The sequence below is a fragment of the Janthinobacterium sp. SUN128 genome (genome assembly GCF_030587275.1).
Taxonomy (GTDB): domain Bacteria; phylum Pseudomonadota; class Gammaproteobacteria; order Burkholderiales; family Burkholderiaceae_D; genus Janthinobacterium; species Janthinobacterium lividum.
In genome coordinates this window covers 4,050,707-4,164,791 of sequence record NZ_JAPWHY010000001.1, presented here as the reverse complement: position 1 = coordinate 4,164,791, position 114,085 = coordinate 4,050,707, and the positions used below count along the sequence as shown (strand labels likewise).

General features: G+C 63.6%; 101 protein-coding genes and 1 tRNA gene (2 of these 102 cut by a window edge). 54 read left to right on the top strand and 48 right to left on the bottom strand.

What is annotated here, in order from left to right; genetic code table 11:
• From folK to O3297_RS18800, 5 genes are all read right to left on the bottom strand, one after another.
• Positions 1–224 carry the start of a 2-amino-4-hydroxy-6-hydroxymethyldihydropteridine diphosphokinase gene (gene folK, locus O3297_RS18820; protein WP_305049710.1) on the bottom strand. Its footprint begins 265 nt before the window's first position, so only the first 224 of its 489 coding nucleotides appear in the window; the start codon lies at positions 222–224; the stop codon falls past the left edge of the window.
• Positions 224–1,594 carry a polynucleotide adenylyltransferase PcnB gene (gene pcnB / locus O3297_RS18815; RefSeq protein WP_176376587.1) on the bottom strand — a complete coding sequence of 457 codons (1,371 nt, stop codon included), beginning with the start codon at positions 1,592–1,594 and terminating at the stop codon, positions 224–226. The genes folK and pcnB overlap by 1 nt, the downstream gene beginning before the upstream one ends.
• The gene (locus O3297_RS18810) at positions 1,587–2,258 is read right to left on the bottom strand and encodes an HAD family phosphatase (protein ID WP_070254851.1); all 672 of its coding nucleotides are present in this window, start codon (positions 2,256–2,258) and stop codon (positions 1,587–1,589) included. The genes pcnB and O3297_RS18810 overlap by 8 nt, the downstream gene beginning before the upstream one ends.
• The gene (gene hda, locus O3297_RS18805; RefSeq protein ID WP_034788687.1) at positions 2,258–2,926 is read right to left on the bottom strand and encodes a DnaA regulatory inactivator Hda; all 669 of its coding nucleotides are present in this window, start codon (positions 2,924–2,926) and stop codon (positions 2,258–2,260) included. The genes O3297_RS18810 and hda overlap by 1 nt, the downstream gene beginning before the upstream one ends.
• Positions 2,927–3,142: 216 nt before the next feature.
• A complete protein-coding gene (locus O3297_RS18800; protein WP_034788685.1) occupies positions 3,143–4,225 on the bottom strand; it encodes an AI-2E family transporter in 1,083 nt (360 codons plus the stop codon).
• Positions 4,226–4,413: 188 nt separating this feature from the next.
• Here O3297_RS18800 and purM point away from each other — a divergent pair, with 188 nt between their 5' ends.
• On the top strand, positions 4,414–5,457 hold the full coding sequence (gene purM, locus O3297_RS18795) for a phosphoribosylformylglycinamidine cyclo-ligase (RefSeq protein ID WP_034788683.1): 1,044 nt from the start codon (positions 4,414–4,416) through the stop codon (positions 5,455–5,457).
• 64 nt (positions 5,458–5,521) lie between these two features.
• Here the strand turns inward: purM and O3297_RS18790 are convergent, their stop codons facing one another.
• Complete coding sequence (locus O3297_RS18790) at positions 5,522–6,853, bottom strand: MFS transporter (protein ID WP_305049408.1); 1,332 nt, start codon at positions 6,851–6,853, stop codon at positions 5,522–5,524.
• A 130-nt stretch (positions 6,854–6,983) separates the two neighbouring features.
• The gene (locus O3297_RS18785) at positions 6,984–8,600 is read right to left on the bottom strand and encodes a GMC family oxidoreductase (RefSeq protein ID WP_305049407.1); all 1,617 of its coding nucleotides are present in this window, start codon (positions 8,598–8,600) and stop codon (positions 6,984–6,986) included.
• Positions 8,601–8,763: 163 nt separating this feature from the next.
• Here O3297_RS18785 and O3297_RS18780 point away from each other — a divergent pair, with 163 nt between their 5' ends.
• Positions 8,764–9,612, top strand: coding sequence for an IclR family transcriptional regulator (locus O3297_RS18780; RefSeq protein WP_305049406.1), 849 nt, complete (start codon positions 8,764–8,766; stop codon positions 9,610–9,612).
• Here the strand turns inward: O3297_RS18780 and O3297_RS18775 are convergent.
• From O3297_RS18775 to O3297_RS18750, 6 genes are all read right to left on the bottom strand, one after another.
• A complete protein-coding gene (locus tag O3297_RS18775; RefSeq protein WP_034788665.1) occupies positions 9,609–10,835 on the bottom strand; it encodes a 6-phosphofructokinase in 1,227 nt (408 codons plus the stop codon). The two genes, O3297_RS18780 and O3297_RS18775, sit on opposite strands and share 4 nt — an antisense overlap.
• Positions 10,836–10,868: 33 nt before the next feature.
• Positions 10,869–12,902 carry a S9 family peptidase gene (locus O3297_RS18770; RefSeq protein ID WP_305049405.1) on the bottom strand — a complete coding sequence of 678 codons (2,034 nt, stop codon included), beginning with the start codon at positions 12,900–12,902 and terminating at the stop codon, positions 10,869–10,871.
• A 142-nt stretch (positions 12,903–13,044) separates the two neighbouring features.
• On the bottom strand, positions 13,045–15,093 hold the full coding sequence (locus O3297_RS18765) for a sodium:solute symporter family protein (RefSeq protein ID WP_305049404.1): 2,049 nt from the start codon (positions 15,091–15,093) through the stop codon (positions 13,045–13,047).
• Positions 15,090–15,395, bottom strand: a complete 306-nt coding sequence (locus O3297_RS18760; protein ID WP_305049403.1) for a DUF4212 domain-containing protein — start codon at positions 15,393–15,395, stop codon at positions 15,090–15,092. Before O3297_RS18760 ends, O3297_RS18765 begins: the two co-directional genes overlap by 4 nt.
• Positions 15,388–16,917 carry a sensor histidine kinase N-terminal domain-containing protein gene (locus O3297_RS18755; protein WP_370385416.1) on the bottom strand — a complete coding sequence of 510 codons (1,530 nt, stop codon included), beginning with the start codon at positions 16,915–16,917 and terminating at the stop codon, positions 15,388–15,390. The genes O3297_RS18760 and O3297_RS18755 overlap by 8 nt, the downstream gene beginning before the upstream one ends.
• Positions 16,918–16,919: 2 nt before the next feature.
• Positions 16,920–17,654 carry a response regulator transcription factor gene (locus tag O3297_RS18750; protein ID WP_034746066.1) on the bottom strand — a complete coding sequence of 245 codons (735 nt, stop codon included), beginning with the start codon at positions 17,652–17,654 and terminating at the stop codon, positions 16,920–16,922.
• A 241-nt stretch (positions 17,655–17,895) separates the two neighbouring features.
• Between O3297_RS18750 and recA the strand changes: the two genes are divergently transcribed.
• From recA to O3297_RS18715, 7 genes are all read left to right on the top strand, one after another.
• A complete protein-coding gene (recA, locus tag O3297_RS18745) occupies positions 17,896–18,999 on the top strand; it encodes a recombinase RecA (protein WP_034788660.1) in 1,104 nt (367 codons plus the stop codon).
• A 203-nt stretch (positions 19,000–19,202) separates the two neighbouring features.
• The gene (gene recX / locus O3297_RS18740; protein ID WP_151097258.1) at positions 19,203–19,658 is read left to right on the top strand and encodes a recombination regulator RecX; all 456 of its coding nucleotides are present in this window, start codon (positions 19,203–19,205) and stop codon (positions 19,656–19,658) included.
• Between the two features lie 226 nt (positions 19,659–19,884).
• Complete coding sequence (locus O3297_RS18735; RefSeq protein WP_034788657.1) at positions 19,885–21,423, top strand: class I SAM-dependent methyltransferase; 1,539 nt, start codon at positions 19,885–19,887, stop codon at positions 21,421–21,423.
• A 278-nt stretch (positions 21,424–21,701) separates the two neighbouring features.
• Complete coding sequence (locus O3297_RS18730) at positions 21,702–22,262, top strand: DUF2889 domain-containing protein (protein WP_034788654.1); 561 nt, start codon at positions 21,702–21,704, stop codon at positions 22,260–22,262.
• A gap of 72 nt (positions 22,263–22,334) precedes the next feature.
• Positions 22,335–23,504, top strand: a complete 1,170-nt coding sequence (gene sucC, locus O3297_RS18725) for an ADP-forming succinate--CoA ligase subunit beta (protein WP_034788653.1) — start codon at positions 22,335–22,337, stop codon at positions 23,502–23,504.
• Between the two features lie 13 nt (positions 23,505–23,517).
• Positions 23,518–24,399, top strand: coding sequence for a succinate--CoA ligase subunit alpha (gene sucD, locus O3297_RS18720; protein ID WP_034746085.1), 882 nt, complete (start codon positions 23,518–23,520; stop codon positions 24,397–24,399).
• A gap of 213 nt (positions 24,400–24,612) precedes the next feature.
• Positions 24,613–25,077, top strand: a complete 465-nt coding sequence (locus tag O3297_RS18715) for a pilin (RefSeq protein ID WP_305049401.1) — start codon at positions 24,613–24,615, stop codon at positions 25,075–25,077.
• Positions 25,078–25,098: 21 nt separating this feature from the next.
• Here the strand turns inward: O3297_RS18715 and O3297_RS18710 are convergent, their stop codons facing one another.
• Positions 25,099–25,821, bottom strand: a complete 723-nt coding sequence (locus tag O3297_RS18710) for a flagellar brake protein (protein ID WP_305049400.1) — start codon at positions 25,819–25,821, stop codon at positions 25,099–25,101.
• A gap of 163 nt (positions 25,822–25,984) precedes the next feature.
• Here O3297_RS18710 and O3297_RS18705 point away from each other — a divergent pair, with 163 nt between their 5' ends.
• Positions 25,985–26,365: a DUF6713 family protein gene (locus O3297_RS18705; RefSeq protein ID WP_305049399.1), complete on the top strand. Its 381-nt coding sequence runs from the start codon at positions 25,985–25,987 to the stop codon at positions 26,363–26,365.
• Here O3297_RS18705 and moaC read toward each other — a convergent pair whose 3' ends face one another.
• Entirely contained in the window at positions 26,366–26,872 is a 507-nt protein-coding gene (gene moaC, locus O3297_RS18700) for a cyclic pyranopterin monophosphate synthase MoaC (protein WP_305049398.1), read from the bottom strand.
• A gap of 196 nt (positions 26,873–27,068) precedes the next feature.
• On the opposite strand from moaC, the gene O3297_RS18695 reads away from it, so the two are divergent.
• Positions 27,069–28,658 carry a M48 family metalloprotease gene (locus tag O3297_RS18695; protein ID WP_370385435.1) on the top strand — a complete coding sequence of 530 codons (1,590 nt, stop codon included), beginning with the start codon at positions 27,069–27,071 and terminating at the stop codon, positions 28,656–28,658.
• A gap of 3 nt (positions 28,659–28,661) precedes the next feature.
• Here the strand turns inward: O3297_RS18695 and O3297_RS18690 are convergent, their stop codons facing one another.
• The 4 genes from O3297_RS18690 to O3297_RS18675 form a co-directional block, all read right to left on the bottom strand.
• A complete protein-coding gene (locus tag O3297_RS18690; protein WP_305049397.1) occupies positions 28,662–29,252 on the bottom strand; it encodes a DUF2946 family protein in 591 nt (196 codons plus the stop codon).
• On the bottom strand, positions 29,245–30,282 hold the full coding sequence (locus O3297_RS18685) for a YheT family hydrolase (RefSeq protein ID WP_305049396.1): 1,038 nt from the start codon (positions 30,280–30,282) through the stop codon (positions 29,245–29,247). Before O3297_RS18685 ends, O3297_RS18690 begins: the two co-directional genes overlap by 8 nt.
• Positions 30,282–30,707, bottom strand: a complete 426-nt coding sequence (locus O3297_RS18680; RefSeq protein ID WP_034746103.1) for a nuclear transport factor 2 family protein — start codon at positions 30,705–30,707, stop codon at positions 30,282–30,284. Before O3297_RS18680 ends, O3297_RS18685 begins: the two co-directional genes overlap by 1 nt.
• 74 nt (positions 30,708–30,781) lie before the next feature.
• Positions 30,782–30,976, bottom strand: a complete 195-nt coding sequence (locus O3297_RS18675; protein WP_034780619.1) for a zinc-finger domain-containing protein — start codon at positions 30,974–30,976, stop codon at positions 30,782–30,784.
• A gap of 258 nt (positions 30,977–31,234) precedes the next feature.
• On the opposite strand from O3297_RS18675, the gene O3297_RS18670 reads away from it, so the two are divergent.
• The 11 genes from O3297_RS18670 (at position 31,235) to O3297_RS18620 (ending at position 42,453) form a co-directional block, all read left to right on the top strand.
• On the top strand, positions 31,235–31,969 hold the full coding sequence (locus tag O3297_RS18670) for an AzlC family ABC transporter permease (RefSeq protein WP_305049395.1): 735 nt from the start codon (positions 31,235–31,237) through the stop codon (positions 31,967–31,969).
• Entirely contained in the window at positions 31,962–32,312 is a 351-nt protein-coding gene (locus O3297_RS18665; protein WP_034780613.1) for an AzlD domain-containing protein, read from the top strand. Before O3297_RS18670 ends, O3297_RS18665 begins: the two co-directional genes overlap by 8 nt.
• Before the next feature lie 77 nt (positions 32,313–32,389).
• Positions 32,390–33,601 (top strand): phosphoglycerate kinase, encoded by a 1,212-nt coding sequence (locus O3297_RS18660; RefSeq protein WP_305049394.1) that lies wholly within the window; start codon positions 32,390–32,392, stop codon positions 33,599–33,601.
• A 112-nt stretch (positions 33,602–33,713) separates the two neighbouring features.
• A complete protein-coding gene (pyk, locus tag O3297_RS18655) occupies positions 33,714–35,162 on the top strand; it encodes a pyruvate kinase (protein WP_034780607.1) in 1,449 nt (482 codons plus the stop codon).
• Between the two features lie 82 nt (positions 35,163–35,244).
• A complete protein-coding gene (gene fba / locus O3297_RS18650; RefSeq protein ID WP_010401625.1) occupies positions 35,245–36,309 on the top strand; it encodes a class II fructose-bisphosphate aldolase in 1,065 nt (354 codons plus the stop codon).
• Positions 36,310–36,413: 104 nt separating this feature from the next.
• The gene (locus O3297_RS18645) at positions 36,414–37,307 is read left to right on the top strand and encodes a phosphoribosylaminoimidazolesuccinocarboxamide synthase (RefSeq protein ID WP_034780603.1); all 894 of its coding nucleotides are present in this window, start codon (positions 36,414–36,416) and stop codon (positions 37,305–37,307) included.
• A 1-nt stretch (position 37,308) separates the two neighbouring features.
• Positions 37,309–37,806, top strand: a complete 498-nt coding sequence (gene purE / locus O3297_RS18640; RefSeq protein WP_151097242.1) for a 5-(carboxyamino)imidazole ribonucleotide mutase — start codon at positions 37,309–37,311, stop codon at positions 37,804–37,806.
• 15 nt (positions 37,807–37,821) lie between these two features.
• Entirely contained in the window at positions 37,822–39,018 is a 1,197-nt protein-coding gene (locus tag O3297_RS18635; RefSeq protein ID WP_305049393.1) for a 5-(carboxyamino)imidazole ribonucleotide synthase, read from the top strand.
• The gene (locus tag O3297_RS18630) at positions 39,015–40,037 is read left to right on the top strand and encodes an L-threonylcarbamoyladenylate synthase (RefSeq protein WP_070281677.1); all 1,023 of its coding nucleotides are present in this window, start codon (positions 39,015–39,017) and stop codon (positions 40,035–40,037) included. The genes O3297_RS18635 and O3297_RS18630 overlap by 4 nt, the downstream gene beginning before the upstream one ends.
• A gap of 239 nt (positions 40,038–40,276) precedes the next feature.
• Entirely contained in the window at positions 40,277–41,668 is a 1,392-nt protein-coding gene (locus O3297_RS18625; RefSeq protein WP_305049392.1) for an SGNH/GDSL hydrolase family protein, read from the top strand.
• A 98-nt stretch (positions 41,669–41,766) separates the two neighbouring features.
• Positions 41,767–42,453 (top strand): OmpW family protein, encoded by a 687-nt coding sequence (locus O3297_RS18620; protein ID WP_305049391.1) that lies wholly within the window; start codon positions 41,767–41,769, stop codon positions 42,451–42,453.
• Between the two features lie 39 nt (positions 42,454–42,492).
• Here the strand turns inward: O3297_RS18620 and O3297_RS18615 are convergent, their stop codons facing one another.
• The gene (locus O3297_RS18615; RefSeq protein WP_034780584.1) at positions 42,493–42,999 is read right to left on the bottom strand and encodes a flavin reductase family protein; all 507 of its coding nucleotides are present in this window, start codon (positions 42,997–42,999) and stop codon (positions 42,493–42,495) included.
• Positions 43,000–43,175: 176 nt separating this feature from the next.
• Here O3297_RS18615 and msrA point away from each other — a divergent pair, with 176 nt between their 5' ends.
• Positions 43,176–43,709: a peptide-methionine (S)-S-oxide reductase MsrA gene (gene msrA / locus O3297_RS18610; RefSeq protein ID WP_034780844.1), complete on the top strand. Its 534-nt coding sequence runs from the start codon at positions 43,176–43,178 to the stop codon at positions 43,707–43,709.
• 15 nt (positions 43,710–43,724) lie between these two features.
• Here the strand turns inward: msrA and O3297_RS18605 are convergent, their stop codons facing one another.
• Both O3297_RS18605 and pdxH read right to left on the bottom strand, forming a co-directional pair.
• Positions 43,725–44,960 (bottom strand): cyclopropane-fatty-acyl-phospholipid synthase family protein, encoded by a 1,236-nt coding sequence (locus tag O3297_RS18605; protein ID WP_034780842.1) that lies wholly within the window; start codon positions 44,958–44,960, stop codon positions 43,725–43,727.
• A gap of 127 nt (positions 44,961–45,087) precedes the next feature.
• Positions 45,088–46,296 (bottom strand): pyridoxamine 5'-phosphate oxidase, encoded by a 1,209-nt coding sequence (gene pdxH, locus O3297_RS18600; RefSeq protein WP_099389137.1) that lies wholly within the window; start codon positions 46,294–46,296, stop codon positions 45,088–45,090.
• A 112-nt stretch (positions 46,297–46,408) separates the two neighbouring features.
• On the opposite strand from pdxH, the gene tcdA reads away from it, so the two are divergent.
• Complete coding sequence (gene tcdA / locus O3297_RS18595) at positions 46,409–47,269, top strand: tRNA cyclic N6-threonylcarbamoyladenosine(37) synthase TcdA (protein WP_305049390.1); 861 nt, start codon at positions 46,409–46,411, stop codon at positions 47,267–47,269.
• On the opposite strand, the gene thpR is transcribed toward tcdA, so the two are convergent.
• Positions 47,266–47,784 (bottom strand): RNA 2',3'-cyclic phosphodiesterase, encoded by a 519-nt coding sequence (thpR, locus tag O3297_RS18590; protein WP_305049389.1) that lies wholly within the window; start codon positions 47,782–47,784, stop codon positions 47,266–47,268. The genes tcdA and thpR overlap by 4 nt on opposite strands.
• A gap of 96 nt (positions 47,785–47,880) precedes the next feature.
• On the opposite strand from thpR, the gene O3297_RS18585 reads away from it, so the two are divergent.
• Positions 47,881–48,345, top strand: coding sequence for an FKBP-type peptidyl-prolyl cis-trans isomerase (locus O3297_RS18585; protein WP_034780576.1), 465 nt, complete (start codon positions 47,881–47,883; stop codon positions 48,343–48,345).
• Between the two features lie 84 nt (positions 48,346–48,429).
• Positions 48,430–49,362, top strand: a complete 933-nt coding sequence (gene cysK / locus O3297_RS18580) for a cysteine synthase A (RefSeq protein ID WP_034780574.1) — start codon at positions 48,430–48,432, stop codon at positions 49,360–49,362.
• Here cysK and O3297_RS18575 read toward each other — a convergent pair.
• Positions 49,323–50,615: an SGNH/GDSL hydrolase family protein gene (locus O3297_RS18575; protein ID WP_305049388.1), complete on the bottom strand. Its 1,293-nt coding sequence runs from the start codon at positions 50,613–50,615 to the stop codon at positions 49,323–49,325. The two genes, cysK and O3297_RS18575, sit on opposite strands and share 40 nt — an antisense overlap.
• A gap of 99 nt (positions 50,616–50,714) precedes the next feature.
• On the opposite strand from O3297_RS18575, the gene O3297_RS18570 reads away from it, so the two are divergent.
• Both O3297_RS18570 and O3297_RS18565 read left to right on the top strand, forming a co-directional pair.
• On the top strand, positions 50,715–51,620 hold the full coding sequence (locus O3297_RS18570; RefSeq protein WP_305049387.1) for a LysR family transcriptional regulator: 906 nt from the start codon (positions 50,715–50,717) through the stop codon (positions 51,618–51,620).
• Between the two features lie 100 nt (positions 51,621–51,720).
• Positions 51,721–52,122 carry a DUF2809 domain-containing protein gene (locus tag O3297_RS18565; RefSeq protein WP_052140015.1) on the top strand — a complete coding sequence of 134 codons (402 nt, stop codon included), beginning with the start codon at positions 51,721–51,723 and terminating at the stop codon, positions 52,120–52,122.
• A gap of 2 nt (positions 52,123–52,124) precedes the next feature.
• Here the strand turns inward: O3297_RS18565 and O3297_RS18560 are convergent, their stop codons facing one another.
• From O3297_RS18560 to O3297_RS18550, 3 genes are all read right to left on the bottom strand, one after another.
• On the bottom strand, positions 52,125–54,944 hold the full coding sequence (locus tag O3297_RS18560; protein ID WP_305049386.1) for a pitrilysin family protein: 2,820 nt from the start codon (positions 54,942–54,944) through the stop codon (positions 52,125–52,127).
• Between the two features lie 97 nt (positions 54,945–55,041).
• Positions 55,042–55,395 (bottom strand): hypothetical protein, encoded by a 354-nt coding sequence (locus tag O3297_RS18555; protein ID WP_180277046.1) that lies wholly within the window; start codon positions 55,393–55,395, stop codon positions 55,042–55,044.
• Positions 55,396–56,124, bottom strand: a complete 729-nt coding sequence (locus O3297_RS18550) for a hypothetical protein (protein ID WP_034780566.1) — start codon at positions 56,122–56,124, stop codon at positions 55,396–55,398. It abuts the gene before it with no gap.
• 212 nt (positions 56,125–56,336) lie between these two features.
• Here O3297_RS18550 and O3297_RS18545 point away from each other — a divergent pair, with 212 nt between their 5' ends.
• The gene (locus O3297_RS18545) at positions 56,337–58,109 is read left to right on the top strand and encodes a diguanylate cyclase (RefSeq protein ID WP_305049385.1); all 1,773 of its coding nucleotides are present in this window, start codon (positions 56,337–56,339) and stop codon (positions 58,107–58,109) included.
• On the opposite strand, the gene O3297_RS18540 is transcribed toward O3297_RS18545, so the two are convergent.
• A complete protein-coding gene (locus tag O3297_RS18540) occupies positions 58,099–58,581 on the bottom strand; it encodes a CinA family protein (RefSeq protein ID WP_099389129.1) in 483 nt (160 codons plus the stop codon). The genes O3297_RS18545 and O3297_RS18540 overlap by 11 nt on opposite strands.
• A 320-nt stretch (positions 58,582–58,901) precedes the next feature.
• Between O3297_RS18540 and O3297_RS18535 the strand changes: the two genes are divergently transcribed.
• Genes O3297_RS18535 through O3297_RS18525 form a run of 3 tightly spaced genes read left to right on the top strand, consistent with a single transcriptional unit; the run spans position 58,902 to position 64,027 of the window.
• Positions 58,902–59,423, top strand: coding sequence for a YfiR family protein (locus O3297_RS18535; protein ID WP_034780562.1), 522 nt, complete (start codon positions 58,902–58,904; stop codon positions 59,421–59,423).
• Positions 59,424–61,454 (top strand): ATP-binding protein, encoded by a 2,031-nt coding sequence (locus O3297_RS18530; protein WP_034780560.1) that lies wholly within the window; start codon positions 59,424–59,426, stop codon positions 61,452–61,454. It begins immediately after the preceding gene.
• Positions 61,451–64,027, top strand: coding sequence for an EAL domain-containing protein (locus O3297_RS18525; RefSeq protein ID WP_305049384.1), 2,577 nt, complete (start codon positions 61,451–61,453; stop codon positions 64,025–64,027). Before O3297_RS18530 ends, O3297_RS18525 begins: the two co-directional genes overlap by 4 nt.
• Before the next feature lie 19 nt (positions 64,028–64,046).
• Here the strand turns inward: O3297_RS18525 and thiL are convergent, their stop codons facing one another.
• On the bottom strand, positions 64,047–65,027 hold the full coding sequence (gene thiL / locus O3297_RS18520) for a thiamine-phosphate kinase (RefSeq protein WP_305049383.1): 981 nt from the start codon (positions 65,025–65,027) through the stop codon (positions 64,047–64,049).
• 89 nt (positions 65,028–65,116) lie between these two features.
• Between thiL and O3297_RS18515 the strand changes: the two genes are divergently transcribed.
• The gene (locus O3297_RS18515) at positions 65,117–65,710 is read left to right on the top strand and encodes a hypothetical protein (RefSeq protein ID WP_305049382.1); all 594 of its coding nucleotides are present in this window, start codon (positions 65,117–65,119) and stop codon (positions 65,708–65,710) included.
• Here O3297_RS18515 and O3297_RS18510 read toward each other — a convergent pair.
• Positions 65,707–66,228 carry a MarR family winged helix-turn-helix transcriptional regulator gene (locus O3297_RS18510; protein ID WP_099394946.1) on the bottom strand — a complete coding sequence of 174 codons (522 nt, stop codon included), beginning with the start codon at positions 66,226–66,228 and terminating at the stop codon, positions 65,707–65,709. The genes O3297_RS18515 and O3297_RS18510 overlap by 4 nt on opposite strands.
• A gap of 136 nt (positions 66,229–66,364) precedes the next feature.
• Here O3297_RS18510 and O3297_RS18505 point away from each other — a divergent pair, with 136 nt between their 5' ends.
• The 4 genes from O3297_RS18505 (at position 66,365) to O3297_RS18490 (ending at position 71,074) form a co-directional block, all read left to right on the top strand.
• Positions 66,365–67,573 carry an MFS transporter gene (locus O3297_RS18505; protein ID WP_305049381.1) on the top strand — a complete coding sequence of 403 codons (1,209 nt, stop codon included), beginning with the start codon at positions 66,365–66,367 and terminating at the stop codon, positions 67,571–67,573.
• 44 nt (positions 67,574–67,617) lie between these two features.
• Positions 67,618–68,211 (top strand): SMI1/KNR4 family protein, encoded by a 594-nt coding sequence (locus tag O3297_RS18500; RefSeq protein ID WP_151097211.1) that lies wholly within the window; start codon positions 67,618–67,620, stop codon positions 68,209–68,211.
• On the top strand, positions 68,204–68,581 hold the full coding sequence (locus O3297_RS18495; protein ID WP_305049380.1) for a hypothetical protein: 378 nt from the start codon (positions 68,204–68,206) through the stop codon (positions 68,579–68,581). Before O3297_RS18500 ends, O3297_RS18495 begins: the two co-directional genes overlap by 8 nt.
• 174 nt (positions 68,582–68,755) lie before the next feature.
• Positions 68,756–71,074 (top strand): NADP-dependent malic enzyme, encoded by a 2,319-nt coding sequence (locus tag O3297_RS18490; RefSeq protein WP_034780543.1) that lies wholly within the window; start codon positions 68,756–68,758, stop codon positions 71,072–71,074.
• A 53-nt stretch (positions 71,075–71,127) separates the two neighbouring features.
• Here O3297_RS18490 and O3297_RS18485 read toward each other — a convergent pair whose 3' ends face one another.
• The 4 genes from O3297_RS18485 to O3297_RS18470 all read right to left on the bottom strand — a co-directional run bounded on the left by O3297_RS18485 (position 71,128) and on the right by O3297_RS18470 (position 77,585).
• Positions 71,128–71,997: a hypothetical protein gene (locus O3297_RS18485; protein WP_139144108.1), complete on the bottom strand. Its 870-nt coding sequence runs from the start codon at positions 71,995–71,997 to the stop codon at positions 71,128–71,130.
• A 69-nt stretch (positions 71,998–72,066) separates the two neighbouring features.
• The gene (locus tag O3297_RS18480; protein ID WP_034780539.1) at positions 72,067–72,903 is read right to left on the bottom strand and encodes a universal stress protein; all 837 of its coding nucleotides are present in this window, start codon (positions 72,901–72,903) and stop codon (positions 72,067–72,069) included.
• Positions 72,904–73,215: 312 nt separating this feature from the next.
• Positions 73,216–74,229 (bottom strand): two-component system response regulator, encoded by a 1,014-nt coding sequence (locus O3297_RS18475; protein ID WP_305049379.1) that lies wholly within the window; start codon positions 74,227–74,229, stop codon positions 73,216–73,218.
• Positions 74,226–77,585 (bottom strand): MHYT domain-containing protein, encoded by a 3,360-nt coding sequence (locus tag O3297_RS18470; RefSeq protein ID WP_305049708.1) that lies wholly within the window; start codon positions 77,583–77,585, stop codon positions 74,226–74,228. The genes O3297_RS18475 and O3297_RS18470 overlap by 4 nt, the downstream gene beginning before the upstream one ends.
• 296 nt (positions 77,586–77,881) lie before the next feature.
• Here O3297_RS18470 and O3297_RS18465 point away from each other — a divergent pair, with 296 nt between their 5' ends.
• A complete protein-coding gene (locus tag O3297_RS18465; protein WP_370385415.1) occupies positions 77,882–78,682 on the top strand; it encodes a class I SAM-dependent methyltransferase in 801 nt (266 codons plus the stop codon).
• Positions 78,683–78,685: 3 nt separating this feature from the next.
• Here the strand turns inward: O3297_RS18465 and O3297_RS18460 are convergent, their stop codons facing one another.
• From O3297_RS18460 to O3297_RS18450, 3 genes are all read right to left on the bottom strand, one after another.
• A complete protein-coding gene (locus O3297_RS18460; protein ID WP_305049377.1) occupies positions 78,686–79,186 on the bottom strand; it encodes a hypothetical protein in 501 nt (166 codons plus the stop codon).
• A 64-nt stretch (positions 79,187–79,250) separates the two neighbouring features.
• Positions 79,251–79,997, bottom strand: coding sequence for a M56 family metallopeptidase (locus O3297_RS18455; RefSeq protein WP_305049376.1), 747 nt, complete (start codon positions 79,995–79,997; stop codon positions 79,251–79,253).
• A 7-nt stretch (positions 79,998–80,004) separates the two neighbouring features.
• Positions 80,005–80,421, bottom strand: coding sequence for a GNAT family N-acetyltransferase (locus O3297_RS18450; protein WP_034780821.1), 417 nt, complete (start codon positions 80,419–80,421; stop codon positions 80,005–80,007).
• 147 nt (positions 80,422–80,568) lie between these two features.
• Between O3297_RS18450 and O3297_RS18445 the strand changes: the two genes are divergently transcribed.
• From O3297_RS18445 to O3297_RS18435, 3 genes are all read left to right on the top strand, one after another.
• On the top strand, positions 80,569–80,961 hold the full coding sequence (locus tag O3297_RS18445) for an Imm10 family immunity protein (protein WP_052140012.1): 393 nt from the start codon (positions 80,569–80,571) through the stop codon (positions 80,959–80,961).
• A 68-nt stretch (positions 80,962–81,029) separates the two neighbouring features.
• Entirely contained in the window at positions 81,030–81,611 is a 582-nt protein-coding gene (locus O3297_RS18440; RefSeq protein WP_176385684.1) for an NnrU family protein, read from the top strand.
• Positions 81,611–82,198 (top strand): GNAT family N-acetyltransferase, encoded by a 588-nt coding sequence (locus tag O3297_RS18435; RefSeq protein WP_305049375.1) that lies wholly within the window; start codon positions 81,611–81,613, stop codon positions 82,196–82,198. The genes O3297_RS18440 and O3297_RS18435 overlap by 1 nt, the downstream gene beginning before the upstream one ends.
• 63 nt (positions 82,199–82,261) lie before the next feature.
• On the opposite strand, the gene O3297_RS18430 is transcribed toward O3297_RS18435, so the two are convergent.
• From O3297_RS18430 to O3297_RS18420, 3 genes are all read right to left on the bottom strand, one after another.
• Positions 82,262–82,348, bottom strand: a tRNA-Leu gene (locus tag O3297_RS18430).
• A gap of 154 nt (positions 82,349–82,502) precedes the next feature.
• Complete coding sequence (locus O3297_RS18425) at positions 82,503–83,819, bottom strand: hypothetical protein (RefSeq protein WP_034780514.1); 1,317 nt, start codon at positions 83,817–83,819, stop codon at positions 82,503–82,505.
• 273 nt (positions 83,820–84,092) lie between these two features.
• Entirely contained in the window at positions 84,093–86,456 is a 2,364-nt protein-coding gene (locus tag O3297_RS18420; RefSeq protein ID WP_305049374.1) for a DNA polymerase II, read from the bottom strand.
• Between the two features lie 133 nt (positions 86,457–86,589).
• On the opposite strand from O3297_RS18420, the gene O3297_RS18415 reads away from it, so the two are divergent.
• Positions 86,590–88,269 carry an AMP-binding protein gene (locus tag O3297_RS18415; RefSeq protein ID WP_305049373.1) on the top strand — a complete coding sequence of 560 codons (1,680 nt, stop codon included), beginning with the start codon at positions 86,590–86,592 and terminating at the stop codon, positions 88,267–88,269.
• A 74-nt stretch (positions 88,270–88,343) separates the two neighbouring features.
• Here O3297_RS18415 and O3297_RS18410 read toward each other — a convergent pair whose 3' ends face one another.
• From O3297_RS18410 to hutC, 8 genes are all read right to left on the bottom strand, one after another.
• A complete protein-coding gene (locus O3297_RS18410; protein ID WP_070281654.1) occupies positions 88,344–89,324 on the bottom strand; it encodes a choice-of-anchor A family protein in 981 nt (326 codons plus the stop codon).
• 198 nt (positions 89,325–89,522) lie between these two features.
• On the bottom strand, positions 89,523–91,247 hold the full coding sequence (locus O3297_RS18405; RefSeq protein ID WP_034780504.1) for a glycosyltransferase family 39 protein: 1,725 nt from the start codon (positions 91,245–91,247) through the stop codon (positions 89,523–89,525).
• Between the two features lie 154 nt (positions 91,248–91,401).
• Complete coding sequence (locus O3297_RS18400) at positions 91,402–91,671, bottom strand: type B 50S ribosomal protein L31 (RefSeq protein WP_034746247.1); 270 nt, start codon at positions 91,669–91,671, stop codon at positions 91,402–91,404.
• A 278-nt stretch (positions 91,672–91,949) separates the two neighbouring features.
• Positions 91,950–93,212 (bottom strand): transcription termination factor Rho, encoded by a 1,263-nt coding sequence (rho, locus tag O3297_RS18395; protein WP_034746249.1) that lies wholly within the window; start codon positions 93,210–93,212, stop codon positions 91,950–91,952.
• A gap of 155 nt (positions 93,213–93,367) precedes the next feature.
• Positions 93,368–93,694, bottom strand: coding sequence for a thioredoxin TrxA (gene trxA, locus O3297_RS18390; protein WP_034780502.1), 327 nt, complete (start codon positions 93,692–93,694; stop codon positions 93,368–93,370).
• 312 nt (positions 93,695–94,006) lie between these two features.
• Positions 94,007–94,465 (bottom strand): response regulator, encoded by a 459-nt coding sequence (locus O3297_RS18385; RefSeq protein ID WP_052140021.1) that lies wholly within the window; start codon positions 94,463–94,465, stop codon positions 94,007–94,009.
• A 70-nt stretch (positions 94,466–94,535) separates the two neighbouring features.
• A complete protein-coding gene (locus O3297_RS18380; protein WP_034780814.1) occupies positions 94,536–97,859 on the bottom strand; it encodes a PAS domain-containing hybrid sensor histidine kinase/response regulator in 3,324 nt (1,107 codons plus the stop codon).
• 331 nt (positions 97,860–98,190) lie between these two features.
• Positions 98,191–98,910: a histidine utilization repressor gene (hutC, locus tag O3297_RS18375; protein WP_070254615.1), complete on the bottom strand. Its 720-nt coding sequence runs from the start codon at positions 98,908–98,910 to the stop codon at positions 98,191–98,193.
• Between the two features lie 341 nt (positions 98,911–99,251).
• Here hutC and ada point away from each other — a divergent pair, with 341 nt between their 5' ends.
• From ada to O3297_RS18315, 12 genes are all read left to right on the top strand, one after another.
• Complete coding sequence (gene ada / locus O3297_RS18370; RefSeq protein WP_305049372.1) at positions 99,252–100,307, top strand: bifunctional DNA-binding transcriptional regulator/O6-methylguanine-DNA methyltransferase Ada; 1,056 nt, start codon at positions 99,252–99,254, stop codon at positions 100,305–100,307.
• 56 nt (positions 100,308–100,363) lie between these two features.
• The gene (locus O3297_RS18365) at positions 100,364–100,993 is read left to right on the top strand and encodes a 2OG-Fe(II) oxygenase (protein ID WP_305049707.1); all 630 of its coding nucleotides are present in this window, start codon (positions 100,364–100,366) and stop codon (positions 100,991–100,993) included.
• Between the two features lie 75 nt (positions 100,994–101,068).
• The gene (locus O3297_RS18360; protein WP_211548300.1) at positions 101,069–102,727 is read left to right on the top strand and encodes a mechanosensitive ion channel family protein; all 1,659 of its coding nucleotides are present in this window, start codon (positions 101,069–101,071) and stop codon (positions 102,725–102,727) included.
• Between the two features lie 146 nt (positions 102,728–102,873).
• A complete protein-coding gene (locus O3297_RS18355; RefSeq protein WP_305049371.1) occupies positions 102,874–103,503 on the top strand; it encodes an N-acetyltransferase in 630 nt (209 codons plus the stop codon).
• Between the two features lie 66 nt (positions 103,504–103,569).
• Positions 103,570–105,243 carry an amidohydrolase gene (locus tag O3297_RS18350; protein ID WP_305049370.1) on the top strand — a complete coding sequence of 558 codons (1,674 nt, stop codon included), beginning with the start codon at positions 103,570–103,572 and terminating at the stop codon, positions 105,241–105,243.
• A gap of 106 nt (positions 105,244–105,349) precedes the next feature.
• A complete protein-coding gene (gene hutU, locus O3297_RS18345; RefSeq protein ID WP_034780490.1) occupies positions 105,350–107,053 on the top strand; it encodes a urocanate hydratase in 1,704 nt (567 codons plus the stop codon).
• Positions 107,054–107,072: 19 nt separating this feature from the next.
• Positions 107,073–108,632: a histidine ammonia-lyase gene (gene hutH / locus O3297_RS18340; protein ID WP_034780488.1), complete on the top strand. Its 1,560-nt coding sequence runs from the start codon at positions 107,073–107,075 to the stop codon at positions 108,630–108,632.
• Between the two features lie 20 nt (positions 108,633–108,652).
• Positions 108,653–109,441, top strand: coding sequence for an N-formylglutamate deformylase (gene hutG, locus O3297_RS18335; protein WP_305049369.1), 789 nt, complete (start codon positions 108,653–108,655; stop codon positions 109,439–109,441).
• The gene (locus O3297_RS18330) at positions 109,426–110,802 is read left to right on the top strand and encodes a formimidoylglutamate deiminase (RefSeq protein ID WP_305049368.1); all 1,377 of its coding nucleotides are present in this window, start codon (positions 109,426–109,428) and stop codon (positions 110,800–110,802) included. The genes hutG and O3297_RS18330 overlap by 16 nt, the downstream gene beginning before the upstream one ends.
• Positions 110,802–111,377, top strand: a complete 576-nt coding sequence (locus O3297_RS18325) for a HutD family protein (RefSeq protein ID WP_099389096.1) — start codon at positions 110,802–110,804, stop codon at positions 111,375–111,377. The genes O3297_RS18330 and O3297_RS18325 overlap by 1 nt, the downstream gene beginning before the upstream one ends.
• Positions 111,378–111,389: 12 nt before the next feature.
• Positions 111,390–112,616, top strand: a complete 1,227-nt coding sequence (hutI, locus tag O3297_RS18320; RefSeq protein ID WP_305049367.1) for an imidazolonepropionase — start codon at positions 111,390–111,392, stop codon at positions 112,614–112,616.
• A 90-nt stretch (positions 112,617–112,706) separates the two neighbouring features.
• On the top strand, positions 112,707–114,085 hold the 5' portion of the coding sequence (locus O3297_RS18315) for a glycine betaine ABC transporter substrate-binding protein (RefSeq protein WP_305049706.1). Its footprint extends 52 nt past the window's final position; 1,379 of the gene's 1,431 nt are visible here — the first part of the coding sequence; its start codon is at positions 112,707–112,709; its stop codon lies beyond the right edge, outside the window.

Here is a 114,085-nt window from a genome sequence, read left to right as displayed (position 1 = left end):
AGCAGTTCCTCTGCCGGCAGGGTGGTCGTGATGCGCGCCACGGCGTTGACGTAGTCGTCACCGCTCGAATCGATGGGCGCCGTGCGGTAGCTGGCCGAGGCGTCCAGCAAGCTGGCGCCTGGCAGGCGCGCCAGGCGCGCGATCGCGTCCCGCACATTCGCGCGCGCGTCGCCCAGGTTGGCGCCGATGCCGATGTAAGCGGTGACCAGCGCAGGTGCGTCCATCATTCGTCGCTGCTGCCGCCGGTGGCCGAGCCGCCGCCGGTCTTGCTGCGCGTGCTGCGGCGTGGCGGGCGCTTTTTCTTGACGGCGCCCGGTGCGGCATTGGCGCTGACGAGCAGCGCTTCGCGCGTTTCCTCGTCGCCTTCATAAAAGGCCGTCCACCATTCGCCGATGTCCATGTCGATCTCGCCAGAGGCGCAGCGCAGCAGCAGGAAGTCGTAGCCGGCGCGGAAGCGCAGGTGCTCCAGCAACTTGTACGGCGCCTTGCCGACCCGGCGCTCGAAGCGCGGCTGCATCGACCAGATGTCGCGCATGTCGGAACCGATCTTGCGCTGCAAGGCCAGCTTTTCCGTCTGCGAATCGAGCACGTCGTCGGCCGCCAGGTGCAGCGCGGGAATGGTCGATTCGCCAGCGGCGCGGTAGGCCGTCCATTTTTCCAGTACCTGGTGCCACAGCAGCGAAGCGAACAGGAAGCCCGGCGAGACGGTCTTGCCGGCGGCGATGCGGGCGTCCGTGGCGTCCAGCGCCAGGGTGACGAATTTTGCGCCCAGCGGCTGTTCCAGCACCACGTCGAGCAGCGGCAGCAGACCGTGATGCAAGCCTTCCTTGCGCAGCTGCTGCAGGCAGGCCAGCGCGTGGCCGCTCATCAGCAGTTTCAGCATTTCATCGAACACGCGCGGCGCGGGCACGTTGTTGATCAGCGGTGCCATGATGGGGATCGGCGCGGCCGTGTGCGGCTCGATGGTGAATTTCAGCTTGGCGGCAAAGCGCACCACGCGCAGCATGCGCACGGGATCTTCGCGGTAGCGCTCTTCCGGCTTGCCGATCATGCGCAAGGTCTTGGCGCGGATGTCTTCCACGCCGCCGTGGTAGTCCAGCACTTCCTGCGTGGCCGGGTTGTAGTACATGGCGTTGATGGTGAAGTCGCGGCGCAGCGCATCTTCGTGCTGCAAGCCGAAGGTATTGTCGCGCAGGACGCGGCCATGTTCATCCTTGGGCGCGGAGTCGGCGCCGGCGCCGCGGAAGGTCGTCACTTCCAGCAAATCCTGGCCGAACATCACGTGCACGATCTGGAAGCGCTTGCCGATGATGAAGGCGCGGCGGAACAAGCGCTTGACCTGTTCCGGCGTGGCGTTGGTGGCGATGTCGAAGTCTTTCGGCTTCACGCCCAGCAGCAGGTCGCGCACGGCGCCGCCGACGACAAAGGCCTCGAAGCCCGCTTCCTGCAGGCTGCTGGTGACGCGGATGGCATTCGACGACACCAGTTTCGGGTCGATTCCGTGTTGCGCAGGACCGAGCACGATGGGTGCCGTGGTGTCGCGCGCTGCCTCTTTTTTAACGCCGAGGATCTTGCGGATGAATTTTTTAATCATTGAATAAGTGAAGTGATGGCCAGCCGTGGAGGGATGCGTGTGCGCTCAAAGCGGTATTGGGGTTGGTCGCGACAGGGTGGGTCACGACCGACAGCAGGGGAATGTCGTTGTGCGAATCGCTGTAAAAATAGCTGCGCTCGAACTGCCCCAGTTCCTTGCCCATCTTTTCCAGCCAGGCATAGGTGTGGGTCAGCTTGCCCGCGCCCAGGGTCGGCGTGCCTACCAGCTTGCCCGTGACATTGCCTTGCGTGTCATATTCTGGCATGGCGGCCAGCAGGTGCTCGACGCCCAGCGCATCGGCGATGGGTTTGGTGATGAAATGGTTGGTGGCCGTGACGATGGCCAGCAGGTCGCCCGCGTCCTGGTGCTGTTTCAGCAGGGCCACGACTTCCGGGCGGATGGCCGGCATGACCACTTCAGCCATGAATTGCTTGTGCAGCGCTTCCAGGCGTTCGCGCGGGAATTGCGCCAGGGTGCCGAGGGAAAATTCCAGGTATTCCACCGGATCGAGCGTGCCGGCCTGGTATTGCGCGAAAAATTCGTCGTTACGGCGGGTGAATTCGGCGGCGTCCACGGCACCGATGCGTACCAGGAATTCGCCCCACTCGTGATCCGAGTCGATGGGCAGCAGGGTGTGGTCGAGGTCAAACAGGGCCAGATTCATCATTCTTTCGCTTCCGCCTGCAGCAACTCGCGCAACAATGGCAAGGTGATCGGGCGTTGGGTTTCAAGGGAGTAGAGGTCGAGAGAGTCCAGCATCGTCGACAGCGAACGCATGTCGCGCCGGAAATGGGACAGCAGATAGGGTAACACGCCGGGCGACAAGGTCAAGCCGCGGGTGGTGGCCGCCTGGGTCAGGGCGGCGATTTTTTCATCGTCCGTCAAGCCGTGGATCTGGTAGATCAGGCCCCATCCCATGCGCGTGCGCAAGTCTTCGCGCACGGGCAGCACGGCCGGCGGCACGGCGCCGCTGCACACCATGTAGGCCTTGTTGGCGCGGATTTCATTGAACAGGGCAAAGGCATCGATCTGCGCCAGCGGCGACAGTTTTTCGCAGTCGTCGAGCAGGTACAAATCCACATCAGGCGAATACACGAATTCGGACTCGATCGAGAATGGCGAAATGTAGCGCGCGCGCTCGGTGCTGGCCAGGGCCTTGAGCAGGTGGCTCTTGCCGGCGGCCAGTTCGCCCCACAGGTAGGCAAAATGTTCGCGCGAAGTGCGCGCGGCGAACTGGCGCATCAGCTGCGCCACTTCGGCATTCTGTCCCACCTCGAAGGTATCGAGGCTGTGCGCCTGGTCTGTGCCTAAATCGAGCACCAGTTGTTTCATGGCGTACGCCTTGTCCTGTTTTTCATTACTGCTTGTGCGTCGTCATCGCGTTTGTTGTTGGATTTTTATTAATTTAACATTGTAGTCGTATCGAGTGCCTGGCAGAAGCGTAGCGAGCGGCAGCGATTTGTGGCCGAGAAGCGCAACCGTACTGTAGTACGGTGAGCATCGCCGGCCGCAAAGTGCGACGCGCAGCAGCTTATGTCAGTCACCTTGTCACGCATTATAGAAGGTGCTGGACAGGTAGTGGCGTCTTAGATGCTTAAAAGCGACCATCAGGACGGCAGAAGCGGGTAAAGCGAGCAAAACGCCGACGAAACCGAACAATTGTCCGAAAGCCAATAAGGCAAAGATCACGGCCAGCGGGTTCAGGCCGATGCGCTCGCCCACCAGGCGCGGCGTGAGGAAAAAGCCTTCGATGACCTGGCCGCAGCCATAGATGACGGCCACGGCGATGACGCCGCTCCAGTCGGCAAACTGCAGCAGGGCGGCGATCAGCGCCAGCATCAGGCCCAGGCCGAAGCCCAGATAGGGAATGAACACCAGCAAGCCCGTGATGATGCCCACAGGCAATGCGACTTCAAAACCGGCGATGGCCAGCGCCACCGAGTAATACGTGGCCAGCACCAGCATGACGAGCAGCTGGCCGCGCAGATATTGGGCCAGAAGGGTATCGACTTCCTGCGCCATGCCCACCGTGCGGCCGACCCAGCGGCGCGGCACGGCGCCGGCGATGCGCGCCAGCATCGGATGCCAATCCAGCAACAGATAGAACAGCACCACGGGAATCAGCACCACGGTGGCCAGCCAGCCCAGCACGGCCGTGCCGCCGATACGGGCCGAGGCGAGTACCGTGCTCCAGATTTCATCGCCGCTGGTGGCCATCTGCTGGCTCAGCATGCGTTTGATGCCGGTGCCATCGAGGCGCACGCGGATGCCCAGGTCGCGCAGCTTCGGCGCCAGGAAATCGTTGGCCTTGTTCAGGAATTGCGGGATTTGCGCCTGCAGCAGCGGGATTTCCTTTTGCAGCACGGGTACGACGATCAGCACCAGCGCCGTAATGGCGAGGAAAAACAACACTACGACGACCAGCACGGCCAGCGGACGGGGCACGTAAAAATGCTTGTAATGCAGGCGCTGCAACCGGTCGACGCCGGGATTGAGCACGTAGGCGAGGATGGCGGCGGCCAGGAAGGGCGTCAGGATGGGGCCCAGGCTGACGAGCAGCAGCAAAAATGCCAGCCAGACCGCGATCCAAAATGCTGTTTGCTTCTGTTCGGCGGTGATGGCGAATGGCATGTAGTTTGTGCTGTTGCGTTAAAAAAAGGCAGTTAATTACGAAATGGCGGGGCAGTTTGATAAAATAGCGACTTGATCGACCGAATTCACCCGCTGGCGCCCTGCCGCATGATGTTGAAAAACATGCTTGCGCGCGCGTGCCGGCGGGTATCCGCCTTCTATTTTACCGCCTCCGCTGCCACCACACCATGAACCAGACTTCTAATGTTTCCCTTTCCTACCGTGACGCTGGCGTCGATATCGACGCAGGCGACGCTTTAGTCGAAGCAATCAAGCCGTTTGCCAAGCGCACCCTGCGCGAAGGCGTGATGGGCGGCCTGGGCGGTTTTGGCGCCATGTTTGAAATCAGCAAGAAGTACAAGGAACCGGTGCTGGTCTCGGGCACCGACGGCGTGGGCACCAAATTGCGCCTGGCGTTCGAACTGAACCGCCATGACACGGTCGGCATCGACCTGGTCGCCATGAGCGTCAACGACATCCTGGTGCAAGGCGCCGAACCGCTGTTCTTCCTCGACTACTTCGCTTGCGGCAAGCTGGACGTGGCCATTGCCACCGACGTCATCAAGGGCATCGCCCAGGGTTGCGAACAAGCGGGCTGCGCGCTGATCGGCGGCGAAACGGCGGAAATGCCGAGCATGTACCCTGCCGGCGAATACGACTTGGCAGGTTTTGCCGTCGGCGCCGTGGAAAAATCGAAAATCATCGACGGCACCAAGATCGCTCCGGGCGACGTGGTGCTGGGCCTGGCCTCGTCGGGCGTGCACTCGAACGGTTACTCGCTGGTGCGCAAGATCATCGAAGTGGCGAAGCCGGACCTGGAAGGCGACTTCCACGGCCGCAAGCTGGCCGACGTGCTGATGCAGCCGACGCGCATCTACGTCAAGCCGCTGCTGGCGCTGATGGATGCCATGGAAGTCAAGGGCATGGTGCATATCACCGGCGGCGGCCTGGTGGAAAACATCCCGCGCGTGCTGCAGCCTGGCCTGGTGGCCGAGCTGGACTCGAAGGCATGGACCATGCCGCCGCTGTTCACGTGGCTGCAGCAGCACGGCGGCGTGGCTGACGCCGAAATGCACCGCGTCTTCAACTGCGGCATCGGCATGACCGTCATCGTCTCGCAGGAAAACGCGGACGCCGCCATCGCGCAATTGCAGGCGGCCGGCGAAACCGTCTCGCGCATCGGCACCATCCGCGCCCGCGTGGGTGACGAGCATCAAACGATTGTCATCTAAGTCTTAATCGACATAAAAAAGGCAGGCACTCGCAAGAGGCCTGCCTTTTTTTACGTGCCTGCGCCTACCGCGCGTGCGCCGGCTTCATGCGGCCATCCGGTTGCGAGCCGCCCCTGCCGATCATGGCCACGCTGACGGCCGAGACGAGGGAGGCGAACAGGATGTAGCCGACGATGTGCCACGGTTCGCCATTGCCCGTTTTCAGCAGGTAGGTGGCGATGATGGGCGTCAGGCCGCTGGCGAAGATGCCGGAGAACTGGTACACGAAGGAGATGCCCGTGTAGCGTACCTTGGCGTCGAACAGGTCGCAGAACAGGGCCGCTTCCGGGCCGTACACGGCCGAATACAGCACGCCTAGCGGGATGATCACGGAACACCACAGCAGCAGCGGATTGTCGGCGTGATGCAGCATGATCCAGAAGGCGGGGATGGCCGACACGCCCGTGATCAATGAACCCCAGAAAAACACCTTGGTGCGGCCGATGCGGTCCGACAGGCGGCCGAAGAAAGGAATGCAGAAGCACATCACGACGGCCGACGCCATCACGCCCATCAGCGCTTCCGTGCGGTCTATCTTGATGGTGTTGGTCAGATAGGTGATGGAAAACACGCCGAAGATATTGAAGAACACGCCATCGATATAGCGCGCGCCCATGCCTTTCAAGACGTTGCCTGGATAGCGTTTCAACAGGTCGAAAAACGGAATCTGCGTCTCCGCATTCTTCTCCTTGACGGCCTGGAATTCCGGCGTTTCCATCACGTTCAGGCGTATCCACATGCCGATGAAGACGAGGGCGGCCGACAGGATGAAGGCCACGCGCCAGCCCCAGGACAGGAACTGCGCGTCCGTCAGGCTGTAGGACAGGATCGCCACCACGCCGGAAGCGAGGCACAGGCCGATGGCCAGGCCGATCTGCGGCAAGCTGGCGTAGAAGCCGCGCTCCTTGGGTGGCGCATATTCATACGCCATCAGCACGGCGCCGCCCCATTCGCCACCGAGGCCGATACCCTGCAGCACGCGCAGGAACAGCAGCAGGCCGGGCGCCCAGTAGCCGATGTGGTCATATGTGGGCAGCACGCCGATCAGGAAAGTGGAGATCCCCATGATCATCAGGGTCATCACCAGCATGCTCTTGCGGCCGATCTTGTCGCCGAAGTGACCGAAGATCACGCCGCCGATGGGGCGCGACAGAAAGCCCACGGCAAAGGTACCGTAGGCCAGCATGGTCGAGACGAGCGGATCGCCGCCCGGGAAATACAGCTTGCTGAACACGATGCCGGCGACGACGCCGTATAAAAAGAAGTCGTACCACTCGATGGTGGCGCCGATCACGCTGGCCATCACGACTTTCCGTAGCTCTTTGGCCTTTTTCGGATTGTTCGGATTGTTATCCATAATATCTAGTCTCCAATCGATATCGATTATGTGTGTTTTTTTGATGCCTGGCTGATTGCCAAGTCATTGAGGGGCGGGGCCGTCTGCCCGCCGCTGGCATCCTCCCGGGTGAGGTGGCGTGGGGCGCGGACTAGGCAGCCTTGGGCAGCCGCACGGCGTCCGCCAGGATCATGTCGGCCGCTTTTTCGGCGATCATGATGGTGGGCGCGTTCGTATTGCCCGAGACGATTTCCGGCATGATCGACGCGTCGACCACGCGCAGGTTCTGCATGCCGTGCACGCGCAGGCGGTCATCGACGACGGCCATGGCGTCATGTCCCATCTTGCAGGTGCCGCTCGGGTGGTAGATCGACTGGCTGAAGCGCCGCGCCGCGTCCAGCAATTCCGCATCCGTCTCGAACTGCGGGCCGGGCACGAACTCGGAAATGATGTGCGGCGCCAGCGACGGTGCGGCGGCGATTTTTCGCGCCACGCGCAGGGCGGCAATTGCCGTCTGCTGGTCGCGCGGGTCGGACAGATAATTCGGGTAGATGCCCGGATAGGAGAGGGGATCGGCGGACTTGATCGACACGTGGCCACGGCTGTGCGGGCGCAGCTGGCACACGGACGACGTAAAGGCGGAAAACGGATGCGCGCCTTCGCCCGGCTTGTCGGCGCTCAGTGGCTGCATGTGGAACTGGATGTCGGGCCGCTCCACCTCGGGCGACGACCTGGTAAACACCGTCACCTGGCTGGCCGCCAAGGTCAAGGGCCCCGAGCGGGAAAACACATACTGCATGCCCACCCACAGCTTGCCCCACAGGCTGTTGACTTCATCGTTCAGGGTTTTCAGCCGCGTCTTGAAGACGAGGCGGATTTGCAGATGGTCTTGCAGGTTCTGCCCCACGCCGGGCAAGTCGTGCACCAGCGGCACGCCCACTTCCTCGAGCAGGGCGCGTGGGCCTACGCCCGAGCATTGCAGGATCTGCGGCGAGCCGATGGCGCCCGCGCATAAAATCACTTCGCCGCTGGCGCGCGCCTGGCGCAACTGGCCATCCTGGCGGAATTCGATGCCGACGGCGCGCTTGCCCTCGAACAGCACGCGCGTGATTTGTGCGCGCACTTCCACGCGCAGGTTGGCGCGCTTGCGGGCAGGCCGCAAAAAAGCCTTGGCGGTGCTCCAGCGCAAGCCCTTGCTGGCCGTCTGCTGGAAGTAGCCGACGCCTTCCTGCGTGGCGCCGTTGTAGTCGGCATTGAAGGGAATGCCGCTTTCCGTGGCGCCCGCAATAAAGTGTTCCGCGATGGGACGGCGCAGGCGCAAGTCCGACACTTTCAAGGGGCCACCCACGCCGTGGTAATCGCTGGCGCCCCGTTCCTGGTCTTCCGATTTCTTGAAATAGGGCAAGATGTCGGCATAGCTCCAGCCTGCATTGCCCAGTTCGGCCCAGCGGTCGTAATCTTCCTTCTGCCCCCGCACGTACAGCAAGCCGTTGAGCGAACTGGAGCCGCCCAAGACCTTGCCGCGCGGCCATTGCAGCTGGCGACCGGCGATACCGGCGTCCGCTTCCGTGCGGTAGCACCAGTCCAGCCTGGGGTCGTGCATGGTCTTGAAATAGCCGACCGGCACGTGTATCCACGGATTGTTGTCCTTGCCGCCTGCTTCCAGCAGCAATACCTGATTGTTGCTGTCGTGCGACAGGCGGTTGGCCAGCACGCAGCCGGCGGAACCGGCGCCGACCACGATGTAATCGTAGTGTGTTTGCAACATTACTCTTGTCTCCTGCGTTGCGGTATCTAGCCGCCTCGATGGGCGTTTTTTGCGATACACTGGTCTTTATTGATTATTTTTGGAACGTCTGGTTCCATTTATAAAAGACGTGCAGCACCGGGACAAGCGGAAACAGCCGCATACGCGAGAGGTGAAACAGAACATGCATGATGCGTTTCAAAAACGGCAGGCCGAGGCCGAAGAAGACAGCTCGGCGGGTGGCGCGGTAGCTGCCAGTGCGGCGGCCAGCCATGGCGACGAGGCGCGGGGATTGCGCGTGCTGCGCCTGATCGAGCACCTGGCCAGCGCCAGCCAGCCATTGACCTTGTCGCAGCTGGCCGCGCGCATGCAAGTGCCCAAGGCCAGCATGATGCGGCTGCTCGATACCCTGGAACAACATGGCTATGTGCTGCGCACGCCCGTGGGACGCGGCTACGTGCCCGGTGCCGCTTCCACCAACCTGGCGCTGGCCACCCTGCGCAACAATGCCCTGATCCGCGTGAGCCGCAGCATCCTGGGCAGTCTGGTGGCGGTCACGGGCGAGACGTGCAACCTGGCTATTCCCGAGGGTAATGCGATCGTCTATGTGGACCGCGTGGAAACTCAGGAACCGTTGCGTCTGCACCTGGTGCTGGGCAGCCGGGCGCCCATGCATTGCACGGCGAGTGGGAAACTATTCCTGGCGCATATGAATTTGCTGGAAAGGCGCGAGTTGCTGGCCATGCTGACCCTGCAGGCGCGCACGCCGAAAAGCATCACGGATCCCGTGCTGCTCGAGCGTGAGATCGTGCGCATCGCCCGCCTGGGCATCGGCATCGACGACGAGGAGTTCGTGCACGGCATGGTGGCCGTGGCCGTGCCCATCTGCGCGGCCGACGGGCGCATCGTGGCGGCCGTCGCCTGCCACGCGCCCGTGGCGAGAAAGTCCGTGGAGCAGCTGATGCAGCATGTGCCCCAGCTCAAGGAGGCGGCCGTCAAGTTGCGGCCGCTATTGTTGGCGGAAAACAGCTAGGGTTTCAAGACCTTGGCCACTTTCGCCGCGCGCAGGCGGAACGCATCGGGCATGCCCGAGCCCAGCAGCGGGCGCAGATACAGGCGGAACGCATCCGTCACGTCCGTGCCGCTGGCGCTGATGAATTCGTCTTCCATGGTGCGCGTCTTGCCTGCTACCTCGGTGAGCGGCAGCAACTCGTAATCGACGGAATAAAAGCCCGTGCGCTTGATGGCGACGGAACCATCGCGGTCGCCCCACATGGCGAACTGCACCGCCTTTTCGCCCACTTCGCGGGCTTCGCGTTGATCTACATCAGAGACGCAGCCGATGAAGGAGCGCTGCAGATAGCCGAAGGTATCGCCGCGCACGCGCTTGATGCCCAGTTTCGCCTTGATCTCGTCGCACAGCAGGTCGGCCAGCGCGCCCGTGCCTGACAATTGCACATTGCCGTGCGCATCGCGCTCCACTTCATTGCCCACCTGTTTGGCCAGCAAGCTGGCGATCGGTTCGCCCGACGCGTCGTGGATGCCTTCCGACACGGCGATCACGCAGCGGCCATGTTTTTCATAGGTCGCCTTCACGTCGGCAAGAAATTGTTCCAGCACGAAGACGCGCTCGGGCAGATAGATCAGGTGCGGGCCATCGTCGGGGAACTTCTTGCCCAATGCCGAGGCGGCGGTCAGAAATCCCGCGTGGCGGCCCATCACGACGCCCACGTACACGCCGGGCAAGGCCGCATTGTCGAGGTTGGCGCCGGCGAACGCCTGCGCGACGAAACGCGCGGCAGACGGAAAGCCGGGCGTGTGGTCGCTGCCCACCAGGTCGTTGTCGATGGTTTTCGGGATGTGGATGCAGCGCAGCGGATAGCCGGCCTTGTGCGCTTCCTCGCTGACGATGCGCACCGTGTCGGACGAGTCGTTGCCGCCGATGTAAAAGAAATGTTCGATCTCGTGCGCGCGCAGCACTTCGAAGATTTGCTGGCAGTAGGCAATGTCCGGCTTGTCGCGCGTGGAGCCGAGGGCCGACGAGGGCGTGGCGGCCACCAGTTCCAGGTTATGACTGGTTTCCTGCGTCAGATCGACGAACTCTTCATTGACGATGCCGCGCACGCCGTGCAGCGCGCCATACACGCGCGTGACATGTTGAAAGCGCCGCGATTCGAGCACCACGCCCACCAGCGACTGGTTGATGACGGCGGTGGGGCCGCCTCCCTGGGCAACAAGAATTTTTCCAGACGGCATGGGATTTCCTCGTAAGTGGAACGGCCCTCCAGCCTACTCCTTTTTTGCCGGGGCGCTGTCTTTTCCAATATTTCTGTCGAGGAATTGTTCCACGCGCTGCCAGAAATCAACGCGCGTGGCCGCCAAGCCCCAACGGTCGCCTTCGTCGGCGTACAACTGCCAGTCGACGCGGGGATTGTTCTGCTTGAGCTTGTCGCGCATTTGCGTGCCCTGATAGACGGGGACTTTGCTGCCGGCCCCCCCGTAGGCCAACAGCAGGGGCTGCGTCAACTTTTCGGCCTGATACATGGGGGAGCTCGCCTTGAGCAGGGTGGCATCGTGCACGGGATCGCCGATGCGTTGCGGCATGGTGTATTGTCTTGCTTCCTCGCCCATCCGGTGATCGAGGCTCCAGTGCTGTGTAAACATTTTCGGCAAGTCGGTGATGCCGCCCCAGCTTACGCCGCAACGGAACAGGTCGCCATCCTTGATCAAGCCCATCAGGGCGGCATACCCGCCATAGGCGCCGCCGCCGATGATGCAGATGCGCTGCGGATCGGCAATGCCTTGTGCGATGGCCCAGCGTGCGCCGTCGGCCAGGTCATCCTGCATGGCCAGACCCCATTGTTTCCAGCCTGCTCGCAAATACTGGTCGCCACGGCCGCCGCTGCCGCGAAATTCGACTTGCAGCACGGCATAGCCGCGCGAAGCGAGAAATTGCCGCTCGCTCATCCAGTACCACAGGCTGCCACGTTCTGCTGGCGCACTGCGCACGAGTAGCAGCATCGGCAGTTTCTTGCCGCCCCCCTTGGGCAAGGTCAGCCAGGCAGGAATCTCCATGCCGTCGCGCGCTCGATATTGCATTAGATCGGTTTGCGCCATGTGCTCAGCATCGATGGCGGGGCGGGCGTTGCCGATCTTTTGCAATTGCCGGGTTTGCTTGTTGTAGAGCAGGAAGGCGCTGGGCTGGCGGTCCGAATATGCCGTCACGATGAGCTGCGGGCTGTCTGCCCTGGCGCTGCGTGAGATCAGGTTAATGGTCGCAGGCAATTGCGCGTCGATGTCTTGCTGCACCGCCTTCCAGTCGGCGCTGAACCATTCGGTGGTGGTGGCATCATTGGTGTAGTAGACACCCAGCAGGCGTTTCTGGTCCGTGAGGATGCCGCCGTCGAAATCATAGCCAGCCAGCGTCACCAGCGGCTTGCCCGTGACGCGGCCAGCCGCCAGGTCATAGGCATACAGGGTGCGCTTGTCGGCGCCGTTGCGGCTGCTGACATACAAGGTGCCATCGGGACCGAATTCCAGCGGCGTAATGGCGTGAGGTTCGCTGTCGTAGGCATCCTGGCTGGCGATGGCACGCCAGCGTTGCTCGCCCTGTTCAAGGTAGTAGAACGTCTTGCGCCGGCCCTCGACAGCCGTAGCCAGGCGTGGTTTGCCGTGCTGGTCGAGCAGCCAGTGAAGCACGCCTTTGGCGGGGGGCGCCACTTTTTCCCATTGCTGGGTAGTGGTATCGAGGCGCAGCAAATCGAATTGTCCGACCCTCGCCGTATTCTCATTGAACTCCTTGAACACGACGGCTTTCTGGACATAAATGACATCGGAATCCTGGGTACCGGACTGGTCCAGCAGATACACGGAGGACGGTAACTTCCTGGACGCGAAGCGCGGGTCATCCGGGATATCATCCATGGAAGCCAATTGGCGGTAATTGCTGCTATCGCGGTCGACGGCGAACATGCCCGGCGCATATTTGCGCTGGCCATCGGCCACCTGCGAGTCCCTGGTATCGAATACCAGCCGCTTGGCATTGACCCATGCCACATTGGCAATGTCGCGGTCGCTGAAGCTGGCAACGACCTTGACTTCCTGGCTGGCTACATCGAGCACGGTCAGGCGCCGGCGCCGGTTGTCGCCCATCAGCAAGATGGCGACCGCGTTGCCGTCAGGCGACAGCGTGACACTGCTGATCTGATCTTCGTCAAAGAAGGCGGTGGCGCCGATGCGTGACGGGACGATAGCTTTGGTGCTGGCGGCTGCCGTTTGGGCGAGTGCTGGCGGCGATACGATGGCCAGCAACAGGCAGGCCATTGCGGCGCGGGTGAGTGTTGCACAGCTTGCCAAAGTAATGTTGCTGGGTGTCATTCCGCCTCCAGGAAATAGTAAATAAGATATCTATTTATGCACTATTTCTTGAAGGTATCATTGTTTGTACGTTTCAACCAGCAAGGTGCTATTCCGGCGCCCGGATATGCTCGACCAGCCCCGTGCTGCGGCGTCCCGGCGCCGGTGTCAGCCAGCTGACCAGCACGGCGGCGGCCAGGCCTGCCGGCACGCCGAAGATGCCGGCGGAGATGGGGGCGATATGAAACCATTGACCGCTGGCATTACCGCCCAACATGGTGCTGGTGTGCAGCATGTAATACAGGCACACGCCAAAGCCCGTCAGCATGCCGGCCAGCGCGCCCTGGTAGTTGGCGCGTTTCCAGAACACGCCCAGTACCAGCGGCGGGAACAGGGTCGAGGCGGCCAGGGAAAACGCCACGCCCACCAGCGACAAAATGTCCGCCGGCTTTTGCGAGGCCGCATAGGCGGCGATGAAGGCCACGGCCAGCAGCAGCAATTTTGAAATCGTCACGCGCTTTTGCGTCGAGGCGCTGGGATCGACCACCTTGTAATAGATGTCGTGCGACAGGGCATTCGAAATGGCCAGCAGCAAGCCATCGGCCGTCGACAGGGCGGCAGCCAGGCCGCCGGCCGCCACCAGGCCGGAAATAACGTAAGGCAGGCCGGCGATCTCGGGCGTGGCCAGCACCAGCACGTCGGCATCGATGGATATTTCCGCCAGTTGCACGATGCCGTCGCGGTTGATGTCGACGATGCTGATCAGGGGACTGAGCTTGTCCACGTTGGCCCAGTACGACACCCAGGTGGGCAGGTTCGCGTATTGCGTGCCCACGAGAGCCGAGTAAATATCGTACTTGACCAGCACGGCCAGCGCGGGAATCGTGAGGTAGATCAACAAGATGAAGAACAGGGTCCAGAAGACGGAGACGCGCGTCTCGTGCACGGACGGCGTGGTGTAGGATCGCATGAGGATATGCGGCAGGGCGGCCGTGCCCAGCATCATGCAAAACACGAGGGCCAGGAAATTGTTGCGCTTGATGTCGGACTGCTCCCGGTCGGCGGCGGGAAATGGCTGTGCGTGCGGAATGATCGGCTCGGCGCGCTTCTGGTTGTGCGCCTGCGCGGCCTGCCACAGCGCGCGCGCTTCATCGGGACTTTTCGGATAGGCGATCAGGTAGCGCTCCGCGTTGCGGATGTCGAACAGCGAGGCATTGCGCTGGCGCAAACTGTCGAGCTGGCGCTGGGCCGTCAGACGGCCTTGTTCCCAGGAGGCGGGCAAGCCGTCGATACGCGCCTGGTAGCTGATGGAGCGCTGGCGGAAGATGGCACGCACCTCGTTTTCTTTCGGATCCGTTTCCAGCACGTGTTCGCGCGCGCTCAGTTGCGGCAACACCTTGCCGTAGGCGATCTGCGGCACGGGATTGTCCGCATGCTTGACCGACAGCCACATGGCGGGAATCAGGAAGGCGACGAGGATGATGATGTATTGCGCCACTTGCGTCCAGGTGATGGCGCGCATGCCGCCAAGAAAGGAGCAGACGAGGATGCTGGCCAGGCCCAGGAAGATGCCGACGGAAAAATCCACCCCCGTGAAGCGCGAGGCGATCAGGCCGACAGCGTAGATCTGCGCCACCACATACGTAAACGAGACGATGATGGTGGCGGCCACGGCCACCACGCGCACGCTGGCGCCCCGTTTGTCGGTACCGCTGCCATAGCGGGCGGCGAGGAAATCGGGAATCGTGTACTGGCTGAACTTGCGCAGGTAGGGGGCGATCAATAGCGCCACCAGGCAATAGCCGCCCGTCCAGCCCATGATGAAGGCCAAGCCGTCAAAGCCGTTCAGGTAGAGGCCGCCGGCCAGGCTGATGAAGCTGGCCGCCGAAATCCAGTCGGCGGCCGTGGCCATGCCGTTGAACATGGCCGGTACCCTGCGTCCCGCCACATAGTATTCGGTGACGTTCGAGGTGCGGCTGATGACGCCGATGGTGGCGTACAGGGTGATGGTGACGAGCATGAACAGGTAACCGATCCATGCGCGCGGCATGCCTTCCTGTTCCAGCACCGACAGGGCCAGCAGGAAGGCGGCAAAACCGGCCGTAAACAGCAAATAGTAGCGGCACAGGCGCGCAAAGAAGCTGCGCTGGTCGCTCATGCGTGCTCCTCTGCATGAAAAGCCCGGTCGAGGCGCTGCATGCGCCAGGCATACAAGGCGATGATGGCCAGGTACACCAGCGAGGCACCCTGGGCCGCCATATAGAAGGGCAGCGGCCAGCCAAACAGATTTAAATGCAACAGCTCGCGCGCATAAAACACGGTCAGGAAGCCCGTCAGCAACCAGACCAGCAGCAGGACGGCCGTCAGGCGCCGCGTCTTGCGCCAGTGGATATCGCGGCGCGACTGCAGTTCGGGGGTGGGCGTGCGCAACGGCACTGCGGGAAGGCTGGGCTTATCCATACGTGACCTCATCCTCTTCTGGCGCGTCCGGCAACAACAGGGCGATGCTCAGGCGCAGCAGGGTGCCCGGCAGCTTCGGCGAGTGCGCGCGCGGATTGTTAAAAATATCGACTTCGGCGCCATGCTGCTGGGCAATTTCGCGCACGATGGCCAGGCCCAGGCCGCTACCGTCGACATTGCTGCCGAGAATGCGGTAAAAGCGTTCAAAGACGTGGGCCCGCTCGGCTTGCGGTATGCCGGGGCCCGTATCTTCCACTTCCAGGATGGCCAGTTCCAGGGTGCTGCGCACGCGCACCGTGACGCTGCCGCCGGCCGGCGTGTAGCGCAGGGCATTGTCGATCAGGTTGCTCAGCAGCTCGCGCAGCATCATGGCATTGCCGGAAATCATGATCGCATAGGCGGGCTGCTCGAAGCCCAGGTCGATATGCTGGGCAAACGAGGCTTGCACCCAGTCCTGCACCACGCCGCGCGCCAGTTCGCTCAACTCGATCGGTTCGAACGCCGTGCCCGCCTGAGGCTGGTTTTCCGCGCGCGCCAGGGCCAGCAGCTGGTTGACCAGGCGCGTGGCCGCTTCCGAACTTTTCGCCAGTTGCAGCAGCGAGCGGTGGATCTCGTCGTGGTCGGTCTGGCGCAGCGCCAGCTCGGATTGCATGCGCATGCCGGCCAGCGGCGTTTTCATCTGGTGCGCGGCATCGGCGATGAAGCGCTTCTGCATGTCGATCGACAACGACAGGCGCGCCAGCATCTCGTTGAGCGAACCGACCAGCGGCGTGATTTCCTCGGGTACCTGGCCCGATTCGATGGGCGATAAATCGTCGGGCGGCCGGGCGCGTATGCGTTCCTGCAATTGTGCCAGCGGCGACAGGCCGCGCGCCAGGGCAAACCAGACCAGGGCCAGGATCACGGGCAGGATGATGAACTGCGGCAAGATCACGCCCTTGATGATTTCATTGGCCAGCTGGGCGCGTTTTTCCAGGGTTTCCGCCACCTGCACCAGCGCGCGCTGCGGCTCGTCGTTGTTGCTGGACGGAATGTCGAGATAGCTGAACGCCACGCGTACGGGCGTGCCATGGATGGTGTCGTTGCGAAACAGCACCATGCCGCTGCGGTATTTGTCGGGGTCCTGCGGCGGCGGCAAATCGCGGTCGCCGTCGAGGTATTCGCCGCGCGGACCCACCACCAGGTAATACAGGGTGTCGATATCGTCGCCGCGCAGGAAGTCGCGGCCCTTGTTGTTACTGTTCTTTTCCGGCACGCGGCGCAGCATCGCGCCGTCGGCCTGCTTGACCTGCTGCGTGAGCACGGTCACGCTGTCTTCCAGCGCATGGTCGAACGGCTGATTGGCGATGCCCTTGGCCACCAGATAGGTGATGGCGATGCTCATCGGCCACAGCAGCAGCAAGGGCGCCAGCATCCAGTCGAGGATTTCGCCAAACAGCGAATGCTCGATGGTGTCGTCCTGCTCCGTGGTGGGCGGCTCGAACCAGTCGTCGTCCGCTTCGTCCGCTGGCGCCTCGCGCACCTTCACTTGCTGGCGGGTCCGCTGGCCGGGCTTGCCGATTCGCCCGCTTCGGCGTTCAGGCGCGCCGCTTCCGAGTATTTTTCCAGGCAATAGCCGAGGCCGCGCACGGTGGCGATGCGCACGCCGCCCACCTCGATCTTCTTGCGCAGGCGGTGCACATACACTTCGATGGCGTTGTTCGACACTTCTTCGCCCCATTCGCACAGGTGGTCGACCAGCTGTTCTTTCGAGACGAGGCGGCCGGTGCGGCCCAGCAGGATTTCCAGCAAGCCCAGTTCGCGCGCCGACAGGTCGAGCATCTGGTCGTTGATGTAGGCGCTGCGCCCCACCTGGTCGTAGCTGAGGGGGCCGTGCTTGATGATGGTGGCGCCGCCGCCGGCGCCGCGGCGCGTCAGGGCGCGCACTCTTGCCTCCAGTTCCGACAAGGCGAACGGCTTGGCCATATAATCATCGGCACCGAGGTCGAGGCCATTCACGCGCTGCTCGATGGAATCGGCGGCCGTCAGGATCAGCACCGGCAGCAGCGAGGCGCGCGCGCGCAGGCGGCGCAGCACTTCCAGGCCGGACATCTTGGGCAGGCCCAGGTCGAGGATCAGCAAGTCGAATTCCTGGGTGGACAGGGCCGTATCGGCCTCCTGGCCCGTCTTGACGTAGTCGATCGCATAACCGGACTGGCGCAGCGAGCGGGTCAGGCCATCGGCCAGCACGCTGTCATCTTCGGCAAGTAAAATACGCATGGTGCACTTCCTATGCTTGCGGCGGTAGAAGTTTGTATTGTGTTTCATTTTCCGCAAGGTGGCGAGTTTTTGTGAGAAACCAGGCTTGTATTGATCTGTTTCAAAACAAATCCACGTTCCGCTTGCATTGATCACTGTTTTTTTATACAGTACTGTCTGTGTAAAGAATTTAACCCACTGGCGCTATCGCAGGCTGCGGGATTCACGTGAATCCGCAACTGTAGAACGGCTGAAAGAACATATGGACGATAAAAAAGCTGTAGTACCCGCATCGGAAAAAGCCAAGGCGCTCGCCGCCGCACTGGCGCAGATCGAGAAGCAGTTTGGCAAAGGTTCGGTCATGCGCATGGATGCCAGCGCAGCGATCGAAGAAGTGCAAGTCGTGTCGACCGGTTCGCTCGGCCTCGATATCGCGCTGGGCGTGGGCGGTTTGCCGCGCGGCCGCGTGGTGGAAATCTACGGTCCGGAATCGTCGGGTAAAACCACCCTGACCCTGCAAACCATCGCTGAGATGCAAAAACTGGGCGGCACCTGCGCCTTTATCGATGCCGAGCACGCGCTCGATGTCGGTTACGCGCAAAAGCTGGGCGTGAACCTGCATGAATTGCTGATCTCGCAACCGGATACGGGCGAGCAGGCGCTGGAAATCTGCGACGCCCTCGTGCGTTCGGGCAGCGTCGACCTCGTCGTCATCGACTCCGTGGCCGCTCTGACGCCACGCGCCGAGATCGAAGGCGACATGGGCGATTCCCTGCCAGGCTTGCAAGCGCGCCTGATGTCGCAAGCCCTGCGCAAGCTGACCGGCTCCATCAACCGCACGAATACCCTGGTCATCTTCATCAACCAGATCCGCATGAAGATCGGCGTGATGTTCGGCAGCCCGGAAACGACCACCGGCGGCAATGCGCTGAAATTCTACGCCTCCGTGCGCCTGGATATCCGCCGCACCGGCTCGATCAAGTCCGGCGATGAAGTGATCGGCAACGAAACCAAGGTCAAGGTCGTCAAGAACAAGATCGCGCCACCGTTCAAGGAAGCGCACTTCGACATCCTGTACGGCGCCGGCACCTCGCGCGAAGGCGAAATCCTGGACCTGGGCTCGGATGCCAAGATCGTGGAAAAATCCGGTTCGTGGTACAGCTACAACGGCGAACGCATCGGCCAGGGCAAGGACAACGCCCGTGCCTTCCTGCAAGAGCGTCCGGCGCTGGCCCGCGAAATCGAAAACAAGGTCCGCGCTTCGCTGGGCGTGCGCGAACTGCCGCCGCTGGCCGCTGAAAAGCCGGAAAAAGCGGATAAAGCCGCCGACAAGGCTGCCAAGGCTGCAGAAGCCAAGGCAGAGTAGGTCGGATTAGCGCGGCAAAGCCGCGCGTAATCCGACAACACCACAGACGTCAACAATGTTGTCGGATTACGGCCCAAGGGGCCTAATCCGACCTACGCGCGGCTCGCCGCATAGTATGACCACGATCGCCGTCCCGCGTTGTTGCGCCGGGCGGCGATTGTGTTTGGGTGGTGTGATCGTGGAATGAAAGACAAGGTGGGTGTATGGCCGCAGTACAACTAAGCCTGAAGGGCAGGGCGCTACGTTTTTTGTCGATGCGCGAACACAGCCGCATGGAATTGCGGCGCAAGCTGCAGCGCCATGCGCAGGAGGGCGATGATGTGGAAGCCTTGCTCGACAGCCTGGAGCAAGCCAACTGGCTGTCGCAGGAGCGTTTTTCCGAGTCGCTGATCCACCGCCGCTCGGCCCGCTTTGGCAATAGCCGCATCATGGCGGAATTGCAAAGCCATGGCATCGGGGGCGAGGCCTTGCAGGAACTCAAGGCGGGCCTGGCCGAAGGGGAGGTTGCGCGTGCCTGCGAAGTGTGGCGCCGCAAATTTGGCGAGGTGGCGCAGGATGCCGAGCAGCGCAACAAGCAGATGCGCTTCCTGATGCAGCGCGGTTTTTCCCAGCGCGCCGTGCAGGTGGCCTTGAAGGGGCTGGATCCCGACGAGGAATAAGGCAGGCGCGGGCATTCCACGGGGTCTGCGGGCGCGACGGCAAAGCCGCTTTCCCGTGTCTCTGGCCTGCCGGTCTGGCCATGCCCGTGCTTCCCCCGCCGTGCCGCCATGAACTGGGCTTTCAAACGCCGTCTGTTTCCAGGATGGTGACGCCGCGTGATCGGGTATGCTGGCGCTCGAACGCTGTGCGATGCGCGCAGCACCACTGATCGTGACAGGATGCAAGATGAGCAACTGGAATGCCGGCTATATGGCCGAAATCGCCTATACCTATGGCTATTACGAAGAATTAAATCCTTTGCGTCTGCGGCTGCCCCTGCTGGCCGCCGGCCTTGCCTTGCCTGCCAGTGGCACGGCTTGCGAGCTGGGCTTTGGCCAGGGTATCAGCGCCAACATCCATGCGGCGGCGTCCGCCACGCGCTGGCATGGCAATGATTTCAATCCATCCCAGGCTGCATTTGCCCAGGAGTTGGCCAGCGCGGCTGGCGCCGGCGCGCAGTTCACGGACGAATCGTTCGCGCAGTTTTGTCGCCGCGACGACTTGCCCGATTTCGACTTCATCTGCCTGCACGGGATCTGGAGCTGGGTCTCGGCGGAAAATCGCGCGCTGATCGTCGACTTCCTGCGGCGCAAGCTGAAAGTCGGCGGTGTCGTCTTCATCAGTTACAACACTCAGCCAGGCTGGGCCGCAATGATGCCGATGCGCGACCTGATGGCCGAACATAGCCGCGTCATGAGTGCGCCGGGCCAGGGCGTGCTGGCCAGAGTCGAAGGCGCCATCGGTTTCGTTGACAGGATGATCGCCACGCAACCGCGCTACCTGGAGGCCAACCCGCTGCTGGCCGACCGCATTGAAAAGCTCAAGGCGATGGATGGGCATTATCTTGCCCATGAGTATTTCAATGCCGACTGGCAGCCGATGGCCTTTTCCAGCGTCGCGGCCATGCTGGGCGAAGCCAAGCTCGAGTTTGCCGCGTCAGCCACCTATACCGCCCTGGTCGACATGCTGAACCTGACGGCCGAGCACCAGCAATTCCTGGCCGAGATACCCGATCCCATCTTCCGCGAGACGACGCGCGGCTTCCTTGTCAACGAGCAGTTCCGCAAGGATTACTGGGTCAAGGGCGCGCGCAGGCTGACACCGTTCGCCCAGGCCAGTGCCTTGCGGGCCGTGCGCGTGATGCTGGCCGTGCCGCGCGACGAGGTGGTGTTGAGCGTGCATGGCGTGCTGGGCGACGCCGATATGGATGAGCGCGTGTATGCGCCCGTGCTCGATGCCATGGCCGACCATCGCGTGTACACGATAGGCGAACTGGAGCAGCAACTGGCTGGCAGCGAAGCCAACCTGGCCGCCTTGCTGCAGATCATGCTGGTGCTGGTCAGCAAGGGCAGCGTACTGGCTGTCCAGGACGAGGCCGACATCGCCGTGGCGCGGCCGCAGACGGCGCGCCTGAATGCGCACCTGCTGGAACAGGCGCTGGCAAGAACCGATTTGACCATCCTCGCCAGTCCCCTGACGGGCAGCGGCGTGGCTGTACCGCATTTACAACAGCTATTCCTGTGGGCGAAACTGCAAGGTTGTTCAACGCCGCAAGAATGGGTGCGCGCGACATGGCCGGTGTTGCTGCGCCTGAAACAGTTGCTGACGAAGGACGGGCAGCCCTTGTTGACGGAAGAGGAAAACCTGGCCGAACTGCTGGCGCACGCACAGCATTTCTCTGCGCGTAACTTGCCCATTTTGCGCATACTGGGTGTGACTGACTGAGGCGCAGCGCCGGCCAGGTTGCCGGTGCTTGCACTCCTGCATTCAAGTTATTCATATTGCGAATGTTTGTCATTCATTTTGCGATTTTCACTGATAATTTGCGGCAGGCGGCCAGACCAATAAAAAATTATGTTGCGGCGCAACTAGCGCCCTATGTGCTACACTTTTAGGGTTTTTGCGGCGCCGCAGGTGCGGTTGCTGTTCGTAGAAGCTGCGAACGGCGTGCTTTATGCACATGGCTGCTTACTAATTATGGCCGCGCAAGCGGCATCGGTCTTATGCCCCTGTCAACTCCCGTATCCCGGCGCGCCCTACGGCACTCCCGTGTTATCGACGTCCAAGCGTATGTGCGCGACGACGGCCTGTGGGATATTGACGCCCATATCACCGATATCAAAAGCTATGACGCGACCCTGGCCTCCGGCCCCCGTCCCGCCGGCGCCCCTCTGCATGACCTCCATTTACGCATTACCGTCGATCGCGAACTGAACATTGTCGAGGCCGAGGCTGCCTCCGATGCCGTACCCTATCCCGGTTTTTGCGATACCATCGGCCCCGCTTACAGGGCGCTGATCGGTCTGAATTTATTGAAGAATTTCCGCCGCGACTTGAAACAGCGCCTGGCGGGAATCGCCGGCTGTACCCATTTGACCGAACTGGCGCAAGTCTTGCCGACTGCGACGGTTCAGGCATTTGCCGGCGATGTCTGGTCGACCCGTGACGGTGCGAATGCTGACTTATCGCATGAAAAGCCGTTTCAACTCGACAAATGCCACGCCCTGCGCACGGATGGCGGGGCAGTTGCACAGTATTACCCGCGCTGGGTAGCCAAGCCGTGACCCCGGCGCTTTCCTGTTTTTTTTGCACCACTAACCGTATTTTTACACATCAGTATCAGAAGGGAAGCCAGCATGAAAATCCATGAGTATCAAGCCAAAGAAATCCTCCGGCAATTCGGAGTGACGGTACCACGCGGTATTCCGTGCATGTCCGTCGAAGAAGCCGTCAAGGCTGCGGAAACCCTGGGCGGCCCGGTGTGGGTTGTCAAGGCGCAGATCCACGCAGGTGGCCGCGGCAAGGGCGGCGGCGTGAAAGTGGCAAAATCGATGGAACAGGTCAAGGAATACGCTGACCAGATCATGGGCATGCAGCTGATCACGCATCAGACCAGCGCCGAAGGCCAGAAAGTCAACCGCCTGCTGGTGGAAGAAGGCGCCGACATCAAACAGGAACTGTACGTTTCGCTGGTCACCGACCGCGTCACCCAGAAAATCGTCCTGATGGCATCGTCCGAAGGCGGCATGGACATCGAAGAAGTGGCCGAGAGCCACCCAGAGAAGATCCACCACGTCACCATCGAGCCGAGCGTTGGCCTGACCGATGCCCAGGCAGACGACATCGCGACCAAAATCGGCGTGCCTGCCGGTTCCATCGTCGACGCCCGCGTCAACCTGCAAGGCCTGTACAAGGCATACTGGGAAACCGATTGCTCGCTGGCCGAAATCAATCCGCTGATCGTCACCGGCAGCGGCAAGGTCATCGCCCTGGACGCCAAGTTCAACTTTGACCCGAACGCCCTGTTCCGTCATCCGGAAATCATCGCCCTGCGCGACCTGGACGAAGAAGATCCAGCTGAAATCGAAGCGTCGAAATTCGACTTGGCCTACATCTCGCTCGACGGCAACATCGGTTGCCTGGTGAACGGCGCCGGCCTGGCCATGGCCACCATGGACACGATCAAACTGTTCGGCGGCGAGCCAGCCAACTTCCTGGACGTCGGCGGCGGCGCCACGGCAGAAAAAGTGACCGAAGCGTTCAAGATCATGCTGAAAAACCCAGGCCTGAAAGCCATCCTGGTGAACATTTTCGGCGGCATCATGCGTTGCGACGTGATCGCCGAAGGCGTTATCGCCGCAGTGAAAGCCGTCTCGCTGAACGTACCGCTGGTCGTGCGCATGAAGGGCACCAACGAAGACCTGGGCAAAAAGATGCTGGCCGATTCCGGTCTGCCTATCATCGCAGCCGACACCATGGAAGATGCAGCCAAGAGCGTCGTTGCCGCTGCTGCCGGTCAAGCTTAATTAAGGAATCAACATGTCCATTCTGATCAATAAAGATACCAAAGTCGTTACCCAAGGGATCACCGGCAAGACCGGCCAGTTCCACACCCGCGGTTGCCGCGACTACGCGAACGGCAAAGCTGCCTTCGTGGCAGGCGTGAACCCGAAGAAAGCCGGCGAAGATTTCGAAGGCATTCCTATTTTCGCTAACGTTACCGAAGCGAAAAAAGAAACCGGCGCCAATGTTTCCGTGATCTACGTACCGCCAGCAGGCGCGGCAGCGGCGATCTGGGAAGCTGTCGAAGCTGAAATGGATCTGGCCATTTGCATCACCGAAGGCATTCCTGTGCGTGACATGATGGCCCTGAAAGACCGCATGGCTAAAGCCAACAGCAAAACCTTGCTGCTGGGCCCTAACTGCCCAGGCTTGATCACGCCAGACGAAATCAAGATCGGCATCATGCCAGGCCACATCCACAAGAAGGGCCGTATCGGCGTGGTGTCGCGTTCGGGCACCCTGACCTATGAAGCAGTGGGTCAGCTGACCGCACTGGGCCTGGGCCAATCGTCGGCAGTCGGCATTGGCGGCGACCCGATCAACGGTCTGAAGCACATCGACATCATGAAGATGTTCAATGATGATCCTGATACCGACGCGGTCATCATGATCGGCGAAATCGGCGGTCCAGACGAAGCCAACGCGGCTTATTGGATCAAAGACAACATGAAAAAACCGGTCGTCGGCTTCATCGCTGGCGTAACCGCTCCTCCAGGCAAGCGCATGGGCCACGCCGGCGCGCTGATCTCGGGCGGTGCCGATACGGCACAAGCCAAGCTGGAAATCATGGAAGCTTGCGGCATCACCGTGACCAAAAACCCGTCGGAAATGGCGCGTCTGCTGAAAGCCATGCTGTAATTCCAGCCCGGTCACCGCAGTACAAAAAAGGAGCTTCGGCTCCTTTTTTTTGTCCGCAAGACAGGCCGCATCCCGGCCCGGAACGACGGCGCTGGTCCGAACCGGCCCAAATGTGTCGCTTTTCTTTCCACGTGCGCCGCCGCTGCCCGGGCGCGCCGCTGGCATGGCGCTTGCACCATGCACGGCGTGAGCAATGCACAATGGGAGGATACGATGCGCGCGCAAAGCGGATTTACCCTGATAGAACTGATGATCGTGGTAGCCATCGCCGGTATCCTGGCGGCCGTGGCCATTCCCCAATATGGCGACTACACGATGCGGGCCAAGGTCAGCAATGTGCTGGCGGCCGCTGCCCCCTTGAAAACGGCCGTGGCCCTGTGCGTGCAGGAAAACGGCGGGCTGGCCACCGCCTGCAGCACCCCCACCCAGGCCGTGCCCAGCGCCATCCCCGTGTTCAGTGCCACGCGCGAAGTGGCCAGCGCCACAGTGGACAAGGGCGATATCGTGCTGACCCTGGCGGCCGACCTGGGCACGGGTATCGGCGGACAAACCGTGACGATGACCATGAAGCCGGGCACGAGCAGCCTGACCTGGTTCAATAGCACCACCGTGACGAATGCGGCAGCGAAGGAAGCGATTACCAAAAACAACATTCCCGAGGTGACGCCGACGCTGTAAGTGGGGTCTGCCTTGCCAGCGTCAGACGATTTTTTGCCGGTCCGCGATCAGCGCTTCATAGGTGAGGTTTTGCAGCAGGGTGTAGTGGGTCGGTTCCAGGTCGATGAATTGGACGCCATACGTATAGATTTCCGCCACGCCGGCGGCATGGCTATTCGACGGCTTGCCCACGCTGACGTTCTGGATGCGGGCGCGCGTGTTGACGCGCATCTGGTGCTTGTTCGGCTGCACCAGCAGGGTAAAGCTCAGTGCCACGCCTTCGTCATCGGGCGTGAGCATACTGGGCGCCTCGATCAGCGCGCCCGAGACGCTGAGGTTGACGATGAACACGGGCACGGCCGCCACATCGCGATAGCTCAGCTGCGCGGGAATTTCCACTTTCACGCGCATGGCCGTGCGCAGGCTGGTGCCCTGGATGGCATCGGGAAAGCTCAGGTGAACATAATTGAGGGGGCGGCCAAAGATGCGCAGCACGCTGCAGGAAAACGAACAGACGGTGACGCCGGAAAACACGCGGATGGTCAGCTTGTCGCCTTCGTTGAGGACGATGGACGCGCCGTTTTCCATGGGAATCTTGACGATCAGGTACTCGTCTTTCACATAGCCGATCACGGTCGAGAAATGCTGGATGGGCTTGATGGTGCGGTGCGTGATGAACTGGATGCGTCCCCCCACCTGCAGATTCATGGCCTCGAATTCGAAGTCCTGGAGCTTGCTTTCCGCGGCGGGCTTGTTGCTTGTCATGCGATGCTCATCTGGATATGGACGATTCGCAGTATGCATGATTTCTTGATGAAAAAGCATTTATATCAATGAAATTCATATTGGCATTGAAAAATGCCATGCACAGGTGCAGGTACGCGGTTCAGGCTTTACAATTACGTCAATATTGACGAACGTAAACCTTATGCAACGCAGCTACTTCTGGACCATGTTGTTCCTGATCTTGCATCAAATCGACGCTGCCTACTGGAAAGAGTGGGAGATGTTTCATGTGCCGGGCGGCGTGCAGGGTTTTCTCGTGTTTAACCTGGCGGCGATTGCCGTGGTGCTGGCCGGTTACCGGCATGTGTTGCTGAACACCCGACACGCGTCCCGCTATGCGGCAGTATGCGCCGTGCTGGGCGTGGGAACGTCTCTGATCCACGCCGGCTTTGCGCTGGCGGGGCTGCAACAGTTCCACTTGCCCCTGTCCGTGGCCGTCATCGCGCTATGCCTGCTGTGTGGCGCCTGGCTGCTGCGCGACCTGCGCCGCGTCAAGCTCCATCTTGCGCGCCAGGCAGCGTGATTACACCTCGGCGTGCCAATCGCCCGACTTGCCGCCATGCTTTTCCAGCACGCGCACATTCGTCATGACCATGCCCCGGTCGACGGCCTTGCACATGTCGTAGATCGTCAATAAGCCGATCTGCACGGAAGTGAGCGCTTCCATTTCCACGCCCGTCTTGCCCGTCGTGTCGACTTGGGCGCGGCAGTGCACGCTGTTGGCCGCTTCGTCCACTTCAAAATCGACGGTGACGCGCGTGAGGGCCAGCGGGTGGCACAGGGGAATCAGGTCGCTGGTGCGCTTGGCGCCCATGATGGCGGCGATGCGGGCGATGCCCAACACGTCGCCTTTCTTGGCGGTGCCGGAAATAATCAAGGCCAGGGTGGCGGGCTGCATGCGGATGGTGCCGGCGGCCACGGCGCTGCGGCGCGTGTCTTCCTTGCTGCCCACGTCCACCATATGGGCCTGGCCCGTGGCGTCGAAATGGGTCAATTCCCCGGCGGGGGCTTGCTTGTTTGCTGTTGTCATGGCGTCAAAATAGGTGAGGGGTGGGGGCGCGGCACGCCTGACCACGACGTCATGTCACTGGCATGGCGCATGCTTGGTGCGTGGGAATGGGTGCCGCGAACAAGGTATGATAGCACCCGTGAATTCAAAAACTTCCCTTCCGATCGTCCTTGAAAACGCCGCTCCGGCATGGCTGCGCGGCTCACGTCGCGTATCGGTGCTGGCCATCCTCTGCTGCGCTGCGCCCTGTGCGCTGGCGCAAACCTATACCTCCGCGCCAGCGGCGCCGGCTGCCAGCGTGTCCGCCAAGCCGGCCAGCAGCTGGACGCCGCTGGCCGTGCCGCCGGCGCCGAACCTGCCGAACCTGGGCGACACGTCGCGCGAAGACCTGTCGCCGGCGATGGAGCGCAAGATCGGCGAGGAAATCATGCGCGGCATCCGCGGCGACCGCGACTACCTTGACGATGCGCCCTTGCTGGAATACCTGAATACCTTCGGCAACGCGCTCGTGGCGGCGCGCCCCAGCGTGCGCGGCGAAACGAATTACGACTATTTCTTCTTTGCCGTGCGCGATCCCCAGCTGAACGCGTTTGCCTTGCCGGGCGGCTTCATCGGCGTGCACTCGGCCCTGGTGCTGGCGGCGCAAACGGAGGCGGAACTGGCTTCCGTGCTGTCGCACGAGATCGGCCACGTGGCGCAGCGCCATATCGCGCGCATGCTGGGCCAGCAGCGCCAGGATGCCCTGATGCCGCTGGCGGCCATGCTGCTGGCGGCGCTCGCTTCACGGGCGGGCGGCGACGTGGCGATGGGCGTGTTTGCCGCCGGCCAGGGCCTGGCCATCCAGCGCCAGCTCAATTTTGGCCGCGACGCCGAACGCGAGGCGGACCGCATCGGCTTCCAGATCATGGGCGAGGCCGGTTTCGATACCACCGGCATGGTGGCCTTCTTCGGCCGCATGCAGGCGGCCAGCCGTTCGTACAGCGACCTGATGCCCGCCTACCTGCAGACCCACCCGCTGACGACGGAACGCATCGCCGACATCCAGGCGCGCATCCGCGAACAGCCCTATAAGCAGCGTGCGGACAGCCTGAGTTTTCACCTGGCCCGGGCTCGCGCCCGCGTGCTGCAGGATGAAAGCGTGCAAGGCCTGTTGAACGCCAAGGCCGTCTTCAAGACGCAGCTGGAACAGCAAAGCCGCTTCCAGGTGACGGCCGCCCACTATGGCTTGTCCTTTGTTGCCGTCAAGCAGGGCAAGCCGGCGGAGGCGCAAAAGGAACTCGATGCGGCCAATGCGGCCCTGCACCAGCCGGCCGGGCCGAACGTGTTTACCTCGGGCGGCACGCAGGATCCCAATTCCCTGCTGGCGGCGATGGCGCTGGAAGTGCTGTTGATGCCGGCGCAAAAGAAGGAAGTGGCGCAACAGGCCCTGAAGGCGGCGGACGCTGCGCGCCAGCAGTTTCCCCTCTCGCGCGGCATTGCCCACCAGTATGCGGAAGCGCTGATGGCTGCCGGCAAGCTGGAGCAATCCACCCTGTATCTGCGCGACCAGGTGCAGCTCTACAAGGAAGAGCCGGAACTCTACGATTTATTGGCGAAAGCCTATGCGGACCAGGGCAAGATGACCTTGCAGCACATGGCGCTGGCCGAATCCTACGTGCTGCAGGGCGCCACCATGGCCGCGCTGGACCAGCTGACGATCGCCCGCAAATCGACGGACGCGACCTTTTATGACCAGGCCGTGATCGATGCGCGCGAGCGGGAATTGCAGGAAAAGCGCCGCGAACAGATCAAGGACCAGAAGGGCTGACTTTTATTCGGCTTGCGGCGCCTGCTGGAAGCCGAAGGTCTGCGGTACGCTGGCATAGGCCAGCGGCTGCACGGCAATCTCCTTGCCGTTATGCAATAACATCAAATTACCTTGCGCATCTTCCAGCCAGGCCAGCAGCGCTTCGTCGCCCACCGCTTGCCCGTCGAGGCGCAGCGCGGGCAGCACCTGCGCCATGTCGCGGTCATCGACCTGTGCCACGATGTCGCCGTGGCGCAGGATCAGCGCGCCGTTATCGCACCAATACGCTTGCTCGATCTGTTCCAGCGGCGCACCCGTCTGCAAGACAAAACCGTGCTGCGGGTCGCTGCGGGCGATATACGGCGTCGCTTCCAGATTCAGATACACGCGCTGTGGGCCGTTCTGGAAAAACCAGCAACCGCGTTCGTCATGATCGTAATTGCGGTTGATAAATCCCAACAGGGCCACGTGGGCGATCTTGTCGCCCGGCAGTTGTTGCTGTTGCGTATGCTGGTCGCGCATGCGCCAGTGGCCGCGCGCGTCCAGGCCCAGCCAGCCGTAGCAGTGGGGCACGTTCGGCCATTTGGCCAGGGCCTGCTTGACGAGTTCATCCATGTGTAGCGTTTTCCGTGTGAGTGCGCGTGCCGTCAGCGTGACAGGTTTGCGGCGCCGATGGCGCCGTGTTGCCGCCTTCAAAAAAATGGATCAGGCGTTGCGGCAGCCAGCGTGTGCTTCCCGGCAACTTGCCAGCGACAAAGCCGACGTGGCCGCCGTGGCGCGGATATTCGAGCGTGACCTGCGGCGCGGCGCTGCGCGGCAAGAAGCGCCCGGGCAGGAAGGGGTCGTTCTGTGCATTCAGCACCAGGGTCGGCACGGTAATGTCGTGCAAGACGTGCTTGGCGCTGGCGCGGTGCCAGTAATCGTCGGCGTCGCGGTAGCCGTGCAGGGGCGCCGTGACGACATTGTCGAAGGCGTGCAAGTCGCGCGCGGCCAGCATGGCGTCGCGCGCAAACAGGCCGGGAAACTGTTCCAGCTTGGCCAGGCATTTCGGCTTGAGCGTGTTCAGGAACATGCGCGTGTAGAGCCGGTTGGCGCCGGAGGACAGGGCCTTGCCCCCTTGCGCCAGGTCCAGCGGGGCGGACACGGCCGCCGCCGCATCGATGAAATCGGCCTGGTGCTGCGACTGGCCCAGCCAGCACAGCAGGGCATTGCCGCCCAGCGACACGCCGGCCGCGTAAAATTTTCCCGTGGCGCGCGGGCGCAGCGTGCGCACGACCCAGTCCACTTCCTGCGCGTCGCCCGAATGGTAGAAGCGTGGCGCCAGGTTCGCTTCGCCGGAGCAGCCGCGAAAATGCGGCACGGCGCCCGACCAGCCGCGCGCCGCCACCTCGGCCATCAGGGCGCGCGCGTAATGGCTGTTCGACGAGCCTTCCAGGCCGTGGAACAGCACCACGAAGGGCTGGCCCGGCTGGCCGTCGACCAGGTCGACGTCGACGAAGTCGCCATCGGGCGCTTGCCAGCGTTCACGACGGAAGGCCACGGCCGGCTTGGCGAGGCACACGGCCGGATAAATCGTCTGCGCGTGGCCGCCAGGCAGCCAGAGCGGGGCGGTGTAGGGGGCGTTGTAGATAAGAGGCAAAGACATCAGTGCAGGATCTGCGTCCCCGCGGCGTCGGCCGGTGCGCCGCCGGGGGCGATGGAGGCGTGGTGCAGCACGATGCGCCAGCCGCGCGGCGTTTTTACATACACATTCGTCGCCAGCAGATGCGCCGGACCGCCTTCTTCCTGGGTGACGCCTTCGATCACCGTGTGCACTGAACTCATCAGATTGTGCGTTTCATGCAGCTGCGCCGGCACGATGTGCAGGCCGCCGCCCGCCAAAATGGTTTCCCACGAGGCGCGGATGGCGGCGTGGCCGATCAGGCGCGCGCCGCCCGGGTGGATGCAGACGATCTCTTCATCGTCGGCCCATAGCGCCATCAGCGCTTCGAGGTCGGCGCGGTGCAAGGCATCGTAGAACGCCGCTTCGACTTCGGCGGCGCTGCCATTGAGTTCTTTCAGACGTTTCATGACGACTCCGGCTTGATCGGTACAGCTAGCTGTGTAAATGAAAACGGCGCGCTGGGGGCGCGCCGCTGGGCAGTTTAATGATGGCCGGCGCTGGCGCCTTCCTTCAGGGTGTAGGCCGTGCCGCAGTAAGGGCACTTGGCGATACCGTCCTTGTTGAATTCCAGGAACACACGCGGATGCGACGACCACAGCGGCATGGCCGGGTTAGGGCAGTGGGCTGGCAGGTCTTTACTGTCGAGTTCGACCGCTGGCTGGGTGGTTTTTGTCATCTTGTCATGCTCCGTGAGGCTGTATGGAAGGAAGTCGGCTGCTGCCAAAACCACGATTTTAACGGATTCAGGCAGACAGCAAAAATCATGGCTAAAATGGCGGCTCGATCATCTTCGGCTGCGGCGCGGGTTTTTGCGGAAATATGGCAGCTGCAGCGCCACACTGACTGGATTTGCCTTGCCGGTATCACCGTTGCGGAGCCTTTCTCCGCGCACCATTGTTGTGCAGTTACCACAATACGCCTGCAGGAGCATCGCGTGAACGCCGTCCCGGCCGCCAGCGACGATGCCCTGCTGAAAGATGCCTGGCGCGCCGGGTTGAACCTGGGTGCGCCTACCCTGCTGGGCATCGCCGCCTGGGGCATGGTGGTGGGCGTGGCCATGGTGAAAAGCGGCCTGACTGTCGCGCAGGCGGGGGCCATGACCCTGTTTGTCTTTGCCGGTTCGGCCCAGCTCGCGTCCTTGCCCCTGCTGGCCGCGCAGGCGCCCGTGTGGGTGATCTTTGCCACGGCCCTCGTCGTTAATTTGCGTTTTGTCATCTTTTCCGTGCTGCTGGCCCCCCATTTTTCCCATCTGCCGTGGCGCCAGCGCTTTGCGCTCGGCTATGTGGCGGGCGACATCACGGTGGGCCTGTTCCTGCAGCGCTACCCCCATGAAACGCCGGACTCGGCCAAGCTGCCTTTCCTGAAAGGCTTGATCTATCCCAACTGGCTGGCCTGGCAAATCGGTTCCTTCATCGGCATCGTGCTGGGCGCCGTCGTGCCGGCCGAATGGGGGCTGGGCTTTGCCGGCACCCTGGCGATCCTGTGCGTGACGGTGCCGCTGATCCTCAGCCGCGCCGCCCTGTGCGGCGTGCTGGTGGCGGGCGCGGTGGCCGTGCTGGCCTTCAGTCTGCCGTATAAGCTGGGCTTGCTGGTGGCCGTGGTGGTGGGCATGGTCAGCGCCATGGCCGTGGAAGAGTTGACAGAAAAATGGACAAAACGCCATGTTTGACGGCATAGACTGGGGCAGGGCCGACGTGTGGATCGCCATCGCCGTGCTGGTAGTGGCGACAGCCGCCACGCGCAGCACCTTCTGGCTGATCGGCCATCACATCACCATTCCGCGCCGCGTGGGCGAGATGCTGCGCTATGCGCCGGCCTGCGCGCTGGCGGCCATCATCGCGCCCGACATGCTGATGGAGGGGCAGCAAGTGCACCTTGAATTGTCGAATTTGAAACTGTTATCCGGTATTGCCGCTACGCTCTTTTTTGTGATCCGCCGCAATATGCTGCAAACCATCGTGTTTGGCATGCTGGTTTTCACGGGCTTGCGACTGTTGCACGTTTTTCAGTAAAGCAGGACAAATCGGGGATTTGCGCTGGGCATTGCGGTAAAATAGCGCACTTCCTTCCACTCGTCATCTGGATCGCCATGTCAGCTGTTCTCAACTTCATTCGTCTGCAAGATTTGATCGCCCAAAATGCACTGCAAGGCAAGCGCGTGTTTATCCGCGCCGACCTGAACGTCCCGCAAGATGACAGTGGCAAGATCACCGAAGACACGCGCATCCGCGCCTCGGTGCCGGCCATCCGCGCCGCGCTGGACGCTGGCGCCGCCGTCATGGTGACGTCGCACCTGGGCCGTCCGACGGAAGGCGAGTTCAAGCCGGCCGACAGCCTGGCGCCCGTGGCCGCCCGCTTGTCCGAGCTGCTGGGCCAGGAAGTTGCATTGAAGCAAAATTGGGTCGACGGCGCCGGCCTGGAATCCCTGGCTGCCGGCCAGGTCGTCCTGCTGGAAAACGTGCGCGTCAACAAGGGCGAAAAGAAAAACAGCGATGAGCTGGCGCAAAAAATGGCGACATTGTGCGATATCTACGTCAACGACGCGTTCGGCACGGCCCACCGCGCGGAAGCGTCCACGCACGGCATCGCCAAGTTCGCCCCCGTCGCCTGCGCCGGCCCCTTGCTGGCCGCCGAACTCGATGCACTGGGGAAAGCTTTGCACGCGCCAGCCCGCCCATTGCTGGCTATCGTTGCTGGTTCGAAAGTATCGAGCAAGCTGACCATTTTGAAAGCCCTGTCCGACAAGGTCGATAACCTGATCGTCGGCGGCGGCATCGCCAACACCTTCATGAAGGCCGTCGGCTTGAACGTCGGCAAGTCGCTGGTGGAAGCGGAACTCGTCGAGGAAGCCAAGGCCATCATCGAGATCATGGCCAAGCGCGGCGCGCAAGTGCCGATTCCTGTCGATGTCGTGTGCGCCAAGGAATTCTCGCCTGCGGCCGTTGCCACCGTCAAGGACGTGGCCGACGTGGCGGACGACGACATGATCCTCGATATCGGCCCGAAAACGGCGGCCCTGCTGGCACAGCAGATCGCCGCCGCCGGCACCATCGTCTGGAACGGCCCGGTCGGCGTGTTCGAATTCGACCAGTTCGGCAACGGCACCAAGACCCTGGCCATGGCCATCGCCGATTCGAAAGCATTCTCCATCGCTGGCGGTGGCGACACCCTGGCGGCGATTGCCAAATACGACATTACCGATAAAATCAGCTATATCTCGACGGGCGGCGGCGCTTTCCTGGAGTTCTTGGAAGGCAAGACTTTGCCCGCAGTAGAAATTCTCATGCAACGTGCTGGCTGATAAAGCCTGACTGTAGTGCAATACCAAGCGCAGCCTGACCGCTGCGCTTTTACCTTGCCGGATGCAGCATCGAGCCGGCCTTGCTCACCTTCGCTCGCGCACAAGGACTCCTATGCCACGCGGTACAAAAATCGTAGCAACAATCGGCCCTGCCTCCACCGACTTCGATATCCTGGTGAAGATGATACGTGCGGGTGTCGACGTGGTGCGTTTGAATTTTTCCCACGGCAAGGCACAGGACCATATCGACCGCGCGGCGCTGGTGCGTCTGGCGGCGGCCGAGTGCGGGCGCGAAGTGGCGATCATGGCCGACATGCAAGGGCCGAAGATTCGCGTCGGCAAGTTTGAAAACACGCGCATTCAGCTCGAAGCGGGAGAGCGCTTCATCCTCGACGCCAAGTGGGGCGAAAACGGCGAACTGGGCAACCAGGAACGCGTCGGCCTCGACTACAAGGCCCTGCCGCGCGATTTGCACAAGGGCGACGTGCTGCTGCTGAACGACGGCCTCATCGTGCTGATCGTCGAGCGTATCCACGGCAGCGAAATCCACACCACCGTCAAGATCGGCGGCGAGTTGTCGAACAACAAGGGCATCAACCGCCAGGGCGGCGGCCTGTCCGCGCCCGCGCTGACGGCCAAGGATATGGAAGATATCAAGACGGCCATGAGTTTCCAGGCCGACTATCTGGCCATTTCCTTCCCGAAATGCGCGACCGACATGGAAATGGCGCGCCAGCTGGCCAATATCGCCGGCGAACCGTACCACCACAAGCCGATGATGATCGCCAAGATCGAGCGCGCGGAAGCCATTCCCGCGCTGCAGGAAATCCTCGATGCGTCCGACGGCATCATGGTGGCGCGGGGCGACCTGGCCGTGGAAGTGGGCAATGCGGCCGTGCCGGCCTTGCAGAAACGCATGATCAAGATGGCGCGCGCGTCGAACAAGCTGGCCATCACGGCCACGCAGATGATGGAATCGATGATCGTCAACGCCGTGCCGACCCGAGCGGAAGTGTCCGACGTGGCCAATGCCGTGCTCGATGGCACGGACGCCGTCATGACGTCGGCCGAAACGGCCTCGGGCAAGTACCCGATCGAGACGGTGGAAATGATGGCCGCCATCTGCGTGGAAGCGGAACAGTCCGAATACAACAAGCTCGATGCCGATTTCCTCAACGTCACATTTACCCGCATCGACCAGTCGATCGCGTATGGCGCGCTGTTTACGGCCCACCACTTGCGCGTCAAAGCCATCGTGGCGCTGACGGAATCGGGTTCCACCGCCTTGTGGATGAGCCGCCACAGTATCGATACGCCGATCTATGCACTCACGCCCAGCGTGACGACTTTGCGCAAAGCCGCGCTGTACCGCAATGTTCGGGCGTATCATCTGATGCAGAACGCCCCCAGCGCGCAAGTGCTGAAGCAGGCGGAAGAGCTGCTGGTGGCGCAGGGCATCGTCCGCAAGGGCGACATGATCGTCGTCACCTGGGGCGAGCCGATGGGCCAGGTGGGCGGCACGAATGCCTTGAAGATTGTAACAGTGGGCGAATTTGAATAAGGCCCAAGAATTCAGGCGCCGGCGCGGTTATTGACCACCGCGAAGCGCCGCAACGGTTTCTATTGTTATCTGGAGTATTACCATGTCTCTCGTATCCATGCGTCAACTGCTGGACCATGCCGCCGAAAACGGTTATGGCATTCCTGCTTTCAACGTCAACAACCTGGAGCAAGTGCAAGCCATCATGGCTGCCGCCGATGCGCTCAACAGCCCGGTGATCATGCAAGCGTCCGCTGGCGCGCGCAAGTACGCCGGTGAAGCGTTCCTGCGCCACCTGATCGACGCCGCCGTCGAAGCGTATCCGCACATTCCCGTCGTCATGCACCAGGATCACGGCCAGTCGCCGGCCGTCTGCATGGCCGCCATCCGCTCGGGCTTCACGTCCGTCATGATGGACGGTTCGCTGGAAGCGGACGGCAAGTCGGTCGCTTCGTACGAATACAACGTGGAAGTGTCGCGTGAAGTGGTGAAATTCTCGCACGCCATCGGCGTGACGGTGGAAGCGGAACTGGGCGTGCTCGGTTCGCTGGAAACCATGAAGGGCGACAAGGAAGACGGCCACGGCGCCGACGGCACCATGACCCGCGAGCAACTGCTGACGGACGTGGCGCAAGCGGCCGACTTCGTGCAGCGCACCCAGTGCGACGCCCTGGCGATCGCCATCGGCACCTCGCATGGCGCCTACAAGTTCACGCGCAAGCCAACGGGCGACATCCTGGCCATCGACCGCATCAAGGAAATCCACGCGCGCATCCCGAACACCCACCTGGTGATGCACGGTTCCTCGTCGGTACCGCAGGAATTGCTGGCCATCATCCGCGAATTCGGCGGCGACATGAAGGAAACCTACGGCGTGCCAGTCGAGGAAATCCAGGAAGGCATCCGTCACGGCGTGCGCAAGATCAACATCGACACCGACATCCGCCTGGCGATGACGGCCGCGATCCGCAAGTATCTGTTCGAGAACCCGTCGAAATTCGACCCGCGCGACTTCCTGAAGCCAGCCCGCACCGCCGCCGAGCAAATCGTGCGCGCGCGCATGCAGGCTTTCGGCTGCGAAGGCCAGGCGTCGAAAATCAAGGTCATCACGATGGAAAAAATGGCCGAGCGCTACAAGGCCGGCGAGCTGTCGCAAATTGTGAAGTAAAATTCTGTCTGGAACGGGCCGGATGCAATGCTCCGTGCCCGATTTTCTCGACCGGCGGGCACCCCCTGCCTGCCGGTTTCGTTTCATCCAACTATTCCCCCGCTATGAACAGCCTCTATCAGACTTCCATCCACTCCCTGCCATTGCTGGGCCACGGCAAGGTCCGCGACAACTACGCCGTTGGCGACGACAAGATCTTGATCGTCACCACGGACCGCCTGTCGGCCTTCGATGTCGTCATGAACGAGCCTATCCCCGGCAAGGGCAAGGTTCTCAACCAGATGAGCGACTTCTGGTTCGAGAAACTGGGCCATATCGTGCCGAACCACCTGACCGGCGTGGCGCCGGAATCCGTGGTGGCGCCCGAGGAAGTGGAGCAAGTCAAGGGCCGCGCCGTGGTGGCCAAGCGCTTGAAACCGATCATGGTCGAGGCAGTCGTGCGCGGCTACATCATCGGTTCGGGCTGGAAAGATTACCAGGACACGGGCAGCATCTGCGGCATCGCCTTGCCAGCCGGCCTGCAGCAAGCGGAAAAACTGCCGGAACCGATCTTTACCCCGGCAGCGAAGGCCGAACTGGGCGAGCATGATGAAAACATCAGCTTTGCTGAAATGGAAGAGCGCATCGGCGCCGACCTGGCCGCCAAGATGCGCGATGTGGCCATTGCCCTGTACAAGACGGCCGCCGAATACGCTGCCACGCGCGGCATCATCATCGCCGACACCAAGTTTGAATTCGGCCTGGACGACAATGGCGTCATGCATCTGATGGATGAAGTACTGACGGCCGATTCATCGCGCTTCTGGCCTGCCGATTCGTATCAGCCTGGCATTTCGCCACCGTCGTTCGACAAGCAGTTCGTGCGCGACTACCTGGAAACCCTGACCTGGGGCAAGACCGCACCGGCGCCAGCCCTGCCGGCCGACGTCATCGAAAAAACCCAGGCCAAGTATTTCGAAGCCATCGAACGCCTGACGGGCGAGAAGCTGAAGGCCTGAGATGAGCGAGCAAAATAAGCCGCTGGTCGGCGTCATCATGGGTTCGTCCTCGGACTGGGAAGTGATGCAGAATGCGGTTGCCATCCTGAAACAGTTCGGCGTGCCGTACGAAGCGCAAGTCATTTCCGCGCACCGCATGCCCGACGAAATGTATGCGTACGCGAAAAGCGCGCGCGCGCGCGGCTTGCGCGCCATCATCGCCGGCGCCGGCGGCGCGGCCCACCTGCCTGGCATGGTGGCCGCGATGACCATCGTCCCGGTACTGGGCGTGCCCGTGCCATCGAAATACTTGCGTGGCGAAGATTCCATGCTGTCCATCCTGCAAATGCCCAAGGGCGTGCCGGTCGCCACCTTCGCCATCGGCGAAGCGGGTGCGGCAAATGCGGCGCTGACGGCGGTGGCGATGCTTGCGGCCAATGACGACGCCCTGGCCGAGCGTCTGGAAGCCTTCCGCACCACGCAAACGGCCGCCGCCAAGGCCATGGTCTTGCCTGAATAATGTGTTTGAAAAATAATGAATAGTAAATCGACTTCCCCATTGCTGCCCGCCGCTCATCCACCGGCGTGGCTGGGCGTGATGGGCGGCGGCCAGCTCGGCCGCATGTTTGCCCAGGCCGCCCAGAGCATGGGCTACCAGGTAGCTGTACTGGAACCGTCCGATGCCTGCCCTGCGGGGCAGGTGGCGCAGCGCCTCGTCAATGCCGGTTATGACGATGTGGCGGGTCTCGACGCCCTGGCGGCACAATGCCTGGCCGTCACCACGGAATTCGAAAACGTGCCGGCCGACAGCCTGTCGCGCCTGGCCAACCACGTCTTCGTGGCGCCGGATGCCCACGGCGTATCGGTGGCGCAGGACCGCATCGCGGAAAAGCGTTTCTTTGTCGACTGTGCGGGCAAGTCGGGCGTGCTGCCGGCGCCGCACATGGTCATCGCCACGCAGGACGACATCGATGCCATCGGCGACAACTTGCTGCCGGGCATACTGAAAACCGTGCGCATGGGCTATGACGGCAAGGGCCAGTTCCGTGTGCGCACGCGCGACGATGTGCGCGCCGCCTTCGCGGAAATGGGACAAGTAACTTGCCTGCTGGAAAAGATGCTGCCGCTGGCGTATGAAGTGTCCGTGTTGACGGCGCGCGGCGTGGACGGCGAATCGGTCGTGTATCCGATCGCCGAAAACGTGCACCGTGACGGCGTGCTGTTTACCACCACCGTGCCGGGCCCGAACGTGTCGGACGATTGTGCCGCCAAGGCGCAGCGGGCGGCGCAAGCCATGGTTGCCGAACTCGGCTATGTCGGCGTGCTGTGCATCGAATTTTTCGTGCTGGAAGATGGCAGCCTGGTGGTCAATGAAATGGCGCCGCGTCCCCACAACAGCGGCCACTACACGATGGACGCTTGCGTCACCAGCCAATTCGCGCAGCAGGTGCGGGCCATGGCGCGTCTGCCGCTGGGCGACGTGCGCCAGCATTCGCCGGCCGTGATGCTTAACATCCTCGGCGACGCCTGGTTTGCCGACGGCAGCGATGTTGCCTGCGAGCCGGCGTGGGACCAGGTGCTGGCGCTGCCGGGCGCCTGTTTGCACCTGTATGGCAAGGATGACCCGCGCCGTGGCCGCAAGATGGGCCACCTGACCTTCATCGCCGCCACCTTGCCGCAAGCGCAGCAGCGCCTGCATGACGCTTGCCTGATCCTGGGAATCGCGCCGTGAGCGTGCCCGCACAAGACCTGGCAGCGGCTTCTGCCGTGCTGGAGGCGGGCGGCCTCGTCGCTTTCCCGACGGAAACGGTGTATGGCCTGGGCGCCGATGCGGAAAACCCGGCCGCCGTGGCGCGCATCTATGAAGCCAAGGGCCGTCCATCGGACCACCCCGTGATCGTGCACGTGGCGCCCGGCGCCGACTTGGCGCACTGGTCCGACGACATTCCCGTGGAAGCGCAGCAATTGGTGGCTGCATTCTGGCCTGGTCCGCTGACCCTGATCGTCAAGCGCGCCGCGCATATCCCCGACGCCGTTTCCGGCGGCCAGGACACGGTGGGCTTGCGCTGCCCGTCGCATCCGGTGGCTATCGCATTGCTACGTACCTTCAAGGGCGGCAACGGCGGCCTGGCGGCGCCGTCGGCGAACAAGTTCGGCAATGTCAGCCCGACCACGGCGCAGCATGTGCGCGATGAATTCGCGGCGGAACTCGATAGCGGCTTGCTGGGCCTGGTACTCGATGGCGGGCAGAGCGACGTGGGCATCGAGTCGACCATCGTCGACCTGTCGCGCCTGGCCACACACGGTCCCGTGCTGTTGCGTCCCGGCCATATCAGCAGCGAGCAGATCGCTGCCGTGATTGGCCGCGCACCGGCCGTGGCGGACGCAGCTGCGCCGCGCGCCTCGGGCACCCTGGAATCGCACTACGCGCCGCACACGCCTGTTGCGATGCAACACAGCGACGACGTGGGCGCCACCTTGAACCGCCTGCTCAATGACGGGCGCCGCGTGGCCCTGATCCACTATTCGGATCTGCCGCCAGCCAGCGCCAGCGTGCGCCTGGCGGCGACCCCGGAAAATTACGCACATGCGCTGTATGCCTCGCTGCGCACGATGGACCAGGTCGGCGCCGAGCTGATACTCGTCGAAGCACCGCCCACCGGCCCCGCGTGGCTGGGCGTGAATGACCGCTTGCGGCGTGCCGCGTTCGGCTCAAGTGGTATCTTGCAGCAATTCCTGTCCCCATCATAAAAAGCCCCGCAAGGGGCTTTTTCTTGATGCAGCGCAATAGAGATGCTTGCCACGAAACATAGTAAATCCTCCATAATTCAGCGGATCGCCCGGTTGTGACAGGGCACCGACGGTGTTGTTATTCCGTTGATTTTTAAAACATATTTTCTATACAAGCCTGAGGAACGATGGCATATTAGTTGGGTAGCGAATAGCACGCCCGTTCGTTTAGAAACCAGAAAAAAGACCGAGGAGACAAAATGCATCAAACAAAATTCGCGCTGGCCGTGCTGGCGGCGGCTGTCCTGGCAGGTTGCGGCGGCGCCAGTGGCGGTGATCAAACCTTGAAAGTCAAATACACGGCGCAGGTGTCGTTCGGCGACAGCCTGTCCGACGTCGGCTCGTATGCCGTGGGTACGGTGGCGGCGAAAGGTGGCGGCAAGTTCACCATCAATGGCGACAATACCAAGATCAATCCTGAACTGACGGGCAAGAACTGGACCGAGCACCTGGCCGCGCAATTCGGCCTGGCCGCGCCATGTGCTGCCGAGACTGGGTTGGAAGGCAATGCGGCGCAGGGATTGGCCGTTGCCCGCGTCAAGCATGCCGGCTGTTTCGGCTACGCCATGGGTGGTTCGCGCGTGACCAATCCGGTTGGCCCGAATAACAAGGCGACGGGCAGTGCGCTGGGCGCCCTGACTGTGCCCGTGGTGACGCAGATCGCGAACCACCTGGCTGTTTCCGGCGGCAAGTTCAGCGGCACGGAAGCCGTCTTCGTGATGGCAGGCGGCAATGACGTGCTGTATCAGCTGGGCGCATTGCAAACGGGCGCGACTGCCGCTGGCCAGGCTGCTGGCGCGGCCGCTGGCGCCCAGGCCTTCGCCACCAACCTGACCATGGCCCTGGCGGCCGGCGCCACCAATCCTGCCACGGCAGCGGCTGCCATCGGCGCCGCCGTCAAGACAGCCAGCGCCGCGCCTGGCGCCACGTCGGCGACCATCGTTGGTGCCGCCGTGCAAGCTGCTGTCATTGCCGGTAATACGGCCGTCGCTTCGCCTGCCGTATATGGCCCGCTGGTCGCCAAGGCACAAGCCGATGCGACAGTGACGGGCAATGCTGCCGGCGCCAAGGCCGGTGCCGATTACGCTGCGGCTCAGGGGCCTTTGCTGGTTGCCGCCATGAAACAGGCTGGTAGCGAACTGGTGGCGCTGGTCAAGGACCAGGTCATTGCCAAGGGCGCCAACTATGTGGTGGTCAACAACCTGCCGGACGTGGCCGGTACGCCATCGGGCTTGAGCAAGGATGCCAACACCAAGGCGCTCATCAATGCCATGGTCGGCGCCTTCAATGGCGAACTGAGCGCCGGCTTGAACGGCAATGCGAAAGTCTTGCTGGTCGACGTGTTTGCCGTCAGCCATGACCAGGGCACCAATCCTGGCCCGTATGGCCTGACCAACGTCAGCGAGACGGCATGCGACCTGACGCCAGCGAAAAACATATTGGGCAGCTCGCTCGTGTGCAATGGCTCGAACCTGAAAGCGGGCGACGTCAGCCACTACTCGTATGCCGACGATGTGCATCCTACGCCGTTCAATAACCTGTTGCTGGCCCGTTATGTGGCCAAGGACATGGTCGTGCGGGGCTGGCTGTAAGGGATGGCCGCAGCGGCCGTGCCTGGGAGGCGCAGCCGCTGCCGGCAGCGACAAGACTTGACGCGGAACACTTCGCACATATTGAATCAGGAGACAAGATGAAGAATCGTTTGAATACCGCTGTACGCGTGCTGGCCGCGGCAGCCGCGATGGCCATGGCGACGGGCGCTTCGGCGCAAAGCGCAGGCACCTGGATGGCCAAGGCTGGCCTCAACAAGATCACGCCGCACGTGGACAGTGGCGACATTTCCGCGCCGGCACTGCCGGGCACCAAGGCCGACGTCAAGTCGGATACCAAGCCCATCCTGACCTTTGCCTACATGATCACGGACAATGTTTCCGCTGAAATGATCCTGGGCGTGCCGTACAAGCATGACTTGATCGGCGCCGGTGCCATCAAGGGCACGGGCAAGCTGGGGACGGCGGAAGCCTTGCCGCCGACGGCTTTCATCCAGTACCGTTTCTTCCAGCCCAATGCGATGATCCGCCCTTACGTGGGCGGGGGCTTGACGTATGCCTATTTCCAGAAGGAAAAAGGCTCGGGCCAGATGACGGCCTTGCTGGATCCGGGTGGAAAACCAGTGACCTACCGTATGGACAACAAGCTGACAGGCAGCTTGGTGGTCGGCAGCACCTTGGCCATCAATGAGCGCTGGTTTGCCGACGTGGCCGTGGTCAAGACCTACCTGAAAACCAGGGCGAAATTCTCGACGGGGCAGACGCAGGATATCAAGCTCGACCCGGTTGCCGTGAGTGTCAGCATCGGGTACAAATTTACCCTGTAAAACAAAAAATCCGCCTCGGCGGATTTTTTTTTGTCCCGCTCAGGCCGGCGGTGTATTGAACTTTCCATTGTGGAAGATCAAGGGCGGCTGCGCGGCAAAAGCGCATTGTTCCACTTCGCCCACGAAAATGACGTGATCGCCTTCCGGGTAGCGGCTGCGGTTGTGGCATTCGAACCAGGCCGATGCGCCTTTCAGGATGGGCTGGCCCGTGCGCGACAGTTCGTATTCCACGTCGTCGAAGGGATTGGGCGTGCGGCGTGAAAAGCGCTGCGCCAGTTCCGCCTGGTCGGCGCCCAGCACGTTGATGACGTAGTGCGAGTTGCCGCTGAAAATGGGCATGCTGTTCGCCACGGAACCGAGGCTCCATAGCACCAGGGGCGGCGACAGCGAGACGGAATTGAAGGAACTGGCCGTCAAGCCACGGAAACTGCCGTCGGCCAGGCGCGTCGTAATGACCGTCACGCCGGTGGCAAACTGCGACAGTGCCTGACGGAAATGTGTCGTATCGAATTCTTGCGCTGGCGCGCGGGGAGAGCGTGTGTTCATGGGTGACCTGTCTATTTGCTGACATTATGCCAAAAATCGGCCGCGCCAGCGCAATCGTGGCCAGCATGCCCCTATGTGCGGTGCTTCACGCGCCGTTTCAAGCGACGCTGCAGGCCATGGCGCTTTACGTTACAGTGGTGAAATGATACGTCGCAGAGGCGTTGCAGGAGGGCATCATGAATGAGCAGACGGAAGTGGCGGTATTGGGCGGTGGCTGTTTTTGGTGCCTCGCTGCCGTGTACGCGGAAGTGCGCGGCGTGACGCGCGTCGAGTCCGGCTACACGGGCGGCAGCGTGCCCAACCCCACGTATGAACAGATATGCACGGGCGACACGGGCCACGCGGAAGTGGTGCGGCTGGAATTCGATCCTGCCGTCATCAGTTACCACGACTTGCTGGAAATCTTTTTTACGCTGCACGATCCCACCACCCTGAATCGGCAGGGGAACGATGTCGGTACGCAATACCGTTCCGTCATCCATTACCAATCGGCCGGGCAGGAAAGCGTGGCGCGCAAGGTACTGGCCGAAATGGCCGGCGTGTGGGATGCGCCCATCGTCACGCAGCTGGCGCCGGCAGCCACCTTTTATACGGCTGAGGATTACCACCAGAATTATGTCGAGCAGCATCCCTTGCAGGGCTATTGCGCTCTGGTCGTCGTGCCCAAGGTGGAGAAATTCCGCGCCATGTACGCGGGGCGCCTGAAGTGATGCCCAGCGTGCCTGTCAGCTGGCGAGCACGGGCGCCGGCTTGGCGTCCTGCGCATACATATAGTTGCGCGACCAGGGCAGGGTGGAAGAGCGTCGGCCCGCCTTGACGCAGACGATTTGGTACAAGCTGATCAAATCTTGCTCGAAAGCATAGGCACAGCCGGCCAGGTAGACGTGCCAGATGCGGAAGCGCCGTTCGCCCGCCAGCGGGCGGATCTGCTCGGCATGGGCTTCAAAATTCTCCGTCCACAGGGCGCAGGTGCGCGCATAGTGGCGCCGCAGGTTTTCCACGTCCAGCACTTCCAGTCCCCCTTGCTGCATGGTCTTGAGCACATTGCCGATGTGCGCCAGCTCGCCGTGCGGAAACACATATTTTTCGATGAATTCCCCGCCGCCATACGGCGTTTCGCCATTGTCAGGATCGGTCGAGGTGATGCCGTGGTTCATCGCCATGCCATCGGGCGCCAGCAGCTTGTTGATGATGGAAAAGTAGTCGGGCAAGTGTTTCAGGCCCACGTGCTCGAACATGCCCACGCTGGTGATGCGGTCGAACTGGCCCGTCACGTCGCGGTAATCCTGCAGGCGGATGTCGATCAGGTGGGCCAGGCCGGCTGCCGCCACGCGCTCGCGCGCCAGCGCGTACTGGTTTTCCGACAGGGTCACGCCCACGCAGCGAGCGCCATATTGTTGTGCGGCACGAATGACGAGGGCCCCCCAGCCGCAGCCGATGTCGAGCAGGGTCTGGCCCGGCTGCAACTGGATTTTTTTCAGGATATGGTCGATCTTCTTGACTTGCGCCTGCGCCAGGGTTTCATCGCCGTGTTCGAAGTAGGCGCAGGAATACACGAGGGCGGGGTCGAGAAACTGTTCGTAGAACGCGTTCGACACGTCATAGTGGTAGCGGATGGCTTCGGCATCCTTGCTCTTGTCATGCGTAAAGCTGCGCACGATGCGCGCCAGCTTGCCTTCCGGCTTCAAGGTATTGCGGGCCAGGGCATTGCAGATGGAAATCATGTCCATCGCCGTGCCCTTGACTTCGATATTGCCTTCCACGTAGGCCGAGCCCAGATTGGCCAGCGACGGGTTCAGCAGATAGCGGGCCGAGGCGACGGTCGGCAGGCGGATGGTGACTCTGGGCGCTTCGCTGGACAGGTCGACATGCTGGCCATTCCACAATTCTATGCGTAGCGGCAAGGCGGTCTTGCTGCGGATGCTGGCGATCCAGGACTTGAGTTGGTTTTGTACAAACAAAATGGCCTCCAATGCAGCAACCCCAGCTGGGGCCGCAAATTGAGAAACAATGTCATTTAGTAACTTCTACCCTCATAGCCTACACCTATATTGACCAGCTTGCTTTGCGCCGCCTTGCTTATCCTGCTCAGGGTTGCAAGCGCTGCATGCTCCATTGCCCGTCAGCACCGCGCGTAAACACGATGCGGTCGTGGAAGCGCGAACGGCGTCCCTGCCAGAACTCGATGCGTTCCGGCTGCAAGCGGTAGCCGCCCCAATGGGCCGGACGCGGCGGCTGCGCGTCGCCGATGGCGGCGGCCACGGCCGCGTAATGGCTTTCCAGCTCGGCGCGGCTGGCGATCGGTGTACTTTGCTGTGAGGCAATCGCCGACAGCCGGCTTTGCACGGGACGTACATTGAAATACTCGTCGCTCTCGGCCGCCGTGGTCTTCACCACCGTGCCCTCGATGCGCACTTGCCGCTCCAGCTCGCGCCAGAAGAACAGCAGGGCGGCGTTTGGATTGTGCTCGAGCTGCTGGCCCTTGTCGCTGTGGTAATTCGTGTACCAGGTAAAGCCCCGTTCATCGAACTGCTTGATCAGTACGATGCGCGAGCTGGGCTTGCCATCAGGCGTGACGGTGGACAAGTCCATGGCGTTCGGCTCCATCACCTGCGCGTTGACAGCCTCGGCAAACCATTTCTGGAACTGGGCGATGGGATCGGCCAGTACATCCGTCTCGCTCAGGCTGGACTGGACGTAATCGGTGCGCATGGCCGCCAGCACGGCGGCCGCGTCCGGCACTGCGGCGGCTTCTGGCGCATCGGGCGCGATGCCGCGGCGGCGCTGCATGGCCGTGCCCAGCTGTTCCATCTGTTGCGCGCTGAACAGGCGCTTGGCCATGGGTGCCAGTTGTCCCTCTTCCTTGGCCATGTGGGCCTGGTAGGCGGCGGCATAGTCGCGCACGCCATCATGCGACAACTGCGAGTCCGTGCCGGCCGCGATGGCGTCCAGTTCCGGGCGCAGGGTCAGCCAGGCCTGGTCCATGCGCTGGTGGTCGGCCAGGATTTCCGGCACCAGGGTGGCCAGCAAGGCGGCGTCCTCGCCCGTGGCCGTCGCCTGCAGCATGGGCATCAAGTCCTGCTCTTCATCGTCATGGTGCAGATGGGCGGCTTTATTAAAGTATTGCAACACGGCCTTGGCCGCCTGCTGCGCTTCCGGCGTGTTGCCATTCTGTCCCAGGTGGCCCAGCAGGTTTTGCAAGGTCGTTAACTGCTTGCGGATCTTGTCGTGGCAATGCTTGAGCACGGCGATGGGCTGGTCAAAGCCGGGAACGGAGTCGAACAGGGGAGAGGTCATGGCGTGTTCTCGTGGTGGGCGGTGTGGGGGCGCGGCGACAATGCAGCTTGTCGCTGTGTCAATTCGGCTATTTTAGAATATCCGCCAGCGCAGTGTCCGTTAAAATGGCGCCATGCATACCTCCACCAATGAACTAATTTCCATGGACTTGACCGAGATCGATTTTGAGCGGCGCTTCGGCGGCATTGCCCGCCTGTACGGCGCCCCCGCGTTGGCACGCTTCCGCGCCGCGCATGTGTGTGTGATCGGCGTGGGCGGCGTCGGTTCCTGGATCGTCGAAGCGCTGGCGCGCAGCGCCGTCGGCCGCCTGACCCTGATCGACCTGGACAATGTTGCCGAATCGAATATCAACCGCCAGATCCAGGCCATGAGCGACACCATCGGCAAGGCCAAGATCACGGCCCTGGCCGAACGCATCGAACTGATCAACCCGTTTTGCCAGGTCACGCAGGTCGAGGATTTTATTACCCCTGATAATCTGGACCAGTTGCTGGGCGGGTGCGATTTTGACTATCTCGTCGACGCTATCGACAATGCCAAGGCGAAAGCGGCCGTGATCGCGTATTGCCGTGCGCACAACATTCCCATGCTGACCATCGGCAGCGCGGGCGGGCAGACGGACCCGACCTTGATTGCTGTGCGCGACCTGGCGAAAACGGAACAGGAACCGCTGCTCAAGCGCGTGCGAAAATTGTTGCGTACCGAATATGGTTTCCCCCGTGGCGTGAAAAACAAATTCAATGTCGACGCCGTGTTTTCCATGGAACCGTTGAGCACGCCCGAGAGCGCGGAAGCGTGCGCCATCGATGGCGCGCCAGCCGGCGTCACGGGCCTGAACTGTGCCGGCTTCGGTTCCAGCGTGGTGGTGACGGCCAGCTTCGGCATGGTGGCGGCCGCCCATGCGCTGAAAAGCTTGCGCCAGGACAAAGTTGCTGAAGTGCCAGTGCCAATGCCAGTGCCGGACGCCGCCTAGGTTAATTTCCTGCCGGCCAGGATGCGGTAGTCGCCGCTGCTTTTGAACGATTCCACCAGCACCAGCTCGTCCGCCTGCCAGGCGATGGGCGCGAAGTCCTGGCTGGCCGGTGGCGGCGCCTGGCGCGCCAGGGTCACGTGCGGCGTAAAGCGGTCGTGCTCGAAACGCGGCGCCAGCCCCTGCTCCATCAGGCCGTGCATGCAGGCCGCGCGCAAGTCCAGCAGGGCGGGCGAGGGCTGCGCCAGGGCGGCCCAGGCCAGCGCCAGCTTGGGGAAGTGGCTGGCGTGATCGAACAGCAAGGGCATGGGACGCGCCGGCAAGTGCGCCAGGATGTCCAGCAGGACCGGCAGCTCGCTGGCCGGGCGCTGGCCCAGGAAAGCCAGGGTCAGGTGCAGCTTGTCCGGGCGCACGGGCTTGCCGTCCAGCAGTGCCTGCCAGGCGGCCAGCGCCGCGCGCGTGGCCGCATCGGGCCATAGCGCGTAAAACAGGCGGGGGCAATGGGTATCGGGCGACAAGTTTTTCCTATCGTTGCGGCGGTTTGCTATTATTGGCGTTCCCTGCCAGGTTCGTAGGTGCAGGGATCTCACCGAAACTCACTGAAAGAATACATCATGACGCGTAGCTCCGTTTTGTTTGCCCTGATCTGCTCCGTCGCCGCGTCGCTGGCGCAGGCACAGGCGCCAGCGCCTGTTCCCGCCTCCGCCGTCTCGCTGAGCCCCGGCCCTGTCGCCGATAAATTGATTCTGATCGACAACAAGGTCGGCACGGGCAAGGAAGCGTCCGCTGGCAGTAATGTCACCGTGCATTACACGGGCTGGCTGTACCGTCCCCTGGCGAAAGATTCGCGCGGCAAGAAGTTCGACAGCTCCGTGGGCCGTGGCCCGTTTGACTTCCCGCTCGGCAAGGGCATGGTCATCAAGGGCTGGGACCAAGGCGTGGCCGGCATGAAAGTGGGCGGCAAGCGCACCCTGATCATTCCAGGCGAACTGGCCTATGGTCCGCGCGGCGCGGGCAACGGCGACATCCCGCCGAACTCGGCACTGATCTTCGACGTGGAATTGCTGGACGTGAAGTAATTGTTCAGTTTCGGCAGCGCACCACGTGCGCTGCCGTGAAAAAGCGGTAGACTGGATTCTTCTGTAATTGCTGTGGAGACTCCCATGAACATCGCCAACGACGTCACTGAACTGATCGGCAACACCCCCCTGGTGCGCATCAACCGCATCGCCGCCGGCAGTGTGGCCACCATCCTGGCCAAACTCGAATTCTATAATCCCGCGCACAGCGTCAAGGACCGCATCGGCCTGTCCATGATCGTCGCCGCGGAAGCCGCAGGCAAGATTCATCCCGATACCGTCATCGTCGAGCCCACCAGCGGCAACACGGGCATCGCGCTGGCCATGGTCTGCGCCGCGCGCGGCTACCGCTGCACCCTCGTCATGCCCGACACCATGAGCCGCGAGCGGCGCATCTTGCTGCGCGCCTACGGCGCCGAGCTGGTGCTCACGCCCGGCAGTGAAGGCATGCTGGGCGCCATCCGCAAGGCCGAGGAACTGGTGGCAGCCGACCCGCGCTACCTGATGCTGCAGCAATTCAACAATCCCGCCAACCCCGCCATCCACCGCGCCACGACGGCCGAGGAAATCTGGCGCGACACGGATGGACAAGTGGACATCGTCATCGCTGGCGTGGGCACGGGCGGTACGATTACCGGCATTGGCGAAGTGTTGAAGGAACGCAAGCCTGGCCTGCAAATGATCGCCGTGGAACCGGAAGCATCGCCGATGCTGTCGAAGGGGACCAAGGGCCCGCATCCGATCCAGGGCATCGGCGCCGGCTTCGTGCCGCAGATTTTGAATACGGCCATCTACGACGAAATCATTTGCGTCAAGAATGACGACGCGTTTGCCACGGCGCGCCTGGCCGCCAGCGACGAAGGCTTGTTGGTCGGCATCTCGTCGGGCGCCGCCCTGTGGGCCGCCCTGCAAGTGGCGCGCCGCCCGGAAAACGCGGGCAAGACCATCGTCACCATCATCCCGTCGTTCGGCGAGCGCTACTTGAGCACTGCTCTGTACGCAGGCCTCGGCGACTGATTCAATAGCAGCGGCAGGGCTATCCTTTCCGCCAGCGCCCGGTTGCCTGCATCGCCCGGGTGCAGGTGGTCGCCCGAGTCGTAGGCGGGCAGCAGGCGCAGCGGATGCGCGGGATCGCGCGCCCAGGCATCGAAGTCGAGTATGGCGTCGAACGTGCCGCTGTTGCGTATCCACGCATTCAGTTGCTGGCGCAGCGCATCTTTTTCTGGCTGGTAATAGTCGCTCAGGGGCGTGCCGGGCAGGGCGCCTGCGAACGGCGTCAGGGTGGCGCCGACCACGCGCACGCCGCGGCTGCGGGCCTGGGCGACCAGCTGGACGTAGCCGCTGCTTAGTTCCTCCAATGTCGGCCGTTTTTCCCGTGGCGCAAATGCCGTGCCGGGCCAGCTGATGTCATTGATCCCCAACAAGACGACCACCGAGCGCACGCCCGGTTGCGCCAGCACGTCGCGCTCGAAGCGCGCCAGGGCATTGACTCCCATTCCATCGGACAACAGCCGCGCACCGGAAATGCCCGCATTGATCACGGCCACGCCCTGCGGCGCCAGGCGTTCGGCCAGGAAATCGGGCCAGCGCGCATCCATCCCCAGGCTGGCGCTGGCGCCATCGGTAATCGAATCGCCAAGGATGGCCACGGCTTGCGTCCCCGGCGCCGCTTGCACCTCGATGGCGCTGAGCAAGAGGCGGGCCGTGGTGGTCTGCACGCCGGCTTGTGCATCATCGATGCGTGCGGCCCGCGTCTGGTCATGCGGGGCGATCCACGCCGTCTCGCGGCCATCCCAGTGAAACGTGGAGACGGGACTGGCTTGCGGCAAATGGATGCTTACCGTCAGCCGGGCCAGGTCCGGCACGGACAGGTCGACGGGGTCGCTGATGATCGGCGCGCCCGGCGCCACGCTGGCCGAGGGCTGGCCGGCAAACGTGAGCGTGCGCAGGCTGCCGGGCTTGATGGCTGAGCCGGATGCGGCCAGGGCCACGGTGGCCGTGCCGATGCGCAGCGGCACCTTGCCATACGCATTCGACAGCACGATGCGCACGCGCGGGCCGCCCACGCTGAGGCGCGCCACCTGGCGCACGGTGTGCCCGTGCAGCACGGCGGGCACATTGCTGGGGAACAGGAAGTCGCTGCTCCACACGGCTTGCGGACTGGCCGTCCAGCTGGCCAGCCAGGTGGTATCGGCGTTGGCGGCCTGGACAGGGCTCGTGCCGAGTGCCAGGCTCAGCAGAGTGGCGGGGAGGAGGGAAAATCGTTGCATGGCGGCTCGCTTCATCAAGGGGAATGTGCGCATGATGAAAGCAAAGCCATTTATGCACTAGACTATCTCATCGAAGAACATTTATGAGTTGAATTCACAATGGCCAGACTGGAAGTGAACCGTTCCGGCGAGCTGGAAGTGTTTGTGCGCGTGGTGGAACTGGGCGGCTTTTCCGCCGCCGCGCGCGCCTGCGGCATGACGCCCTCGGCCGTCAGCAAGCTCGTCTCGCGGCTGGAGGAGCGCCTGGGCGCGCGCCTGTTGAACCGCTCCACGCGCCAGCTGCAACTGACGGCCGAGGGCTGCGGCCTGTATGAACGGGGCAGGCACGTGCTGGCGGCCCTGGACGAGGCCGAGCGCTGCGCCGGTGTGCAGGATGTGCCGCGCGGAAAGATCAGGGTCAATGCGAACGTGCCGTTCGGCCAGCATTTTTTGCTGCCGCTGGCGCCGCTGTTTCTGGAACGCTTTCCGGAGGTGACGCTCGACATCGAGCTCACGGATGCAGTGGTCGATATCCTCGAGCAGCGCACGGATGTGGCCGTGCGGGCCGGTCCCCTGAAAAGTTCCAGCTTGCTGGCGCGCAAGCTGGGCCAGACGCGCATGGTGATCGTGGCGTCGCCAGCCTACCTGGCGCGGCGCGGCACGCCGTTGACGCCTGCCGAGCTGGCATCGCACAATCTGCTCGATGCCAACTACGCGCGCGCCCGCTCGGGTTGGCCGCTGCGCTTGCCTGAAGGCGACATCGTCGTGCCGGTCACGGGCAATGCGCAAGCGAGCGATGGCGAAGCCTTGCGGCAACTGGCGCTGGCGGGCTTGGGACTGGCGCGCCTGGGGGCCTTCCAGGTGCGGGCCGATATCGCGGCCGGCCGCTTGCAGGCCGTGCTGGAAGATTGCAACCCGGGCGACAGCGAGGAAGTGCATGCCGTGTTCGTGGGGCAAGGCGGGCATGTGCCGCTGCGCGTGCGCGTCTTGCTTGATTTCCTGGCGCAGAATGTCGACCTGGGCTGAGCGTGTCCAGGCGCATTAGGCTACAGGCGGACACGGCCGCGCAGTACAATATCGGACGGGCCGCAATGGTTCGGCCCGTATTGTGCCTTTGAATGGAAATATGTTCCTGGTAAAACCTGAACGCCGCCGCCTGCTGCAGGTGGGCGCAACCGTGGCTGTTATCGCGCTGGGCCTGGCCTCGCGCGCCTATCCCCAATTCGTTCCCGCCGCGCTCGGCAAGTATCCGGGCGACGCCCTGTGGGCCATGATGATTGTCTTTGCGCTGGGCATCATCGCCACGCGCATGCGTACCTGGCAACTGGCATCGTGGTCCTTGCTGATCTGCTTTGCCGTGGAATTCGGCCAGCTGGTCCAGGCGCCGTGGCTCGTCGCGCTGCGCGCGCATCCGCTGGGGCACCTGGTACTGGGTTCCGCCTTCGGCTGGGGTGATTTGATCGCCTACACGGCCGGCGTGGCCGTGGCGGCGATCATCGACAAGCTGGCGCTGTTCAAGCGCCGCTAGCCTTATTTGACGTTACCCTCCGCGTCGCGCAGTTCCACCGGCGCCAGCTTCAGCTTGGACAATTGCGGAGCGATCTTCGCCTTGTCGCCCACGCCGATGACGATCAGCTTTTCCGGCTGCAGGTATTTTTTCGCCACCTGCTGCACTTGCTTGTCCGTCACGCTGGCAAAGCGCTGCGGCAGGGTCGTGTAATAGTCGAGGCCCAGGCCGTAGATATACGCGTTCGCCATGCTGGCGCTGATGCTGGCATTCGTGTCGAACTGGCCCGGCAAGGACAGCACTTGCGAGTTGCGCGCATTCGCCAGTTCCTTGCTGCTCAAGGGCTTGGCGATCATGGCGCGGATCTCCTTGACGGTTTCCGATACGGCCGGGCCCGTCACATCGGTGCGCACGCTGGCGGCAATCGAGAATGGTCCAGGCTGATTGCGGTACTGGAATTGCGAGCGCACGCCATAGGTATACCCCTTTTCTTCGCGCAAGTTGGTGTTCAGGCGGCTGGTAAACAAGCCGCCCAGCGCCGCGTTCATCACTTGCAGCGGCGCGTAATCGGGCGTGGCGCGCGGCACGGCGATGGCGGACAGGCGCACGGCCGTTTGCGGCGCGCCCGGCTTGTCGACCATAATCAATTTTGCCTGCGTCGTCTGCGGTGCTGCGGCCACGGACTGCGCCACCGTGCCGGCCTTCCAGCTGCCGAACTTCGCTTCGGCCAGTGCCTTCAATTCCGCTTCGCCGATATCGCCCGAGACGATCAGGGCCGCATTGTTCGGCAGGTAATGCTGCTGCCAGAAACCTTGCAGGTCGGCGCGGCTGGCCGCCTTCAGCGCCGCTTCCGTGCCCAGCTGGATGTAGCCGTAGGGATGTTGCGGGCCATACAGGGCCGTCGCTTCCACGCGGGCGGCCACGGCGCCCGCGTTTTCGCGCTGCTGCGCCAGCTGTCCGATGCGGCTGGCGCGCTGGCGCTCGACTTCCGCTTGCGGGAATTGCGGGTGCAGCACCACGTCGGCCAGCACGTCGAGCGCTTGCGGGAACGTGGCTTTGAGCGACGTCAGCTGGGCGAACGAGGCATCCGTGTTGGAACCGGTGCTCAGCAGGGCGCCCAGCTGCGCCACATCGTCGGCGATCTGCGGTGCGCTGCGCGTGGCCGTGCCTTCCTGCAGCAACTGCGCCGTAAAGCTCGACAAACCAGGCTGCGCCAGCGGATTGGCGCCCGAGCCGCTTTTGATGACCAGCTGGCTGGAAACGAGCGGCACGGCCCCGTTGTAGTGGTGGATCACGGTCAAACCGTTCGCCAGGGTGAACGATTTTCCTTGTGGTAAAACAATCTTCGGTGCGGGACCGGCCTTCGGCACGGCATTGCGCCATGGCTCGTCCGCATTGATGGCCGTGCCTGGCGCAGGCTTGACCTTGCCCGGCGCCGGCGTCGGCACTTCCGCGCCGAGATCCGGCTTGCCGGGAACGCCGTAGACGACGACGCGCGACTGGTTTTTCAGGTACTGGTCGACGGCGCGCTGCACGCCGGCCGCCGTCACCTGGCGGTAGCGCTCGATATCCTTGGCCAGGTAGCCGGGGTCGCCCAGGTACTGGTTGTATTCGTTGAGCAAGTTGGCCACGCCGTGGCCGCCCATTTTTTCCACCTGGCTCAGCATGGTGGTCTCGATGCTGTTGCGCGCCCGCTCCAGTTCCTTCTCGGTGGGGCCCTTGGCGCGCAATTGCTCCAGCTCCGCCTGCAAGGCTTGTTCGATTTCCTCGGGCTTGTGGCCCGGACGCGCCGTCGCATCGATGGTGAAGATGGAGGTGAGGGCGTTCGAGCCCTGGCTGGCGCCCACATCCTGGGCGATCTGCTTGTCGTACACCAGCGATTTATACAAACGGCTGGACTTGCCGCCGGCCAGGATGTGCGCCGCCATCGATAGTTCCGCGTCATCCCTGGTGTAGGCGGACGGCGTCAGCCAGGCCATGAAGACGCGCGGCAATTCCACCCGGTCCTGCACCACGATGCGGCGTTCCTGCGTGATGGGCGGCGTCACGACGTTCGGTTTCGGCACGGCCGGGCCGCTCTTGAAGCTGCCGAAGTATTTGTTGACCAGTTCCTTGGTCTTCGCCTTGTCGATATCGCCGGCGATCACCAGGCTGGCGTTGTTGGGGCCATAGTATTTGGTGAAGAAATCCTTGATGTCGGCCAGTTTCGCGTTCTGGATATCCGCGTGCGAACCGATGACGCTGGCGTAATACGGGTGGGTCTTGGGAAACAGCTGGTGGTACAGGGCTTCCTGCACGATGCCGTAGGGCGCATTTTCCACGCTCTGGCGGCGCTCGTTGCGCACCACGTCCTGCTGGTTCGTCAGCGCCGTCTGGTCGAGCACGTCAAGCAGGTAGCCCATGCGGTCGGAGTGCGTCCACAGGGCCAGTTCCAGCTGGTTCGACGGTACCGTGTCGAAATAATTGGTGCGGTCGAAATCCGTGCTGCCGTTCGAGTCGGTGGCGCCCGCGCCTTCGAGCAACTGGTCGGCCATGCCGCGCGGCACGTGCTTGGTGGCGGCAAACATCATGTGCTCGAACAGGTGGGCAAAGCCCGTCAGCCCCGGCGCTTCATTCGCGGGACCCACGTGGTACCAGATATTGACGGCCGTGACGGGCAATTTATGGTCTTCCACGAGAATGACGTCGAGGCCGTTGGGCAAGGTGTATTTTTCATAGGCAATATGCGGCACGGACGTCGCACCCGTCGTGACGGCCGCATCGGCGGCGTGGGCGAGGGTCAGCGGGGCGCCGTACAGCGACAGCAGCAGGGCGGGGAGGGCCAGCAGTTTGATCGGTTTCATGCATGCTTCCAGGGTAGGTGGAGAAGACGCTGCGGCTCGCTCGTGGCTGGCGCAGCGCGACGGTGCTACGGTGCTACGGTCAGTGCTACGGTCGGTACTACAGTCTATACAGCAGGGCCGCGCCGCCCAGCACCAGCAATGCGCTGGCAATGGAGACGATGGCCGCCGCGCCCAGCAGGCGCCATTCGCGCGGCGTGAAGCCGACGGTTGGCGCCGTCGCATTATCGGCAGGGCTGGCCAGGGCGGCGGGCGGCAGCGCAGGCAAGCCGCCCGCCGCGCGCGCCTGCGCCGCCAGCGCTTGCGTGGCGGCGTCCAGCAAGGCCAGCTGGCGCTCGACGGTTTCCGCCAGCACGGCTTCGTTCAGCGCCACGAGGGCGAATATCGGGTCATCGACGTCGATCTTGATGCCCGTCTTGTCGAATACGTGGCTGCGCAGTTTGTGCTGGTCCATCTACCACTGCACCTTGTCGAGCTGTTCGAAGATGTCGCGGTAGACGACCTTGATGCGCTGCTTTTCCATGATGTTGAACTTGTCGTTCTGCAGCACTTCCTGCATCGTCAGGCGCGCCGTGTTCATCTTCTTGACGTCCGCTCCGAAGGTGTCGGGATTGCGCTGGCTCAAGGTGATGCTGCCTTTCACGCGCACGCGGTTGTCGGCGTACGACTGCGATTCGATAAACTGCTTGCCGGACGCCGATTGCAGCAGGCCGAAATGTTCGTTTTGCCACAGCACCAGCGGCACCTTCGTCGATTGGGCTGTCGCCACAAAACCCGTGGCCGTGTCGTGCAGGGTGTCGCCGCCGCCGACGATGGTGTGGATATAGACCTTGCGACCCGATTCTTCCAGCAGCGAAAAACAGTCGTTTTCCAGCAGATAGCCCATCAGCGGCGAAAACGTGTTCGCGCCATTGTCGATCACGCAGTTGCCATCCGTTTCGAGAATGTCGATCATCAGCGCGTCGAAGCGTTTCGGGTCGATGTTGCGCGCATCCGTCATCACGGGCACATGCTTGACGTTCATCGCCTTGTAGCGCGAGAACGTGGCGTTTTCCTGATCGGTGTCATAACAGCGCAAAGGCGTGTCGTCCTTGCCGCCTATCCACTGGGCCAGCAGGGTAGAGACGAGGGTCTTGCCGATGCCGCCCTTGCCCTGCAGGATGAAATGTACCGTGTTTTGCATTGCGACTACTCCAAGTTGTTGCGTCAGTGACAATCAAAGATCCGTGACAGCGGCGCAAGCGCCCGGCCAGGCCACGACTGGCATTTTTACCACAATCCTTTGCAAATATGCCATGCGGAACAGCGAATCTGGTTATGATGTTAATCAGGATACCATTGATACAGAGCAAGTTTTGTGTGAAAAATGCACCCCAGAGTGTGAACGAGGACGCAGTGCCGATCTCCAGTCTCGATAAAGCCGACATTGACCGTCTGAATCAGCAAGCCCTGGCTTGCCTGGTCGGCAACCGCCGCCAGGCGCGCCGGCTGGCGCAGATGGCGCTGGCGGCGGCGCAACGACAACAGTATGCGCGCGGCGGCGCGTATGCGGAACTCAATCATTGCTGGCTGGCGTATTACGCGGGCGAGGCCGAACCGTCGTGCGAGCGTCTGGGCGCGTATTTCCAGCAAAGCGGCGACCTGGAAGGGGGCATGGAAGTGGCCGCCCTGCAGGGCGCGTATGCGAGCCGGCGCGGCGATTTTGCCGATGCCGAGCAGCATTTCCTGCAGGCGCGCAGCCAGGCCGCGCAGATACCCGATTCGCTGCACAAGTTCATGCTGTACGCGCGCCTGGGCGTCGATGCCCTTAACCGTGGCGATACGCAGGACGGCCCGCGCAATTTCCTGCTGGCGCTCGACATCGCCGAGCGTTTCGGCAGCCCCGCGCACCGGGTCAACAGCCTGTCGAACCTGGCGTCGTCGCAGCATGACCTGGGCAACGATGAAGACGCCATCCCCCTGCTGGTCGAGGCGCTCGAGATCATCGGCACGCAAAAGCTCAAATACCAGCAAACCATCGTTTCGGCCAACCTGGCCATGTGCATGCTGGCCACGGGCAAGCCGGCCGAGGCGCTGGCGCTGGTGGAACCGTTTTACGAGTGGCCGGAAGAAGACCTAGCCGTGCGCGCCTTTTTGTTCTGTATCGCCGCCCACGCCGCCATCCTGCTGCGCCAGCCCGACAGCGCCCTGCAATTGCTGTTGCGGGCCGAAGAATATGCGCGCCGGGGCCAGGACCTGGAAGAGCAGATGCATGCGTGGCTGGTGCGCGGCAAGCTGGACCTGCACGCGGGCCAGACGGCGCAGGCGCTGGCGTCCCTGACGCAGGCGCACAGCCTGCTGAGCTGGACGCGCAATCCGTTTCACCAGCAGCAGATCCTGCGCGGCTTGTCCGATATCAATGCCCAGCTGGGCGAATGGCAGGCCGCGTATGGTTTCCTGCAGCAATACCAGGCCGCCTACGAGGCCAGCAGCAAGTCGGCGCGCGCCTCGCGCAGCCTGATGCGCAACCTGGAAAAGGAAATGCACAGCCTGAAAGCCGAGCGCGACAAGGCGCTGGAGCTGCAGGCGGCGCGCGAATCGGAAAACGTCAAGCTCGAGCACCTGAACCGGGAACTGGCGCACCAGATCCTGCATGTCAATTCCCTGCAGGACAGCCTGAAGGAACAGGCCATGCGCGACCACCTGACGGGCCTGTACAACCGCCGCCATTTTGAAACCTGCCTCAACGCCATCCTGCATGAGGCCGATGCGGATGCGCCCGTGGCCATCGCCATCATCGACCTGGATTTTTTCAAGCGCGTCAACGATACCTACGGGCATAACTTTGGCGATGAAGTGCTGATCCAGTTCGCGCGCCTGGTGGAAAGCCAGCTGCGTGGCAGCGACATGGTGTGCCGTTATGGCGGCGAGGAATTCTGCCTGCTGTTGCGCGAAGCAGACAGCCTCATCGCGGCGCACAAGATCGACGATATCGCCGCGCGCTACCGCCAGCTGCTGATCCGGCAGGCGCCGCACAGCCTGTCCGGCTGCACCTTTTCGGCCGGCATCGCCGAATATCCGCGCCACGGCGCCGGCCGTCACGAATTGCTGATGCGCGCCGACAGCGCCCTGTACGCGGCCAAGCAGGCGGGCCGCGACCGCGCCTGCATCGCCGCCGCTACTGGATAAAGCGCAGCAGTTCGCGCAAGGCGTGCGCCACGGCCTGCTCGCGCACGGCCTGGCGGTCGCCCGCGAATACCAGCCGCTGTGTTTGCACGCGCCCGTCCATGGCCCAGCCGAAGCAGACGGTGCCGACGGGCTTGCCCGGCACGCCGCCCGTGGGGCCGGCGATGCCCGTGGTCGAGACGGCCACCTGGGCCTCGCTGTGGGTCAGGGTGCCCCGCGCCATGGCGGCGGCCACTTCCTCGCTGACGGCGCCGTGTGCGGCGATCAGCTCGGCGGGCACGCCCAGCATGCCGGTCTTGGCCCCGTTGGAATAGGTGACGAAGCCCCGCTCGAACCAGGCGCTCGAGCCTGAAATATCGGTGACGGCCTGCGCCACGCCCCCGCCCGTGCACGATTCGGCCGTGGCCAGCAGCAGGCCCTTCGCCTGCAAGGCCAGGCCGACCGCGGTGGAGAGGGGGACGAGTTCGTTGCTCATGGATGACTCCTGCATGCGGTGAAAATGGTGGCAAGACTGTAGCATGGCCAACGGTAAAAGAAACTTTCCCCGGTACCAGCGAAAATGCGTACACTCTTTTATACATTTGCTACCACTTCGGGCTGGCAGGCGCTCTGTCGCTGCGCCACCCTGGTGCGCATCGCTCGAACAGGCAAGCGGCATGGTGCCGCGCCTTCGTATAGCATTATCTTTACTCGGTTGTCATGGTAATTCTGAACTGGACCTGGTGGCGTCATCCTGGCCCCCTGCGCTGCTCCGCGCGCGGTGCTGGCCGCCGCCCTCTCCGCTGGGAGTGGCTATTGCTGCTCCTGGGCGTGCTGTGTATCGAGGCGCGGGCGCAGGTGCCGGGGGAGCTGGAACGCCAGGTCAAGGCCGGGTATCTGTACAAGTTTGCCGGCTATGTCGAATGGCCCGACGGCAGCTTTGCCCGGCCCGACTCTCCGCTGGTGATCGGCGTGGCGGGCGCCGATGCGCTGGCCGAGCAGCTCGAACAGAGCGTGGCCGGGCATAGCGTCAACGGCCGCGCCGTGCAGGTGAAAAAAGTGCGGCGTGGCGAAGCGCTGGCCGGGCTGCACGTGCTGTACCTGGGGGCGCTGGATAAAACGGCGCTGCAGGAGATGCTGGCCGCCAGCCGTGGCCTGGCGTTGCTGACGGTATCCGATTCGGATGAGGTCTACGCGATGGGCAGCATGATCAATTTTGTGATGGCCGAAGACAAGGTGCGCTTCGACGTGGCCCTGAAACCCGTGGCGCAGGCGCATATCCGCATCAGCGCGCGCATGCTGCTGGCCGCCTACCGCGTGCAGACGGGAGGCGCCTAGATGATACGACTGCGTTCCATCCGCCACAAGCTGATGTCGGTGGTCTTGCTGACCACCCTGGTGGCGCTCGTCATTTCGCTGGGCACCATCGTCGTCTACGACTTGCGCGCCTACCACCGCAACCTGGTGGCCGACATCAGTACCCAGGCCGAACTGCTGGGGCACATGAGTTCGGCCGCGCTGGCCTTCGACGACGAACGCCTGGCGCTGGAAAACCTCAACCTGATGCGCATCCGCCCGCGCGTGACGGCCGGCGCCCTGTACAAGGCGGATGGCAGCCTGTTTGCCAGCTACCGCGCGAACCAGCATGTGGGCGAGCTGCCGGCGAAGGCGGGCAAGGAAGGCGAAAGCATCCAGGGCAGTTCGGTGGAATTGTTCAAGCCTATCGTCGACAATGGCGAACTGCTGGGCACCGTGTATTTGCGCGCCGATTACGAGCTGGCCGGCCGCACGGCCGATTATCTGGCCATCGCCCTGAGCGTGACGGTGCTGGCGCTGCTGGTGGCCTTGCTGCTGCTGCGCCGCCTCGATTTCGTCATCACGCAACCCATCCTCGATATCGCCGACGTGGCGCGTGAAGTGATCGAGACGGGAGACTATTCGCGCCGCGCGCGCAAGCTCAGCGTCGACGAAGTGGCGCAGCTGGTCGATTCCTTCAACAAGATGCTGGCCGAGATCGAATTGCGCACGCAGGCGCTGGAGCGCTCGAACGGCGAGCTGGCCAGCGAAGGCGAACAGCGCACCGAGGCGCAGCAGGAAGTCATGCGCCTGAACCAGGAACTGGAAGTGCGCGTGCACGAGCGCACGATGCAGCTGGAAATGACGAATGGCGAACTGGCCATGGCGATGGAAGAGGCGCGCAGCGCCAACTATGCCAAGTCGGCCTTCCTGTCGTCGATGAGCCATGAATTGCGCACGCCGCTCAACGCCATCCTGGGCTTTGCGCAAATCCTCAGTTCCGACCGCCTGCCGTCGACCCTGGAGCAAAAGAAGGAATTTGCCGGGCATATCCTGAAATCGGGGCGCCACCTGCTGACCTTGATCAATGAAATCCTCGACCTGGCCAAGGTGGAATCGGGCACGGTCAGCCTGTCGCTCGAACCCGTGGGCCTGGACGCCATCTTGCAGGAATGCCGCGACATGATCGCGCCGCTGGCCAGCCAGCGCGGCATCGGCATGGCCTTTCCCGACACCTGCCCCCTGAACGTGCTGGCCGACCGCACGCGCCTTAAGCAGATTCTGTTGAACCTGCTGTCGAATGCGCTCAAGTACAACCGCGAGCAGGGGCAGGTGGCCATCGATTGCGCGCCGCAGGCGGGCGGCCGGGTGCGCATCAGCGTGCGCGACACGGGCGTGGGCCTCGACGGCGAACAGGTGGCGCTGCTGTTCCAGCCCTTCAACCGGCTGGGACAGGAAGGCGGCACGGAAGAAGGCAGCGGCATCGGCCTGGTGGTCACCAAGCGCCTGGTGGAGCTGATGGATGGCAGCATCGGCGTGACCAGCGCGCCCGGCGAGGGCAGCACGTTCTGGATCGAGCTGCGCGTGGTCGATGCCTTGCCCGCGCCTGCGCCCCCGGCCTTGCCGCGTCCGGACCTGGCCGGGGCGCTGCTCGAACACAGCGCCCCCGTGACCTTGCTGTACGTGGAAGACAATCCCGCCAACCTGACCCTGGTCGAGGAAATCGTGCGCTACTGCCCGCAATTGCAGCTGCTGACGGCAACGGATGGCCGCCTGGGCGTGGATATGGCGCGCACGCATCTGCCGCAGCTGATCCTGATGGACATCAACCTGCCGAACGTGAACGGCACGGATGCGCTGAAACTGCTGCGCGCCGATCCGCGCACGGCGCACATCCCCGTCATCGCCCTGACGGCCAACGCCATGCCGGGCGACGTGGAGCGCAGCATGGCGCTGGGCTTTTACCGCTATCTGACCAAGCCGATCAACCTCGATGAATTTACCGAGGCGATCAACAGCACCCTGGCCTACGTGGCGCAGCAGCGCCGGCAGAAGGGAACGGGCGCGCCATGATCAGCCAGGCCGATATCTATGCGGCGAAAATTCTCATCGTCGACGACCAGGAAGTCAATCTGCGCCTGCTCGAGCATCTGCTGCAAAGCGGCGGCTACACGGCCATCACCAGCACCCTCGACGCGCGCGCCGTAGCCGGCCTGCACCAGCGCCATCAGTTCGACCTGATCATCCTCGACCTGGTGATGCCCGGCATGAGCGGCTACGACGTGATGGATGCCTTGCGCCCGCTGGAACTGGAAGGCTATTTGCCCGTGCTGGTGATTGCCGCCGATCCGGACGCCAAGCTGGCGGCGCTGGAAGCGGGGGCGCGCGACTTCATCAGCAAGCCGTTTGACGCGCTCGAAGTGCTTACGCGCATCCGCAACATGCTCGAAGTGCGGCTGCTGCACCGCGCCGCGCGCCACTACAATACCCTGCTCGAACGCACGGTGGGCCAGCGCACGGCGGAACTGCAGCGCTTTCGCGGCGCCATGGACGCCACCACCGACGCCATCTTCCTCGTCGACGTGCTGGGCATGACCCTGGTCGACGTCAACGATGGCGCATGCCGCCTGCTCGGCTATGCGCGCAGCGAACTGCTGGCGCTGGCGCCCGGCACCTTGCTGCCGTCGCCGCCGGCCCCGCCGCTGGCCGCGCTGCCGGGCGGCCCGGCCCACCTGGCCACGGAAGTGACGGAATGCGAACTGGTGCGGCGCGACCTGAGCCTGGTGCCGGTGGAGCTGAGCTGGCACTGGTATGCGCAGGCGCCCGTGGCGGGCGGGCAGGGTGCGGGCGGCCTGCTGCTGATCGCCGTGGCGCGCGACATCAGCGAACGGCGCCAGGCGCAGGAGCGCCTGAAGCACCTGGCCCATTACGATGGCTTGACGGGGCTGCCGAATCGCAGCCTGTTTTACCAGACCCTGGCCCAGGCCGTCGAACTGGCGCAGGAAAAAAGCTGGCGCATCGTGGTGCTGTTCATCGCGCTCGACCGTTTTAAAAGCATCAACGACACTCTGGGCGCGGCGCTGGGCGACGAACTGCTGCGCCAGTTCAGCAACCGCCTGGTCGAATGCGTGCGCCTGCGCGACACCGTGGGACGCCTGGGCAACGACGAATTCGCGCTGATACTCACCATGAGCCGCAACCAGCAGGAAGCCGTGGCCGTGGCGAACCAGGTGCGCGAAGCCTTGCGCGCGCCGTTCGACTTGCGCGGCCACGCGGCCACCCTGACGGCCAGCATCGGCATCGCCATGTACCCGGACGACGCCACCGACCCGGAAACCCTCATCAAATACGCGAATACGGCCATGGGCGGCGCCAAGCAGGCGGGCCGCGACGGCTACCGCTTTTTCACGGCCGGCATGAACGTGCAGGTGCTGGCGCGTCTGGACCTGGAACTGGCGCTGCGCCATGCGCTCGAACACGAGCAGTTCATCCTGTACTACCAGCCCAAGGTGGATTTGCGCACGGGCCGCATCAGTGGCGTGGAAGCGCTGCTGCGCTGGCGCCGTCCCGGCTACGGCCTGGTGGCGCCGGCCGAATTCGTGCCGGTGCTGGAAGACACGGGCCTGATCGTGCGCGTCGGCGCCTGGGTGATCCAGGCGGCCTGCCGCCAGATCGCCGAGTGGCGCGACAGCGAAGTGGGGCCCGTGCACGTGGCCGTGAATGTGTCGAGCCGCCAGTTTGCCGAAGGCGACCTGGAAGGCGAAGTGACGCGCGCGCTGACGCAGCATGGCGTGGCGCCGGAATTGCTGGAACTGGAATTGACGGAAACGGCGCTGATGTCGAACGCCGAGCGCACCATCGTCGTGCTGGGCAAGCTGAAGAAAATCGGCGTGAAGGTGGCCATCGACGATTTCGGCACCGGTTACTCGAGCCTCGCGTATCTGCAGCGCTTCCCCATCGACAAGCTGAAAATCGACATCGCCTTCGTGCGCAACATCACCAGCAATCCGAACGACGCGGCCATCGCGCTGGCCATCGTCAGCATGGCGCACAGCCTGAAACTGAGCGTGGTGGCCGAGGGCGTGGAATCGCGCCCGCAGCTGGAATACCTGCGGCGCAACCGCTGCGATGAAATACAGGGTTTTTATTTCAGCCGCGCCCTGCCGGCGCTGGAACTGGGGCAGATGATCGTTGCCGGCGCCGGCCTGCCGCCCGGCCACGACCCGGCCGCGCAGCCCGCGCAAACCCTGCTCATCGTCGACGACGACGTCAACGTGCTGTCGTCCCTGCACCGTTTGTTCCGTCCCGAAGGCTACCAGATTCTCACGGCCAGCACGCCGGCCGAAGGGTTTGAAATGCTGGCCCTGCACAGGGTGCACGTGATCGTCTGCGACCAGCGCATGCCCAGCATGAGCGGCACGGAATTCCTCAGTAAAGTAAAAGAGCTGTACCCGGAAACCATCCGCATCATCCTGTCCGGCTACACGGGCCTCGAAGCCGTGCTCGACTCGATCAACCGGGGCGCCATCTACCGTTTCTATACGAAACCGTGGGACGACACCCAGCTGCGCGACAACATCCGCCTGGCCTTCCAGCACTACTGGATGGTGAACCAGCCGGGGCTGGCGCGGATGGCGGTGCGCTGATTCGGCGGATTCCTTATTTTTATTCGCTGAAGTGGTCGAAAGAATTCAGCGCCAAATCGAGCGGCTGCCCGGCCGCATCCACCAGCCGCAAGCCCGCCTGCGCCTCGATGCTGCCTACGCGCGTGACGGGCGTGCCGCAGCTTGCCGCCAGGGCGGCGATGGCGTCGCGCGAGGAAGCCGGCGCCGTGAAGCACAGTTCATAGTCGTCGCCGCCGGCGGCCGTGTAGCGGCGGCGCACTATGGTTGCCTGTTGCGCCAGCACGGGGCCGGCCGGCAGGGCGTCGACGTCGAGGGTGGCGCCCACCTGCGACGCTTTCAATATGTGGCCGAGGTCGCCCACCAGGCCGTCCGAGATGTCGATGGCCGCATGCGCGAGGCCCGCTTCGGCCAGCGCGCAACCGAGCGCCACGCGCGGCGTCGGCGTGTGCATGCGCGCGCTTGCTATGAGCAGGTCGGATGGCGCCAGTTCCTGCTCCATGCGATAGCCGGCCAGCGCCAGGCGCGCATCGCCCAGGGTGCCGCTGACCCAGATATCGTCGCCCGCTACGGCCGCGCTGCGGCGCAGGGCCTGGCCCGGCGCCAGTTCGCCAAACACGGTGATGCAGATATTCAAAGGGCCCTTGGTGGTGTCGCCGCCGATCAATTCGCAGCCGAAGGCGTCTGCCAGCGCAAACAAGCCTTCGGCAAAGCCGGCCAGCCAGGCGCGCTCGGCTTGCGGCAGGGCCAGGGCCAGGGTAAAGGCTACGGGACGCGCGCCCATGGCGGCCAGGTCGGACAGGTTCACGGCCAGGCTTTTGTGACCGAGCATGCGTGCGTCGGCGCCGGCAAAGAAGTGCCGGTCCTCGACCAGCATGTCCGACGAGATGGCGATCTGCTTGCCGGCGCCGGGCGTAATCAGCGCGCAATCGTCGCCGATGCCCAGGGTGGCGCGGCCGGGGCGCTGGCGCACGAAATATTGTTTGATCAGGTCGAATTCGGAAAGCGCGTCGTGTGGGGCCATGGCGTGGTCTGTTCGTTGAATGATGGTGTGGCCCGGCTATTATAGGCTGGCATACAATGCCCGTCTTTGCCAGCCTTGTTCATTTTCCTATGCTCCTACACGATATCCACACCGTGCTGCAGTCGTATCTTGACGACGGCTGGCTGCGCGAGCCGCAGGCCGTCGGCCTGGCCACGTTCACGGCGCCGGAACTTCTGGCGCGCGGATTTTACGAGCTGTGCGATGGCGGCCAGCTGTGCCTGTATGAGGATGAGCGCTGGTTCCGCCGCGCCAGCCGGGCCGTGCAAACATCGTTCAAGGTGTATCTGCAAGGCGGCCGCTTGCACGCGAATGGATTGGAACTCGGTTATCAAGTACGCCTGGCCAGCGTGCTGCGCGCGGCGCGGCGCCCCCTGCCGCCGTTCCGGCTGCTGCTGGAAAGTGGCGCCCACAGCGGTGCGCTGCTGTTCGACAGCGGCCTGGTGCTGCAGTTCGCGACCAACCTGCATGGCGCGCCCCGCCATTATTTCCTGACCCTTGTCGAGGGGCAGTTGCCCAATCCCGGTGCGGGCGAACTCGACCTGCGCGCCGCCAGCGAGGGCCACGTCCAGGCCCTGTATGGACACTGTGCGCCGGAAGAATTGCAGCGCAAAGCCCGGCGCGGCCATGCGGCGCTGCGCGAGCTGGCGCGTCTGCTCGCCTAAATTTTCTTCGCCTGCGCCATGCCGTGCAGCAGCTTGGCCAGCAACTGGTCGAGCTGGCGCTGCTCGTCCGAATTCAAAGCCGAGAGCATGGCGCGCTCGTTCTCCACGTGCAGCAGCACCAGCTTTTCAATCAGTTCCAATCCCCTTTGTGTCAGGGCCACCAGCACGCCGCGCCGGTCCGTCGGATGCTTCTGGCGTTCGATCAGGCCAGCCGCTTCCAGCCGGTCGATGCGGTTGGTCATGCCGCCCGAGGACAGCATGGCCGCTTCGTACAGGGCCGTCGGCATCAGGCTGTAGGGCGCGCCCGAGCGGCGCAAGGTGGCCAGCACGTCGAATTCGCCCGGTTGCAAGCCGTGTTCGGCGAACAGCGGATTGAGCCAGTCGCGCGCCATCAGCTGCGCCACCGTGCCCAGCTGGCCCACCAGTTGCATGGCACTGGTATCCATCTGCGGCAGTTCGCGCTGCCATTGTGCTGCGGCAAATTGTGCGCGCGTGTGTTCTTGCGGGGCATCTGTCATGGGTATCCTTGTATCTTTGGATCATCTATCTCGACCTCAAGATAGTTTTCTATCTTTATGTTAAGATACTTTTCATCGAGTCATATTCTGATGACGCATTAAACCATGTGCCTCCCAGCGAGGCAAGGACTATCCCATGCCTTCCGCACGACCTGCCGCGCCCCTATCTTCTTCAATGTCTTCGGCCCTGCTGGTGGCCGCCATCATCCTGTTGGGCCTGAATCTGCGCCCCATCCTGGCGGCCATCGGCCCCTTGCTTGACAGTATCCAGGCCGGCACGGGCATCAGCAATGCCGACGCGGGCTTGCTGACCACCGTGCCCGTGTTCGCCATGGGCGTGTGTGCGCTGGCGGGCGCGCAGCTGCAGCGCCGGCTGGGCGTGGCGCGCGGCATCAGTCTCGGCATCGCCATTATCGCTGCCGCCTGCGCGCTGCGCTGGCCCTTGCACGGCAGCGGCGGCCTGATCGCCACGGCGGCCTTGGGCGGCCTGGGCATCGCGCTGGTGCAGGCGCTGCTGCCGGCCTTCATCAAGCGCCATTTCCCCGAGCGGGCAGGCCAGCTGATGGGCTTTTATACGACGGGCATCATGGGCGGCGCGGCCATTGCCGCCGCGTCCGCTTCACCGTTGGCGCAAAGCTGGGGCTGGAATGCGCTGCTGGCCCTGTGGGCGCTGCCTGCCGTGGCCGCCGCGCTGCTGTGGCGCCGCGCATCGGCCGCGCGCGTGGAGGTGTCCGGCGGCGCGGGCGCCAGCCTGCCCGTGGGCAGTGGCCGCGCCTGGCTGCTGATGGTGTTTTTCGGCATCGGCACGGGCGCCTACACCCTGGTGCTGGCCTGGCTGCCGCCGTTTTATACGGAACTGGGCTGGAGCGCGGCCGACAGCGGCTTCCTGCTGGGCGGCCTGACCCTGGTGGAAGTGCTGGCGGGACTGGTGATTTCCAGCATCATCCACCGCTTCCCCGACCGCCGCATCCTGTTGCTGGCCGTATTGTTGTCCGTGCTGGCCGGCCTGGCTTGCCTGATCGTGGCGCCGGCGCAACTGGCGCTGCCCGCCGTGATATTACTGGGCTGCGGCATCGGCTCCCTGTTTCCCCTGTCGCTGATCGTCAGCATGGACCACGTGCGTGACCCGGCCGGCGCCGGCGCGCTGCTGGGCTTTGTGCAGGGCGGCGGCTACATCATCGCCAGCAGCATGCCGTTCATCGCCGGCCTGATCCGCCAGCACTCGTCCAGCCTGGCCCAGGCGTGGATGGTGATGGCCGGCGGCGTCGTGCTCCTGCTGCTGATCGCGGTGCGTTTCGCGCCGGGCGGGACACTGGTCCAGCCGTGCGCCAGCCGCGTATCCTGAGCTGCTATATTGCGCCAACCCGTCAAATCAGGAACCAGCCACGTATGGACATCGTCGACCGCTACCTCGAAGGCGTGCTCAATGCCTTGCCACCGGAACCATTCGTGGACCTGGCGATGGCCAGCGGCGCCAGCGCGGCACAACTGGCCAGCTTGCGCCAGACGTATCCGCTGTGCCCGGACAGCCTGCTGCGCTTGCTGGGCACGTACAACGGCACCTATTATCAGGAGTATGCCGGCGGCACGGTGCTGGTGTACATGCTGGGCTCGGACGTGTTCGAGTATCCGTATTACCTGAGTTCCGTCGAACAGATCCTGCAGGACGGGCTAGCGAACCAGCGCAGCATCGCCGATATCTATGGCCATTACCTGGAACAGGATCCCGGCATCGTCGACGTCCGCATCGACGCCGGCATCAAGCAGGGCCAGCGCCTGTGTTTTTCGCATTGCATGAACAATGGCGGCTCTTCGCGGCTGTATGTCGATTTCACGCCCACGGCGTCCGGCAAGGTTGGACAGATCGTGCGCTTCCTGCACGACCCCGACAACTACAAGGTCATCGCCGACAGCTTCGACGCTTATCTGCAAATGCTGATCGATGACGACTATGCATTCCTGATCGAAGAAAACTTTGAATAGTCCAGCCACGCCGTCCTCCCTGCTGCCCGCCAACCGCCGCATCGTGCTGTCCGGCGAGGATGCGCTGCGCATCCTGCGCGAGATCGAATTCCTGCTGCAGTCGCTGCATCACATCGGCCGCCATTATTATCCCGACGGCGAAGATGATGGCGCCGATGCCCAGCGCCGCGCGCAGTATTGCGCGGAGACGACGCGCTTCATCGACGCGCAGCAGGCGACGACGCGCCTGGCGCTGATGCGCAGCATTTTGTCCGCGCCGTTCGACAGTACCCTGGGCGCGGATGACATGGGCGATATCGAGCGCGCCGTCGCCGCGCTGCCGCTGTGGCGCGCCGCCGATGTTCCATCGCAAAAACTAATTGAAATCTAAAGTTTGATAGTTTTTCCTGTTCAGGACGTTTGTGCCGCCGGACGGCCTTACAATGCTAGGTTATGCGTTTTCGTGATATCAGACTGTGGCTAGCGGAAAATACCTAGCTAATTGAAAGAATCGGTCTGATAAAATCCGGAACACCCGATCGACCAAACAGGAAGGCAGCACAGCATGGATTCGTCATCTGATAAAAAAGAAGAATTGCGTCAACAATTGCGCTTGGCCGCACTCGAGTATCACGAGTGCCCGCGCCCCGGCAAAATCAGCGTGACGCCCACCAAACAACTGACCAATCAGCGCGACCTGGCACTGGCCTACTCGCCAGGCGTGGCGGCACCGTGCGAAGAAATCGTCATCGATCCGGCGAATGCCTATAAATATACGGCGCGCGGCAACCTGGTGGCCGTCATCACCAACGGCACGGCCGTGCTGGGACTGGGCAATATCGGCCCGCTGGCCGCCAAGCCGGTGATGGAAGGCAAGGGCGTGCTGTTCAAGAAATTCGCCGGCATCGACGTCTTCGACATCGAAATCAACGAGATGGACCCGGACAAGCTGGTCGATATCATCGCTTCGCTGGAACCGACCTTCGGCGGCGTGAACCTGGAAGACATCAAGGCCCCCGAGTGCTTCTACATCGAACGCCAGCTGCGCGACCGCATGAAGATTCCCGTCTTCCATGACGACCAGCACGGCACCGCCATCATCGTCGGCGCGGCCATCCTGAACGGCTTGAAAGCCGTCGGCAAGAAAATCGAAGATTGCAAACTGGTCGTGTCGGGCGCTGGCGCCGCGGCGCTGGCCTGCCTGGACCTGATCGTCGATCTGGGCTTCCCGCTGAAAAATATCTACGTCACCGACCTGGCCGGCGTCGTCTACAAGGGCCGCACGGAACTGATGGACCCGGACAAGGAACGCTTCGCGCAAGATACGCCGCTGCGCACCCTGGGCGAGATCATCCCGGATGCCGACATTTTCCTCGGCGTCTCCGCCGGCGGCGTGCTGAAACAGGACATGGTGCGCAAGATGGCGCCGAATCCATTGATCCTGGCGCTGGCCAACCCGAACCCGGAAATCCTGCCGGAAGAAGTCAAGGCCGTGCGCAGCGACGCCATCATCGCCACGGGCCGTTCGGATTATCCGAACCAGGTCAACAACGTGCTGTGCTTCCCGTACATCTTCCGCGGCGCCCTCGATTGCGGCGCGACGACGATCACGCGCGAAATGGAAATCGCCGTCGTGCACGCGATCGCCGACCTGGCGCATGCCGAGCAGTCGGACATCGTCGCGACCACCTACGGCATCAGCAACCTGTCGTTCGGTCCTGAATACCTGATCCCGATGCCGTTCGATCCGCGTTTGCTGATCAAGATCGCGCCAGCGGTGGCCAAGGCGGCCGAGGATTCCGGCGTCGCCACGCGTCCGATCAAGGACTTGCAAGCGTACGCGGACAGCCTGCAGCAATTCGTCTACCGCAGCGGCACCTTCATGAAGCCGCTGTTCCTGATGGCCAAATCCACGCCGGCCGAACTCAAACGCATCGTCTACGCCGAAGGCGAAGAAGAGCGCGTGCTGCGCGCCGTGCAAGTGGTGGTCGATGAAAAACTGGCGCGTCCTATCCTGGTCGGCCGTCCGCCCGTGCTCGAAGCGCGCATCCAGAAGTTCGGCCTGCGCCTGAAGCAGGGCGTCGACTTCGACGTCATCAACCCGGACTTCGACGAGCGCTATCGCGATTACTGGAACACGTATTACGCGATGACGAGCCGCAAGGGCGTCACCGAGGAATACGCGAAGCTGGAAATGCGCCGCCGCCACACCCTGATCGGTTCGATGATGATCCACAAGGGCGACGCCGACGGCATGATCTGCGGCACCTTCGGCACCACCCAGCTGCATCTGAAATACATCGACCAGGTGCTGGGCAAGCGCGCCGGCAGCAACGTGTATGCCGCCATGAACGTTCTGATCATGCCGGAACGCCAGCTGGTGATGGTCGACACGCACGTCAATGAAAACCCGGACGCCGAGCAATTGGCCGAGATCACCATCATGGCCGCCGAAGAGATGACCCGTTTCGGCCTGTCGCCACGCGCGGCCCTGCTGTCGCACTCGAATTTCGGTTCCAGCGACAGCGCTTCGGCGCAAAAGATGCGCGCCGCCCTGGCCATCATCAAAGAGCGCGCGCCGGACCTGGAAATCGATGGCGAAATGCACGGCGATACGGCCCTGGACAGCAAGCTGCGTCAGAAAATCATGCCCAATTCGGCACTGAAGAACGACGCCAACCTGCTCGTCATGCCGAACATCGAATCGGCCAACATCGCCTACAACCTGGTGAAGACGGCGGCCGGCAACGGCATCGCCGTGGGTCCGATCCTGCTCGGTTGCGCCAAGCCCGTGCACATCCTGACGCCATCGGCCACCGTGCGCCGTATCGTCAACATGACGGCGCTGTGCGTCGTTGACGCGGTAGCGCAACGCAAAGCCTAAGCTTTTAGCTGCCGTCTGAAAGCCGCGCCATCCGCAAGGAGGCGCGGCTTTTTTTACATGGGCGGCACGGGCAGGGCGGCGGCGGGCGGATGGCGGCGCAGGTAGTAATGGCGGTACAGCATGATCTCGCCCCATACCAGCAGCAGCGCCGCCAGCGCGAACAGGCCCAGCGTGATCTTGAGCGAATTGAAATAGGCGCCGGCTTGCCGTTTGATGGCGTCGATGAAAATCATCGGCACTGACTTGTCGAGTTTGCTGAAGTCGGCATGGCGCGCCACGTCGGTGGTCAGGCGCACGGCCAGATCGGTGCCCAGCGCGGCCAGTTCGCCCGTCGCCTGGCCACGGAAGTTGGCGCCCTTGAGCGCTTCGCCGAGCAGGCCGACCCTGGCGATCAGCTGTTCCTGCAGCACCTGCGTCAGCAGCACGCTGCCGCGGCGCAGAATGAATTCATTGATCCAGCGCGCCTTGCTGCGTTCCCAGTAACTGCTGGATGTGGGCTGGTAATACATGCCTTGCACGAATGGTTCCAGCAGGCTGCGCACGCTGATGGGCTGGCCTGGGGCGATCAGCTTGACCTGCTGTTCCAGGTAGACGCGCAGCGCCGGCATCTGTGCTTCGACCACGGGCTGCAAGTCGCGCTCGAGGGCCTGGTTGACCACGCGGTGCACGCTGTGCACGGCGCCAAAGCCGGCACCGAGGAGCGGCAGCGCGAGCAGGATCAGCACATAGCTGAGCTTGGCGGCCACATGCCAGGCGCGGGGACGGCGCACCAGCAGGCATTTTCTGGCCAGCTGGTAGCAGATGCCGAGCGCCAGCACGAAGCCGGCCGCGCTGCACAGCAGCATCCACGGCAGGGCGGTCCACAGCAGTTCGCCGCCGAATGGCGCCAGGCTATTGCCCCAATTGACGAGTTGTTGGTTCATGTACATTGCTTTGATATGGATAAACAGGCAAGTATACCCATTGTGCAACGACATGGAGCGCGCTTGGTTTCAGTGCGCCATCAGCACCGGCAAGGTCATCTGGCGCAAGATCGTTTCCGTCACGCCGCCGAGTAAAATTTCGCGGAAGCGCGCGTGGCCGTAGCCGCCCATCACCAGCAGGTCCGCATGCACTTCGGCGGCCATGGCCAGCAGCGCCGCGCCGATGTCGCCCGTGGCGATGGCCGGACGCACTTCGACGGGCACGCCATGGCGGCTCAGGTAGGCGGCGATGTCGGCGCCCGGATGGCGGGCCGGCTGTGCATGGCCGGCCGGCGGGTGCAGCAGGGCCAGCACCACCAGGCGCGCCGCGCGCAAGAGGGGCAGGGCGTGGCCGATGGCGCGCGTCGCTTCCATGCTGCCATCCCAGGCCACCACGACGGTGTTGTCGATCTGCGTGAACTTGCCGCTGCGCGGCACGATCAGCACGGGACGGGCCGCGTTCAGCATCACGTAGGGCACCAGGTCGCTCATGGCGCCGGGCAGCGCTTCGCTGTCGTCGTGCTGGCTCAGCACCGTCAAGTCGCTGTAGCGGGCGCTGACGGCCATGCCGCCATCCTCATCGTCTTCGATCAGGCGCCGTTCCAGCGAGACGGTGCCGGCCTGGCGCGCCAGCGTTTCAAACTGGTCGAGGGCCTGTTCCGCCTGCCCATGCAGGGCGTTGATCTGCGCCGCCACGGCGCTGCCGCGCATGCCGCGGTTGTTTTCCACGTAAAAGCGCGACAGGCCCGTCATGGCGGCGCCGATCAGGTGCGCCTGGTGCGCGTGCGCCAGCCGTGCCGCGATGGCGATGCGCTGCGGCGCATGGCGCGACAGGTCGGCGTGGACGAGGATGGATTTATAGGCCATGTTGTCATTCGCTAGTCAGGATGGCAACAAGGCTAGAACGGCAACACGGGCAAGTCCAGCATTGCCTTGCCGGCGGGCGGTTTTCTTATGCTGGGCTTGATGTGGGTCAAAAAAACACGGGCCATGGCCATCCGCAAGTCCACAGCCAGGAAATGCGGATCCATTTGATGTGCATCAAAATGTTTGGCCCGTCGCCAGCCATAATGGCATTGAACTCCTTGCCTTTCCAGTGGTCTGCATCGGCGCCGGCGCCATCTGTCCGGCACTTCCCTGTGTGACGCAACAACGCTGGCCGTGGCGGGAGTTCATTCTTCAAGAGGGCGCGTGGTGTTCCTCTTTCTCTGCCCAGCGCAGCCGGATGGCGTCGATGGCGGGCAGTTCCTGCACAAACAGCCCGACCAGCCGCGCATCGAAATGGCTGCCTTGTTGCGCTTGCAGATAGCCCACGGCGTCCAGTACCGACCACGCGCGCTTGTACGGGCGCACCGAGGTGAGCGCGTCGAAGACGTCGGCCACGGCGACGATGCGCCCCGCCAGGGGAATCGCTTCGCCCGCCAAGCCGTTCGGGTAGCCGCTGCCATCCCATTTTTCATGGTGCGACAGGGCGATGGCGCGCGCCAGCGCCAGCATGCCGCCTTCGGCATGTTCGCCGATGATGTCGCCGCCGATGCGCGCGTGCGTCTGCATGATGGCCCATTCATCCGCGTCGAGCTTGCCCGGCTTTTGCAGGATGCGGTCGGGGATACCGATCTTGCCCACGTCGTGCATGGGCGCCGCGTGCAGCAGGTCGTCAGCGGCGGTCTCGTCCATGCCGGCGGCCACGCCCAGCAGGCGCGCGTAATGGCTCATGCGGATCACGTGCAGGCCCGTTTCATTGTCCTTGTATTCGGCCGCCAGGCCCAGGCGCTGGACGATCTGCAGCCGCGTTTCCTTCAGCTCGTCGATGCGCACCAGCGACAGGTGCGTGCGCACGCGGGCGCGCACGATGGCGGGACTGAGCGGCTTGGTGATGTAATCGACGGCGCCCGCTTCAAAACCACTGAGTTCGTCGCGCATGTCGTTCAGGGCCGTGACGAAAATGACGGGAATGGCGGCCGTCAGTGGCGCGGCTTTCAGCTGGCGGCAGGCGTCGTGGCCGCTCATGCCCGGCATCATCACGTCGAGCAGGATCAGGGCCGGGCGTTCCTGCTGCGCCAGTTCCAGTGCCCGCGCGCCATCCTTGGCGAACAGCAGCGCGTAGTCGTTCTGCAATATCTGGCGCAGCAATTGCAAATTGGCCGCCTCATCGTCGACGACGAGAATCACGGGCCTGGCGGGTGCATTCATGGGGACTCCGGTGCGAAGGTGTGCAGCAAGTCGTGCAGGAGCGACTGCGCGAGGGGGAAATCGAAATCGTCGATGGCATGCCGCAGCGGCGCCAGCGCGTCCGCTTGCGCGCCCATGGCGTGCTGCAACTGTGCTTGCGCCGCGTCATCGAGCTCGCCGCGCCGCAAGGCGTGCAGCAGGGAACTGGCCGCTTGCCGGGCGGCGGGCGCATCGATGGCCCCCGCCGTTGCCGCCGGCAATGCAGGCGGCGCCAGCCGGGCGATGGCGGCCAGGGCCGCCGGCCATTGCGTCAGCAGGGCGCCCAAGGTCTCGTCGAGCTGCTGGGCCGTGGCGGGAGCGGGAGCGGGACCGGCGCAGCACTGCTCCAGCGCCGCCAGGCTGGCGGCCAGCTGTTCCAGGCCGAGATTGGCTGCCACGCCGCGCAGCTGGTGACTCTGCGGCAAGAGCGCCGCGTGATCGCGCGCCTCGATGGCGGCCAGCAGGGCAGGCGGCAAGCGGGGATGCTCGCGTGCGAAACGGGCCAGCGCCGCGTGGTAGGCACTGTCGTTGCCGGCCCAGCGCTGCAGTGCGCCCGCGTGGTGCAGCACCCGTCCGCCAGCGGGCGCCGCCGGTTCGCCGCCATCGTCGCCCGCTTCTGCCGCCAGGCCCAGCACGCGGGCGATTTCCTGCGACAGCGCCTGCCACTCGACAGGCTTGGTGGCGAAACCGTCCATGCCGGCCGCCCGCGCCGCCTTGCGGTGCGCATCGAGCACGCTGGCCGTCATGGCGATCACGGGCACGCGCGGGCGGCCATCGCGCAGGGCGGCGGCACGGATGGCTTGCGTGGCGGCCAGGCCATCCATGCGCGGCATCTGCAAGTCCAGCAGCAGAATGTCGAAGTCGTCCTGCTGCGCCAGCTGCAAGGCTTGCGCGCCATCGCCGGCCGTCACCACCGTATGGCCGCGCTTGCCCAATAGTAAGCTCAGCAGTTCCAGGTTTTGCGGCACGTCGTCGGCGGCCAGCACGCGCAGGGGCGGCAGGCGCACGCTGCGGCGTTCGCTGGCGGGCAGCGCCGCCTGGCGTGCCGGCAGCAAGGGCAGCATGACGTGAAACACGCTGCCGTGCGGCAAGGCGGCATCGGCCCAGATGCGCCCCTGCATCAGGGTCACCAGTTGCCGGCTGATGGTGGTGCCCAGGCCCGTGCCGCCAAAGCGCCGCGTGGTCGAGGCGTCCGCTTGCACGAACGGTTCAAAGATGGCGTCGCGCCGTTCCGCGGGGATGCCGATGCCGCTGTCCTGCACCAGCAGGTGCAGCTGGCCATCCTCGAAGCGGGCCGCCAGGCTGACGGCGCCGCCGGGCGTGAACTTGATGGCGTTGTCGAGCAGGTTGCCCAGCACTTGCCGCATGCGTAATTCGTCGCCATGCAGCACGGCCGGCAGTTGCGGGTCGTACTGCACCTCCATGCGCAAGCCCTTGGCGCGTGCATGGATGCCATACGTGGATGCCAGTTCATCGACCAGCGCCAGCAGGCTGTAGTCGCGCAATTCCAGCGCCATGGCACCCTTGTCCAGCTTGGCCGTATCGAGCACTTCGTTGAGCAGGCGCAATAGTGAGCGGCCGGACTGGCGCACGGTATCGAGGTGGCGCCGCTGCTCGGGCGCCAGTGGCGAGTCCAGCAGCACATCCGTAAAACCGAGGATGGAATTCATCGGCGTGCGGATTTCATGGCTCATGTTGGCGACAAAGCTGGCCCGCGTGGCGGCCGCCAGCTCCGCTTTTTCCTTGGCCATGCGCAAGTCTTCCTCCATTTGCCGCCGTTCGCTGATGTCGAGGATGACGCCGTCGACCCAGCGCACGGCGCCTGCCGCATCGTGCACCACGGTGCCCCGCTCCCACAGCCAGCGCGCCGTGCCGTCGGCATGCAGCAGCCGGTATTCAAGCAGGTAGGGCTCGCCGCTGGCGACACTGTGGTTGAAGACATCGATGACGTAAGCGCGCTCTTCGCTGGCGATCAGACCCGTGATGGTGCGGCGCGGCACGGCACCGAGAAAGTCGGCGGGCGGATAGCCGGTGATGGCTTCCACGCCATCGCTGATGAACAGCATGGGCTGGTTTTCCGCCGTGGTGCAGCGAAAGGCGATGCCGGGAATATTGCCGATCAGCGAGCGCAACTGCTGCTCGCTTTCGCGCAGGGCAGCCAGCATGGCGCGCCGTTCGCTGATGTCCGTAATGAACAGCACATATAAATCCTGGTCGGCCAGGCGCGCGCTGGCCATCGAGCGCTGCACGGCCACGGGGGCGCCATCCTTGCGCAGGTAGACGATTTCCTCGCTGGCGTGGGACGCATCGCCTTCGCCCGTGCGCAGGTAATACAGCAGGCCGTTCTGTTCCGACTGGCGCACGTCGCTGACCAGCACGCTGACATGGCGGCCGACGATTTCCGCCGAGCGCCAGCCGAGGATGCGCTCGGCGGCGCCGTTGAAGTCGACGATGCTGCCGTGGCGGTCGATGGTGATGACGCCGTCGACCGTGCTCGTCAGCAGCGAACGCGTCCAGTGTTCGCTCTGGTTCAGGTGGCGAAACAGTTCGCGGTAGCGCAAGATGCCCACGGCCGAGGCGACCAGGATCGTCAGGGCGATGGTCAGCAGGGTCACGCTGATCACCAGCATGGGCCGGTTGGCATCGGCATCATTGCCTGGGGGAATCGTTCCCACGAAGCGTGCCGCTTGCATGCCCATGTAATGCATCCCGGTAATCGCGCAACCCATGACGCAGGCGCTGATCAGCGTGCGCTGCGCTGCGGCTATGCGGCTGCTCCAGCCGCGCAAGCCGAAGCGTATCCACAGGGCCAGGGTGGCCAGCGCCACGGCAACGACGAGCGAGAGCGCGAACAGCAGTGGTTCGTAGCGCAGCGACAAGCCCATGCGCATGGCGTGCATGCCCGTGTAATGCATGGCGCCGATGCCCAGGCCCACCAGCAAGCCGCTGCGCAGCAGCAGCGGCGCCGTGACGGTGCGCCGGCTGATGGTGGCCAGGGCGACGAACGAGGCCGCCACGCTGGGCACGATGGACAGCAAGGTCAGGCCCGGATCGTAGGCGACGCTGGTGCCCAGCTCGAAGGCCAGCATGCCGATGAAATGCATGGCCCACACGCCGCAGCCCAGGGCCAGGCTGCCGGCCAGCAGGCACAGCAGGTGCAAGCGGCGGCTGATGCTCGCCTGCGCGCGGCTGTACGCCGTCATCTGGAAAGCCATCCACGACGTGAAAATGGCGATCACCAGCGACAGCAGCACCAGTCCCGGCGCATGCACGCCGTGATGCAGCTGGGCCGGATCGGCGGGAACGTGGAACAGGTGCTGGACGCTGGCAGGTATCATCGTAGGCAAACAGGTGACGCGTTTGGCGCTGGCGTGTGCGCCTGCCGCCACTGCGGGTGATCGATGCGGATTACCTTACCAGATTTCAGGAAACAAATATCTTAATTGTAATTATTTTCCCTGTCGTGCAAGCCGTGCCCATGCGCGAAAGTAGGCCGCCCACCTTGCCGTGCCCGTGAAATGGTGGTGCTGACTAGGAAGTTGCGATCAGGAATTATGTGGTTTTTTTGCAAAGTGTGACGTCGTGCCTGGTGTCATGCTACATTCGCGTCCTGCTTTTTTCTGAAAGGATGACTATGCCTTTAGGTAACAATTTCTTGCTGCATAATCAGCAAGCCTGGGATGCCCAGGCGATACAGAACAGTCCGTGGTCGCAGCCCGTCGACAGCGCCACCATCGCGGCGGCACGCGCCGGGCAGTGGCAAATCCACCTGACGCCCGGACCTCTGCCGGCCGGCTGGCTGGACGCCGTGCAAGGCAAGCGCATCCTGTGCCTGGCCGGCGCCGGCGGGCAACAGGCGCCCGTGCTGGCGGCTGCCGGCGCGCAGGTGACCGTCTTCGACCTGTCTGAGCAGCAACTGGCGAAAGACCGCATGGTGGCCGAACGCGACGGCTTGCAGCTGGCCACCGTGCAGGGCGACATGCGCGACCTGGGCTGCTTTGCCGATGCCAGTTTCGATGTCATCGTCCATCCCGTGTCGAACCAGTACGTGCCGGACATTGCCCCCGTGTGGCGCGAATGCGCGCGCGTGCTGGCCGACGGCGGCGTGCTCTTGAGCAGCTTTTTCAACCCGGCCGTGTTCATCGGCGACCGCGACCCGCAATGGGCAAAACAGGGCTTGATACGGCCCCGTTTCGTGCTGCCGTATTCGGATGTGGAGGATTTGCCGCCGGACGCGCTGGCGGCGCGCATGGAGAGGGGCGAGGCACTGATCTTCGGCCATGGCCTGGATAGCCAGATCGGCGGCCAGCTGGCGGCGGGCTTCGTGCTGGCGGGATACCACGAGGAAATGCATCCCCACCCGCGCTTTGAAATTGAAAAGTATCTGCCCAGCTTTATCGCCACGCGCGCCGTCAGGCAAGCGCGCGCGGGATAGCTTTTAGTTGTAGGGCTGCAAGTCCAGCCAGACGGCGTACGACAAGCGCTTGCCATTCCACAGGCCGCCGCCGCGGATGACGGCGTCGCACGAGGTCAGCTGGCCCACCAGGTCCATGCGGCCCAGGTTGCGGCGCAGGCGCAGCGCGTCGTTGTGCGACAGGTAGCCGACCAGCTGGCCATCGATGAAGACGGCGATGGCCTTGTCCTGGAACGGATTGGCATCGTCGCAGACGAGCAGGGCCAGGCATTTTTCTTCCGCATTGCCGGGACCATGCTCGCCGGCCAGTTTGGCGATGGCGGGCTGGTACATCGATTCGTTTTCCACTTCCGACGCAAAGCGCCCCTCATCGGTCCAGTGATGCGCGGGTGCGCCCGCAGGTATCGCCGGCACGTACTGGCGCACCGAGACGAGCGGCTTGTGCAGCGGTTTGACGGGCGTGCGGCCACTGAAGACGTAGTACAGCAGGGCGATGACGATCACGATGGCAAGCAGGTAAAGCATGGTATCTCTCTGATTTCTGATGGGGGAGCCGGGAGCGCGGGCGCATTGCGCGGCGTTGCCGCTACTATAGCAAGTTCGCCGCCTGGTTCCGGGTAAATCTGGCCATCAGATGGCGGCGCCAGCGCAGCGCTAGCGGGTCGTTCAGCACGATGGGCGAGGCGCCCGTCAGTCCCGAATAATACTGGCCGTGCCGGCGCAGGACGAAGGCATAGTCGCGCAGCGCGTGGCCGTGCGCCAGCATGCGCGCGTCGCAATCGACTTCGATGGCAAAGCGCAGCCGGTGCAGCTGCCACCACAGGGGCAGGTTCCATGGCATGAGCACGATCAAGGCGTATGTCATGGCCAGCAGCAGCGGGTCGCGCGCGGCCAGCCGGCATTGTGCGTGCGCCAGCAGCAGCGCCTGCTGTGGCGGCGGAATCAGTTGCAGCCAGACGGGCATCACGATGCGGGGCCGCAGCAGCCCCGCCACGCAGGGACCGATGCCGCCGCTCAGGAAGACGGGCGTGCCCAGCAAGGTGGCTTTTTGCCAGCGCCGCTGGTGCGACAGCAGCCAGACGCTGCGCAGCGCCAACAGCAGTAGCATGCCGCTCGATAGCATGAACCAGCCCAGTTTCAGCTGCGCCTGTTCCGCCGGCATGGCCGCCAGCACGCCGGGCAGCCACGCCAGGGGCAGGAGGACGGACGCGGCGATGGCCGCCAGCCACAGCCAGCGCGTCGTGCGGCCGCGCCGCTGCAGCGTGCGCTCGGCCTGCCAGGCGGCAGCGCTCAACAGCAGCGCGAATGCCATGGCGCATACGAGCCAGGCCGGCATCGGGCGCCTAGCGCTTCAGCGCCATGCCGACGGAGGCGGGCGCCGTGTGCTTGAAACCGAATTGCGCGTACAGGTCTTGCGCCTGACCATCGGCGATCAGGCTGACATACGCGCTTTCCGGCACGTCGCTATCGATGAACTGGCGGATTTCGCGCATGATCAGCTTGCCCAAGCCCTTGCCCTGGTGGGCCGGCAGCACGGCGATATCGACCACCTGGAAGAAGCAGCCGCCATCGCCGATGATGCGGCCCATGCCCACCACCTCGTCGCCATGCAGCACTTGCACGGCAAACAGGGAATTCGGCAAGCCCCTGGCGGCCGCCTCCGTGGTTTTCGCGCTCAGGCCGGCGGCGACGCGCAGGTGCTGGTAGGTGGCGCTGGCGGGAATGGCCAGGCGGATGGTGTAGGGCGATGCTGCGGTCAAGGCGGTCTCCTGTAGAAATAGTTTGGAGCGGCAATTATAGGCGGCGATGGATTTTCGTGATGGCAGGCTTTTTTCGCCGCGCGCTATGTTGCCCATGCCGCTTTTGCGCTATGGTGGCGGCATCCCTTGAATTGTTGAAAGCACGCCATGTCCGCAGGATTTACCGCCACCGAGTTGTCCGTCATCAATGAAGACGACGCCCTGATCACCACCCTGGCCGCGCCAGCCGGCAAAGGCGAGCCCGTCTACCTGATGCTGCAGCGCGCCGATGAGTACGACGAGCAGGACGTGGCCATGGGCATGGACGAGCCGTATATCGAATACTGCGGCCAGGAATTTGCCTGGTATGGCCACATGCACGCCGTGATCCTGCATCCGAACCGCCTGTCCGTGCAGATGGATGCCGAGGCTGCCATGCAGATGGATGACGACGGCCAGATCGACGTGCGTTTTAACTTGACGCCCGAGCGCTATGCCCAGCTGCAGCAGGCGCTGCGCACCACTTTCGAGGGCTGCGACTACTATCGCGAAGAACGTTGATCTGCGCGGAAGGCAGCGGCCATGACGCCGCGTATGCTGGATAGAGGATATGGACTGGGGAGTGGACGATGACGGTGCTGATACTCGGTTTGTTGTTGTTCCTGGGCTTGCATTCGGTGCGCATCGTGGCCGACGACTGGCGCAGCGCCCAGCTGGCGCGCCTCGGCGAAAAGCGCTGGAAGGGCCTGTATTCGCTCGTGGCGTTTGCCGGGCTGGGCCTGATCATCTGGGGCTATGGCCTGGCGCGCCAGCAGCCGCAGGTGCTGTGGACGCCGCCCATGGGCTTGCGCCACATCAGTGCCCTGCTGATGCTGTTCTCGCTGATTTTACTGGCGGCGGCCAATGTGCCGCGCAACCATATCAAGACCTGGGTGCACCATCCCATGCTGCTGGGCACGCAACTGTGGGCCGTCGCGCATCTGCTGGCCAACGGCAACGTGGCCGACGTGCTGCTGTTCGGCGGCTTCCTCGTCTGGTCATCCGTTGATCTGTATGCCGCCGTGCAGCGCGACCGCGCGGCCGGGGTGGCCTATCAGGGCGGCACCATGGCAGGCACCCTGATCGCCACCGGCGCGGGTTGCGTGTTGTGGCTGCTGCTGGCATTCTGGTTGCATGGCGTGCTGTTTGGCGTGCGGCCGTTAGGCTATTGATGGAGCAAGCGATGGAGATCGCCTTGCGTGGCCAGCTGGTCGAGTTGCTGCCGTTGCAGGCCGAGCACGGGCCACAGCTGCTGCAGGCGGCCGCCGATGGCGAACTGTGGAACATGACGGTGACCGTGGTGCCCGGCCCCGCCACCATGGCCGCCTACATCGCCACGGCCCTGGAAGGCCGGCGCGCCGGCACGGTCATGCTCTTCGTCATCGTGCAAAAGTCCACGGGGGCCATCGTCGGCAGCACGCGCTTCTGGAAGATCGACCGTATCAACCGCAAGATGGAAATCGGCCACACCTGGCTGGCCGCCTCCGTGCAGCGCTCGGGCGTGAACACGGAAGCGAAATTGCTGCTGCTGACGCATGCCTTCGAAGCCATGCAGGCCGTGCGCGTGCAATTCACCACCGACGAGCTGAACGCCAAGTCGCGCGCCGCCATTGTGCGCCTGGGCGCGGTGCAGGAAGGCATCGTGCGCCACGAGCGCATCATGCCGGACGGGCGCAAGCGCAACTCCGTGCGTTTCAGCATGATTGATACGGAGTGGGATGGAGTGAAGGCGGGGCTGGAGCGCAGGCTGGGGCGCTGACATAAAAAAACCCGCAGCATCTGGCGATGGGCGGGTTTGATCAGGTACGACTAAAGTGTTCTGTGGTGCCGGGAGCCGGAATCGAACCGGCACGCTGTTTCCAGCGCGGGATTTTGAGTCCCGTGCGTCTACCTATTCCGCCATCCCGGCAACGCGAGACGCATTATCACTGATTTATCGCGATACGGCAAGTTTTTCGCTTGGCATACGGTTTAGCCCATTAATCGGATGCTGGCTTTGCATGAAAAACGCCGTCCGGGGCGCGGGCCCGGGACGGCGTTGTCGGACGGCGGCTGGGCCGGTATCAGTTATGCACGGAGTTCAGCTGGCGCGCGATGATGTCGTGGTTCAGCCAGACGACGGGGGCTTGTGGCTCCGACATGGCGTGGAACATCAGCGGGCCCGTGCCTTCCAGGACCAGCGAGCTCAGGTGGTCGGTGATCAGTTCCTTGCGGTCCTTGTGCAGCTTGGTGATGTCGTCCGAGGTGCCGATCATGACGTCGGCCAGCTCCGGCGTGTTGTCCATCGGCCAGGCGGCGAAGTTGCGGAACTGCACGCTGGTGGCGTCGCCATTGTAGGCGGCGATACGGTCGAGCAAGTCTTGCAGCGAGACGCCGTCTTCCAGCAAGCCCTGGCAGATTTTCCACTGCTCTTCGGCCCAGGCTGCACCGCCTTCTTTTTTCAGCGCGTCGAGCAGGGGGAACAGGGACAGTTCCACACCGACGAAAATGTCGGACGAGTTCGTGCGGATTTCCGGGCAGTTGAAGACGGTGGCCTTGATGCCTTTGTCCCACGCGGCCTTGGCCACGTTTTCCAGGCGCATCTTGGCAAGGCCTTGCGTGTAGTTGCTGTAGGTTTGCCACTGGTACTTGCCGTCGATCAGGATCTCCGTGCCGTGGTAGCCGTAGGCGCTGTAGCGCACCTGGCCGCCCGTTTGCTCGATGCGGGCGCGGATGGCGGCGCTGCCGTCGATCAGGTGCTGCAGGGTGTTGGCCGTGACTTCGTCGAAGTTCATCAGGATCAGCTTGCCCAGGTCGCTGTCGAGCAGGGCGCGCGAGGACATGAAGCGCTCGCCGCGGCCTTTGTAGATGCGGTTGGCAATCGCCAGGAAGACTTTGACTTTCGGAATGCCGCCAGCCATGGTGTGGGCGAAATATACATTGCTGCCGTCAGGAATCAGGCTGTCCAGCTCGGCCATGGCTTTCGCCACGGAAGCGCTGAAGCGGGCGATGCCGGCTTCGCGGCAGCGTTCGATCTGCGCCCAGTCCAGCTTGTCTTCTTGCCAGCTTTTCAGGGTCATGTCGGCCAGCAGGGCTGTCGGCGTCGGTTCGCCGGCTGGCGCGTCGAGGTCGAAACCGGCCATCAGCGGCACATTGATGATGCGGCCGCCCAGATTGGCTTCGGCTTCCGCCAGCTCTTCCGCGTTCAGCGGACGCAGCGCCATGTTTTCATCGCGGCGGCCGACCGTCATGCCGACGATATTCATGCCCGCCTTGCGCGCTTCGTCCAGCAAGCCATTTACATAGCCGCGGCCGAACAGCTCGCCGAACAGCACAAAGGTGTCGCCCTTGCGGAAGATATTTTTTTGCGGGATGTCTCTTAAGGACGTGATCTCGGTCATGGTATCAATTCATTCAAAAATTAGCCGGCGGACGATGGGCAGTCCGGCGTACTGGTTCAACATAGTGATAAATTATGCGCCCTTTCAGTGGCGACAATCTTCTTGCGAACGATTCTCGTCTGGAGCGGCATCTTCTTCTTGGGTACAGCTCTTATTCTTTCGCCATGGCGTATTTTACGCTGCCGCGGCGCACAGCGCCTGCAAACAGGGGCAGATAAGCCCGGCAGGCGCCGATATTACCTCAGCTTGGTCATGCCGGTCAGTAAAATTGATTTAAAACAAATCCTGCTGGCCCGATACAAGGCGCGAAAAATCGTCGCCCAGGAAGGGCAGGATCGCGTCGGCCACCGGCTGCAGCTGGCGCGTCAGGTAATGGTGGTAGTCGATGGGCGAGCGCTGCGTTTCCAGCGGTTCCGGGCCGGCCACCGTGATGACATAGCTGATCCAGCCGCCGTTCTGGTATTGCAGCGGCCGGCCCTGCGCCAGGTTGTAGGCGTCGGCCGTGCGTGCCGCGCGCACATGGGGCGGCACGTTGCGCTGGTAGTCGTCGAGCGGGCGGCGCAGGCGCTTGCGGTAGACCAATAGAGCGTCGAATTCGCCGCGCACGGTGCGCGCCACGTAGTCGCGCACATAGTCCTGGTAGGCGGCGCGCTGGAAGATTCGCAGGTACAAAGCTTGCTGGAATTGCTGCGCCAGCGGCGTCCAGTCGCTGCGCACGGTTTCCAGGCCCTTGTAGACCATCTGTTCGCTGCCGTCGGGCTTGCCCACCAGACCCGCATAGCGCTTCTTGCTGCCTTCTTCCGAGCCCCTGATGGTGGGCATCAGGAAGCGCCGGTAATGCGTCTCGAATTCCAGTTCCAGCGCATTCTCCAGGCCGAACTCTGCGCGCAGATACTGGTCCCACCACGCATTCACGTGCGCCACCAGGGCGCGGCCGATCTTGCCCGCTTCTTCATCCGTATGCGCCGTTTTCAGCCACACGAAGGTGGAATCCGTGTCGCCATAGATGACCTGATAACCCTGTTCCGTGATCAGCTCGCGCGTGCGGTGCATGATGTCGTGGCCGCGCAAGGTGATCGAGGAGGCCAGGCGCGGGTCGAAAAAGCGGCAGCCGCTCGAGCCCAATACGCCATAGAACGCGTTCATGATGATCTTTAACGCTTGCGACAGGGGTGCGTTGCGCTCGCGCTTGGCCGTCTCGCGCCCTTGCCACACCTGTTGAACGATGGCGGGCAGGCAATGTTTGACCCTTGAAAACTGCGCGCCACGGTAGCCGGGCACGGTATCGGCCTCGTCGCCGCTGGTGCCCACCACCAGGCCCACGGGGTCGATCAGGAAAGTGCGGATGATGGACGGGTACAGGCTTTTATAGTCGAGCACCAGCACGGAGTCGTACAGGCCCGATTGGGAATCCATGACGAAGCCGCCCGGACTGTTGTCGCCGGAGACATCGCCCAGGTTGGGCGCCACGTAACCTTGCCGGTGCATCAGCGGCAAGTACAGGTGTTCGAACGCGGCCACGGAGCCGCCGCTGCGGTCGGCCGCCAGGCCCGTCACGCTGGCCCGTTCCAGCAGGAAGGTCAGCAGCTCGGTCTTAGCGAAGATGCGCGTGACCAGCTCGCAATCCTTGAGGTTGTAGCGGGCCAGCGCCGGCTTGTCTTCGCGGAAACGCCGATCGATCTCCGCCATGCGCTGGTAGGGATTGTCGATGGACTTGCCTTCGCCCAGCAGCGTCTGCGCCACGTTTTCCAGGCTGAACGAGGAAAAATTCCACGTCGCCGACTTCAGGGCTTCGATGCCGTCGATGATCAAACGGCCCGCCGCGGCCGCAAAATAGTGCTCTTGCTTGCCGCCATGTTCGCGCCATTCCATCACGGCACCGCCCCGTCCCAGCCTCAACGGTACTTGATAACGCTCTGCATGTTGCTTGAGCACGCGCAAGTCGAACTGCACCAGGTTCCAGCCGATGATGGCGTCCGGATCGTGGCGCTCCATCCATGTGTTCAGGCGCTCGAGTATCTGTGCGCGGCTGTCGCAGTATTCGAGGTCGAAGTCCACGGCGTCATCGCCGCCGTTTCGCGGCCCCAGCATGTACACCTGGCGCTGGCCGCAGCCTTCCAGTGCCAGCGAATACAGCTCGCCATGGGCCGTCGTCTCGATATCGAGCGATACCAGTTTTAATGCGGGGCGGTAGCCGGGTGCCGGTTTCAGCTGTACTTCCTGCAGTGTTTCTCCGCTGAATGTTACCGGCGCCGTGATGAAGCGTTCCATCAGATAGCGCTCGGGCGGGCGGATATCGGCTTCGTACACGTCGATGCCGTGCGCGCGCAGCTGCTTTTCCAGCTTCAGCAAATGCCGGTATTGCTTGCAGTACAGCCCCAGCACGGGACGGTGATGAAAATCGCACAGCGACAGGGGACGCAGTTCCGCATGGCGCTCGCCACGCAACAGCTGTTGCGCCTGTTCCTGCTGCTCCATGGGAAGGAAGGCGACGGCCGTCTGCACGGGCAGGCGCACGTGGCGGGGCCCGGCATCCGTTGCCAGCCAGAAATCGACTTCCGTGCCGGCGCTGGTATCGCGCCAGTGGCGGGTCAGGATGAAGCCCTGTTCGGGCGGGTGCTGCGTATTGCCTGTCATGGTGCCGTGAGTGTCGGATGTGCTGGCCTGCACATTACAGCAAGCTGACGCAGGGCGGGGGCGGTTGCGGCTATAATTTTCTGCATCGAAGACGATAACAAGAGCGCGCCGCGCCACACACCCTGGAGACAGCATGCAAGCAATCAGTTATGTACACGGCGCCCACGAGACGCCGTTGATCGGCGAAACGATAGGCGCCTACCTGGACGGCATTGCCGCCCGCCATGGCCAGCAGGATGCCCTGATCGTGGCGCACCAGAACGTGCGCTGGACGTATCTGGAATTCCAGCAGCGCGTGCATCGCCTGGCCGCCGGCTTGCTGAAGCTGGGCTTGCAGCCGGGCGACCGGGTCGGCATCTGGTCGCAGAATTGCGCCGAATGGGTGCTGACCCAGTTTGCCACGGCGAAAGCCGGCTTGATCATGGTCAACATCAACCCCGCCTACCGGCGTTCGGAACTCGAATACGTGCTCGACAAGGTGCAATGCAGCGCGCTGATCCTGTCGCCCAGCTTCAAGTCCAGCGACTATCTGGCCATCGTGCAAGACGTGGTGCCGGAAATCGCCCGTTCGCGCGCCGGCGCCCTGGAGTCGCCGCGCCTGCCGCAATTGCGCCACGTGATCCGCCTGGGCACGGCCGCGACACCCGGCATGCACAACTTCGACGCCCTGATGGAGGGCATTGCCGACGCCGACCTGGCGCACCTGGAAGAAGTGAGCGCTACCTTGCAGTTTGACGACGCCGTCAACATTCAGTTCACGTCCGGCACCACGGGCGCGCCGAAGGGCGCCACCCTGACGCACCACAATATCCTCAACAACGGCTTTTTCATCGGCGAAGCCATGCGCCTGACGCAACAGGACCGCTTGTGCATTCCCGTGCCCCTGTACCACTGCTTCGGCATGGTGCTGGGCAACCTGGCCTGCGTCACGCATGGCGCGGCCATGGTGTTTCCCGGCGAAGGGTTCGATCCGAAAGCCGTGCTGGAAACCGTGCAGGCCGAGCGCTGCACGGGGCTGCATGGCGTGCCGACCATGTTCATCGCCATCCTCGACCATCCTGATTTCAAGCAATACGACCTGTCGAATTTGCGCACCGGCATCATGGCCGGTTCGCCGTGTCCGATGGAAGTCATGACGCGGGTCATCGAGCTGATGCACATGGCGGAAATCACGATTGCATATGGCATGACGGAAACGTCGCCCGTCAGTTTCCAGACGGCCATCGAAGACCCGCGCGAAATGCGCGTGTCGTCCATCGGCAGGGTTCACCCGCACCTGGAAGTGAAAATCATCGATGCGGAAGGGCGCATCGTGCCGCGCGGCGAAAAGGGCGAATTGCTCACGCGCGGCTATTCCGTGATGCAGGGCTACTGGGGTGACCCGGAAAAAACCAGTGAGGCCATCGATGCGGCGCGCTGGATGCACACGGGCGACCTGGCCGTGATCGACGCCAACGGCTTTTGCAGCATCGTCGGCCGCTCGAAGGACATGGTCATCCGCGGCGGCGAAAACATCTATCCGCGCGAAGTCGAGGAGTTCCTGTACCGCCACCCTAGCGTGCTCGACGTGCAGTGCGTGGGCGTGCCGGACGCCAAGTATGGTGAAGAGTTGTGCGCCTGCATCATCCTGCGTCCGGGCACGCAGGCCACCAGCGAGGACATCCGCGCCTTTTGCGATGGGCAGATCGCCTATTACAAGATTCCCCGCTACGTGCGCTTCGTCGAGGAATTCCCCATGACGGTGACGGGCAAGATCCAGAAATACCTGCTGCGCAAGCAGGTGGCGACGGATCTGGGGCTGGGCGCGGACTAAGTCTTTCGCCAGCCCATAAAAAAACACCGGGACGCTCGCGCGGCCCGGTGTTTTTTATTGATTCAGCGTAAAGCTCAGGCCATCGCGGCTTGCGGTGCGCGCGCTGGCGTGCGGCGGCGTACAAAGGCGAGCAAGCCCAGGCCGGCCAGCAGCATGGCGTAGGTGCCTGGTTCCGGCACGGCCGACACGCTGACCGTGTTGAAGCCGGAGCCGTTCATCGACACGTGGCCGTAATTGATCGAGCTGACCGAATTGGCGACCAGGGTGCCGTTCATGCTGCCCGAACCGGAAAACGCGCTGTTCGGCGCCAGGATGCTGCCGTTGATGCCGACGTTGTTCAGGCTGGTGGTAGTGGCATTGGCGAAGTTCAGCAGCGTGCGGTCGGCGAAGCTGCCGAAATTGTCGAAGCCGCCGCTCAAGGTGATGTTGGTGGCCGTGCCGTTGATGATGATGCTGGCCGTGCTTTTCAGCGAGGACAGGTCCAGGGTCAGGTTATGCAGGTTCGACGCATCGATGTTGAAAATATTCACGTCGGCGTTGATGTCGCCCACCAGCTTGAAACCATTGTTTTGCGAAAGCACGGTGCCGTTCGATTGCAGCTTGGCCACGTCGCCCGACAGGGTCGTCAGCTGTTGCTTGGTACCCGCGAAGTCCAGGGTGGAAGCGTTGCCTTTGCTGATGCTGCCGGTTGGGAACCATTGTGGCGCTGTCAAGGTGGCGTTGGGATTGCTGACGCCATACACGGCGGAACCACCGATGGTGCCCCAGCCCGTGTTCAGGTTGCCGCCAGCAACGATCGCGTTGGCCGCGCTGCCTGGCTTTTTGTTCGTGCCGACGTTGTAGTTGTCCAGATAGATATTGCCGCCGGCGGCGATGCTGCCACCGACGCTGGTGAAGCCGCTGGCGCCGCTGCTGCCGATGTTGCCGAAGATGAAGGCCGAGTAGCCATTGGCGACGCCGAGGTCAATCACGGTTGCCTGGGCCGAAGCGCTGAAAGAGAAGGCGAACAGGGCGGCGCTGATGAGCGGCAAGGTACGGGCAGTAAATAATTTCATGGACAATCTCATAGTGAATTGGGGGACGAATAGGGCGGGAAAGCAAGACACCGCCATCGCGCAGGCCATCATTATAATCTAAAAAACAATTCTAGTTCAATTTAGGTAATTAACTATATTTAAAAGCAACACTTTTCCTGGCGATAGTGATTGTTTTGCGGACATAAAAAAACCGGGCCTGGCCCGGTTTTTTGCTGCTTACCTGACGCGCTGGTACAGGCGGAAACGTTCCACGTCATCCGTGGGACGGCGCCCCTCCCACAGCTTGATCCAGTCCGCGCCATGGTGCTCGGGCAGTTGTTCCTTGCTGTCAGGCACCTTGATGCTGTCTTGCAACAGGAACACATCGCATTGCTGCTGCCCCACGCTGGCAAACGGCAGGTGGCCGAAGTAGGCGAACGAGGCGCGCTGTGCTGCGCCGACGTTGCTGTTGATGCACTTGCTGCCTGGCGGCAGGTGGACGGAAATCTGGTGCGCCACGCTGGCGTAGCTCTTGCTGTAGTTCAACGGCGGCAGGAACAAGGTCATGATCAGCACCCAGATCAGGATCAGGCCACCGGACGACAGGACCACGGCGCGCCACAGCACGGCCGGCTGGCGCGAGATGCGCCAGTGCACCAGCGCCACCCAGCCCGCACTGGCGCAGGCGGCCACGAAAAAGGCCAGCAAGTCGAGTTCGGGCTTGAAGCCTGGCATGAGTTTCAGGGCATTATGCGACAGTTTCGGCGGCCAGCCCGTCAGGATGGCGAACCAGAACAGCCACAGCGCAAGGGCGCAAATGGTCAGCACCATCACGGAGAACCAGTCGATGGCGTTGATGGCGCCCCGTTTCATGGTCAGCAAGCCGAACGCGGCCATCACGGCCAGCGGCGGCAGCAGCGGCAGCAGCTGGCTCGGGTCGGGATCGGGATGGCACAGGCCCAGGATGGCCAGCATGGCGACAAAGGTCAGCGGCACGACGATGTGCAGCACGTGGTGCTGGCGGCGCCAGGCATACACGGCCCAGGCGGCGAACGGCCATGCTGGCCAGAAGAACCAGATGCCGACACGCAAGAAATACTGCAGGCTTTTCAGGCTCGGGGCGCTGAACTGGCGGCAATTCCATTCCATCCACGCGTGCAGCGGCGAGTGGCCATACGGTTGCAGCCATTCGCCCGGCAGCAGCCAGACGAGGGTCAGCGCGGCTCCGATCAGGATGGCCAGCGCCAGGTGGCGCACGCTGCGCAGCAGCGGCAGGCGCAGGAAGACGGTGCACAGCAGCAGGGCAATGCTCAGCGCTGCCGGCGTGATCCAGCCGCGCGCGAGGGTCAGGCCGCCCATCGCCAGGCCCAGCAGGGCCGCATTGCGCACGGACGGGCCTTCCATGTAGCGCACGGCGCGGTACAGCAAATAGGCCATCAGGGACACGTACAGCGCTTCGGCCGTGATGTCGTGGCTGTGCTGCAGCAGCCCCAGGCAGCCCAGGTAGATGAGCACGGCGGCATCGGCCAGGGTGCGGCCGAAATCGTCCGGCTCGGGCTGGCCGCCGAAGGCCAGGCGCAGCGGCTGGGCATCGTTGCGGCGGCCCAGGTTGAAGGCGGTGTACCAGACGGACAGGGTGCTGACGACGAAGATGCCGATGGTCGACATGCGCGCGCCAAAGACGTCGCCGTCGATCCAGCCGAACAGCTTGATGAAGATGGCGCCCAGCCAGAAGGCCAGCGGGCCTTCGTCGGGCAGCGACAGGCCGGCCACGTTGGGCCACAGCCAGTCGTTCAGGCCGCCATGCGCCATGGTCCACATGATGCCGAAACTGGCGGCGTCATCGTTCTTCCACGGTTCGCGGCCGATCAGGCCAGGCAGGATGTACAGCAGGCCGAGCGCAAACAAGGCCCATCGTGGCAGCGCGAGTGTGGCAGCGGCGGGAAGGCGGACTGGCTTCATCGATAGTCGGTATCAGAAAAAAATGGCAAGACGCGACGAATGGCGTCGGGTATGCGCGAGTATAAAGTAAAGCGGCCAAAGACAAAAAAGGCAGCCGTGGCTGCCTTTTTCTTGGTAGCCGAAGCTGCCCTTTTTTGCCGCAGAGCGGCAAAAATTAGCCTGCTGCGACTGCGGTTTTCGAACCAACCGAACCGAACTTCTGACGGAACTTCTCGACGCGACCAGCGGTATCGACGATTTTGTGCTTGCCCGTGAAGAATGGGTGCGATTCAGCCGAAACCTCGATCTTCACCAGTGGGTATTCTTTACCGTCGTGGGTGATTTTTTCGCGGGTTTGGATGGTCGAGCGGGTAACGAATTTGAAATCGCACGACAGATCGTGGAAAACAACTTCGCGGTATTCTGGATGGGTATCGACTTTCATGGTCTTCTCTCTAGTTTGGTAGCCAAACAGCACTTCGTCGGTCGTCCAGCTTCTTGACCCGATTGCCGATCACTTGCCAGGGTTTAAAATAATGCAACCGTCGATTATATAGCGCTTTTCGGCCGCAGGCAATAAAAAAGCCGCTCAATGAGCGGCTTGCACCTAAGTGAGAGGCGAGATAAAACCGTAGCGAGCAGGCCACAGTTGCGATTGAGTAGCGGAACTGTACTTTAGTACAGTGAGCAACGGAGATCGAAAATGTGGCCGCGCAGTAGGTTTTAGCCGCCTCTACGCATCATGTCGAAGAACTCGGCGTTGTTCTTTGTGGCTTTCATCTTGTCGAGAATGAACTCCATCGCCTCGATCTCGTCCATCGAGTACAGCAACTTGCGCAAAATCCAGATTTTTTGCAGCTCGTTCGGCTTGATCAGCAGTTCTTCGCGGCGGGTACCCGATTTGTTCAGGTTGATTGCCGGGTAGACGCGTTTTTCGGCCAGACGGCGTTCCAGATGCACTTCCATGTTGCCGGTACCCTTGAATTCTTCAAAGATCACGTCATCCATGCGCGAGCCCGTTTCGATCAGCGCCGTGGCGATGATGGTCAGCGAGCCGCCTTCTTCGATATTGCGCGCGGCGCCGAAGAAGCGTTTTGGACGTTGCAGCGCATTCGCGTCGACACCACCGGTCAGCACCTTGCCCGAGGCAGGGATGACGGTGTTGTAGGCACGCGCCAGACGGGTGATCGAGTCGAGCAGGATGACCACGTCTTTTTTCATTTCGACCAGGCGCTTGGCTTTTTCCAGCACCATCTCGGCCACTTGCACGTGGCGCGTGGCTGGCTCGTCGAAGGTCGAGGCGACGACTTCGCCGCGGACCGAACGTTGCATTTCGGTAACTTCTTCCGGACGTTCGTCGATCAGCAGCACGATCAGGGTGATGTCCGGATGATTTGCCGTGATCGCATGGGCGATGTGCTGCAGGATCACGGATTTACCGGATTTCGGCGATGCCACCAGCAAGCCGCGCTGGCCTTTGCCGATCGGGGCGATCAGGTCGATGATGCGGCCGGTGATGTTTTCCTGGCCATTCATTTCACGTTCCAGGCGCAGCGGCTCGTTCGGGTGCAGCGGCGTCAGGTTTTCAAACAGGATGCGGTGTTTCGACATCTCCGGCGATTCGCCGTTGACCTTGTCGACTTTGACCAATGCGAAATAGCGTTCGCCATCTTTCGGGGTCCGTACCTCGCCTTCGATCGAATCGCCGGTGTGCAGATTGAAGCGGCGGATTTGCGAAGGGGAGATGTAAATGTCGTCGGTGGACGCCATGTAGCTGGCGTCGGGCGAGCGCAGGAAGCCGAAGCCGTCAGGCAGCACTTCCAGGGCGCCATCGCCAAAAATCTGTTCGCCGGACTTGGCGCGTTTTTTCAGGATAGCGAACATCAGCTCCTGTTTGCGCAAGCGGGCTGCGTTGTCAATGTCAAGACCGATCGCCATCTCAAGCAGGGCGGATACGTGTAGGGCCTTTAGTTCGGATAAATGCATATGTGTTGAGTGTCCCGAGACGGGATGTAAAGGTAGGGGAGGGGACTGCGTGGCGTTGATTAATTATTCGGGAAGGCTGTGCACGAATGAGGCAAAGCCGCTTCCCGGTGGTTCCAGTCAGGCGGCGCTGCGGGCGCAGCGCTGCCCATCATACATTAAATGTTGCTGTCGACGAAAGCGGTCAACTGGCCCTTGGCCATGGCGCCCACTTTTTGAGCAGCTGCAACACCATCCTTGAACAGGATCAGGGTCGGGATGCCGCGGATGCCGAATTTGGCAGGCACTGCCTGGTTGGCGTCCACGTCCATCTTGGCGATCTGGATGCGGCCGGCGTATTCCTTGGCCACTTCTTCCAGGATCGGGGCGATGGCCTTGCAGGGACCGCACCATTCTGCCCAGAAGTCGACCAATACTGGCAACTCGGATTTCAGGACGTCTGCTTCAAAAGATGCATCGCTAATGTGTTTGATATTTTCGCTCATATTTTCCTCAAATGAGGGTGGGATCAATAATGCCTGGAATTAACCATACGCTGGTTCGCCATCCATGCTTCCTGGAATGCAGTTAGAAGATGGGGACAATGGGCACGACTTCAATGTCTTGGAAGGTGCGACCAGAGGTATGCAGGCGGGGATGGCTGAAATAATAACCCATTTTTTCAAAGCGTGGCGATTATTGCAGAAAAACTTGAGGCATATCGCCAGCATATCCCTCCTGTGCGTGGCCGCAGGGCGGCAAAGCCGCATGCCTGCTGGCCTGCAGCGCCGTGCCTGCCCTCCCGGCCGGCCCCTCGATCAGGCTTGTACGTTGGCCAGACGCGCCGTGTGCTGCAGTTGCAAGTTCACCATGAGCTGCAATTCCGCGCTTTCCATCGGCTTGCGGAAGGTGCCCAGGATATGCAGGCCATTCGCCATGGCCAGGCGCTCGGCCGCCAGGCGCACGGCCGAATGCAGGCCCGACAGCAGGACCACGCCGCCGCGGAAGCCGTTTTCCGCCGCCATGCGCAAGAATTCGATGCCGTCGATGTCGGGCATGGACAGGTCGCAGATCAGCAGGTCGGGCTGGTGCTGCTTGAGGGTGGCCAGCGCCTGATCGCTGTGCGACTCGCAGCGGATGTCGAACTGGCCCATCTGTTCGAGCATGTCGCTGAGCACGTCGAGCATGAAAACGTCGTCGTCCAGCAGCAGCACGCGCAATGGCGCCAGGCCCGCTTCGTTGTGTTCCTGGCTTGCTTGGTTTGATACAGTGTTCATCGTCATGTCTTTCTATTGATATGCATCGCTGTCGATGCCGATACCTTGCCGCAACCCAATTTGGCGATAGCTAATCGTCATTGGCAAAGCTGGTGTTATTCATGATTTGTTCGGTAATCTGTTCCAGCAGGGGCCACAGGCGCGTAACGATGCGCCGTGCCCGCTCTGCCTCGTCGGCCGGTTCGCCCGGCGCCAGGGTTTCCAGGTTGTGGCACAGTTCGGCCAGCCCCAGGGCGCCCACGGTGCGCGCCGATGACTTGATGCGGTGTCCCAGTTCGCGCACCTGCTGCACGTCGCCGCGCGCCAGGGCCGCATCGATGTCGCCAAAGCCATCCTGCGTGGTCTGCAGGAACTTGAAGGCGAACTTGCGCACCTTTTCCGGGTTGTAGCCCAGCAATTTGGCCAGGATGGACAGGTCGATCACTTGCGGGTCGCCGGCCAGGGTGGTCTTGAAGGCGGGCGCGGCGCGGCTGCGCGCCGGTGGCGGCGGCGTTTCGTGCGCCGGCAGCCAGCTGGCGATGGTCTGGTACATCATGGCCGGCTGGATGGGCTTGGAAATGAAATCGTCCATGCCCGCTTCCAGGCAGCGCACGCGGTCTTCGCTGGTGGCCGTGGCCGTCATGGCCAGCACGCGCAGGTGCGCCAGCTGCGGGTCGGCGCGGATGTGGCGCGTTGCCTGCAAGCCATCCATCAGCGGCATCTGCACGTCCATCAGCACGCAGTCGAACTGCGTCTGGCGCAGCAGGTCGAGCGCCTCTTCGCCATTGTTGGCCAGGCAGACGGAGGCGCCCGCTTCCTCCAGCAATTCCAGCGCCACTTGCTGGTTGAACGTATTGTCTTCCACCAGCAGGATGCGCGCATGCTTGAGCGTGCGCATCACCAGGGCCGCGTCGGCGCTGGCGCGCATGGCGGCCGCCGTCTGCACCATGCTGTCAAGCATGGCGGGCGCGGCCTGGTCGGAAATGCCCAGGTTGGCCGTGAACCAGAAGGTGCTGCCGGCGCCGGGACGGCTGTCGACGCCCACGTCGCCGCCCATCAGCTGTGCCAGCTGCTTGCAGATGGCCAGGCCCAGGCCCGTGCCGCCATATTCGCGCGTGGTGGAGGTGTCGGCCTGCTGGAAGGACTGGAAGAGCTTGCTCATTTCATCCTGCGACAGGCCGATGCCGTGGTCGCACACTTCAAAGCGCACGAGGCAGTGTTTCGCGTCCGCCACCACCCTGCGCACTTTCACGGTAATGCTGCCCTGTTCGCTGAACTTGATGGCGTTATTGGCGTAGTTGATCAGCACTTGCCCCAGGCGCAGCGGGTCGCCCACGAGCACGGCGGGCAATTGCGGGTCGATCTCGAACAGCAGTTCCAGGTTCTTGCCGGCGGCGCGAGGCGCGACCACCGTCATCAGCGTTTGCACCACATGGTCGAAACTGAAGTTGACGCGCTCGATTTCCAGCTTGCCTGCCTCGATTTTCGAGATGTCGAGGATATCGTCGATGATGCCCAGCAAATGTTCTCCTGCGAAGCGGATTTTTTCCAGGTAGTCGCGCTGGCGCGGTTCCAGGTCCGTCTTCAGGGCGAGATACGCCATGCCGATCACGCCATTCATCGGCGTGCGGATTTCATGGCTCATGTTGGCCAGGAATTGTCCCTTCGCCAGGCTCGCTTCTTCGGCCACCTGCTTGGCCTGGTCCAGCTGCTCCGTGCGCTGCGCCACGCGCTCTTCCAGATGTTCATTGAGTTCGCGCAAGGCGCTTTCGCTGCGCTTGTGATACGTGATGTCCGTCAGGCTGGCCACCACCATGCCCACCTTGCCGTATTCATCGCGGATGGCCTCGGTATTCACGGATAGCCACGACAGGCTGCCGTCGGGCTGCTGCACGCCCATCAGCACGTCGCGCATGGCCTCGCCCGTCGACAGGGTGATGTGCACGGGATGGCTGCGCTGGTCGAAGGCGGAACCGTCTTCGCGGATGGCTTGCCACAGGCTGTTGCCGGCCGGACTGGCCGCCAGCATGCGTTCGGCGGCGGCGTTGCTTTCCAATATGTGGCCGTGGCTGTCCTGCACCACCAGGCCATTTGTCACGGCGCCGAACACGGACGCCATGCGCTGGCTCGAGTTCGACAGCGCGATCGATGCCTGGCGCCGCTCCGTGATGTCGGTAATCATCGCCAGGGTGCCGCCCGGTTCGCCATTGTCCGACTGGATGCTGGTACTCGACAGCAAGCCCCACAGGCTGGACTGATCCTTGCGGAAGAAGCGGAAATCGACCTGGTCCGGCTGGCTGGCGAAGCTGCCATGGCTGGCCAGGCGGCGCTGCATCAGCAACTGGCTGTCGCGGTCCATGAAGTCGAGCAGGGGACGGCCCAGCATTTCCTGCACCGTGTAGCCCAGCATGTGCGCCATCTTCGGGTTGACGAACGTGGTCTTGCCGTTCGCATCCGTCATCCAGATGCCTTCGGCGGCCGTCTGCACGATCAGGCGGTAGCGTTCCGAACTGGCGTGCAGCGCTTCCTCGGCGCGTTGCCGCTGCGTCATGTCGCGCAGCGAGACGATGGAAAACACTTGCCCGGCCATCCGCAGCGGCGACAGGCTGACCTTGGCGGGGAAGTGCGTGCCGTCGCGGCGGCGCGCCATCATCACCCGGCCCGGCAGGCTGTGCCGCCCTTGCGGGTCGCCCACGGATTGGCTGGGCGTGCTTTCCGGTACCAATTGCTCCAGCGACATGCCCGTCAATTCGGCCAGCGGATAGCCGAAGCAGCGCGCGCCGATCTGGTTGGCATAATGCACCTTGCCCTCGACGTCGGCCACCAGCATGGCTTCGGGCGCCGCTTCCAGCATCGAACGCATGCGCGATTGCTCGTCCTGCTTGCGCTCGCTGATATCGCAGACGATGCCGCTGGCCTGCGTGGCGGCGCCATCCGAGGCGCGCGACAGGACGGCGCCGCGCGCCAGCAGCCAGCGCCAGTGGCCGTCGCTGTGACGCAAACGGAATTCGCAATTGAAGGTGCCGGGCGTCTGGCCGTCCAGATGCTGGCGAAAGGCCAGGCTCAGGCGCGCACGGTCATCGCGGTGGACTTCGGCCAGCCAGTCGGCCAGTGCATGCTCGAGCTGGGCATGCTTGTCGCCCAGGACGTCCTGGTATTGGGGCGCGAACTGCAGCCGGTCGGACTGGCGGCGCCAGGTCCAGCCGGCCATGGTGGCGCCGCGCAAGGCTTGCATGGCATCCTGCTCGGCCTGGGCATGCGCGGGCTGGGGCTGGCGGCGCAACTGCTGGCGCAAGCGCCAGGCTTGCCAGCAAGCCAGTCCCGCCAGGGCGGTGGCACTGGCGGCAGCATACGGCCACAGCAATGCCGGCGCCATGCCGGGCGCCGCCGCCTGCACCGGCAGCGAAAGCGCCATGCCTGCCGCCAGCATCGTATGAGCGAGCCGGCGCAGCGCAGGGCGCCGAGGGCGTGGTGCGCTGAAACTCGTGTGGCTGCAATACGACAAATGCATCCCTTTCTGGGGCGTGATTGGACTAGGCTGGCAGTACATGAGGCGCGCTCAAATAAACGCCTGCGGCGCTTTCTGGCGGCAACTATAGCATCGAATATTTACTCGGAGTATTTAGTTTCAGAAACGGCCAAAACGGGATTTTTTTTCACCCCGAAATGGCTGTTTTTTTCACGATTTGGTGAGAATTCGTGAGAAAGTTGACGCGAAATCGTGCTACTCAATCGAGGCGATAGCCTTAGCTAAAACTGCCGGCGAACTGATAGCGGTGTCCGGGATGCCACATGGTGGCGATCGAGGCGATCTTGCCGCCCGAGCGGGTCTGGCGGCGCAGCACCAGGCAAGGCTGCTTGGTGTCGATGGCCAGCATTTCGGCGATGTCGCGCGGCGCCGACAGCGCTTCGATGCTGTAGGTGGCGCCTTGCAGGGGCGCGGCGGCCATCAGGTATTCGTTCGGCGTGATGCTGGAAAAATCCTGCGTCATGTAGTCGGGCGCGCACTCGGGATTGACCCAGCGGTCTTCCACCTGGATCGGCACGCCGTTTTCAAAATGCACGATCAGCGAATGAAACAGCGGGTGTTCCGGCGGCAATCCAAATTGCTTGGCCAGCAGGTCGGACGCCTTGGTGCGTTCCAGCAATTGCAAGCTGCTGCGGTGGATATGTCCGCGCGCGCGCACTTCATCGGCGATACTCTTGATTTCCAACAAGGTCGCCTGGTACTTTTGCTGCGCCACATAGGTGCCGGATCCCTGGCGCCGCGTCAGCACCTGCTCGCTGGTCAGTTCGCGCACGGCGCGGTTGACCGTCATGCGCGAGACGCCGAATTGCTTTACCAGCGCTTGCTCGGAGGGAATCACGTCGCCTTCCTTCCAGCGTCCGGCGGCGATGCCGGCCAGCAGAAAATCCTTGATGCGCTGGAAAATGGGCGTATTTTCTTGTGTATTGTGGTCGTCCAATGCGGTTTCTCCGGGGCACGGGCAGGGCGCGCCGCCGGCTGGAGGCGCGATGGCCGATTTTAGCACCGAGCGCGATGCCTGCCGCCAGCCTTTTTTGAATTCAAAAGCAAGCGCCGGAGTGCGGCGCGCATGGGCGCTGGCTATGCTGGTGACTTGGAGCCTATCCCAGTAGGGAGCGTCTTCTGCTGGCAGTTCATCAGGAGCGCGGACAAGGCGTGAGGAGGACGCGTGGCGAGCCACGCGACGACGAGCAACGCCGTCCCCGCTTCTGAGGTGCGCCAGCAGGGGATGTATTCATCTACTGGGATAGGCTCTTACTATAGACTTGCACGGAGTTCGCCATGGAACACGCTTACCTGACTGACGATGAACGCTGGGATGCCCTGCAGCGGCGCGCGCCCGACGCCGATGGCGTCTTTTACTATTCGGTGCGCACGACGGGTGTGTATTGCCGGCCATCTTGCGCGGCGCGCCCTGCCTTGCGCTGCAACGTGGCTTTCCACGCCAGTTGCGAGCAGGCGGAGGCGGCCGGCTTTCGTCCCTGCCTGCGCTGCAAGCCGAGTCTGCCGCCGCTGGCCCAGCGCCAGGCGGCCATCGTGGCCGACATCTGCCGCCTGATCGACGCCAGCGACGAGCTGCCCGATCTGGACAGCCTTGCCAGGGCCGCCGGCATGAGCCGCTTTCACTTTCACCGCGTCTTCAAGGCGCACACGGGCATCACGCCGAAAGCATATGCGGCGGCGCGGCGCGGCGAGCGCCTGAAGGCCGGCTTGCAGGGCGCGGGCAATGTCACGGAAACGTTATACGCGGCCGGCTTCAATTCCAGCGGCCGCCTGTATGCCGCCACGCCAGGCTTGCTGGGCATGACGCCGGGCGCGTTCCGCGACGGCGGCAGCGGCGCCGTGATCCGTTTCGCCATCGGCGCCTGCTCGCTGGGCGCCATCCTCGTGGCCAGCACGGACAAGGGCATCTGCGCGATCTTGATCGATGACGACCCGGAAGTGCTGCTGCGCGACTTGCAGGACCGCTTTCCCCGCGCCGAGCTGCGCGGCGCCGAGCCCGAGTACGAGCAGACGGTGGCGCAAGTCGTCGGCCTGGTCGAAGCGCCGGGCCTGGGCCTGGACTTGCCGCTCGACGTGCGCGGCACGGTGTTCCAGCAGCGCGTGTGGCAAGCCTTGCGCGAGATTCCCGCCGGCAGCACGGTCAGCTATGCCGAGCTGGCGCGGCGCATCGGCACCCCGCAAGGCGCGCGCGCCGTGGCCGGTGCCTGCGCCGCGAATGCCCTGGCCGTCGCCATCCCCTGCCACCGCGTGGTGCGCAACGATGGCGCGCTGTCCGGCTACCGCTGGGGCGTGGAGCGCAAGCAGGCGCTGCTCGAGCGCGAGGGTGAACGGTGAGGGCGCTGGACTGGCAGCAGATCGAGGATGAGCTGAATCAATACGGCTGTGCCGTCATGCCGGCCCTGCTGGCCGCGGATGCCTGCGCGGCGCTGGCTGCCCAGTACGAAGAATCAGCGCGTTTTCGCAGCAGGGTGGTGATGCAGCGCCATGGTTTTGGCCAGGGCGAGTACCAGTATTGGGCCTATCCGCTGCCGCAGCCGGTCGCCGAGCTGCGCGCTGCCTTGTATCCGCCGCTGGCGGCCATTGCCAACCGCTGGCACGCCAGCATGGGCATCGACAGCCGCTTTCCTGTGGCGCACGGGGATTTCCTGGCGCGCTGTCATGCGGCGGGGCAAACCCGGCCCACACCCTTGCTCTTGCGCTACCGCGAGGGCGATTACAACTGCCTGCACCAGGATCTGTATGGCGAGCACGTGTTTCCGCTGCAACTGGCCGTGCTGCTGTCGCGCCCGCACGAGGATTTCACGGGCGGCGAGTTCGTGCTGACGGAGCAGCGCCCGCGCATGCAGTCGCGCGCCGAAGTGGTGCCGTTGGCGCAGGGCGACGCCGTGCTCTTTCCCGTCGCGCAACGCCCCGTGCATGGCACGCGCGGCAGTTACCGCGTCAACATGCGCCACGGCGTGTCGCGCCTGCGTTCGGGCTTGCGTCACACCCTGGGCATCATTTTTCATGATGCGAGTTGAAGACTAGCTGCGGCGCTTGAGTTTCCAGGATTACATGGCATGATGGCTGCTTCTTGTCACTCTTTCATTTCTGCCATGTCCGCGCTGCTCCGCCTGTTGTGCCTGTTGACCATTTTCCTGCTGCCCGCAGCCCATGCGGACGACGGCGTGCCGGCGCTCGTTGCGGAGGCCGCGTCCGTCGTGGCGCCGTCGCAGGCCGCGGCGGCCAGGACGGCGCCGCTGATGTTTGCCAACCGCAAAGTGTTTGTCTTTCGCGCCGCGCTGGCCGGCTATCCGCCCGATGAGCGAGCCACGGGCGCGCAGCGCCGGCTGGAAGGCGTGCTGGCCAAGAATGGCCCCTTGCAGACGAGCACGCGGATGATTCCCGAAGGCACGCAAGTGCTGCTCGATGGCGTGCAGCTGTTCGTCGTCGTGCCTGGCGATGTCAACCAGCTGGCCGGCGACACGACGGAAAGCGTGGCGAAAACGGCTGCCGGCGAGTTGAGCAAGGCCGTGCTCGATTACCGCGAACAGGGCAGCTGGCGCTACCTGTCGATCGCGGCCGCCGTGTGCGCGGCCGCCACCCTCGTGTTCTGGCTGGTGTGGATGGGCTTGACGCGTTTGTACCACTGGGCCAAGCGCCGCAGCGGCATCCTGCTGGCCTCGCGCCTGCGCGACGTGCGCCTGAAGAATGTGCGCGTGCTCGATGCCGAACACTACATCGCCTTCGCGTATCAGCTGCTGAGCGCCGTGCTGTGGGGCTTGCGCCTGATGGCCACCTATCTGTGGGCCGCCTTCGTGCTGGGCCGCCTGCCCTACACGCGTTCCTGGGGCGAAAGCCTGAGCGGCTATTTGTTCGACGTGGCCGCCGACGTCTTCCACGCCATCATCGGCGCCTTGCCGGGGCTGGTGCTGGTCTGCGTGATCTTCGCCATCGCGCGCCTGATCGCCGCCACGGCCGCCTCGCTGTTCAAGCGCGTGGAAAGCGGGGAACTGCAAATCGGCTGGCTGGACAAGGATACGGCCCTGCCGACGCGCCGCATCGCCAGCGTGGTGATCTGGCTGTTTGCGCTGGCCATGGCGTATCCGTATCTGCCCGGCTCGCATACGGCCGCCTTCCAGGGACTGTCCGTGCTGGTGGGCCTGATGGTGTCGATCGGCGCGTCGAGCATCGTGGGCCAGGGCGCCAGCGGCCTGATCCTGATGTACACGCGGGCCCTGCGCAAGGGAGAATATGTGCGCGTGGGCGACAGCGAAGGCACGGTGGTCGACGTGGGCATGTTCGAAACGCGGCTGCGCACGGGCCTCGGGGAAGAGGTGGCCTTGCCAAACGCCTGGGTGATGTCGCAAACGACAAAGAACTATTCGCGCGCCCAGCCCGGCGGCGGCTTCGTGCTCGATTCCACCGTCACCATCGGCTATGCCACGCCATGGCGGCAAGTGCACGCCATGCTGGAACTGGCCGCCTCGCGCACGACGGAACTGTCCACCACGCCGAAACCGTACGTGATGCAGCTGGCCCTGCAAGATTACTACGTGCAATACCGCCTCGTCGCCTACGCCAGCGCCGAAGTCCCGCGCCAGCGCGCCGAAGTACTGAACCGCTTGCACCAGAACATCATCGACGTCTTCAACGAATTCGACGTGCAGATCACCTCGCCGCACTACATCGATGACCCGAAAGAGTCGCATGTGGTGCCGCCGGAGCAGTGGTTCAGGGCGCCGGCGCAAAAGCCGGAGGACGGGGCCAAGTAAGGTCACGCGACATGCTGCCCGGCCATGGCGCGCTTCGCGTGAAAATGCCAGGGTATGCCCATGGCGCCCTGGTGGCATTGACCGGGCGCAAGGCCTGCGCGCTTGCGTTAAGATGCCGGGCGTTACAACCCAAAGAAAGCGACCTCATGTCCAGCCCGTCCAGCATCGCAGTTTCCCACGCCGAAGCTTCCCGCACCGCCCGCAGCCTGGCCGCCGCCCTGACCGGCGATCCGTTCTACCGCACCGTCACGGTGGCGTGCGGCGACGACGAGACGGCGCGGCTGGCCATGCTGGAAGCCTACTTCGCGCTGGCGCTGGAAGAAGGCCGCCAGGCGGGGCGCGTCGACCTGGCGGATGACGCGGGCAATGGCGCCGCCATCTGGACCACGGACACGCCGGCAGCCCAGCGCCAGGCGGCCTATGCGCAGCGCGAAGCCGCCTTGCGCGCGCTGCTGGGGGAGCTGGGCTTCGCGCATTTCACGGCCATCGTCGCGAACATGGAGCACGCGCTGGCGCCGCACGGTTTGCAGGATGCCTGGTATCTGTCGATCGCCGGCATCGCCCCGGCCGCGCAAGGGCAGGGGCTGGGCGCGTCCGTGCTGGCGCCGGGACTGGCGGTCGTCGATGCGGCGCGTGCCGCGTGCTTCCTGGAGACCTACAACGAGCGCAGCCTGCCGTTCTATGCCCGTCTTGGCTTCGTGGCGGCGGGACGCTACGCGGAAGCCGTCACGGGCTGCGATTACTGGCTGATGGTACGAGCGCCCCGCGCTGCCTGATTGACCATTTTGCCAATTTCTATACACTCGTCTTTTTGCTAACGACTAAAAGACCTGGAGATGGAAATGCCGACCTTGCCACTGCGCCGCACCTTGCTCACGCTCGCCTGCCTGGGGGCCCTCGGCCACGCGTATGCCGATACCGTCATCGACAATGCCAACGGCTACACGCTCAACGCAGCCGGCAAGGTGCTGCGTTTCACGGCGCTGGCGTTTGACGACGGGGGCAAGCTGCTCGCCGTCGGCAGCGCCGCGCAGGTGAAACGCAAGGCGGCCAAGGGCGCCATCCATGTCGACGTGCAGGGAAAAACCGTGCTGCCAGGCCTGATCGACGCGCATGGTCACGTGTTCGGCCTGGGGACGATCGCCAGCGGCGTGATGCTGTACGGTTCCTCCTCGCTGCCGGCCGCCGTGCAGGCCGTGGGCGACTTCGCCAAAGCGCATCCGGAGCGCAGCTGGGTGATCGGCAATGGCTGGAATCAGGAAATCTGGAAGCTGGGGCGCTTTCCCACGGCAGCCGAACTCGATGCGGCCGAAAGCGCGCGGCCCGTGTGGCTGCGCAGGGTCGATGGCCACGCGGGCTGGGCCAACAGCCGCGCGCTGGCGCTGGCCGGCATCACGCGCGCCACACAAGATCCGGCGGGCGGCAAGATCGAACGCGACGCGGACGGCAATGCCACCGGTGTGCTGGTCGACAACGCCATGGACTTGATGGATGCAGTGCTGCCCAAGCCGGGCGACGTGGAAAACCGCGCCGCCCTCGATGGCGCGCTGGCGCAGCTGTCGCAAGCGGGGCTGACCAGCGTGCACGATGCGGGCATCGGCCAGATGCAGGACCGGCTGTTCCGCGATTACGCGGACCACGGCAAGCTGACGGTGCGCGTGTACGGCATGATCGCGGATACGACGGACGACTTCGACGCGCTGGCGAAAAACGGCCCTGTAAATAGCTATGCGCGCGACATGTATGCCTTGCGCGCCGTGAAACTGCTGTCCGACGGCGCCCTGGGCAGCCGCGGCGCGGCCTTGCTGGCGCCGTACAGCGACGATCCTGCTACAAGCGGCCTGCTGTTCTACCCTGACGCTGCCATGCGCGCGAAGATGGAAAAAGCCATGCGCGCCGGCTACCAGGTCAATGTGCACGCCATCGGCGACGCGGGCAACCATCAAATCCTCGACGGCTACCAGGCCTTGACCGCGCAATACCGCAGCGTGGGCCTGCGCCACCGCATGGAGCACGCGCAGGTGGTGCAGTTGTCCGACATCCCCCGTTTCAAGGCGCTGGGCATCGTGCCGTCGATGCAGCCGACGCACGCCACCTCGGACCAGAACATGGCGGAGCAGCGCGTGGGTCACGAGCGCATCAAGGGCGCGTATGCGTGGCGCACCTTCCTCAAGCTGGGCTCGCGCATCGCCTGCGGTTCCGATTTCCCCATCGAGTCGCCGAACCCGTTCGAGGGCATCCACGCGGCCGTGACGCGGCAGAATAGCGAAGGCTTCCCTGCCGGTGGCTGGTACCCGCAGCAAGCGATGACGGTGACGGAAGCGCTGCGCTGCTTCACCCTCGACGCGGCTTGGGCGGCGCACCAGGAAAAGGTCATCGGCACCCTGGAAGCGGGAAAGTGGGCGGACTTCGTCGTCGTCGACCAGGACCTGTTCAAGGTCGAACCCAAGGCCATCGGCAAGACGCAGGTGCTGCAAACGTGGGTGGCGGGCAAGCGCGTGTTCGAGAAAAAATAGGTACTTTGGGCCTGCAAAAATCTGTTGACTTGGTTGTATAGACAACCTATGCTGGTAGCACCAGAGCGGGCCAAGTACGCCCGCTCGCACCCTACGAGGAGACAGCATGAACAGCACAATGGACACCGATCCACGCTTTGATGCCAGCCGTACCATCCGCGCCCCGCGCGGCACGGTCATGGCTTGCAAGAGTTGGCAGGCCGAGGCGGCCTACCGCATGTTGCAAAACAACCTGGACCCGGAAGTGGCGGAAAATCCGCAGCACCTGGTCGTCTATGGCGGCATCGGCCGCGCGGCCCGCAACTGGGCCTGTTTCGACCAGATCCTCGCGTCCTTGCGCGAGCTGGAAGACGACCAGACCTTGCTGATCCAGTCCGGCAAGCCGGTGGGCGTGTTCCAGACCCACGCGGATGCGCCGCGCGTACTCATCGCCAATTCCAACCTGGTGCCGAAATGGGCCAACTGGGAACACTTCAACGAACTCGATCGCCAGGGCCTGTTCATGTACGGCCAGATGACGGCCGGCAGCTGGATCTATATCGGCACGCAGGGCATCGTGCAGGGCACGTATGAAACCTTCGCCGAAGCGGGCCGCCAGCATTTCGGCGGCGACTGGGGCGGGCGCTGGATCCTGACGGCGGGTCTGGGCGGCATGGGCGGCGCGCAGCCGTTGGCCGCCACCATGGCGGGCGCCGTGTCGCTCAATATCGAATGCCAGCAAAGCAGCATCGATTTCCGTTTGCGCACGCGCTACCTGGACAAGCAGGCGGCCAGCCTGGACGAAGCCCTGGAGCTGGTCAAGTATCATACGGAGCGCAAGGAAGCCATCTCCATCGGCTTGCTGGGTAACGCGGCCGAAGTGCTGCCGGAGCTGGTGCGCCGCGCGAAAGCGGGCGGCCTGGTGCCGGACCTGGTGACGGACCAGACGTCCGCGCACGACCTGGTCAACGGCTATCTGCCCCGCGGCTGGAGCGTGTCGGACTGGAAGGCGGCACAGCAGGACCCGCAGCGCCATGCGCGCCTGACGGTTGCCGCCGCCGATTCCTGCGCCGCTCACGTGCAAGCCATGCTCGATTTCCACGCCATGGGCGTGCACACCGTCGATTACGGCAACAACATCCGCCAGGTGGCGTTCGACCAGGGCGTGCAGAACGCCTTCGATTTCCCCGGCTTCGTGCCCGCCTACATCCGCCCGCAGTTCTGCGAGGGCCGCGGCCCATTCCGCTGGGTAGCCCTGTCGGGCGACCCGGAAGACATCTACAAAACGGATGCGAAGATCAAGGAACTGTTCCCGCACCATAAACAGGTGCACCACTGGCTGGACATGGCGCGCGAGCGCATCGCCTTCCAGGGCCTGCCGGCGCGCATCTGCTGGCTGGGACTGGGCGAGCGCCACATCGCCGGCCTGGCCTTCAACGAGATGGTGCGCACGGGCGAGCTGAAGGCGCCCATCGTCATCGGCCGCGACCACCTGGATACGGGTTCCGTCGCCAGCCCGAACCGCGAGACGGAAAGCATGAAGGACGGCACGGACGCCGTTTCCGACTGGCCGCTGCTGAACGCCATGCTGAACACGGCCGGCGGCGCCACCTGGGTTTCGCTGCACCATGGCGGCGGCGTGGGAATGGGGTATTCTCAGCATGCGGGCATGGTCATCGTGGCCGACGGTAGCGAAGCGGCGGCGAAACGCCTGGCCAGGGTACTGGTCAACGACAGCGGTTCTGGCGTGATGCGCCATGCCGATGCCGGCTACGAAACAGCGGCCGCCTGCGCCAAGCGCAACGGCCTGATTCTTCCCATGCTTCCTTGAGACTTAGACGCGAATGACTATGACACAGCACTCCAAAAGTTGGACGTTAAAACCCGGCGCGATGACCCTGGCCGACCTGCGCGCCGTCTGGGCCGCACCGGCAAAATTGACCCTCGCCGCCGAGGCCTATCCCGTCATCGAAGCGTCGGCCGCCGCCGTGCAAGCCATCGTCGCCAAGGGCGATGCGGCGTATGGCATCAACACGGGTTTCGGCTTGCTCGCCAAGACGCGCATCCCCGATGAAAAGCTCGAGCAATTGCAGCGCAACCTGATCCTGTCGCACTCCGTCGGCACGGGAGAACTGCTGTCGGACGCCGTCGTGCGCCTGATCATGCTGATGAAGATCGGCAGCCTGGCGCGCGGTTTTTCCGGCGTGCGCCCGCTGATCGTCGATACCCTGATCGCCCTGTACAACGCGGGCATCATGCCGGCCATTCCCGCCAAGGGTTCCGTCGGCGCCTCGGGCGACCTGGCGCCGCTGTCGCACATGACGCTGGCCATGCTGGGCGTGGGCGACGTGCGCGTCAACGGTGAATTGATGGCGGCTCCCGAAGCGCTGGCGCAGGCGGGCATCGCGCCCGTGGTGCTGGCGGCAAAAGAGGGCCTGGCGCTGATCAACGGCACGCAAGTGTCGAACGCGCTGGCGCTGCATGGCCTGTTCATGGCCGAGCGCCTGCTGGAAGCGGCCATGGTCACGGGCGCGCTGTCGCTCGACGCGGCCAAGGGCAGCGATGCGCCGTTCGACGCGCGCGTGCACGCCGTGCGCGGGCAGCCCGGACAGATCCTGGCCGCGCAGATGTATCGCCAACTGGTGGCGCACAGCGCGATCCGCGCCTCGCACCTGGAAGGCGACGAGCGCGTGCAGGACCCTTACAGCCTGCGCTGCCAGCCGCAAGTCATGGGCGCCTGCCTCGATTTGATCGTCAACGTCGGCCGCACCCTGCTGATCGAAGCCAATGCCGTCACGGACAATCCGCTGATCTTCCAGGATGGTCCCAACGGACAGGCGGAAATCGTCTCGGGCGGGAACTTCCACGCCGAGCCGGTGGCCTTTGCCGCCGACACCCTGGCGCTGGCGATTTCCGAAATCGGCGCGCTGGCCGAGCGCCGCATCGCGCTGCTGATCGACGCCACCTTGTCCGGCCTGCCGCCCTTCCTCGTGCGCGACCCGGGCGTCAATTCCGGCTTCATGATCGCCCACGTGACGGCTGCCGCGCTGGCATCGGAAAACAAGTCGCTTGCCCATCCGGCCAGCGTCGACAGCCTGCCGACTTCCGCCAACCAGGAAGACCATGTGAGCATGGCCACGTTCGCCGGGCGCCGCCTGGACGACATGGCGCACAACACGGCCGTCATCGTCGGCATCGAGCTACTGGCCGCCGCGCAGGGCATCGATTTCCACCGTCCGCTGAAAACCTCGCCGCACCTCGAGCATGTCCACCAGCAGCTGCGCCAGAAGGTGCCGTTCTTCGACGCCGACCGTTTCTTCGCGCCCGATATCGAAGCGGCCAAGCAGATGGTGCTGCAGGGTGAGTTGAGCAGCACGTGCAAGAATTTGTTCGCCCCGCTGTACGCCTGAGCGGGAGCAAGGAGACAAGCATGGATTTTCGCTTCAACGAAGGCAGCATCCCGCTGCTCGTGTCGATGCCCCACGTGGGCACCGACATACCGGACGATATCGCCGCGCGCATGACGCCGCAGGCCTTGATCAAGGCCGACACGGACTGGCATCTGCGCGAGCTGTATGGCTTTTTGCAGGAGATGGATGCATCCGTGCTGTCGGCGCGCTGGTCGCGCTACACCATCGACTTGAACCGCCCGCAGGAAGACACGAATCTGTATCCGGGCCAGGATACGACGGGCTTGCTGCCCAACGATACCTTTCACCGCGAGCCGCTGTACCTGGCTGGCCGCGAACCCGATGCGCAGGATGTGCGGCAGCGCTTGCAGCGCTACTGGGCGCCGTATCATGCGCAGCTGCGCGCGGAACTGGACCGTCTGCTGCGTGTGCATGGCGCCGTGGTGCTGTGGGATGCCCATTCCATCGCCTCGCGCGTGCCGCGCTTCTTTGACGGCAAGCTGCCCGACCTGAACTTCGGCACGGCCGATGGCGCCAGCTGCGATGCGGGTCTGACCTCCGCCGTGGTCGATGTCGCGCGCGCGCAGGAGGCATTTACCGTGGCGCTGAACGGCCGCTTCAAGGGCGGCCATATCACGCGCCATTACGGCCAGCCGGAAAGCCGCGTGCATGCGATCCAGCTGGAGATGTGCCAGTGCCTGTACATGGATGAGGCAGCGCCATTTGGCTACCGGCCCGACCTGGCGGCAAAGGTGCAGCCGCTGCTGCGCCAGATGATGGAAGCGGCCGTGGCATGGGTGGCGCGTTGAGCGGGTGTTTGTTCGCGCGCCACGCGCTGCTGCCGCAAGGCTGGCGCCGCGACGTGCTGCTGGAATGGGACAAGAATGGGGATTTGACGGCGGTGGCGGAAAACGCCGCGCCGCCTGCCGGCGCCGAAGTGGCCGAATATGTCTTGCCCGGCATGGTCAACCTGCATTCGCATGCCTTCCAGCGAGCGTTGGGCGGCATGACGGAAGTCGCGGGGGATGGGCCGGATAGTTTCTGGACCTGGCGCGACCTGATGTACCGTTTCGCGCGCCACATCACGCCGGAGCAGATGGAAAGCATCGCCGCGCAGCTGTTTGCCGAATGCCTGCGCCATGGCTACACGGCGGTGTGCGAATTCCACTACCTGCAGCGCGATATGGCCGGTGCGCTGTATGCGCGTCCCGCCGAAACGGCCGAACGGGTGCTGGCCGCGGCGCGCATCAGCGGCATCGGCATGACCATGCTGCCAGTGCTGTACAGCCATGCTGGCTTCGGCGAGCAGGCGTTGAAAGCGGAGCAGGCGCGCTTTCGCACCGATGCGCAAGATGTGCTGCGCATCGTCGAGGCGCTGGCGCCGCAGCGCGGCGGGCAGGTGGAGGTGGGCTTTGCGCCGCACTCGCTGCGGGCCGCTGGCGTGGCGCAGATCCGCGAAGTGGCGCAAGCGCTGCCCGCGGATCGCCCCATCCACATCCACATCGCCGAACAGCAGGGCGAAGTGCGCCAGAGTCTCGATTACAGCGGCCGGCGTCCGGTGCAGTACTTGTACGACCAGGTCGACGTCGATGCGCGCTGGTGCCTCGTGCATGCCACGCATGTGCAGCCCGATGAAGTGGCGCTGATGGCTACGAGCGGCGCCGTGGCGGGCCTGTGCCCGACGACGGAGGCAAACCTGGGCGACGGCCTGTTCCCGCTGGCCGAATTCATCGCCGCCGGCGGGCGTTTCGGCGTTGGCAGCGACAGCCATGTATCGCAGTCGCCCGTCGAGGAATTGCGCTGGCTCGAATATGGTCAGCGCTTGCAGCGCCAGCAGCGCAATGTGGCCGCCACGCCGGACCAGCGCCATGTGGGCGACTACCTGTGGCAGGCGGCCTTGCAGGGCGGCGCGCAGGCGGCCGGGCGCAAGCTCGGTGCCCTGGCGCCGGGCTGCCGCGCCGACTTGCTGGTGCTCGACGAGACGCATGTGAACCTGTGCGGCGTGGCCATCGAAAATGTGCTGGGCAGCGTGCTTTTCTGCGGCAACGACAACCTGGTGCGCGACGTGCTGTGCGGCGGCCAGTGGCAGGTGCGCGATGGGCGCCATGTGGCGCAGGACGCCATCGCGGTCGGCTACAAGCGCACCCTGGCGCAACTGAGGGCGCTCTGATGGCGACTTTCATCCCGCAGGAATGCCTGCGCGCCGCGCCGTGGAAAAACGGCGGCGGCAGCACGATGGAAATCGCCATTTCTCCGCCCGGTGCCGGCCTGATGGAATTTGACTGGCGTATCAGCCTGGCGACGATCACGGCCAGCGGGCCGTTTTCCAGCTTTCCCGGCATCGACCGCAGCCTGATGCTGGTCGATGGCGACAGCGTGCAGCTGACGCTCGACGGCACGCGCAAGGTGACCTTGAGCGCGGCGCAACCGATGCTGTGGTTTCCCGGCGAAGCGGCCGTGCTTGCGCAGGTCAAGGGGACGACGACGGATTTCAATGTGATGACGCGGCGCGACCGCTGCCGCCACCAGCTGGAAAAGATCACGGCGCCGGGCAAGCTGGCGCGGCGCAGCGCGACGACCCTGCTGTTTGTCGCCGGCGAAGGCCACGTGCTGGCGCGCGGTGGCGAGCAGCAGTTCGCGCTGGCCCGCCACGATGCGCTGCTGCTGGACGCCGACGATGCGCAGGAATGGCGGCTCGACGCCTTGCAGCGTTCGGCCGTCTTGTGCGTCGACCTGTTTACCTAGGGAGGGAAAGCGATGCAAGACTGGGATCTGGTCATCCACAACGTCCATTTGGCCACCATGGAGCAGGGCTATGGCGAACTGCTGGACGCGGCCATCGCCGTCAAGGATGGTCGCATCGCCTGGTTCGGCCCCGGCGACGAGCTGCCGGCCAGTAGCGCCGTGCTGCACGACGGCCAGGGCTGCTGGCTCACGCCCGGCCTGATCGACTGCCATACGCACATCGTCCACGCGGGCAACCGCAGCGACGAATTCGAGGCGCGCCTGAATGGCGCCAGCTATGAAGACATCAGCCGCGCCGGCGGCGGCATCATGTCCACCGTACGCGCCACGCGCGCGGCCAGCGACGATGAATTACTGCGGCAAAGCCTGCCCCGCGTGCTGGCGCTGCTGGCCGAGGGCGTGACCACCCTGGAGATCAAGTCCGGCTACGGTCTCGACGCGGACAGCGAGGCGAAGATGCTGCGCGTGGCGCGCCGCATCGGGCAAGAGCTGCCCGTGTCCGTGCGCACCACCTTCCTCGGCGCGCACGCGCTGCCGCCCGAATATGCGGGCCAGGCCGACGCCTACATCGAGCTGCTGTGCGCGCAGATGCTGCCCCAGTTGGCTGGCGATGGACTGGTCGATGCCGTCGATGCGTTTTGCGAGCGCATCGGCTTTACGCCGGCGCAAACGCAGCGCATGTTTGACGCGGCGAGGGCACTGGGCCTGCCAGTCAAGCTGCATGCGGAGCAGCTGTCGGACCTGGGCGGTGCGGCGCTGGTGGCGCGCTACGGCGGCCTGTCGGCCGACCACCTGGAATTCCTGTCGGACGAGGGCATCGCCGCCATGGCGCAACATGGCACGGTGGCCGTGCTGCTGCCTGGCGCGTACTACTTTTTGCGCGAGACGCAGCCGCCGCCTGTCGCGGCATTGCGCGCGGCTGGCGTGCCGATGGCCGTGTCCACCGATTGCAACCCGGGCACGTCGCCCATGACGTCAATACTGCTGGCGATGAACATGGCGTGCACCCTGTGGCGTCTCACGCCGCAGGAAGCGCTGGCTGGTGCTACCTGCCACGCGGCCCGCGCGCTGGGCTTGCAGGACCAGACGGGCAGCCTGGCGGTGGGCAAACGCGCCGATTTCGCCCTGTGGCGCATCGCGCGCCCGGCCGACCTGGCGTATGCGCTGGGACTGAACCCGTGCGCTGGCGTGGTGCATGGCGGTGTCTGGCGCGCGCCGGTGGTAAGCTTGCCGGATTGATCATCCGTCCTGGAGCGCCGCGTGCGTGCTGCTTGTTTGCTGTTTTATCTGCTGTTGTCGCTCCTCTTCGCCGCCGCACCTGCGCATGCCATGGATGGGGGCACCTTGAAGGTGGGCTCGAAGCGCTTCACGGAATCGTATATTCTCGGCGAAATCCTCCAGCAGAGCGCCGCACCGCACGTCAAGGCGCAGCACCGCCAGGGCCTGGGTAACACGGCCATCGTGCTCGCTGCGCTGCAGGCGGGCAGCATCGACGTATATGCCGAATACATGGGCACCATCGCCAGCGAAATCCTCAAGCACGACAAGGCCATCGATCTGGCGCAGACGCGGCGCGAACTGGCGGCGCTGGGGCTGGGCGTGGCCGTGCCGCTGGGCTTCAACAATACGTATGCGCTGGCCATGCGCGGTGATGAAAAATCCATCGCCAGCCTGGGACAGCTGGCGCAGCATCCGGCCCTGACATTCGGCCTGTCGCATGAATTCATCGGCCGGGTCGATGGCTGGCCGGGCCTGGCCGCGCGCTATGGCTTGCCGCAGCGCCCGCGCGGCCTCGATCACGGCATCGCCTACGAGGCGCTGGCGCAGCGCCAGGTGGACGTGATCGACATCTATTCGACGGACGCGAAGATCCGCCAGTACGGCTTGCGCGTGCTGGCGGACACGCAGCAGTATTTTCCCCGCTACGACGCCATGCTCCTGTACCGGCTCGACGTGCCGCAGCGTTTTCCCGCCGCTTGGCAGGCTTTGCTGCGGCTGCAGGGACGCATCAGCGAGAGCGACATGATCGCCATGAATGCGGCAGTGGAAATCGATGGCAAGACTTTCTCTGACGTGGCGCGGCAGTGGCTGGCGTCCGGCACGCAGGCGAACAAACCGGCCGCCGCGCGCAGCAATCTGCTCGATAAAATCATCGGCGACGACTTGTGGAGCCTGACGCGCCAGCATCTGACCCTGGTGCTGCTGTCGGTGGCATTGGCGTGCGTGATCGGCATTCCGCTGGGCGTGCTGGCGGCGTTTTCGGCACCGCTGCGGCAAACGGTGCTGGCCTTCGTCGGCGTGCTGCAGACGGTGCCGTCGCTGGCCCTGCTGGCGATATTGATTCCGGTGCTGGGCATGATCGGCACCGTACCGGCGCTGGTGGCCCTATTCGTGTATGCTTTGCTGCCCATCGTGCGCAACACGTGCACGGGCATTCTGCAGGTGCCGCAAGGCTTGCGCATGGCGGCGCTGGCGCTGGGTTTGAACAAGCGTGACCGCCTGCTGCACGTGGACTTGCCGCTGGCCTTGCCGGTGATGCTGGCGGGCGTGAAAACAGCGGCCGTGATGAGCGTGGGCACGGCCACCATCGCCGCCTTCATCGGCGCGGGCGGTTATGGCGAGCGCATCACCATCGGCCTGGCGCTGAATGACAACGACATGCTGCTGGCCGGCGCGATCCCCGCAGCCGTGCTGGCCCTGCTGACGCA

What these genes read in the sequence shown, in the direction of transcription:
- thiL (WP_305049383.1), bottom strand. Translation starts at nt 65,027, where the DNA reads ATGGCCCCACACGACGCGCTTTCCGAATTCGACCTGATCAAACAATAT.
- O3297_RS18775 (WP_034788665.1), bottom strand. Translation starts at nt 10,835, where the DNA reads ATGCCGTCTGGAAAAATTCTTGTTGCCCAGGGAGGCGGCCCCACCGCC.
- O3297_RS18800 (WP_034788685.1), bottom strand. Translation starts at nt 4,225, where the DNA reads ATGCCATTCGCCATCACCGCCGAACAGAAGCAAACAGCATTTTGGATC.
- moaC (WP_305049398.1), bottom strand. Translation starts at nt 26,872, where the DNA reads ATGACAACAGCAAACAAGCAAGCCCCCGCCGGGGAATTGACCCATTTC.
- O3297_RS18380 (WP_034780814.1), bottom strand. Translation starts at nt 97,859, where the DNA reads ATGGCGCTTTCGCTGCCGGTGCAGGCGGCGGCGCCCGGCATGGCGCCG.
- O3297_RS18555 (WP_180277046.1), bottom strand. Translation starts at nt 55,395, where the DNA reads ATGGACCAGCACAAACTGCGCAGCCACGTATTCGACAAGACGGGCATC.
- sucC (WP_034788653.1), top strand. Translation starts at nt 22,335, where the DNA reads ATGAAAATCCATGAGTATCAAGCCAAAGAAATCCTCCGGCAATTCGGA.
- O3297_RS18710 (WP_305049400.1), bottom strand. Translation starts at nt 25,821, where the DNA reads ATGACAAGCAACAAGCCCGCCGCGGAAAGCAAGCTCCAGGACTTCGAA.
- O3297_RS18715 (WP_305049401.1), top strand. Translation starts at nt 24,613, where the DNA reads ATGCGCGCGCAAAGCGGATTTACCCTGATAGAACTGATGATCGTGGTA.
- O3297_RS18765 (WP_305049404.1), bottom strand. Translation starts at nt 15,093, where the DNA reads ATGAGCGACCAGCGCAGCTTCTTTGCGCGCCTGTGCCGCTACTATTTG.
- pcnB (WP_176376587.1), bottom strand. Translation starts at nt 1,594, where the DNA reads ATGATTAAAAAATTCATCCGCAAGATCCTCGGCGTTAAAAAAGAGGCA.
- purM (WP_034788683.1), top strand. Translation starts at nt 4,414, where the DNA reads ATGAACCAGACTTCTAATGTTTCCCTTTCCTACCGTGACGCTGGCGTC.
- O3297_RS18435 (WP_305049375.1), top strand. Translation starts at nt 81,611, where the DNA reads ATGGAGCAAGCGATGGAGATCGCCTTGCGTGGCCAGCTGGTCGAGTTG.
- hda (WP_034788687.1), bottom strand. Translation starts at nt 2,926, where the DNA reads ATGAAACAACTGGTGCTCGATTTAGGCACAGACCAGGCGCACAGCCTC.
- O3297_RS18750 (WP_034746066.1), bottom strand. Translation starts at nt 17,654, where the DNA reads ATGCGTATTTTACTTGCCGAAGATGACAGCGTGCTGGCCGATGGCCTG.
- O3297_RS18475 (WP_305049379.1), bottom strand. Translation starts at nt 74,229, where the DNA reads ATGAATGCACCCGCCAGGCCCGTGATTCTCGTCGTCGACGATGAGGCG.
- O3297_RS18445 (WP_052140012.1), top strand. Translation starts at nt 80,569, where the DNA reads ATGTCCGCAGGATTTACCGCCACCGAGTTGTCCGTCATCAATGAAGAC.
- O3297_RS18685 (WP_305049396.1), bottom strand. Translation starts at nt 30,282, where the DNA reads ATGTCTTTGCCTCTTATCTACAACGCCCCCTACACCGCCCCGCTCTGG.
- O3297_RS18405 (WP_034780504.1), bottom strand. Translation starts at nt 91,247, where the DNA reads ATGAAGCCAGTCCGCCTTCCCGCCGCTGCCACACTCGCGCTGCCACGA.
- O3297_RS18385 (WP_052140021.1), bottom strand. Translation starts at nt 94,465, where the DNA reads ATGAACACTGTATCAAACCAAGCAAGCCAGGAACACAACGAAGCGGGC.
- O3297_RS18735 (WP_034788657.1), top strand. Translation starts at nt 19,885, where the DNA reads ATGAGCAACTGGAATGCCGGCTATATGGCCGAAATCGCCTATACCTAT.
- O3297_RS18635 (WP_305049393.1), top strand. Translation starts at nt 37,822, where the DNA reads ATGAATAGTAAATCGACTTCCCCATTGCTGCCCGCCGCTCATCCACCG.
- O3297_RS18455 (WP_305049376.1), bottom strand. Translation starts at nt 79,997, where the DNA reads ATGCCGGCCTGGCTCGTATGCGCCATGGCATTCGCGCTGCTGTTGAGC.
- O3297_RS18665 (WP_034780613.1), top strand. Translation starts at nt 31,962, where the DNA reads ATGTTTGACGGCATAGACTGGGGCAGGGCCGACGTGTGGATCGCCATC.
- O3297_RS18350 (WP_305049370.1), top strand. Translation starts at nt 103,570, where the DNA reads ATGCCGACCTTGCCACTGCGCCGCACCTTGCTCACGCTCGCCTGCCTG.
- O3297_RS18500 (WP_151097211.1), top strand. Translation starts at nt 67,618, where the DNA reads ATGGACATCGTCGACCGCTACCTCGAAGGCGTGCTCAATGCCTTGCCA.
- O3297_RS18410 (WP_070281654.1), bottom strand. Translation starts at nt 89,324, where the DNA reads ATGAAATTATTTACTGCCCGTACCTTGCCGCTCATCAGCGCCGCCCTG.
- O3297_RS18420 (WP_305049374.1), bottom strand. Translation starts at nt 86,456, where the DNA reads ATGACAGGCAATACGCAGCACCCGCCCGAACAGGGCTTCATCCTGACC.
- O3297_RS18510 (WP_099394946.1), bottom strand. Translation starts at nt 66,228, where the DNA reads ATGACAGATGCCCCGCAAGAACACACGCGCGCACAATTTGCCGCAGCA.
- O3297_RS18360 (WP_211548300.1), top strand. Translation starts at nt 101,069, where the DNA reads ATGTCCGCGCTGCTCCGCCTGTTGTGCCTGTTGACCATTTTCCTGCTG.
- O3297_RS18550 (WP_034780566.1), bottom strand. Translation starts at nt 56,124, where the DNA reads ATGCAAAACACGGTACATTTCATCCTGCAGGGCAAGGGCGGCATCGGC.
- pyk (WP_034780607.1), top strand. Translation starts at nt 33,714, where the DNA reads ATGCCACGCGGTACAAAAATCGTAGCAACAATCGGCCCTGCCTCCACC.
- recA (WP_034788660.1), top strand. Translation starts at nt 17,896, where the DNA reads ATGGACGATAAAAAAGCTGTAGTACCCGCATCGGAAAAAGCCAAGGCG.
- O3297_RS18505 (WP_305049381.1), top strand. Translation starts at nt 66,365, where the DNA reads ATGCCTTCCGCACGACCTGCCGCGCCCCTATCTTCTTCAATGTCTTCG.
- hutG (WP_305049369.1), top strand. Translation starts at nt 108,653, where the DNA reads ATGGATTTTCGCTTCAACGAAGGCAGCATCCCGCTGCTCGTGTCGATG.
- hutU (WP_034780490.1), top strand. Translation starts at nt 105,350, where the DNA reads ATGAACAGCACAATGGACACCGATCCACGCTTTGATGCCAGCCGTACC.
- O3297_RS18425 (WP_034780514.1), bottom strand. Translation starts at nt 83,819, where the DNA reads ATGACCGAGATCACGTCCTTAAGAGACATCCCGCAAAAAAATATCTTC.
- O3297_RS18810 (WP_070254851.1), bottom strand. Translation starts at nt 2,258, where the DNA reads ATGAATCTGGCCCTGTTTGACCTCGACCACACCCTGCTGCCCATCGAC.
- O3297_RS18485 (WP_139144108.1), bottom strand. Translation starts at nt 71,997, where the DNA reads ATGAACCAACAACTCGTCAATTGGGGCAATAGCCTGGCGCCATTCGGC.
- O3297_RS18675 (WP_034780619.1), bottom strand. Translation starts at nt 30,976, where the DNA reads ATGACAAAAACCACCCAGCCAGCGGTCGAACTCGACAGTAAAGACCTG.
- O3297_RS18785 (WP_305049407.1), bottom strand. Translation starts at nt 8,600, where the DNA reads ATGTTGCAAACACACTACGATTACATCGTGGTCGGCGCCGGTTCCGCC.
- O3297_RS18615 (WP_034780584.1), bottom strand. Translation starts at nt 42,999, where the DNA reads ATGAACACACGCTCTCCCCGCGCGCCAGCGCAAGAATTCGATACGACA.
- hutI (WP_305049367.1), top strand. Translation starts at nt 111,390, where the DNA reads ATGCAAGACTGGGATCTGGTCATCCACAACGTCCATTTGGCCACCATG.
- O3297_RS18440 (WP_176385684.1), top strand. Translation starts at nt 81,030, where the DNA reads ATGACGGTGCTGATACTCGGTTTGTTGTTGTTCCTGGGCTTGCATTCG.
- pdxH (WP_099389137.1), bottom strand. Translation starts at nt 46,296, where the DNA reads ATGACCTCTCCCCTGTTCGACTCCGTTCCCGGCTTTGACCAGCCCATC.
- O3297_RS18645 (WP_034780603.1), top strand. Translation starts at nt 36,414, where the DNA reads ATGAACAGCCTCTATCAGACTTCCATCCACTCCCTGCCATTGCTGGGC.
- O3297_RS18620 (WP_305049391.1), top strand. Translation starts at nt 41,767, where the DNA reads ATGAAGAATCGTTTGAATACCGCTGTACGCGTGCTGGCCGCGGCAGCC.
- O3297_RS18470 (WP_305049708.1), bottom strand. Translation starts at nt 77,585, where the DNA reads ATGATACCTGCCAGCGTCCAGCACCTGTTCCACGTTCCCGCCGATCCG.
- O3297_RS18575 (WP_305049388.1), bottom strand. Translation starts at nt 50,615, where the DNA reads ATGCAACGATTTTCCCTCCTCCCCGCCACTCTGCTGAGCCTGGCACTC.
- O3297_RS18490 (WP_034780543.1), top strand. Translation starts at nt 68,756, where the DNA reads ATGGATTCGTCATCTGATAAAAAAGAAGAATTGCGTCAACAATTGCGC.
- fba (WP_010401625.1), top strand. Translation starts at nt 35,245, where the DNA reads ATGTCTCTCGTATCCATGCGTCAACTGCTGGACCATGCCGCCGAAAAC.
- O3297_RS18540 (WP_099389129.1), bottom strand. Translation starts at nt 58,581, where the DNA reads ATGAGCAACGAACTCGTCCCCCTCTCCACCGCGGTCGGCCTGGCCTTG.
- O3297_RS18585 (WP_034780576.1), top strand. Translation starts at nt 47,881, where the DNA reads ATGACGCGTAGCTCCGTTTTGTTTGCCCTGATCTGCTCCGTCGCCGCG.
- O3297_RS18460 (WP_305049377.1), bottom strand. Translation starts at nt 79,186, where the DNA reads ATGCTTTACCTGCTTGCCATCGTGATCGTCATCGCCCTGCTGTACTAC.
- cysK (WP_034780574.1), top strand. Translation starts at nt 48,430, where the DNA reads ATGAACATCGCCAACGACGTCACTGAACTGATCGGCAACACCCCCCTG.
- trxA (WP_034780502.1), bottom strand. Translation starts at nt 93,694, where the DNA reads ATGAGCGAAAATATCAAACACATTAGCGATGCATCTTTTGAAGCAGAC.
- O3297_RS18415 (WP_305049373.1), top strand. Translation starts at nt 86,590, where the DNA reads ATGCAAGCAATCAGTTATGTACACGGCGCCCACGAGACGCCGTTGATC.
- O3297_RS18515 (WP_305049382.1), top strand. Translation starts at nt 65,117, where the DNA reads ATGCTCCTACACGATATCCACACCGTGCTGCAGTCGTATCTTGACGAC.
- ada (WP_305049372.1), top strand. Translation starts at nt 99,252, where the DNA reads ATGGAACACGCTTACCTGACTGACGATGAACGCTGGGATGCCCTGCAG.
- O3297_RS18560 (WP_305049386.1), bottom strand. Translation starts at nt 54,944, where the DNA reads ATGAAACCGATCAAACTGCTGGCCCTCCCCGCCCTGCTGCTGTCGCTG.
- recX (WP_151097258.1), top strand. Translation starts at nt 19,203, where the DNA reads ATGGCCGCAGTACAACTAAGCCTGAAGGGCAGGGCGCTACGTTTTTTG.
- O3297_RS18730 (WP_034788654.1), top strand. Translation starts at nt 21,702, where the DNA reads ATGCCCCTGTCAACTCCCGTATCCCGGCGCGCCCTACGGCACTCCCGT.
- sucD (WP_034746085.1), top strand. Translation starts at nt 23,518, where the DNA reads ATGTCCATTCTGATCAATAAAGATACCAAAGTCGTTACCCAAGGGATC.
- O3297_RS18565 (WP_052140015.1), top strand. Translation starts at nt 51,721, where the DNA reads ATGTTCCTGGTAAAACCTGAACGCCGCCGCCTGCTGCAGGTGGGCGCA.
- rho (WP_034746249.1), bottom strand. Translation starts at nt 93,212, where the DNA reads ATGCATTTATCCGAACTAAAGGCCCTACACGTATCCGCCCTGCTTGAG.
- O3297_RS18660 (WP_305049394.1), top strand. Translation starts at nt 32,390, where the DNA reads ATGTCAGCTGTTCTCAACTTCATTCGTCTGCAAGATTTGATCGCCCAA.
- O3297_RS18680 (WP_034746103.1), bottom strand. Translation starts at nt 30,707, where the DNA reads ATGAAACGTCTGAAAGAACTCAATGGCAGCGCCGCCGAAGTCGAAGCG.
- hutH (WP_034780488.1), top strand. Translation starts at nt 107,073, where the DNA reads ATGACACAGCACTCCAAAAGTTGGACGTTAAAACCCGGCGCGATGACC.
- O3297_RS18325 (WP_099389096.1), top strand. Translation starts at nt 110,802, where the DNA reads ATGGCGACTTTCATCCCGCAGGAATGCCTGCGCGCCGCGCCGTGGAAA.
- O3297_RS18760 (WP_305049403.1), bottom strand. Translation starts at nt 15,395, where the DNA reads ATGGATAAGCCCAGCCTTCCCGCAGTGCCGTTGCGCACGCCCACCCCC.
- O3297_RS18690 (WP_305049397.1), bottom strand. Translation starts at nt 29,252, where the DNA reads ATGGATGAACTCGTCAAGCAGGCCCTGGCCAAATGGCCGAACGTGCCC.
- O3297_RS18480 (WP_034780539.1), bottom strand. Translation starts at nt 72,903, where the DNA reads ATGGCCTATAAATCCATCCTCGTCCACGCCGACCTGTCGCGCCATGCG.
- purE (WP_151097242.1), top strand. Translation starts at nt 37,309, where the DNA reads ATGAGCGAGCAAAATAAGCCGCTGGTCGGCGTCATCATGGGTTCGTCC.
- O3297_RS18770 (WP_305049405.1), bottom strand. Translation starts at nt 12,902, where the DNA reads ATGGCCTGCCTGTTGCTGGCCATCGTATCGCCGCCAGCACTCGCCCAA.
- O3297_RS18330 (WP_305049368.1), top strand. Translation starts at nt 109,426, where the DNA reads ATGGGTGGCGCGTTGAGCGGGTGTTTGTTCGCGCGCCACGCGCTGCTG.
- O3297_RS18400 (WP_034746247.1), bottom strand. Translation starts at nt 91,671, where the DNA reads ATGAAAGTCGATACCCATCCAGAATACCGCGAAGTTGTTTTCCACGAT.
- O3297_RS18625 (WP_305049392.1), top strand. Translation starts at nt 40,277, where the DNA reads ATGCATCAAACAAAATTCGCGCTGGCCGTGCTGGCGGCGGCTGTCCTG.
- O3297_RS18355 (WP_305049371.1), top strand. Translation starts at nt 102,874, where the DNA reads ATGTCCAGCCCGTCCAGCATCGCAGTTTCCCACGCCGAAGCTTCCCGC.
- O3297_RS18525 (WP_305049384.1), top strand. Translation starts at nt 61,451, where the DNA reads ATGATCAGCCAGGCCGATATCTATGCGGCGAAAATTCTCATCGTCGAC.
- O3297_RS18365 (WP_305049707.1), top strand. Translation starts at nt 100,364, where the DNA reads ATGCCGGCCCTGCTGGCCGCGGATGCCTGCGCGGCGCTGGCTGCCCAG.
- O3297_RS18530 (WP_034780560.1), top strand. Translation starts at nt 59,424, where the DNA reads ATGATACGACTGCGTTCCATCCGCCACAAGCTGATGTCGGTGGTCTTG.
- tcdA (WP_305049390.1), top strand. Translation starts at nt 46,409, where the DNA reads ATGCATACCTCCACCAATGAACTAATTTCCATGGACTTGACCGAGATC.
- O3297_RS18570 (WP_305049387.1), top strand. Translation starts at nt 50,715, where the DNA reads ATGGCCAGACTGGAAGTGAACCGTTCCGGCGAGCTGGAAGTGTTTGTG.
- O3297_RS18705 (WP_305049399.1), top strand. Translation starts at nt 25,985, where the DNA reads ATGCAACGCAGCTACTTCTGGACCATGTTGTTCCTGATCTTGCATCAA.
- O3297_RS18790 (WP_305049408.1), bottom strand. Translation starts at nt 6,853, where the DNA reads ATGGATAACAATCCGAACAATCCGAAAAAGGCCAAAGAGCTACGGAAA.
- msrA (WP_034780844.1), top strand. Translation starts at nt 43,176, where the DNA reads ATGAATGAGCAGACGGAAGTGGCGGTATTGGGCGGTGGCTGTTTTTGG.
- O3297_RS18465 (WP_370385415.1), top strand. Translation starts at nt 77,882, where the DNA reads ATGCCTTTAGGTAACAATTTCTTGCTGCATAATCAGCAAGCCTGGGAT.
- O3297_RS18780 (WP_305049406.1), top strand. Translation starts at nt 8,764, where the DNA reads ATGCATGATGCGTTTCAAAAACGGCAGGCCGAGGCCGAAGAAGACAGC.